The organism is Streptomyces diastatochromogenes (genome assembly GCF_002242805.1).
GTDB lineage: Bacteria > Actinomycetota > Actinomycetes > Streptomycetales > Streptomycetaceae > Streptomyces > Streptomyces diastatochromogenes.
The window spans coordinates 170,989-284,967 of sequence record NZ_MCGQ01000008.1 but is presented as its reverse complement, the minus strand read 5'-3'; the positions used below and the strand labels follow the sequence as shown (position 1 = coordinate 284,967).

100 protein-coding genes and 1 riboswitch (1 of these 101 only partly in view) are annotated in these 113,979 nt (G+C 72.0%); of the genes, 45 read left to right on the top strand and 55 right to left on the bottom strand.

Annotated elements, in window-relative coordinates; genetic code table 11:
- A partial coding sequence (aspS, locus tag BEK98_RS09625; RefSeq protein WP_094215990.1) for an aspartate--tRNA ligase occupies positions 1-1,468 on the top strand: 1,468 nt, incomplete at its 5' end.
- A gap of 130 nt (positions 1,469-1,598) precedes the next feature.
- Positions 1,599-2,504 carry an intradiol ring-cleavage dioxygenase gene (locus BEK98_RS09620; RefSeq protein WP_094215989.1) on the top strand — a complete coding sequence of 302 codons (906 nt, stop codon included), beginning with the start codon at positions 1,599-1,601 and terminating at the stop codon, positions 2,502-2,504.
- Between the two features lie 10 nt (positions 2,505-2,514).
- Here the strand turns inward: BEK98_RS09620 and BEK98_RS09615 are convergent, their stop codons facing one another.
- Complete coding sequence (locus tag BEK98_RS09615) at positions 2,515-3,183, bottom strand: nucleotidyl transferase AbiEii/AbiGii toxin family protein (protein WP_094215988.1); 669 nt, start codon at positions 3,181-3,183, stop codon at positions 2,515-2,517.
- 234 nt (positions 3,184-3,417) lie between these two features.
- Between BEK98_RS09615 and BEK98_RS09610 the strand changes: the two genes are divergently transcribed.
- The 3 genes from BEK98_RS09610 to BEK98_RS09600 all read left to right on the top strand — a co-directional run bounded on the left by BEK98_RS09610 (position 3,418) and on the right by BEK98_RS09600 (position 6,110).
- Positions 3,418-3,765 carry a DoxX family protein gene (locus BEK98_RS09610; RefSeq protein WP_094215987.1) on the top strand — a complete coding sequence of 116 codons (348 nt, stop codon included), beginning with the start codon at positions 3,418-3,420 and terminating at the stop codon, positions 3,763-3,765.
- 100 nt (positions 3,766-3,865) lie between these two features.
- Complete coding sequence (locus tag BEK98_RS09605; RefSeq protein WP_094215986.1) at positions 3,866-5,215, top strand: pectate lyase family protein; 1,350 nt, start codon at positions 3,866-3,868, stop codon at positions 5,213-5,215.
- A gap of 319 nt (positions 5,216-5,534) precedes the next feature.
- Complete coding sequence (locus tag BEK98_RS09600; RefSeq protein WP_167444116.1) at positions 5,535-6,110, top strand: DUF11 domain-containing protein; 576 nt, start codon at positions 5,535-5,537, stop codon at positions 6,108-6,110.
- Between the two features lie 108 nt (positions 6,111-6,218).
- On the opposite strand, the gene metG is transcribed toward BEK98_RS09600, so the two are convergent.
- From metG to BEK98_RS09575, 5 genes are all read right to left on the bottom strand, one after another.
- Positions 6,219-7,928 carry a methionine--tRNA ligase gene (gene metG, locus BEK98_RS09595; protein WP_094215984.1) on the bottom strand — a complete coding sequence of 570 codons (1,710 nt, stop codon included), beginning with the start codon at positions 7,926-7,928 and terminating at the stop codon, positions 6,219-6,221.
- Between the two features lie 137 nt (positions 7,929-8,065).
- A complete protein-coding gene (locus BEK98_RS09590; protein ID WP_094215983.1) occupies positions 8,066-9,748 on the bottom strand; it encodes a VWA domain-containing protein in 1,683 nt (560 codons plus the stop codon).
- A 123-nt stretch (positions 9,749-9,871) separates the two neighbouring features.
- Positions 9,872-11,809, bottom strand: coding sequence for an FUSC family protein (locus tag BEK98_RS09585; protein ID WP_094215982.1), 1,938 nt, complete (start codon positions 11,807-11,809; stop codon positions 9,872-9,874).
- A 38-nt stretch (positions 11,810-11,847) separates the two neighbouring features.
- Complete coding sequence (locus BEK98_RS09580; protein ID WP_094215981.1) at positions 11,848-12,807, bottom strand: endonuclease/exonuclease/phosphatase family protein; 960 nt, start codon at positions 12,805-12,807, stop codon at positions 11,848-11,850.
- A 10-nt stretch (positions 12,808-12,817) separates the two neighbouring features.
- Positions 12,818-13,618: an alpha/beta fold hydrolase gene (locus BEK98_RS09575; protein WP_094215980.1), complete on the bottom strand. Its 801-nt coding sequence runs from the start codon at positions 13,616-13,618 to the stop codon at positions 12,818-12,820.
- An 89-nt stretch (positions 13,619-13,707) separates the two neighbouring features.
- Here BEK98_RS09575 and BEK98_RS09570 point away from each other — a divergent pair, with 89 nt between their 5' ends.
- Positions 13,708-15,039, top strand: a complete 1,332-nt coding sequence (locus tag BEK98_RS09570; protein WP_094216011.1) for an aminotransferase-like domain-containing protein — start codon at positions 13,708-13,710, stop codon at positions 15,037-15,039.
- Between the two features lie 246 nt (positions 15,040-15,285).
- On the opposite strand, the gene BEK98_RS09560 is transcribed toward BEK98_RS09570, so the two are convergent.
- Both BEK98_RS09560 and BEK98_RS09555 read right to left on the bottom strand, forming a co-directional pair.
- Positions 15,286-16,227: a hypothetical protein gene (locus BEK98_RS09560; RefSeq protein WP_094215978.1), complete on the bottom strand. Its 942-nt coding sequence runs from the start codon at positions 16,225-16,227 to the stop codon at positions 15,286-15,288.
- Between the two features lie 231 nt (positions 16,228-16,458).
- Positions 16,459-16,905 carry a hypothetical protein gene (locus BEK98_RS09555; RefSeq protein WP_094215977.1) on the bottom strand — a complete coding sequence of 149 codons (447 nt, stop codon included), beginning with the start codon at positions 16,903-16,905 and terminating at the stop codon, positions 16,459-16,461.
- 92 nt (positions 16,906-16,997) lie between these two features.
- Between BEK98_RS09555 and BEK98_RS09550 the strand changes: the two genes are divergently transcribed.
- Positions 16,998-18,215: a PP2C family protein-serine/threonine phosphatase gene (locus BEK98_RS09550; protein ID WP_208643059.1), complete on the top strand. Its 1,218-nt coding sequence runs from the start codon at positions 16,998-17,000 to the stop codon at positions 18,213-18,215.
- 64 nt (positions 18,216-18,279) lie between these two features.
- Positions 18,280-19,338, top strand: coding sequence for a hypothetical protein (locus BEK98_RS09545; protein WP_094215975.1), 1,059 nt, complete (start codon positions 18,280-18,282; stop codon positions 19,336-19,338).
- 21 nt (positions 19,339-19,359) lie between these two features.
- Here the strand turns inward: BEK98_RS09545 and BEK98_RS09540 are convergent, their stop codons facing one another.
- The 4 genes from BEK98_RS09540 to BEK98_RS09525 form a co-directional block, all read right to left on the bottom strand.
- Positions 19,360-21,327 (bottom strand): Ig-like domain repeat protein, encoded by a 1,968-nt coding sequence (locus tag BEK98_RS09540; RefSeq protein WP_425276599.1) that lies wholly within the window; start codon positions 21,325-21,327, stop codon positions 19,360-19,362.
- A 125-nt stretch (positions 21,328-21,452) separates the two neighbouring features.
- On the bottom strand, positions 21,453-22,694 hold the full coding sequence (locus BEK98_RS09535) for an amidohydrolase (RefSeq protein ID WP_094215973.1): 1,242 nt from the start codon (positions 22,692-22,694) through the stop codon (positions 21,453-21,455).
- Between the two features lie 68 nt (positions 22,695-22,762).
- Complete coding sequence (locus BEK98_RS09530) at positions 22,763-23,563, bottom strand: NPP1 family protein (RefSeq protein WP_094215972.1); 801 nt, start codon at positions 23,561-23,563, stop codon at positions 22,763-22,765.
- Positions 23,564-23,671: 108 nt separating this feature from the next.
- Entirely contained in the window at positions 23,672-25,240 is a 1,569-nt protein-coding gene (locus BEK98_RS09525; protein WP_094215971.1) for an LCP family protein, read from the bottom strand.
- Positions 25,241-25,520: 280 nt separating this feature from the next.
- Here BEK98_RS09525 and BEK98_RS09520 point away from each other — a divergent pair, with 280 nt between their 5' ends.
- From BEK98_RS09520 to BEK98_RS09505, 4 genes are all read left to right on the top strand, one after another.
- A complete protein-coding gene (locus BEK98_RS09520; protein WP_094215970.1) occupies positions 25,521-29,252 on the top strand; it encodes an nSTAND1 domain-containing NTPase in 3,732 nt (1,243 codons plus the stop codon).
- Positions 29,253-29,470: 218 nt separating this feature from the next.
- Positions 29,471-30,610 carry an NUDIX hydrolase gene (locus BEK98_RS51090; RefSeq protein ID WP_341868959.1) on the top strand — a complete coding sequence of 380 codons (1,140 nt, stop codon included), beginning with the start codon at positions 29,471-29,473 and terminating at the stop codon, positions 30,608-30,610.
- Positions 30,611-30,750: 140 nt separating this feature from the next.
- Complete coding sequence (locus BEK98_RS09510) at positions 30,751-31,254, top strand: hypothetical protein (RefSeq protein WP_143684097.1); 504 nt, start codon at positions 30,751-30,753, stop codon at positions 31,252-31,254.
- 282 nt (positions 31,255-31,536) lie between these two features.
- Positions 31,537-32,880, top strand: a complete 1,344-nt coding sequence (locus BEK98_RS09505) for a helix-turn-helix domain-containing protein (RefSeq protein ID WP_094216009.1) — start codon at positions 31,537-31,539, stop codon at positions 32,878-32,880.
- A gap of 27 nt (positions 32,881-32,907) precedes the next feature.
- Here BEK98_RS09505 and BEK98_RS09500 read toward each other — a convergent pair whose 3' ends face one another.
- Entirely contained in the window at positions 32,908-33,690 is a 783-nt protein-coding gene (locus BEK98_RS09500; RefSeq protein WP_094215968.1) for a hypothetical protein, read from the bottom strand.
- Between the two features lie 318 nt (positions 33,691-34,008).
- Between BEK98_RS09500 and thrS the strand changes: the two genes are divergently transcribed.
- Both thrS and BEK98_RS09490 read left to right on the top strand, forming a co-directional pair.
- Positions 34,009-35,280: a threonine--tRNA ligase gene (gene thrS, locus BEK98_RS09495; RefSeq protein ID WP_094215967.1), complete on the top strand. Its 1,272-nt coding sequence runs from the start codon at positions 34,009-34,011 to the stop codon at positions 35,278-35,280.
- A 31-nt stretch (positions 35,281-35,311) separates the two neighbouring features.
- Complete coding sequence (locus BEK98_RS09490; RefSeq protein ID WP_094215966.1) at positions 35,312-36,292, top strand: nucleoside hydrolase; 981 nt, start codon at positions 35,312-35,314, stop codon at positions 36,290-36,292.
- Here BEK98_RS09490 and nicT read toward each other — a convergent pair.
- Positions 36,289-37,386 (bottom strand): Nickel transporter NicT, encoded by a 1,098-nt coding sequence (nicT, locus tag BEK98_RS09485; protein ID WP_101374084.1) that lies wholly within the window; start codon positions 37,384-37,386, stop codon positions 36,289-36,291. The genes BEK98_RS09490 and nicT overlap by 4 nt on opposite strands.
- 28 nt (positions 37,387-37,414) lie before the next feature.
- A riboswitch (cobalamin riboswitch) is annotated at positions 37,415-37,598 on the bottom strand.
- Between the two features lie 115 nt (positions 37,599-37,713).
- On the opposite strand from nicT, the gene BEK98_RS09480 reads away from it, so the two are divergent.
- Entirely contained in the window at positions 37,714-39,360 is a 1,647-nt protein-coding gene (locus tag BEK98_RS09480) for a glycoside hydrolase family 13 protein (RefSeq protein ID WP_094215965.1), read from the top strand.
- On the opposite strand, the gene BEK98_RS09475 is transcribed toward BEK98_RS09480, so the two are convergent.
- Positions 39,357-40,106 (bottom strand): DUF4142 domain-containing protein, encoded by a 750-nt coding sequence (locus BEK98_RS09475; protein WP_094215964.1) that lies wholly within the window; start codon positions 40,104-40,106, stop codon positions 39,357-39,359. The two genes, BEK98_RS09480 and BEK98_RS09475, sit on opposite strands and share 4 nt — an antisense overlap.
- 289 nt (positions 40,107-40,395) lie before the next feature.
- On the opposite strand from BEK98_RS09475, the gene BEK98_RS09470 reads away from it, so the two are divergent.
- Positions 40,396-41,082, top strand: a complete 687-nt coding sequence (locus BEK98_RS09470; RefSeq protein ID WP_094215963.1) for a DUF6445 family protein — start codon at positions 40,396-40,398, stop codon at positions 41,080-41,082.
- A gap of 272 nt (positions 41,083-41,354) precedes the next feature.
- Here BEK98_RS09470 and BEK98_RS09460 read toward each other — a convergent pair whose 3' ends face one another.
- Positions 41,355-41,843: a DUF2871 domain-containing protein gene (locus BEK98_RS09460; protein ID WP_094215962.1), complete on the bottom strand. Its 489-nt coding sequence runs from the start codon at positions 41,841-41,843 to the stop codon at positions 41,355-41,357.
- Positions 41,844-42,285: 442 nt separating this feature from the next.
- Between BEK98_RS09460 and BEK98_RS09455 the strand changes: the two genes are divergently transcribed.
- The 4 genes from BEK98_RS09455 (at position 42,286) to BEK98_RS09440 (ending at position 47,505) form a co-directional block, all read left to right on the top strand.
- Entirely contained in the window at positions 42,286-44,862 is a 2,577-nt protein-coding gene (locus BEK98_RS09455) for a hypothetical protein (RefSeq protein WP_094215961.1), read from the top strand.
- Positions 44,863-45,019: 157 nt separating this feature from the next.
- Complete coding sequence (locus tag BEK98_RS09450) at positions 45,020-45,724, top strand: DUF4328 domain-containing protein (protein ID WP_094215960.1); 705 nt, start codon at positions 45,020-45,022, stop codon at positions 45,722-45,724.
- A 65-nt stretch (positions 45,725-45,789) separates the two neighbouring features.
- Positions 45,790-46,455, top strand: a complete 666-nt coding sequence (locus tag BEK98_RS09445; RefSeq protein ID WP_094215959.1) for an SDR family NAD(P)-dependent oxidoreductase — start codon at positions 45,790-45,792, stop codon at positions 46,453-46,455.
- A 102-nt stretch (positions 46,456-46,557) separates the two neighbouring features.
- Positions 46,558-47,505, top strand: coding sequence for an MIP/aquaporin family protein (locus BEK98_RS09440; RefSeq protein ID WP_094215958.1), 948 nt, complete (start codon positions 46,558-46,560; stop codon positions 47,503-47,505).
- Here BEK98_RS09440 and BEK98_RS09435 read toward each other — a convergent pair whose 3' ends face one another.
- From BEK98_RS09435 to BEK98_RS09420, 4 genes are all read right to left on the bottom strand, one after another.
- Positions 47,506-47,865, bottom strand: a complete 360-nt coding sequence (locus BEK98_RS09435; RefSeq protein ID WP_094215957.1) for a winged helix-turn-helix domain-containing protein — start codon at positions 47,863-47,865, stop codon at positions 47,506-47,508.
- Entirely contained in the window at positions 47,862-48,311 is a 450-nt protein-coding gene (locus BEK98_RS09430) for a hypothetical protein (protein ID WP_094215956.1), read from the bottom strand. Before BEK98_RS09430 ends, BEK98_RS09435 begins: the two co-directional genes overlap by 4 nt.
- Before the next feature lie 121 nt (positions 48,312-48,432).
- Entirely contained in the window at positions 48,433-49,545 is a 1,113-nt protein-coding gene (locus BEK98_RS09425) for a sensor histidine kinase (RefSeq protein ID WP_094215955.1), read from the bottom strand.
- Between the two features lies 1 nt (position 49,546).
- Positions 49,547-50,302: a response regulator transcription factor gene (locus BEK98_RS09420; RefSeq protein ID WP_094215954.1), complete on the bottom strand. Its 756-nt coding sequence runs from the start codon at positions 50,300-50,302 to the stop codon at positions 49,547-49,549.
- Between the two features lie 105 nt (positions 50,303-50,407).
- Here BEK98_RS09420 and BEK98_RS09415 point away from each other — a divergent pair, with 105 nt between their 5' ends.
- The 3 genes from BEK98_RS09415 to BEK98_RS09405 are packed head-to-tail and all read left to right on the top strand — an operon-like array spanning position 50,408 to position 52,595.
- Positions 50,408-51,106: a glycosyltransferase family 2 protein gene (locus tag BEK98_RS09415; RefSeq protein ID WP_094215953.1), complete on the top strand. Its 699-nt coding sequence runs from the start codon at positions 50,408-50,410 to the stop codon at positions 51,104-51,106.
- 53 nt (positions 51,107-51,159) lie between these two features.
- Positions 51,160-51,777 carry a TIGR04282 family arsenosugar biosynthesis glycosyltransferase gene (locus BEK98_RS09410; protein ID WP_094215952.1) on the top strand — a complete coding sequence of 206 codons (618 nt, stop codon included), beginning with the start codon at positions 51,160-51,162 and terminating at the stop codon, positions 51,775-51,777.
- The gene (locus BEK98_RS09405; RefSeq protein ID WP_094215951.1) at positions 51,774-52,595 is read left to right on the top strand and encodes a methyltransferase domain-containing protein; all 822 of its coding nucleotides are present in this window, start codon (positions 51,774-51,776) and stop codon (positions 52,593-52,595) included. The genes BEK98_RS09410 and BEK98_RS09405 overlap by 4 nt, the downstream gene beginning before the upstream one ends.
- On the opposite strand, the gene BEK98_RS09400 is transcribed toward BEK98_RS09405, so the two are convergent.
- Together BEK98_RS09400 and BEK98_RS09395 are read right to left on the bottom strand one after the other, a co-directional pair.
- Positions 52,484-52,939 (bottom strand): hypothetical protein, encoded by a 456-nt coding sequence (locus BEK98_RS09400; protein ID WP_094215950.1) that lies wholly within the window; start codon positions 52,937-52,939, stop codon positions 52,484-52,486. The genes BEK98_RS09405 and BEK98_RS09400 overlap by 112 nt on opposite strands.
- A complete protein-coding gene (locus BEK98_RS09395) occupies positions 52,939-54,210 on the bottom strand; it encodes a molybdopterin-dependent oxidoreductase (RefSeq protein ID WP_244201810.1) in 1,272 nt (423 codons plus the stop codon). Before BEK98_RS09395 ends, BEK98_RS09400 begins: the two co-directional genes overlap by 1 nt.
- Before the next feature lie 113 nt (positions 54,211-54,323).
- On the opposite strand from BEK98_RS09395, the gene BEK98_RS09390 reads away from it, so the two are divergent.
- Positions 54,324-55,649 carry a hypothetical protein gene (locus tag BEK98_RS09390; protein WP_094215948.1) on the top strand — a complete coding sequence of 442 codons (1,326 nt, stop codon included), beginning with the start codon at positions 54,324-54,326 and terminating at the stop codon, positions 55,647-55,649.
- 62 nt (positions 55,650-55,711) lie between these two features.
- Here BEK98_RS09390 and BEK98_RS09385 read toward each other — a convergent pair whose 3' ends face one another.
- From BEK98_RS09385 to BEK98_RS09365, 5 genes are all read right to left on the bottom strand, one after another.
- Positions 55,712-56,578: an AraC family transcriptional regulator gene (locus BEK98_RS09385; protein WP_094215947.1), complete on the bottom strand. Its 867-nt coding sequence runs from the start codon at positions 56,576-56,578 to the stop codon at positions 55,712-55,714.
- 117 nt (positions 56,579-56,695) lie between these two features.
- Positions 56,696-58,156, bottom strand: a complete 1,461-nt coding sequence (locus BEK98_RS09380) for an FG-GAP-like repeat-containing protein (protein WP_094215946.1) — start codon at positions 58,154-58,156, stop codon at positions 56,696-56,698.
- A 24-nt stretch (positions 58,157-58,180) separates the two neighbouring features.
- Complete coding sequence (locus BEK98_RS09375) at positions 58,181-59,602, bottom strand: FG-GAP-like repeat-containing protein (RefSeq protein ID WP_244201809.1); 1,422 nt, start codon at positions 59,600-59,602, stop codon at positions 58,181-58,183.
- A 107-nt stretch (positions 59,603-59,709) separates the two neighbouring features.
- Positions 59,710-60,699, bottom strand: coding sequence for an NAD-dependent epimerase/dehydratase family protein (locus BEK98_RS09370; protein ID WP_094215944.1), 990 nt, complete (start codon positions 60,697-60,699; stop codon positions 59,710-59,712).
- 74 nt (positions 60,700-60,773) lie between these two features.
- Positions 60,774-61,832, bottom strand: coding sequence for a PucR family transcriptional regulator (locus BEK98_RS09365; RefSeq protein WP_094215943.1), 1,059 nt, complete (start codon positions 61,830-61,832; stop codon positions 60,774-60,776).
- A 239-nt stretch (positions 61,833-62,071) separates the two neighbouring features.
- Here BEK98_RS09365 and BEK98_RS09360 point away from each other — a divergent pair, with 239 nt between their 5' ends.
- The 5 genes from BEK98_RS09360 to BEK98_RS09340 all read left to right on the top strand — a co-directional run bounded on the left by BEK98_RS09360 (position 62,072) and on the right by BEK98_RS09340 (position 73,779).
- A complete protein-coding gene (locus BEK98_RS09360) occupies positions 62,072-64,279 on the top strand; it encodes a flotillin family protein (protein ID WP_094215942.1) in 2,208 nt (735 codons plus the stop codon).
- A gap of 114 nt (positions 64,280-64,393) precedes the next feature.
- Positions 64,394-69,286 carry a DNA repair ATPase gene (locus BEK98_RS09355; protein WP_107428263.1) on the top strand — a complete coding sequence of 1,631 codons (4,893 nt, stop codon included), beginning with the start codon at positions 64,394-64,396 and terminating at the stop codon, positions 69,284-69,286.
- 162 nt (positions 69,287-69,448) lie between these two features.
- Complete coding sequence (locus tag BEK98_RS09350; RefSeq protein ID WP_167444115.1) at positions 69,449-71,656, top strand: MMPL family transporter; 2,208 nt, start codon at positions 69,449-69,451, stop codon at positions 71,654-71,656.
- Positions 71,657-71,902: 246 nt separating this feature from the next.
- Positions 71,903-73,111: a sensor histidine kinase gene (locus tag BEK98_RS09345; protein WP_094215941.1), complete on the top strand. Its 1,209-nt coding sequence runs from the start codon at positions 71,903-71,905 to the stop codon at positions 73,109-73,111.
- The gene (locus BEK98_RS09340; protein ID WP_094215940.1) at positions 73,108-73,779 is read left to right on the top strand and encodes a response regulator transcription factor; all 672 of its coding nucleotides are present in this window, start codon (positions 73,108-73,110) and stop codon (positions 73,777-73,779) included. The genes BEK98_RS09345 and BEK98_RS09340 overlap by 4 nt, the downstream gene beginning before the upstream one ends.
- Before the next feature lie 11 nt (positions 73,780-73,790).
- Here BEK98_RS09340 and BEK98_RS09335 read toward each other — a convergent pair whose 3' ends face one another.
- On the bottom strand, positions 73,791-74,351 hold the full coding sequence (locus BEK98_RS09335) for a GNAT family N-acetyltransferase (protein ID WP_094215939.1): 561 nt from the start codon (positions 74,349-74,351) through the stop codon (positions 73,791-73,793).
- Positions 74,348-75,718: an ATP-grasp domain-containing protein gene (locus BEK98_RS09330; protein WP_094215938.1), complete on the bottom strand. Its 1,371-nt coding sequence runs from the start codon at positions 75,716-75,718 to the stop codon at positions 74,348-74,350. The genes BEK98_RS09335 and BEK98_RS09330 overlap by 4 nt, the downstream gene beginning before the upstream one ends.
- Positions 75,719-75,981: 263 nt before the next feature.
- On the opposite strand from BEK98_RS09330, the gene BEK98_RS09325 reads away from it, so the two are divergent.
- The gene (locus tag BEK98_RS09325; protein WP_143684096.1) at positions 75,982-76,443 is read left to right on the top strand and encodes a hypothetical protein; all 462 of its coding nucleotides are present in this window, start codon (positions 75,982-75,984) and stop codon (positions 76,441-76,443) included.
- Positions 76,444-76,447: 4 nt separating this feature from the next.
- Here the strand turns inward: BEK98_RS09325 and BEK98_RS09320 are convergent, their stop codons facing one another.
- Both BEK98_RS09320 and BEK98_RS09315 read right to left on the bottom strand, forming a co-directional pair.
- On the bottom strand, positions 76,448-77,221 hold the full coding sequence (locus BEK98_RS09320; RefSeq protein WP_094215936.1) for a VOC family protein: 774 nt from the start codon (positions 77,219-77,221) through the stop codon (positions 76,448-76,450).
- 128 nt (positions 77,222-77,349) lie between these two features.
- Entirely contained in the window at positions 77,350-77,715 is a 366-nt protein-coding gene (locus BEK98_RS09315; RefSeq protein WP_094215935.1) for a winged helix-turn-helix transcriptional regulator, read from the bottom strand.
- Positions 77,716-77,832: 117 nt separating this feature from the next.
- Here BEK98_RS09315 and BEK98_RS09310 point away from each other — a divergent pair, with 117 nt between their 5' ends.
- A complete protein-coding gene (locus tag BEK98_RS09310) occupies positions 77,833-78,483 on the top strand; it encodes an FMN-dependent NADH-azoreductase (protein WP_094215934.1) in 651 nt (216 codons plus the stop codon).
- Between the two features lie 170 nt (positions 78,484-78,653).
- Here the strand turns inward: BEK98_RS09310 and BEK98_RS09305 are convergent, their stop codons facing one another.
- Entirely contained in the window at positions 78,654-79,490 is an 837-nt protein-coding gene (locus tag BEK98_RS09305; protein ID WP_094215933.1) for a DUF2182 domain-containing protein, read from the bottom strand.
- Positions 79,491-79,670: 180 nt separating this feature from the next.
- On the opposite strand from BEK98_RS09305, the gene BEK98_RS09300 reads away from it, so the two are divergent.
- Complete coding sequence (locus tag BEK98_RS09300) at positions 79,671-82,733, top strand: FG-GAP-like repeat-containing protein (RefSeq protein WP_094215932.1); 3,063 nt, start codon at positions 79,671-79,673, stop codon at positions 82,731-82,733.
- Between the two features lie 2 nt (positions 82,734-82,735).
- Here the strand turns inward: BEK98_RS09300 and BEK98_RS09295 are convergent, their stop codons facing one another.
- Positions 82,736-83,785, bottom strand: coding sequence for a pentapeptide repeat-containing protein (locus tag BEK98_RS09295; RefSeq protein ID WP_167444114.1), 1,050 nt, complete (start codon positions 83,783-83,785; stop codon positions 82,736-82,738).
- A gap of 239 nt (positions 83,786-84,024) precedes the next feature.
- Between BEK98_RS09295 and BEK98_RS09290 the strand changes: the two genes are divergently transcribed.
- A complete protein-coding gene (locus tag BEK98_RS09290; protein WP_244201808.1) occupies positions 84,025-84,564 on the top strand; it encodes a hypothetical protein in 540 nt (179 codons plus the stop codon).
- A gap of 20 nt (positions 84,565-84,584) precedes the next feature.
- Here the strand turns inward: BEK98_RS09290 and BEK98_RS09285 are convergent, their stop codons facing one another.
- From BEK98_RS09285 to BEK98_RS09275, 3 genes are read right to left on the bottom strand one after another with little or no spacing between them, the layout of a single operon-like run.
- On the bottom strand, positions 84,585-85,499 hold the full coding sequence (locus BEK98_RS09285) for a peptidoglycan-binding protein (RefSeq protein WP_094215929.1): 915 nt from the start codon (positions 85,497-85,499) through the stop codon (positions 84,585-84,587).
- Positions 85,500-85,537: 38 nt separating this feature from the next.
- On the bottom strand, positions 85,538-87,226 hold the full coding sequence (locus BEK98_RS09280) for a transglycosylase domain-containing protein (protein ID WP_094215928.1): 1,689 nt from the start codon (positions 87,224-87,226) through the stop codon (positions 85,538-85,540).
- The gene (locus tag BEK98_RS09275) at positions 87,223-88,275 is read right to left on the bottom strand and encodes a sigma factor-like helix-turn-helix DNA-binding protein (RefSeq protein WP_244201807.1); all 1,053 of its coding nucleotides are present in this window, start codon (positions 88,273-88,275) and stop codon (positions 87,223-87,225) included. Before BEK98_RS09275 ends, BEK98_RS09280 begins: the two co-directional genes overlap by 4 nt.
- A gap of 181 nt (positions 88,276-88,456) precedes the next feature.
- Between BEK98_RS09275 and BEK98_RS09270 the strand changes: the two genes are divergently transcribed.
- The 3 genes from BEK98_RS09270 to BEK98_RS09260 all read left to right on the top strand — a co-directional run bounded on the left by BEK98_RS09270 (position 88,457) and on the right by BEK98_RS09260 (position 91,750).
- Positions 88,457-88,975: a SigE family RNA polymerase sigma factor gene (locus tag BEK98_RS09270; protein ID WP_094215926.1), complete on the top strand. Its 519-nt coding sequence runs from the start codon at positions 88,457-88,459 to the stop codon at positions 88,973-88,975.
- Positions 88,965-89,663: a hypothetical protein gene (locus BEK98_RS09265; RefSeq protein ID WP_094215925.1), complete on the top strand. Its 699-nt coding sequence runs from the start codon at positions 88,965-88,967 to the stop codon at positions 89,661-89,663. Before BEK98_RS09270 ends, BEK98_RS09265 begins: the two co-directional genes overlap by 11 nt.
- Before the next feature lie 128 nt (positions 89,664-89,791).
- Positions 89,792-91,750 carry a sensor histidine kinase gene (locus tag BEK98_RS09260; protein WP_094215924.1) on the top strand — a complete coding sequence of 653 codons (1,959 nt, stop codon included), beginning with the start codon at positions 89,792-89,794 and terminating at the stop codon, positions 91,748-91,750.
- 281 nt (positions 91,751-92,031) lie between these two features.
- Here the strand turns inward: BEK98_RS09260 and BEK98_RS09255 are convergent, their stop codons facing one another.
- Complete coding sequence (locus BEK98_RS09255) at positions 92,032-93,048, bottom strand: zinc-dependent alcohol dehydrogenase family protein (RefSeq protein ID WP_094215923.1); 1,017 nt, start codon at positions 93,046-93,048, stop codon at positions 92,032-92,034.
- Positions 93,049-93,222: 174 nt separating this feature from the next.
- On the opposite strand from BEK98_RS09255, the gene BEK98_RS09250 reads away from it, so the two are divergent.
- Positions 93,223-94,104, top strand: a complete 882-nt coding sequence (locus BEK98_RS09250; RefSeq protein ID WP_094215922.1) for a helix-turn-helix domain-containing protein — start codon at positions 93,223-93,225, stop codon at positions 94,102-94,104.
- Between the two features lie 8 nt (positions 94,105-94,112).
- On the opposite strand, the gene BEK98_RS09245 is transcribed toward BEK98_RS09250, so the two are convergent.
- Positions 94,113-94,547: a nuclear transport factor 2 family protein gene (locus BEK98_RS09245; RefSeq protein ID WP_094215921.1), complete on the bottom strand. Its 435-nt coding sequence runs from the start codon at positions 94,545-94,547 to the stop codon at positions 94,113-94,115.
- Positions 94,548-94,597: 50 nt separating this feature from the next.
- Positions 94,598-95,518: a zinc-binding dehydrogenase gene (locus BEK98_RS09240; protein ID WP_094216006.1), complete on the bottom strand. Its 921-nt coding sequence runs from the start codon at positions 95,516-95,518 to the stop codon at positions 94,598-94,600.
- A gap of 119 nt (positions 95,519-95,637) precedes the next feature.
- On the opposite strand from BEK98_RS09240, the gene BEK98_RS09235 reads away from it, so the two are divergent.
- Positions 95,638-96,588 carry a LysR family transcriptional regulator gene (locus BEK98_RS09235; RefSeq protein ID WP_094216005.1) on the top strand — a complete coding sequence of 317 codons (951 nt, stop codon included), beginning with the start codon at positions 95,638-95,640 and terminating at the stop codon, positions 96,586-96,588.
- Positions 96,589-96,632: 44 nt separating this feature from the next.
- Here BEK98_RS09235 and BEK98_RS09230 read toward each other — a convergent pair whose 3' ends face one another.
- The 9 genes from BEK98_RS09230 to BEK98_RS09190 form a co-directional block, all read right to left on the bottom strand.
- A complete protein-coding gene (locus tag BEK98_RS09230) occupies positions 96,633-96,920 on the bottom strand; it encodes an SCO5918 family protein (protein WP_094215920.1) in 288 nt (95 codons plus the stop codon).
- Between the two features lie 68 nt (positions 96,921-96,988).
- A complete protein-coding gene (locus BEK98_RS09225; RefSeq protein WP_094215919.1) occupies positions 96,989-97,387 on the bottom strand; it encodes a CBS domain-containing protein in 399 nt (132 codons plus the stop codon).
- A 79-nt stretch (positions 97,388-97,466) separates the two neighbouring features.
- Complete coding sequence (locus BEK98_RS09220) at positions 97,467-98,933, bottom strand: DEAD/DEAH box helicase (RefSeq protein WP_094215918.1); 1,467 nt, start codon at positions 98,931-98,933, stop codon at positions 97,467-97,469.
- A 162-nt stretch (positions 98,934-99,095) separates the two neighbouring features.
- Positions 99,096-99,299, bottom strand: coding sequence for a cold-shock protein (locus BEK98_RS09215; RefSeq protein WP_007383480.1), 204 nt, complete (start codon positions 99,297-99,299; stop codon positions 99,096-99,098).
- A 230-nt stretch (positions 99,300-99,529) separates the two neighbouring features.
- Complete coding sequence (locus BEK98_RS09210) at positions 99,530-99,871, bottom strand: MerR family transcriptional regulator (protein WP_094215917.1); 342 nt, start codon at positions 99,869-99,871, stop codon at positions 99,530-99,532.
- 149 nt (positions 99,872-100,020) lie between these two features.
- Positions 100,021-100,419 carry a DUF5994 family protein gene (locus BEK98_RS09205; protein ID WP_094215916.1) on the bottom strand — a complete coding sequence of 133 codons (399 nt, stop codon included), beginning with the start codon at positions 100,417-100,419 and terminating at the stop codon, positions 100,021-100,023.
- Positions 100,416-100,871 carry an STAS domain-containing protein gene (locus BEK98_RS09200; protein ID WP_208643057.1) on the bottom strand — a complete coding sequence of 152 codons (456 nt, stop codon included), beginning with the start codon at positions 100,869-100,871 and terminating at the stop codon, positions 100,416-100,418. Before BEK98_RS09200 ends, BEK98_RS09205 begins: the two co-directional genes overlap by 4 nt.
- 71 nt (positions 100,872-100,942) lie before the next feature.
- A complete protein-coding gene (locus BEK98_RS09195) occupies positions 100,943-101,437 on the bottom strand; it encodes a DUF5994 family protein (RefSeq protein ID WP_244201806.1) in 495 nt (164 codons plus the stop codon).
- Between the two features lie 219 nt (positions 101,438-101,656).
- Entirely contained in the window at positions 101,657-101,917 is a 261-nt protein-coding gene (locus BEK98_RS09190) for a hypothetical protein (RefSeq protein WP_094215915.1), read from the bottom strand.
- Between the two features lie 550 nt (positions 101,918-102,467).
- On the opposite strand from BEK98_RS09190, the gene BEK98_RS09185 reads away from it, so the two are divergent.
- Entirely contained in the window at positions 102,468-103,031 is a 564-nt protein-coding gene (locus tag BEK98_RS09185; RefSeq protein ID WP_244201805.1) for a hypothetical protein, read from the top strand.
- Between the two features lie 33 nt (positions 103,032-103,064).
- On the opposite strand, the gene BEK98_RS09180 is transcribed toward BEK98_RS09185, so the two are convergent.
- The 3 genes from BEK98_RS09180 to BEK98_RS09170 form a co-directional block, all read right to left on the bottom strand.
- A complete protein-coding gene (locus BEK98_RS09180; RefSeq protein WP_094215913.1) occupies positions 103,065-104,825 on the bottom strand; it encodes a SpoIIE family protein phosphatase in 1,761 nt (586 codons plus the stop codon).
- A gap of 139 nt (positions 104,826-104,964) precedes the next feature.
- The gene (locus BEK98_RS09175; RefSeq protein ID WP_094215912.1) at positions 104,965-105,459 is read right to left on the bottom strand and encodes a DUF5994 family protein; all 495 of its coding nucleotides are present in this window, start codon (positions 105,457-105,459) and stop codon (positions 104,965-104,967) included.
- 591 nt (positions 105,460-106,050) lie between these two features.
- Positions 106,051-106,659 (bottom strand): TetR/AcrR family transcriptional regulator, encoded by a 609-nt coding sequence (locus BEK98_RS09170; RefSeq protein WP_244201804.1) that lies wholly within the window; start codon positions 106,657-106,659, stop codon positions 106,051-106,053.
- A 90-nt stretch (positions 106,660-106,749) separates the two neighbouring features.
- Between BEK98_RS09170 and BEK98_RS09165 the strand changes: the two genes are divergently transcribed.
- The 3 genes from BEK98_RS09165 (at position 106,750) to BEK98_RS09150 (ending at position 108,268) form a co-directional block, all read left to right on the top strand.
- Positions 106,750-107,511, top strand: a complete 762-nt coding sequence (locus BEK98_RS09165) for an SDR family NAD(P)-dependent oxidoreductase (protein WP_094216002.1) — start codon at positions 106,750-106,752, stop codon at positions 107,509-107,511.
- A 1-nt stretch (position 107,512) separates the two neighbouring features.
- Positions 107,513-107,701 carry a type II toxin-antitoxin system VapB family antitoxin gene (locus BEK98_RS51085; RefSeq protein ID WP_094216001.1) on the top strand — a complete coding sequence of 63 codons (189 nt, stop codon included), beginning with the start codon at positions 107,513-107,515 and terminating at the stop codon, positions 107,699-107,701.
- Between the two features lie 246 nt (positions 107,702-107,947).
- On the top strand, positions 107,948-108,268 hold the full coding sequence (locus BEK98_RS09150; RefSeq protein ID WP_143684095.1) for a hypothetical protein: 321 nt from the start codon (positions 107,948-107,950) through the stop codon (positions 108,266-108,268).
- A gap of 150 nt (positions 108,269-108,418) precedes the next feature.
- On the opposite strand, the gene BEK98_RS09145 is transcribed toward BEK98_RS09150, so the two are convergent.
- Positions 108,419-109,051, bottom strand: a complete 633-nt coding sequence (locus tag BEK98_RS09145) for a TetR/AcrR family transcriptional regulator (protein WP_094215910.1) — start codon at positions 109,049-109,051, stop codon at positions 108,419-108,421.
- Positions 109,052-109,156: 105 nt separating this feature from the next.
- Here BEK98_RS09145 and BEK98_RS49890 point away from each other — a divergent pair, with 105 nt between their 5' ends.
- Positions 109,157-109,528, top strand: coding sequence for a nuclear transport factor 2 family protein (locus BEK98_RS49890; RefSeq protein WP_244201803.1), 372 nt, complete (start codon positions 109,157-109,159; stop codon positions 109,526-109,528).
- A gap of 121 nt (positions 109,529-109,649) precedes the next feature.
- On the opposite strand, the gene BEK98_RS09135 is transcribed toward BEK98_RS49890, so the two are convergent.
- The 3 genes from BEK98_RS09135 to BEK98_RS09125 all read right to left on the bottom strand — a co-directional run bounded on the left by BEK98_RS09135 (position 109,650) and on the right by BEK98_RS09125 (position 112,937).
- Positions 109,650-111,188, bottom strand: coding sequence for a hypothetical protein (locus BEK98_RS09135; RefSeq protein ID WP_094215909.1), 1,539 nt, complete (start codon positions 111,186-111,188; stop codon positions 109,650-109,652).
- 234 nt (positions 111,189-111,422) lie between these two features.
- Positions 111,423-112,220 (bottom strand): hypothetical protein, encoded by a 798-nt coding sequence (locus tag BEK98_RS09130; RefSeq protein ID WP_143684094.1) that lies wholly within the window; start codon positions 112,218-112,220, stop codon positions 111,423-111,425.
- Between the two features lie 84 nt (positions 112,221-112,304).
- Positions 112,305-112,937, bottom strand: coding sequence for an RNA polymerase sigma factor (locus tag BEK98_RS09125; RefSeq protein WP_094215907.1), 633 nt, complete (start codon positions 112,935-112,937; stop codon positions 112,305-112,307).
- Positions 112,938-113,345: 408 nt separating this feature from the next.
- On the opposite strand from BEK98_RS09125, the gene BEK98_RS09120 reads away from it, so the two are divergent.
- Together BEK98_RS09120 and BEK98_RS09115 are read left to right on the top strand one after the other, a co-directional pair.
- Positions 113,346-113,807, top strand: coding sequence for a DUF1877 family protein (locus BEK98_RS09120; protein ID WP_094215906.1), 462 nt, complete (start codon positions 113,346-113,348; stop codon positions 113,805-113,807).
- An 88-nt stretch (positions 113,808-113,895) separates the two neighbouring features.
- Positions 113,896-113,979, top strand: the start of a protein-coding gene (locus tag BEK98_RS09115) for a hypothetical protein (protein WP_094215905.1). Its footprint extends 651 nt past the window's final position; only the first 84 of its 735 coding nucleotides appear in the window; it begins with the start codon at positions 113,896-113,898; its stop codon lies off the right edge, out of view.

Sequence of the window (113,979 nt, the reverse complement as noted above, 5' to 3'; positions counted from 1 at the left end):
CGAGGTCGAGCTGCTCGGCGCGGCCGCCCCGCTGCCCTTCACGATCAACGCCGAGGACGGGGTCAACGAGGAGCGGCGCCTGGAGTACCGCTTCCTGGACCTGCGCCGTGAGCGCATGCACCGCAACATCATGCTGCGTACGGCCGTGATCTCCGCGATGCGGCACAAGATGGCGGCGATGGGCTTCAACGAGATGGCGACGCCGATCCTGTCCGCCACCTCCCCCGAGGGCGCCCGCGACTACGTGGTCCCCTCCCGTGTGCACCCGGGCAAGTTCTACGCGCTGCCGCAGGCCCCGCAGCAGTTCAAGCAGCTGCTGATGATCTCCGGCTTCGACCGCTACTTCCAGATCGCGCCCTGCTTCCGCGACGAGGACGCCCGCGCGGACCGCTCGCCGGGCGAGTTCTACCAGCTCGACATCGAGATGTCCTTCGTCGAGCAGGAGGACATCTTCCAGCCGGTCGAGAAGCTGATGACCGAACTCTTCGAGGAGTTCGGCAACGGCCGTCACGTCACCTCCCCCTTCCCGCGCATCCCGTTCCGCGAGGCGATGCTGAAGTACGGCTCCGACAAGCCGGACCTGCGCGCCAAGCTGGAGCTGGTGGACATCACCGATGTCTTCGAGGGCTCGGAGTTCAAGGCGTTCGCGGGCAAGCACGTGCGCGCGCTGCCGGTGCCGGACGTCTCCGCGCAGCCCCGCAAGTTCTTCGACCAGCTCGGTGACTACGCCGTCGAGCAGGGCGCCAAGGGCCTGGCCTGGGTGCGCGTGGCCGAGGACGGCTCGCTGTCCGGTCCGATCGCGAAGTTCCTGACCGAGGACAACGTCGCGGAGCTGACCAAGCGTCTCTCCCTGGCCCCCGGCCACGCGGTCTTCTTCGGCGCGGGCGAGTTCGACGAGGTCTCGAAGATCATGGGCGCGGTCCGCGTCGAGGCGGCCCGGCGCGCCGGCCACTTCGAGGAGGGCGTCTTCCGCTTCTGCTGGATCGTCGACTTCCCGATGTACGAGAAGGACGAGGAGACCGGCGGGATCGACTTCTCCCACAACCCCTTCTCGATGCCGCAGGGCGGCCTGGAGGCCCTGGAGACCCAGGACCCGCTGGACATCCTCGGCTGGCAGTACGACATCGTCTGCAACGGCGTCGAGCTGTCCTCCGGCGCGATCCGGAACCACGAGCCCGAGATCATGCTGAAGGCCTTCGAGATCGCGGGTTACGACCGCGACACCGTCGAGGACAAGTTCGCCGGCATGCTCCGCGCGTTCCGCTTCGGCGCCCCGCCGCACGGCGGCATCGCGCCCGGCGTCGACCGCATCGTCATGCTCCTCGCCGACGAGCCCAACATCCGCGAGACGATCGCCTTCCCGCTCAACGGCAACGCCCAGGACCTGATGATGGGCGCCCCGACCGAGCTGGACGAGACCCGCCTGCGGGAGCTGCACCTGAACATCCGGAAGCCGCAGCCGAAGTAGGGCACGGTCCGGCAGGATCGGCAGGAAGGGCTCGAAACCGGCGTCGGTTTCGAGCCCTTCCGCTTGCGCATCTCGATTCACAGGTCTTTCCGATGTTCCCGCGGGGTTCCCCGCTTCTACGGTCCTCGCCATGACGGATACTCAGGAATCGCAGGACATGGGCAAGTTGACGCGCCGTACGATGCTGGCGGCCGGCGGTGTGGCCATCACGGCGGTGGGGGTCGGCGGCGCCTTCGCCGTCAGCGCCTCCGCGCAGGAGGAGACCTCGCACGAGGGCGCCTCCGAGGACACGTGCTACACGCTGACCTCGGAGCTGGTCGAGGGGCCGTACTACATCGACGCCGACAAGATCCGGCAGGACGTCACCGAGGACGAGGAGGGCGTCCCCCTCGCGCTCACGCTCAAGGTGATCGACGCGGAGACCTGCAAGCCGCTGAGGGACGCGGCGGTCGACATCTGGCACTGCAACGCCGTGGGCGTCTACTCCGGGTACGAGGCGATGGGCAGCGGCGGGGGCGGGGGCGGTGGCCCGGCGCCGTCGGGCACGCCGACGGAGACTCCCACGGGCACCCCGACCGGCGCGCCCCCTTCCGGAGGGCCCGGTGGCGGTGGCGGCGGGCACCAGGAACCCACCGACGACAAGCGCTACCTGCGCGGCACCTGGCGCACGGACAAACACGGCCACGTCACCTTCCGGACGGTGTTCCCCGGCTGGTACCAGGGCCGCTGCGTGCACATCCACGTCAAGGTGCACGTCGACGGGACGTGGACCGACGCCGGCTACGAGGGCGGCCACACCTGCCACACCGGCCAGCTGTTCTTCGCCGAGAAGGCGGTGCTGCTGACGGGGGACGTGGAGCCGTACTCCACCAACACCACGACCCGCACCACCCTCGACGAGGACACGATCTACCCCGGCAACGGTCACGCGGGCGGCCTGCTGTACCTCGCGTACGACAGGAAGCACATCGCCAGGGGCGTACGCGCCCATCTCACCCTCGGCGTGGCCCCGGACGTCACGAACAACGGCAGCTGACACCCTGCTGTCAGTCGGGGGACGCACCGTCCTCCAACAACCGCTCGGCGATGTCGTCGGACCAGCGCTGGGCCCAGGCGCGCAGGTCGTCGACCTGCGGTTCGGACAATCCGTAACGGACGAAGTCCGCATCCGCGTACCAGTCCGTTCCGGTGAGGCGGGACTGGAGGGTGGGCAGGTCGAAGGGGTCGTGGGCGTGGCGGCGGCCCAGTTCCTCCAGGCCGGGGAGGGAGAAGCGGGTCGCCGCCGCCTGTGCGTCGATCAGGTCGACGGCCGCGCCCCGGTCGTACAGGGCCCGGATCTTCGTACCGACGGCGTCCTCCAGGGAGAGGGCGGGGCCGTACTCGGTGAGCTGCGGCGGCTGCCAGAACGCCTCCTTGTGCAGCGCGAGCGCACACGGCTCACCGCTCGGCGGGTCCGTGACGGTCAGCTGCGCGGTCAGCACGGTGCCGGCCCCGGCCCGCACCTGCCGCCCCCGCGCCTCCAGCGCCGCACCGACGGCACCGGCGATCCGGTCCATGACCTCGGCACTCTCGGTGGCGAAGTCGAGGTTGGCATGCGGGCGTCGGAGCAGGCCGTGCGCCTGAAGGGCGTATCCGCCGGCGAGCACGAGCCCGTACGGGCTGCCTACAGCGACGACATCCGAGAGAAGCCGCCGGTGGGGTTCGGGGAGGTTCACGGCATCCGTACTCTGCCAGAACCGGGGAGGGGTGTACGGATGCCTCGCCCCCGGTTCACTCAGGCCGATGCCGCCTCGGCCTGTGCCGCGGTGTATCCAGCGGTGTGTCTCAGCTCCTCGAGCCCGAAACGTTCATCTCGGGCTGAGAATTTTTCCGGGCCGCTGTCACACATGCGTGGCGACGGGTGTCAGTGGGGTGTCCGTCACTCAGTGATCGCTCGTTGGGAGCCTCTCATGCGTATCGCCCACGTCGTCGTCACCCTGCTCGCCGCGCTGATGGCCGGGTTCTCCGGGACCGTGTTGCTCATGCGGGCCCAGTGGATCGTGCAGGCGCTCACCGACTACCGGGTGCCGCGGGGGTGGTGGACCCCGCTGGGGGTGGCCAAGGCCGCGGGGGCCGTGGGGCTGGTGGTGGGGTTGTTCGTGCCGGTCGTCGGGGTGCTGGCGGGCGTGGGGCTGGTGGTCTACTTCGTGGGGGCCGCGGTGACCGTGGCCCGGGCGCGGTGGTACTCGCACATTCCGTTTCCGCTCGTCTACGCCGCGCCCGTGGTCGGTGCGCTCGTGCTCGGGTACCTGGCCTAGCCGGCAGGAAAAGGAATTGTGTGCGGCGCGGCAACTTAACCGGGAGCGGCGGCCACTGAGGGGTCGTAAGGCATCTTCAGCAGACCCTAAGGACTCCTCCGTGGCAGCCTCCTCCCACCGCCGGTCCCTCCGTAAGCGGCGCACCCTCGCCGTGTCCGCCGCCGTCGTGGTCGCGGGCGTCGGCGCCGGTGTGTTCGTGATGAACGCGAACGCCGACGCCGCCGACCTGTACCACCAGACGCTGCCCGCCAAGGACGGCTGGGCCGCCTCGGGCACGGGGACCACCGGCGGCGCGAAGGCCGACTCCGCGCACACCTTCACCGTCTCCACCCGGGCGCAGCTCGTGAAGGCGCTGGGGTCGGCCTCCGACACCACGCCCCGGATCGTCAAGATCAAGGGCACCATCGACGCCAACACCGATGACAGTGGGAAGAAGGTGAGCTGCGCGGACTATGCGGCGGGGACCGGTTACTCGCTCTCCGCCTACCTGAAGGCGTACGACCCCGCCACCTACGGCCGCTCCAAGCTGCCCTCCGGCACCCAGGAGAAGGCCCGCGCCGCCGCCCAGGCCAAGCAGGCCAAGAACATCGTCTTCAAGGTGCCCGCCAACACCAGCATCGTGGGCGTCCCGGGCACCAACGCCGGGATCACCGGCGGCAGCCTCCAGGTGAAGGACGTCGACAACGTCATCATCCGCAACCTCGCCTTCTCCGCCACCGAGGACTGCTTCCCGCAGTGGGACCCGACCGACGGGGACGACGGCAACTGGAACTCCGCCTACGACGCCGTGACGCTGCGGGCCGCCAGCCATGTGTGGGCGGACCACAACACGTTCACCGACGCGCCCCACCTCGACAGCGCCAACCCCAAGTACTACGGCCGCGAGTACCAGATCCACGACGGCGCCCTCGACATCACCAAGGGCTCCGACCTGGTCACCGTCGAGCGCAACCAGTTCGTCGACCACGACAAGACCATGCTGATCGGCAGCAGCGACACGGACAGCACCGGCAAGCTGCACGTCTCCATCCACCACAACGTGTGGAAGGGCATCGTGCAGCGGGCGCCGCTCGCCCGCATCGGCCAGATCCACGTGTACAACAACGTGTACGACACGACGACCCTCGACGGGTACGCCCCGCTGTACAGCATCAACTCCCGTGCCAAGGCCCAGGTCGTCGCCGAGGACAACTACTGGAAGGTGCCGAGCGGCGGCAAGGTCTCCAAGCTGCTGAGCGGTGACGGTACGGGGTCCGTCGCGGGCGGCGGCAACCTCGTCAACGGGACGGCGACCGACCTCGTCGCCGCGTACAACTCCGCCTCGTCGAAGAAGATCAAGACGACGGTGAACTGGACGCCGACGCTCACCGCGGGCCTGGAGACGTCCGCGAAGAACCTGCCGACCGAGCTGGCGACGACGACCGGCGCAAGGGTGCTCACCGCAAGCTGAACCACCGAGGGCCTGGGGAGCGGTGACTCGACACGGCACCGTTCCCCGGGCCCTTTGCCGTATGCGCAGGGCGCGTTGGCCATGGACCGTTTCCTGGAGTCCGGCTGGGCCGGTCGGGTGCCCGAGAGGCATGTATGACCGATATGAGTATTACGCGGTATTAATTAAAGGTATATGTACTTGCGTCCCAGGCTGCCGGATTCGGACGCCTGCGGTTCTCACGCCTTGTCACCTCTCCTGCTGCGGCTCGGATCCCGTGTCCGCCCCTCCCGGGGAACGCGGTGGCAGGGGATGGCCGACAGTTCCTCAAGGAGACAATGTGACGCAAAAATCCCGACGACGGCTGCTGGTCGCTTCGCTTCCGGTTGTGATGGCGGCAGGGTTGTCGACCTCGCTCGTTGCGCCTGCCCACGCCGGTACCGGGCACTCGCTGAGCATCGCCGAGTCCCACCAGCAGGCGTTCGTCGCAGGCGGGACGGGGACCTACACGATCACCGTCGGCAACCCCGGGCCCGGCGCGACCGGCAAGGCCGCCGTCAAGGTCACCGGTACCCTGCCCGCGGGCATGACCGCACTCGCTGCCGGCGGAAGTGGCTGGAGCTGCAAGACGTCCCCCAGCCTGAGTTGCACCCGCTCGGACACCCTGGGATCCAAGCAGGCATACATGCCCATCACCGTGACCGTGGGTATCTCGCCGTCCTTGGCGGGGAAGACCGTCGCCAGTAGCTTCCACGTCACCAAGGGTGACCCTTCCGCCAAGGATCAAAGCTCCATCACCGTCAACGTCACCGTCACCAACACCCAGTCCCAGTCCCAGGCCCAGAGCCAGTCCCAGACGGTCAACGTGAAGTGCCCGGAGGACGATCACGACGATCGCGCCGCGGTCCGCCACTAGCTGACGCCGAAAGCGGCCGCGTCAGATCGTGCGCCGGCTGCTGATCGCGGCTTCGGCGACTCGGCGTGCGCACTTGGCGTTGCATCCCGGATTCATCGCCCTGTACGCCTACTCGCCGCCGAAGCGCTCCTTGTAGGTCTCCAGGTCCTCTTCCGTCAGCTTGGCGAAGAGGACCGGGGGGACCGTGAAGGGGGTGCCGGCGGGGACGGAGGTGAGGGACTTCGCCGTCTCCGGGGTGGCCCAGGCCGCGGTGTCGTCCTGCAGCGAGAAGGCCTGGCGCATGGTGGCCGCCGTCGCCGGGATGAAGGGCTCCGAGACCACCGAGTAGAGGTGGATCAGGTTCATCGCCGTGCGCAGGGTGAGGGCCGCGCCGTCCTTGTCGGTCTTGATCTCCAGCCAGGGGGCCTTCTCCTCCAGGTAGGAGTTGCCGGCCGACCACAGGGCGCGCAGCGCGGCGGCCGCCTTGCGGAACTGGAGGGCCTCCATGTGCTCCTCGTACTCCGCGAGCAGGCGCGCGATCTCCTCGCCCAGCTTCGCCTCCGCCTCGCCGGGCTCGCCGCCCGCCGGGACCTCCTCGCCGAAGCGCTTCTTCGAGAAGGACAGGACGCGGTTGACGAAGTTGCCGAGGGTGTCGGCCAGGTCCTTGTTCACCGTGGCCGTGAAGTGCTCCCAGGTGAAGGACGAGTCGTCGGACTCGGGCGCGTTGGCGATCAGGAAGTAGCGCCAGTAGTCGGCGGGGAGGATCTCCAGGGCCTGGTCGGTGAAGACGCCCCGCTTCTGCGAGGTGGAGAACTTGCCTCCGTAGTACGTCAGCCAGTTGAAGGCCTTGACGAAGTCGACCTTCTTCCACGGCTCGCGCACGCCCAGCTCGGTGGCCGGGAACATCACCGTGTGGAACGGGACGTTGTCCTTGGCCATGAACTGCGTGTAGCGGACGTCGGTGTCGACGTCGTACCACCAGGACTTCCAGTCGCGGTTCTCCGGGTCCTGGTCGGACCACTCCTTGGTCGCGCCGAGGTACTCGATCGGGGCGTCGAACCAGACGTAGAAGACCTTGCCCTCGGCCGCCAGCTCGGGCCAGGTGTCCGCCGGGACCGGGACGCCCCAGTCCAGGTCACGGGTGATCGCGCGGTCGTGCAGGCCCTCGGTCAGCCACTTGTGGGCGATGGAGGAGGCCAGCTGCGGCCAGTCCCTGTCGTGGCGGGCCACCCACTCGCGGACCTCGTTCTCCAGCTTGGACTGGAGGAGGAAGAGGTGCTTGGTCTCGCGGACCTCCAGGTCCGTGGAGCCCGAGATCGCCGAGCGGGGGTTGATCAGGTCCGTCGGGTCGAGGACGCGGGTGCAGTTCTCGCACTGGTCGCCGCGGGCCTTGTCGTAGCCGCAGTGCGGGCAGGTGCCCTCGACGTAGCGGTCCGGGAGGAAGCGGCCGTCGGTGGGCGAGTACACCTGGCGGATGGCGCGCTCTTCGATGAAGCCGTTCTCGTTGAGCTTGCGGGCGAAGTGCTGGGTGATGTCCCGGTTCTCCGCGGAGGAGCTGCGGCCGAAGTAGTCGAAGGCCAGCGCGAAGCCGTCGTAGACCGCCTTCTGCGCGTCGTGCGCCTGGGCGCAGAACTCGTCCACCGGGAGGCCCTGCTCCTTGGCGGCCAGCTCGGCGGGGGTGCCGTGCTCGTCGGTCGCGCAGATGTACAGGACCTCGTGGCCGCGCTGGCGGAGGTAACGGGAGTACACGTCCGCCGGGAGCATGGACCCCACCATGTTGCCCAGGTGCTTGATCCCGTTGATGTACGGAAGGGCGCTGGTGATGAGGTGTCGAGCCATCGCGGGCTGCTCCCAGGTCGGGGTGTTTTACGAACCTTGAAATCGTAGCCGACGTGTGTATGCCGCCCGCTTCCCGTTTTACGGGGTGAGAAGCGGGCGGCATGGGGGTGCGGGGGGTTGCGGAGAGTTACGAGTGGTTACGGGCGCCAGTTGGCCAGTACGCCCTCGTACAGCTCCGTGTCCGTCAGCTCGCGCGGGGTCGGGCCCGCGTGGAAGAAGGACGTGTTGTCGGTCTTCAGTTTGCGGAGGTAGTCGAAGGCCTTGTTGTCGTGCTCGCCGAAGGCGACGAAGGAGAAGAACACGGAGGGGTGGTTCTTCGCGGCCTCGGTGAGGGACTGGGTGGCGGGGGTCTTCGCGTCGGGGGCGCCGTCCGTCTGGAAGATCACCAGGGCGGGGGTGGTGTCCGCGGTCTTCTCGTGGTGGGTGAGTACGGCTTCCACGGCGGCGTGGTAGCTGGTACGGCCCATGCGGCCGAGGCCGGCGTGGACGTCGTCGATCTTGGTCTCGTGGTCCGGGGTGAGGGTGAGGTCGGTGGTGCCGTCGACCTCCGTGGAGAAGAAGACGACGTGGACCGTGGCCTCGGGGTCGAGGTGGGCGGCGAGGGCGAGGGTCTGGTCGGCGAGGGCCTGGGCGGAGCCGTCCTTGTAGTACGGGCGCATGCTCGCGGAGCGGTCGAGCACGAGGTAGAGCTTCGCTCGGGTGCCGGTGAGGTTGGTGTTCTTGAGGGTGGTGGTGGCTGCCTTGTAGGCGGTGGTGAGGGAGGGGGTGCGGGACTTTACTCGGGTGAGCGCGGTGGCCGGGGTGAGCTTGGCCGGTTCCGGCTCGGCGGTTGCCTGCGGTTGCGGTTCCGCCTCGGCGGTTGCCTGCGGCTGCGGCTGCGGCTGCGGTTCCGCCTCGGCTTCGCCTTCGGCGGTCTCGTTCCCACCCGCACCACCCGTGCGGGTCTCGTTGTCGGCTGCGGGTGGCCCCTGTGGGGCGTCCTCGCCGTCGGCGGCCTGCGGCTCGTCCTGCGCCTCGGCGGCTGCCGGCTCCGGCTCGATGATGGCCTCAGGCTCCGGAGCGGCCTCGGCCGCCGGCTCGATCTCGGCGACGGGCTCCGCCACCGGTTCGACCTCGGCAACGGTCTCGGCCGCCGGTTCCGTCACCGGCTCTGCCTCGGCGGCGACCTCCACCACCGGCTCGGGCTCGATCACCGGCTCGGGCTCGGGCTCCGGCTCCGGAGCGACCTCGGCGACGGGCTCCGCCGCCGGCTCTGCCTCGGTAAGGGGCTCCGCCACCGGTTCGGCGACAGGCTCTGCCTCGGCGACCGGCTCCACCACAGGCTCGGCCTCGGCAACGGTCTCGGCGACCGGCTCCACCACAGGCTCGGGCTCAGGCTCCGGAGCGATCTCGGCGACGGGCTCCGCCACCGGCTCTGCCTCGGCGACGCGCTCCGCCACCGGCTCTGCCTCGGTAACGGGCTCCGCCACCGGTTCCGCGACAGGCTCTGCCTCGGCGACCGGCTCTGCCACCGGCTCCACCACAGGCTCGACCTCGGCGACCGGCTCCGTCACCGGCTCGGCCGCGGTCTCGGTCGTCGGTGTTGGGACCGTTACGTTGTTGAAGGCTGCCGAGACCAGTTCGTGTTCGTCCGGCTCGGCGGAGCGGGGCTCGGGGATTTCGGGGGTGGGGGTGGGGGTCGGCTCGGTGGCCGGGGAGGGGATCGGTGCCGGCTCCTGGTGCTGCTCCTGCGAAGGAACGTGTTCCGCACCCTCTGCCTCGGCGGCACGCGCTTTGCGTGACCGGCCGAACGCGTTCCGCAGGAGAGTGAGAATGCCCATGTGCGCAACCCTTCGCGTGAGTTGATGCCCGTTTAATCCCTGGCCAGGACGGACACGTAAGGTTAGCGGCCCTGGATTGCAATCTTGGGGAGGGGCGAGTCTCAGCCGAGTCTCGACCGCATGTCAGTGTGGCGACGCGATCGCCCGCGCGGCCGCCACCTCCTGGCGGAGGGGTTCCAGGACGCTCCCCGGCGGGCCGGTGAGGTCCGTGCGGACCGACACGAGTGTTTCCGCCTCCCGTACGCCCTCCGACAACTCCCGCAGTTGCAGGGTCACTTGGGAGATCTCTGCTGGTGATGGTGGTGGCGCCCCGTGTCTCACCCGGACCCGTGCCGCGGTCGTCGCGTCCACGATGCGTTCGACCGCGACCACCAGGGGCCACCAGGCCGCCGCGCGGCGGCCGGTCGGCGGGGGTTCCGTCAGGGCCCGCTGGAACTCCGTGCGGATGGCCGAGAGGTCGCGGTAGAGGCGGCGGCGCATGCGGGCGCGGGCGGCGGGGTCGGTGTCCTGGCCGAAGGCCGCCTCGACGTAGGCCGCGGTGTCGGCGACCGCGTCCGCCAGGCGGTCGCCGACCCGGGTGTGCCAGCTCTCCGGCCAGAGCAGGTAGCCCGCGATCAGGGCGATCGCGCAGCCCATGAGGGAGTCCAGGAGGCGGGGGAACAGGAGGGCCGTGCCCTTGTGGTTCAGGATGTCGGAGAGGAGGAGGATGACTGGGGTGATTGCTGCGGTTTGGTAGCCGTAGCCCCTGGGGGTCAGCGCCGGGATGAGAGGGGCGAGGAGCAGCATCGCCGGGACGTCCCACCAGCCTGGCGGGACCTCTGCCAGTACCGCCGCCGCGATCACCAGGCCCGCCACCGTGCCCAGCGCCCGGAGCAGTGCCCGCGAGAACACCGAACCGAAGTCGGGCTTGAGGACGAAGGTGATGGTCAGGGCCACCCAGTAGGAGCGGGGGACGGGGACGAGGGAGACCAGGGCCTGGGCGATGCCGATGCAGACCGCCAGGCGCAGGCCGTAGCTCCAGGAGTTCGCGGAGAGGACCACGTTGCGGGCGGCGCGGGCCGTGCGGATGCTCAGGGCGGCCGGGCGGCCCAGGCGGTCGTCGATTCCCCGGGGGTCCACGTCGGGGGACGTGACGACGCCGGCCGTGTGGCGCAGGGCGTGGGCGACGGCCCGTGTGGTCTCCGTGGTGGTGGGGAGGGGTGGCAGGGGTATCGGGCCCGTGTAGCCGGTTTCGATGGCCTCGGCCAGGTGGCGGACCGCCTCGGGGACCTCCGGCGGGAGCGGGCGGCCGGTGAGGTGGACGGCGGGGGCCGCCTCGACCACCGGGGTGATCGCGTTCAACTGGGCGAGGAGGCGGGTGAGTTCGCGGCTGCGGCCGTGGTGGCGGGCGCGGTGGGCGAGGACGAGGTCGTAGGCCTGGTTGAGGGACTGGGTGACGTCGAAGCGGGTGGTGACGTAGCGGTCCGGGTCGCCGCAGGCGGCCAGCAGGTCGGCCACCGTGCGGTAGGCGGCCGCGACCGACGCGCGCTCCGGCACCCCGGCCCGCAGCGGCCAGGCGAGCAGCGCCAGGACGAGGACGAGGAGGCCGCCGCCGGCCGTCAGGGCCGCGGGCAGCCACCAGGGGCCGGGGAGCGGAAGTCCCGCGCCGACCACGGCGTTCAGGAGCAGCAGGAGTCCGGATACGGAGGACACCGCGCCGATCGTCGAGATCATTCCGGACAGCAGGGCGACGGCGGTGACGGCGGCCACCGCGTACCACCCCTGGCCGTACACCAGGGAGCCCACGGTGATGCCCACCGCGCCGAACAGCTGCGGGACCGCGATGTTGAGGATGCGCATGCGGTAGGCGTCGGCGGTGTCGCTGATGACGCCGGACAGAGCGCCCATGGAGGCGAGCGCGCCGTACGTCGGCTGCCCGGCCGCGAGCCCGATCGCCAGGGGGAGTGCCATCGCGAGTGCGGCCCGGACCATCGCGGGCCAGTTGAGGGGGGCGCGGTGGGGTTGGAGGTTCCGGACCAGCCAGTCGGGAGGGGTGAGGCCGATGGGGAACTCGCGGGACATGCGCCCATTATGACCGCTTCGATCCGGCCCGCCCGGGGTCATCCGCGCTGGTGGAGCGTGATGTCGACGACGAGTGCGCGGTGGTCGGTGCCGGTCAGGCGCAGGAAGCGGGCGTCGGTCGCGGAGAAGTCCGGGGAGGAGAGCAGGACGTGGTCGATCTGGGCGCCGATGACGGAGGACGTGCGGGCGGGCCAGCTGGCGGTGCGGTCGTGGCCGGCGAGGCGGGCGGCGTCGCTCAGGCCGGCGTCCAGGATGCGGCGGAAGGCCGCGTGGTCCTGGGACGCGTTGAAGTCGCCGGCGAGGAGGGTGGGGGTGTGGGGGTCGGCGGCGGCGAAGGCGCGGAGGCGGCCGAGTTCCCGGCGCCAGAGGCCCACCTGGCCGGGGAGCGGGGGCATGGGGTGGGCGAGCTGGACGCGGACGGCGTGGCCGCGTACGTCGGCCACGGCGCCGGGCATGCCCATCGTGCCGGGGACGCCGGCCGTGCCCTTCAGCGGGAAGCGGCTGAGGATGAGGGAGCCGTGGGAGCCGCCCGCGACCACCGCCTGCCGGTGCGGGTAGGCGTGGGCGAAGTCCCTTTCCAGCGTGGCCTGGCAGGTGTACTCGCACTCCTCCACGAAGACGAGGTCGGGGCGGTTGCGGCGGATCTGCGGGACCAGGGCGGGGGTGCCGCGCCCGAACTCGACGTTCGAGGTCAGCACGCGGAGGGCGGCGACGGGCGGGCCGCCGGGTTCCGTGGTCTTCCCGTACGGCTCCAGGTACCAGGCCAGCAGCCCCAGTACGACGACTCCCCACACCAGCCCCGGCCACCAGCGGGCCAGCAGCGCGCACAGCAGGGCGAGGGCGGTCGGCACGAGCAGCCAGGGCAGGAAGGCGAGCAGCTGCGGCACGGGCGTGATGCCGTCGGTGCCGGCCACCCGGCAGCCGACGACCACGCTCACCCCGGCGAGGAGCAGTCCCGTCGACCAGGAACCGAGTCCGCGCCCAGGGCCTTGTCTCACGCCTCCGAGACTACGAGCGTGAGTCGACCTCGGTCAGGAATTTGCCCAACACCTCGTTGAACTCCTCCGCCCGCTCCAGGTTCGGCATGTGGGCCGCGCCCGCCACGACGTGCAGGACGGAGTCGGGCAGTGCCGCGTGCATCGCCTCCGCGTCCGCCACCGGGGTGTAGGTGTCGTCGGCGCCGACGACGACCAGCGCGGGCACGGTGACCCTGGTCAACAGGGGCCGGTAGTCGGGGCGTTCGGCGCGGCCGCGCAGGGAGGCCGCGGCGCCCTCGGGGGCGGTGGCCGTCATCATGCGGTGGACGTGGGCCTTGACCTCGGGGTCGGCGTACGGGGCGGCCATCTTCTCCAGGACCTCGTCGGCGTAGCCGCGCATGCCCTCGGCGAGCAGCCGGTCGGCCATGGCGCGTCGGCCCCGCCTGCCCTCGGGTGTCTCGGGGTCGGGGAAGGTGTCGGCGAGGACCAGGCCCCGGACGCGGTCGCCGAAGCGGTCGTAGCACTCCATGGCGATCTGGCCGCCCATCGACAGCCCGGCCAGCACGAAGGAGTCCACTCCCAGGAAGTCCAGCAGTTCCTCGATGTCCTGGGCGTGGCGGGCGAGCGGGACGGTGCCGGGGGTCACGGGGGAGGAGCCGTAGCCGCGCAGGTCGGGGGCGATCACCCGGCGGTCGGTGGAGAACGCGGTCAGCTGCGGGGCCCACATGGTGCGGTCGAAGGGGTGGCCGTGGACGAGGACGAGGGGGACGCGGGAGGAGACATCGGTGTCTCTCTTGTCCCCCTTGTCCTCGTATGCGAGGAAGGGGCTCATGTGATCGACCCTAGGCAGCTCCAACTCCTCGGTGCAATAAAATCTTTGCCCTCGGTGCAATGTGATGTGGCGGTGTGGTGGGGGGACTTGTGGACGACTACCGGCGTATCGCCGACCGGATCGCCGGTGACATCACCGGCGGGCGGCTCCGGCCGGGGCAGCGGCTGCCGCCGCAGCGGGCGTTCGCGCGGCGGCACGGGATCGCCGCGTCGACGGCGGGGCGGGTGTACGGCGAACTCGTCCGCCGTGGGCTGGTGGTGGGTGAGGTCGGGCGTGGGACCTTCGTCCGGGCCGGCGAGGCCGACGCGCAGCCGGGGCGTGCGCTGACCGAGGTGGCGGGGGCCGTGCCCGTGAACCTGGAGTTGAACTACCCCTCCGCGCCCGGGCAGTCGGAGCTGTTGGCTCCCGCCCTTGCGGCCCTGCTGCGGCCGGACGCGCTGGGGGAGGCGCTGCGGCCCGCGCCGGCCGCGGGCACGGCGGCGGCGCGGGAAGCGGTTGCGGGGTTGCTGGGCGGGGGTGGGCTGCGGGCCGACCCCGAGCGGGTTCTGTTCACCGGGAACGCGCGTCAGGCCATCGCGGCCACACTTGCGTCCCTGGTGCGGCCGGGTGGGCGGGTCGGGGTCGAGCCGTTGACGTATCCGCTGGTCAAGGAGATCGCGGGGCGGCTCGGGATCGTCCTCGTGCCGCTCACGGTGGACGAGGAGGGGGTGGTCGCCGAGTCCGTCGTGGCGGCTCACCGTGCCGCTCCCCTGTCCGCGCTCTATCTCCAGCCGACGCTGCACAATCCGACCTCGCTGACGCTGGGCGCCGAGCGGCGGGTGCGGCTGGTCGAGGTCATCCACAGCCTGGGGATACCGGTCGTGGAGGACCGGATCTGGTCCTTTCTGCACCGCTGTGACGAACCTCCGCTCGCCGCGCTCGCGCCGGGGCTCGTTCACCTTGTCGACGGGCTGTCCAAGCGGGTGGCGCCGGGGCTCACGGTGGGGTTCGTCCTCGTACCGGGGGAGCGGGTCGAGGCGGTGGCTCGGGCCATTCGGTCCGGGGGGTGGAGTGCGGGGTCCTTCGCGTTGGAGGCGGCTGTGCGGTGGATCTCGGACGGGACTGTGGGGCGGCTGGTCGAGGCGAAGCGGGGGGATGCGGGGCGGCGGCAGCGGGTGGTTGCGGAGGAGTTGGACGGGTTTGCCGTGCGGTCTGATCCGGCGGCGTACTTTGCCTGGTGGGAGCTGCCTGCGCCGTGGCGGGCGGACACGTTCGCGGCGGCTGCGTGGGCGCGGGGGATTGCTGTCACTCCGGGTACGGCGTTCTCTGTCGGGGCGAGTCGTACGGCGGATGCGGTCAGGGTTGGGCTGGCGTCGGTGCCGGAGGGTGAGCTGGGGCGGGCGTTGCGGGTGCTTGCCCGGGTTGCGCGGTGTGGGGGGTGACTGGTCCCGCCTCGGCTTCGCCTTCGGCGGAGATTTCGTTCCCACCCGCACCACCCGTACCACTTTCGTCGTCGGGTGCGGGTGGCCCCCGTGGGGCGTCCTCGCCGTCGGCGGCTTGCGGGTCGGGTGCCTCGGCCGTCGGCGGCTCCGGCTCGATCACGGGCTCGGCTCGATCAAGGGCTCAGGCTCGGGCTCGATGACGGGCTCAGGCTCGGGCTCGATGACGGGCTCGGGGCGATCACGGGCTCAGGCGCGGGCTCGGGTAGGCGTCGGTGGCTGGGATGGTGTGGAGGGTGTGGTGTCCGGGCGGCGGCGTTGGGGGCGCGGTAGGTGCAGGCGGCGGGTCAGCCAGGCTGTCAGGGCCACCGTGAGGCCCAGGGCCAGGAGGAGCCAGGAGGCTGTGCGGAGGGTGGCGGTCAGGGCGTCGTAGATCGCGGCCGCGGCCGGGTGGGGGACGTCGGCGGGCAGGTCGGCGAGGGTGAGGGTGCGGCCGAGGGTGAGGGCGAGGATGAGGAGGGCGCCGCCCAGGGCCGTGCCCAGGGCGGTCGCCGCGACGGCGCGGCGGCGGTGGACGGCCAGGGCGATCCCGGTGACGGCGAAGACGACGGCCGCGACCGGGAGCCAGAAGCCGGCGACTTCGAGCACGTGGAATCCCTTCCTGAGCCGGCCCACCTCGCCCGCCTGGAGCACGGGGACCGCGATGTGCTCCACCGGGATGCGGGCGGCGAGCGGAATGTGGTCGTGGGTGAGCTGCTGCTTGACCTGGGCGGTGACGGGGGCGAGGTCCACGGTGACCGGGCGCTCGCCCGCCTCCTCGGCCGGGTCCTCCGCGCGCAGGGCGCGCAGGATCGCGTCGTGCGTGACCCGGTTGCCGGTGTTCCAGGCCAGCCGGAAGGCACGGGTCTGGGTGAAGGAGCGCACCGCGTCGTGCACGAACGGAGCGACCGAGCCGCGTACCCCGCGGACGTCCATCCGCTGGTCCACCTCGCGCAGGATGCCGTCCCCGACCGTCTTGGCCACGGCTTCCCGCACGTCCGGGTCGGCGGCGAGCGGGGCCATCGTGGTGACGTACCGGCCCGTGTCGGCGAGCCCGTACGACGCCCAGGCGGCCAGCGCGCCGAACGGCACGAGGAGGCAGGACAGGGCGATCAGTACGGCCGACAGGGCGCTCCTGAGGCGTGGGGGCACGCTTCCAGGCAAGGCCCGCGGGGCCCGGGGGGCGACCGGTATGCCTGCATTCGGGGGAAAAGTCAAGCCGAACGGCCGCGCCCTCTGGCGGAGCAGGTGATTCCGCTCTCCGGTGGAGGGTTCGTCCGAACGGGTGTTTCCTGGTGCTGGTGAGGAGGGAGATACAGGGGAGTGCGTGGGCCCCGGCCGGTCTCCGGCCGGGGCCCACGCGCGTTCCGCAAGGTCGGCTGCTCAGCGGATGCGATGTCCTTCCGCGTCCTCGTGCGTGTAGTAGCGGTAGAACAGCACACCGCCCACGACCACGGCGAACGCCACGCCCAGGGCCGTGGACGCCAGGACGGAGTGGCCGCGGCCGCTCAGGCTGTACAGGAAGCCGACCGCGATGCCCGTGAAGGCGGCCCACAGCGCCGCGTGCAGCTCGCGCGGCAGGCGGGGGGTGAGGGCGGCCAGAGCCATCCAGACGGCCGCGAACACGATCGCGGTCACGAAGCCGAACAGCAGGTTCCAGCCGGTGATGGGCCCGCCGTAGCGAGTGTTGGCCGCGGCCCAGTACCCGTAGATGAGCCCGAGCACGATCGGAACGGCGTACTTGGCGACCGCGTGGGTGCGCTCGCTGAAAACGTCGGGAGTACGGCCGGCTCGGGTCATGCCGCCGGTCACCGGTGCCGCTTGCGCCATGAGAGCGCTCCTCTCTCTCCTCGCCCCCGCCTACCAGAGCACACCTGCCGGTACGCCCTGGCAAGTCGGCCGGAAGAGTGACGAGTGCCCGGATGCGGCCCGTATGTTCCCGTGTTTCGCTGAATCCCTGTGACGGACCTGGAGGGCTGCCCGCCGTGACGGACCTGGAGTACCGGCGCCGGCGGCAGTTGCTGCGGATCCGCGGCCACAGCATCGCCTGGGTGCCGCCGCTGCTGCTGCTCGTCGGCATCGTGCTGGTGGACATCAACACCACCGAGTGGTTCCGGATCGTCTCCTGGATCGTCCTGGTCCCCGGCATCGCCGCCGCGATCTGCGGGGTGTGGGGGACGGCCGCCTTCGCCGTGCTGTCGCTGGTGACGTACGTCGTCGTGGACAGCCTCTGGCCGGGCCAGGCCCAGGCCGGACTCGGGGACTTCATCCTGGTCGCCGTCGGTGGTTTCCTCGCCGTGCTGGCCTCCGCGGTGCGGGTGCGCCAGGAACGGCAGATGCTGCACATCCGGGACATCGCCGAGACCACTCGCCGTACCGTGCTGCGCCCGCTGCCGCCGGTCTGGGCGGGCCTGGAGCAGGCGGGCGTGTACCTGGCCGCGGACGTCGACGCCCGGGTCGGCGGCGACTTCTACGACATCCAGCCGGGCCCGCACGGCACCCGCGTCCTGGTCGGGGACGTGCAGGGCAAGGGCCTGGGCGCGGTGGAGACGGCGGCCGCGCTGCTCGGCACCTTCCGGGAGGCCGGCTACCACGAGGCGGACCTGACGACCGTCGCCGAACGTCTTGAGGTGCGCATGGTGCGGCACCGCCGGCACACCACCGCGCTCGGCCGGGACGACGGCGACCGCTTCGCCACCGCCGTCCTGCTCGGCTTCCCGGAGGACACCCCGGGCACGATCGAGCTGATCAACTTCGGGCACGAGCCCCCGCTCGCCGTCGGACCCGACGGGGTGCGCACCCTGCCCTCCGGCGACGGCCTGCCGCTCGGGCTCGGCGACCTCGTGGCCGAGCGCCCGCCGCTGCACCGGGTGCCGCTGGGGTGCGCGGAGACCCTGCTCATGGTGACCGACGGGGTGACCGAGGCGCGGGACGGCGCCGGGGAGTTCTACCCGCTGGCCCGGGAGGTGGCCCGGGCGGTAGAGGCCGACCCGGGACGGGCCGAGCCGCGGCGGCTGGTGCGCGGGGTCCGGGACGGCGTGCTGCGGCACAGCGGCGGTCACCTGGACGACGACACCACGGTCTTCGCCGTCCGGCGGGCGGTGCGCGAAGACCCCGTACAGGGACGTTTGCAGTCCTGAGGCGCTCCTTTGCAGCCGCAGCGGTTACGGTGCTGGCTGTAGGGCGATCGACAGGGGAGGGACGATGCCCGGAACCGTGCTGCTGCTCGCGGCCTCGCCGCTGGGCCGGGGGCGTCTGGTGGACGCGGCCGGGGTGCTGCCCGTGCTGGCCGCGGTCGCCCCCGCCGTGCTGTCCGGCACCGACACCGCGAACGTGGTCGAACTCGCCGACCCGCTGGAGCCACAGGCGGTCCTCACCCGGCTGCGCGCCGCCGCGGCCGCACCCGGACCGCTCACCGTGTACATCACCGGGCAACTCCACCTGGACCGCCGCCAGCACCAGCCCCACCTGGCCCTGGCCCGCACGACCCCGGCCACCGTCCGCTACACGGCCCTGCCGTGGCACTGGATCAGGGAGGAGCTGCGGCTGCGTTCCGCGGGGAGCACGGCGCTCTTCATCGACCTGCACGCGGATGCGGAGACCTGGCAGCACCTCGCCCAGCGGCCGCTCGACTCGGGCCGCACCAGCGCGGTGTACGGCCGTATCGCACCCCCCTCCGGTCGGCGGGGTCTGGCCGAGCCGTCGTACATGAAGGCGGTGGCGACGCTTTTGCGCAGCGGACACCGGCCGCCGTTGGAGCAGTTGCACCAACAGGCGCTGGCCCGGATCGCCGACGAGGCACCGACGAACATCCTGCTCACCGCCGCACCTCGACCGAGTGGTGACCCCCACACAGCCATCAGCGCCGCGGTCCAGGCCGGGCGGCACGCCGATGCCGACGCGCTCGCCGCCCAGCATGAGCAGGCCGCCGTACGTGCCTACGGCCCCGCCTCCGACGAGGCGTTGCACTGGGCCGAGGTCCGCGCCGATCTCGCGATGTTCGCGGGGGACACGGTGGGCAGCTGCCGGGCCTGGCTGCGGGTGGCGGGGGTGCGGCTGGCCGCGGGGCAGGCGGTGGACGCGCCTGCCGTGGAGGCGGCCGTGGACCGGGCCCATCATCAGTGGGGGCGTATCAACGACGCGGCGCGGGCCCGTGAACTCGGGCCCGCGCTCGCGGAGTTGAGGTTCCGGGTGCCGGGCCGCCGGCAGGGCGCGCTGGAGAACGTCCAGCGGCACCTGCGGCAGCTCCAGGCGGTCCGGTAGCGGCCTTGGCCGGCAGCGGCCTCAGCTGGTGAAGGTGAAGTACTTCCAGGCGCCGTGCGTCGTGGAGTTCACGGTGTCACCGGAGGAGCCGTTGATGTACGACGAGCGGACCCGGAAGCGCCAGCCGACGTCCTCGCCGTGGTCGCCAGTGATCTGCACCCGGGACACACCGTCCGTGCCCAGCTTGAAGTACGCGGGGTCGCCGGGGTACCACCGGCCCTGGTAGTACACCTCGAACTCGAACTTCTGCTGACGGCCCGGGAAGTACGACATCTTCGTCGTGATCAGCGGGTTCTTCGTCTTGTGGAAGAAGTAGTACGTGTGGCCCCACGCACTCTTCGCCTTGTAGTGGTTGCTGACCGAGGTGGACACGCTCACCTTGGCGCCGACCGTGCTGGAGGCCGACCGGGGCTGGTAGCGGGAGTCGCCCGCGAACTTCGCGGTGACCTTGGTGTCCCGCTTCAGATCCAGCCAGACCGACAGGTTGCCGTCGGAGTTGACCTTCCCGGACTTCACCAGCTTGTTCGGCTTGTCGGAGCCGAACGGGTCGGCCCAGATCTCCACCGTACGGTTCTTGTAGGTCGTCCCCAGGTGGGCCGTGAACTTCACGTCCTTGCCGTAGGAGTAGACCTTGCCGTTGTTGTTGATCGTCAGCGTCGGCTTGGCGCGGGAGACGTCCACGGTGTCGGTGCCGGAGCCCGCCGCGTGCTCGGCGTCGCCCGCGAAGGCCACCTTGTACTTCACCTTGCCGCCGGCCGGCGGGGTGTCGGTGAAGGAGAAGGTGCCGTCCGCCTTGGTGGCCACCGAGGGCAGCGACTTGCCGTTCGGGGACTCCAGGTCGGTGCGGGTGACGGTCAGCTTGGTGCCGGCCGGGAGGGCCACCTTGGAGGTGACCTTGCCCTTGACGGTGAGCTGCTTGGCGCGGGCCGCGCCGGCCGGGGCGTCCACGGTGACCGTGGTGGCCGCGAGGGTGGGCCCCTGCAGGACGCGCAGGGTGTAGACGCCGTCGCTGTTGTACGACACCGCGAACAGGCGGGAGGCGTCCGGCGACCAGGCGAGGGCGGAGTCGGCGAGTTCGTCGGAACCGCTGGTGTGGCCCGTGTTCGGGAAGTCGTACTCGCGCACCGACGTGGTGGCGCCCGGCTTGTAGACGAAGATGTCCGGGTTGTACCAGCCATCGACGCCCGCCGCGACCGTCCCGTCCGGGGCGATGGCCACGGCGTTCGGGTAGGTGTCGCTGGCGTAGCTGCCGTCCGCCGTGAGGTCGGCGGTCTTGAACACCGGGTGCTGGTACGGGTATCCGCTGGCCACGACGACGTCCTGGCCGTTCGGCGTGACGGCGATGTCCTTCGTGCTGTTGCCGGCGCTGGTGGAGGCGAGCCGGTTCGGCGTGCCGGACGTGACGTCGTACGAGACGACCTTGCCGGAGCTGTCGCCGGTCTGCGCCCCGACCAGGACGTTCGAGCCGGGTGCCGCGTCCAGGATCGGCGCGCTGGACCAGTCGTTGTCCAGGCCCAGGGTGACCTCGTGCTGCTCGCTCGCGAGGTCGACGGAACCGATGTTGCCCGCGGCGGAGCCGCCGTAGCCGAACCACAGCTTGCCGCCCGCGAGGGCGACGCTGCGCGGCTGGTCGGCACCGACGTCGTACCGGGTGGTCTCGGTGTCGGTGGCGGTGTCGATGACCGCGATGGCGTCGAGCCCCGGTACGGCCGCGTAGAGCGTGCCGGAGTCGGCGGACAGTTCGAGGCCGCTGACGCCGGTCAGGTTGGTGGTGAGCTGCTTGACGACGTTGCCGGCGTAGTCGGTGACGACGATCTTGCCGTTGCTCGGGTCGCTGACGAAGACCTGCTGGTGGACCCCGTCGACCACGATGTCGGCGGTCTGCTTGACCGGCAGGGTCTTGCTGGTGTCGGCGGACGCCGGAGTGGCGGCGAGCGCCGCCGAGCTGAAGAGGACCGCCAGGGTGGTGGCAGTCGTGAGGGTGCGCATACGCACGCTGATTCGAACCCCCCGGAACGAATGAGTGAGGTGAGCGCCACGCGGCACGGCTGTTGTGTGAGCCCCCTGTGTGCCGTGCGTGGCGGATGAGCGAAGACTAGGCCGCGAAGACTAAGTCATGCCACTGACAAAAAGGCGAGCGCCCCCGACACCAGGGTCCGCACACCCGGGGCAACTGTGGACAGGTCGGGCGCGAAGCGGGGGCTGTGGTTGCTCGGCACGGCCGAGAACTTCTCCGGGAAGCTCGCGCCCGGCGCCTGTTCCCACACCTCGGCCGGAGTGGTCGTCACGAACCAGTACGAGTACGGGATCGAGCCCAGCGCCAGCTGCGGGAAGTCCTCGCTGCCCATCGCCGGGCCCGGGTCGAACACCGCGGCCGCGCCGAAGACCTCGCGGTGCACGGCGGCCACCGCGGTGTCCGTGCCGACGTCGTTGACCGTCTCCGGGAAGGTGTTGCCGAGGGTGATCTCGGGCTCGCGCGGACAGCCGGCGGCCAGGCACTCGCCCTGCGCGATCCGGCGGATCGCGGCCAGCATCCGCTCGCGCACCTCCGCCGACTGGGTGCGCAGGTTCAGCTCGATGCGCGCCTCGGACGGGATGATGTTGTGCCGGGTGCCCGCCTCGATACGGCCCACGGTCAGCACCGCGGCCTCGCGGGCGGCCAGCTCCCGGGAGACGACCGTCTGCAGCCGGGTGACCAGGTAGGCGGCGGTCACCACCGGGTCCACGGTCGACTCGGGCCGCGAACCGTGGCCGCCCCGGCCGTGCACCACGATGTCCACGTCCGTCGACGCCGACATGATCAGGCCGGGCGCGTGCGGGTACAGGCCGGCCGGTCCCGGGGCCGCGTGCTGCCCGAGCAGCACGTCCGGGCGCCCGAAGCGCTCGTACAGCCCGTCCGCGACCATCCGGGCCGCGCCCTGCCCGGTCTCCTCGGCGGGCTGGCCGACCACCAGCAGGGTGCCGTTCCAGGTCTCCCGCCCGGCCGCCAGCGCCTCGGCCGCGCCCACCAGCCAGGTGACGTGCAGGTCGTGCCCGCAGGCGTGCATCACCCCGTCCGCCTCGGAGGCGTACGGCAGCCCGGTCTCCTCCTGCACCGGCAGCGCGTCCAGGTCGGCGCGCAGCAGCACCGTCGGCCCGTCGCCGTTGCGCAGCACCCCCGCGACCCCGGTCCCGCCGATCCCCTCGGCCGTCTCGAACCCGGCCTCCTTGAGCCGCCCGGCGAGCTTCCCGGCGGTGCGGTGCTCCTCCAGCGACAGCTCGGGATGACGGTGCAGGTCGCGGTAGAAGTCCTCCAGGTCCGGGACCGGGAGCCCGTCGGTGAGATCCAGAGCGGTGCGCGCTGCGGGAGAGGTCACGGGGGCAAGGGTAGGCCCCCGGCGGGGCAGGGGGGAGTGCCTCGCCGGGGGCCGCCGGTGTGGCGGGCTCAGCCGGCGCCGTACGGGTTGAACGGGATGCCGGACGGCTTGGCCTTGTTCAGGGTGTCGTTGAACTTGGAGTCCTGGAGGGGGAAGTTGGCGTTGCCCCAGTCGGAGTTGTTCATGATGGTCTGGAGGTTCTTGCTGGGGTCCTTGCTGTTCGGGTAGTGGTCCCAGCTGACCAGGTTCGGGTGGTCCCAGCCGCCGTCGCCCCAGGCCTCCGGACGCTCGCCCCACTTGGCGAAGCGGAAGGCGTGGGTGAGCCCGCCGTCCTTGTGGTAGACGATCTCGACGTGGGCGCCGGTGGAGTCCATCGGCACCTCGTTGACCGGGTGGGTGCTGAAGCCGCCGTGCCGGGAGGCGGACAGGTAGGAGGGCTTGGCCGCGCCCTGCTTGACCCACACCACCGCGCACTCCCAGTCGTGCCGGTGGCCGCCGATGCCGCTGCCGCTGGGGTCGGCCTGGTCCTTCTCGAAGTACAGGGTGTAGATGATCCCGCACCAGCCGTTGTTGCACTTGGCCCGCGAGTAGGTGTTGGCGTTGCCCAGGTGGTCGGTGCGGCAGCCGCCGCCGAGCGAACCGGTCGGCTTCAGGCCGCCGTTCAGGTTGCCCCACATGTCGATGGCGGCCGCGGGGAAGCAGCCGTCGGAGTCGTAGTCGAAGTAGGGCTGGAACGCCTTCTGGAACGAGGTCGCGCTCTCGGGCAGGTTCGTCAGGTTGGGACCCGCGGAGGCGCTCCCCGTGAGGGCGAGGGTCAGCGCGGCGGCACTGACCGCGACGAGCGCGCTCCTTCTGACTGCCTGGGACATGCCGGTACTCCAGTCACTCGGTGGGTGTGCGGCACCGAGACTGGCGGCCGGGGGAGTTGAACGGCAGCCCCTTCCATCAGGGCAATCAATGCAATCAATCCCGGGCGGTCACTCCCACGTGAAGCCCTTCTGCACCTCCATGCACGCGTCCTCCTTGTCCCCGGGCAGCACGGCCGCCGAATCGGGTGCCTTGGTCGGGCTCTTCGTCTTCGGGTAGGTGTCGCCGGTGCGCCAGTCCGCGCCGACGATCAGGGTGACGCCCGAGACGTCGGTCGACCTGCGCACCTGGCTCAGGGGAACGCCGAGCGCCTTGGCCACGGCCTGGGCGTCGCCCTCCAGGTCGGCGCTGGGGTAGAGGAGGAGGGTCTTGGCCTCGGTGGCGGCGGTGATGTCCGACTTGGCCTGGGTGAACCCCTTGGCCTGCAGGACCTGGGCGACCGCGCTCGCCCGCTGGGGTGTCGGGGCCTGGGCGGTCGTCCCGGTGCCGTTGCGGACCTGGACCCCGAGGGCGTCGGCGGGGGCCGCGGGGTCCTTCGACGTCTGCTCCGTCTTGTGCTTGGCGCCGCGGCCGTCCAGCGGGGTGTCGTCGCGGACCATGGAGATGAGCTGGTCGGCGTCCTCGGTGGCGGGCACAAGACGGTTGTGGTCCTGCGACCACTCCACGGTGGGCAGCGTCGTCATCGTGATGCGCTTGGTCGGGACCTTCTGCAGTTCCTGGGAGAGGTCGTACAGCTTCTTGACCGTGCCGAGGCCGTCGTCGACCGTGAGTGCCTTCGTCGCGGCCTCCGCGAGCCGGCGCATCTCGGTGGGGTTGCCCAGCGTCGCGTTCGCGCGCAGCTGACGGACCATCGAGTTGATGTACATGTGCTGGGCGTGGGTGCGGGCGACGTCGGTGCCGTCCTCGAAGCCGTAGCGGGTGCGCAGCCACTGCAGGGCCTGCTCGCCCTTGACCGGGTGGGTGCCCTCCTTCAGCTTCAGGCCCGAGCCGTGGCCGTCGGAGGTGTGCGAGTAGACGTTCTGCCGGACGCAGACCGGGACGCCGCCGATGGCGTCCGCCATGTCGACCACGCCGGAGAAGTCGACCATCATGAAGTGGTCGATGTGGATCTTGGTGAGGCTCTGCCAGGTGGCGACGGTGCACCCCGGGCCGCCGCGGCCGAGCGACTCGTTCGCCATGGCCAGCGAGAGCGCCTCGTACTTCTTCTCGTCGGTGCTGCACTTGGGGATCGGGATCATCGTGTCGCGCGGCAGGCTGATCACGGACATGTTGCTGCGGTCGGCCGAGACGTGCAGCAGCATCTGCACGTCCGCGAGCGGCGGGCGGCCCACGTCGGCCTTGGACCCGCCGAGCTTCAGGTCCTTCGCGGTGTTCCGGCTGTCCGAGCCGATCATCAGGATGTTCAGCGGCGTCTGGCCGGCGGCGTTCGGGGTGGCCTCGGGGACGTCCGAGTCGCCCAGGTTCCGCTTGGCCTTCTTGATGTTGGCGTTGAGGTGCTCGTAGTAGAGGTAACCCGCGCCCGCGGTGCCGAGTATGACGACGGCCAGGGTGGCCGCCGTCCAGCGCAGTATCCGGCGCTTGGGGCGCGGTGCGTCCGGTTCGGTGCCGCCACGTCTGCGGCCGCCGCCACCGCCGTGCCGCCCCCGGTTCTTCGGCCGCGCCTCCGCGTCCAGCGTCATTCCCCACCCTCCCGCCCGGACGAAGCGCATCTGCCCTCGTCACGGCTGCACCGGATCGCACACATTAACGGCGTGGCCGTCTATGCAGGGGTGAGTGGTGAGATATGCCACTCGCGTACAACCTTCTCCGGGGTTGACGAACTGCCCTGATTTCTTTGGCAGTTCTGCTCGGCCTTCGGTTCCGCGAAGCCGCCGCCCGGCCGTTTGTCCGGACGTTACGTTGACTTCACCGCAAGCCCGTAGGACAGCCACAGCAAGCGAGCCCGAGGCAGGTGAGGTCATGGGGCGTCCCGAGCGACCCGTCGATCCCGGCGCCGGTCCCGTCCAGCGCTTCGCACACGAACTGCGGGAGCTGCGCCGGGCCGCGGGGAGCCCGTCGTACCGGGGCATGGCCGAGAGCGCGGGCTTCTCCGCGACCACGCTGTCCCAGGCGGCCGCCGGGGAGCGGCTGCCCTCGCTCGCGGTCCTGCGCGGGTACGTGCAGGCGTGCGGGGGCGATCCCGGGGAGTGGGAGCCGCGCTGGAAGGAGGCCGAGGCGGCCGCCGTGTCGGACGACACCGCACCCCCGTACCGGGGCCTGGCCCGGTTCGAGCCGGCCGACCAGGCGCTGTTCTTCGGCCGCGACCGGCTGGCGGAGGAGGTGCGGCGCCTGGTGTGCGATCACCGGTTCGCGGTGGTGTTCGGCGCGTCCGGCAGCGGCAAGTCCTCACTGCTGCGGGCCGGGTTGATACCCCGCCTCCGGCACGAGATCGCTGCCCGGGGGCGGCCTGCGGTGCTGCGGGTGCTCACGCCCGGCGACCGTCCCGCGGCCACGTACGGGCACCTGCTGACCCCGGCCGCCGGGGAGCCGGAGAGCTGGGTGGTGGTCGACCAGTTCGAGGAAGTCTTCACCCTGTGCCGGGACCGGGCCGAGCGGGCGCGGTTCATCGACCTGCTGCTCGCCGCCCGGGACCCGGACAGCCGGCTCAAGGTGCTGATCGCCGTACGCGCGGACTTCTACGCCCGGTGCGCCGAGCACCGCGACCTCGCGGACGTCCTGCACCGCGCCGGACTCCTGGTCGGCCCGATGACCGCGGACGAGCTGCGGGAGGCGGTGGTCGGACCGGCGCAGGCCGTCGGGCACCTGGTGGAGCGGGAGTTGACCGCGCGGATCGTCGAGGAGGTCCTCGACCAGCCCGGCGGGCTGCCGATGCTCTCGCACGCCCTGCTGGAGACCTGGCGGCGGCGCAAGGGCCGCCTGCTGACGCTGGCCGCCTACGAGGCGACGGGCGGGGTGCGCGGCGCGATCGCGGCCAGCGCCGAGGAGGTGTACGGGCAGCTGAACCCGGCCCGGCGGGGTACCGCACGACGCCTGCTGCTGCGGTTGGTCGAGCCGGGCCGGGGCACCCCCGACACCCGGCGCCCGCTCACCCGGGCCGAGCTGGACCAGTGCACCGACCCCGACGTCACGGTGGTGGTGGAACGGCTGGCCCGCGCCCGCCTGCTCACCGTCGACGAGGACGGCGTCCAGCTCGCCCACGAGGCGCTGATCTCCTGCTGGCCCCGGCTGTTCGGCTGGATCGACGAGGACCGCGAGCGGCTGCGCACCCACCGGGCCCTGAACGAGGCCACCCGCACCTGGCTGGAGCACGACCGCGACCCCGGCACCCTGTACCGGGGCACCCGGCTGGCCCGCGCGGAGGAGTTCTTCCCCGACCACGCGCGGGACCCCGCCGTGGCCAGGGCGGAACGGGAGTTCCTCACCGCCGCGCTCGACGCCCGCGAGGCCGAGCGCCGGGCCGCCGCCCGCTCCACGCGCCGGGCACGGGCCGCGATCGGCGCGCTGTCGGCCGTCGTCGTGGTGGCGCTGGTCGCCGGTCTGGCCGCCTGGACGCAGAGCCGGGACAACCGGCGCCGGAACACCGAGGACGCGGCCCGCCGCATCGCCTCCGTCGCGGACGCCCTGCGCACGACCGACCCACGCGCCGCCCAACTGCTGGGCGTCGCCGCCTGGCGCGTGGCCCGGCTGCCGGAGACCCGGCGGGCGCTGCTTGGCTCCCTCGCCCAGCCGGAACTGGACAGCTTCAGCGACCCGTCGCCGGGCGACGGCCCTTCGCGCTTCCTGACCGGCTCAGGCCGCACCCTGCTCAGTGTCGAGGGGCGTACCTGGCGGACCTGGGACGTGGCCGCACACCGGCGCCTCGCCTCCGGGCGGCTGCCGGAGGACGGCCGGGTGGAGGCGGCGAGCCCCGACGGGCGGCTGCTGGCGGTCCACGGGGCTGACGGGGTACGGCTGTGGGACACGGCCGCCGGGCGGTGGAGCGGTGACTTGCTGCCGACGTCTTCCCTGGTGGACTTCACCGGAACCAGCTATGCCGTGACCGACATCGACGACACCGAGGTGCGGGTGCGTTCGGCCTCGGACGGAAAGCTGCTGTTCGCCACGCGGGCGGAGAGTACGGAGGTGGTGGCGCCGAGCGCGGACGGCCGGCTGGTCGCGTCCTGCCCCCTCGCCGGCGGCGCACCGCGGGTGCGGGACCTGGGCAGCGGCGGGCGCACGGTCCACGGGCGCTGGGAACGCAACGGGGACGTCTGCGGCCAGGACCGGTCGCTGCTCACGCTCGGCGGCGGGCAGCGGCTGGCCGCGGTCACCGCGACCGGGACGCGCGTCTGGGACGTCCGGTCGGGACAGCAGCTGGCCGACCTCCAGGACCCGGGGGTGCAGTACCTCGCCTTCACCAGGGACGGGAAGTTCCTGGCCACCGCCGACGGCCAGGAGGTCAGGGTGTGGCGGCTGGGCGTCGAGGCCCCGGTGTTCCGGCACTCCCTGAACAACCAGCACCTGTACGGCGGTCTGGCCTGGGATCCGGACCGCCCGGTCCTGCGGTACCTGGAGGGCGGCACCGTGCACGCGCTGGACGTCTCGGCCGCCGTCACGCCGGACTGGCAGGACCAGGCGGTGGACAAGGCGCTGCTCAGCCCCGACGGCCGCACCCTCGCCACCGCGCGGCGCACCGGCGACCACTACCGCGTCGACCTGCGCGACACCCGCGACGGCCGGCTGCTGCGCACCCTGCCCGCCCCGCAACTGCCCGTCTCCGCCGACCCCTCCGCACCGGTGTCCCCGCCGAACACCCTCGCGCTGCTGGCGTTCACCCCCGACGGCAAGGCGCTCGCCTACGGCGTCTCGGCACCCGGCAGCGAGACGTCCCGGCAGCCCCTCACGATCTGGGACGTCACCCGAAGCCGTGTGCGTACTACCTTCGACCTGGCCACCAGGACGTCGCCCCGAGCGGTGATCGCGATCGCCCTCGCCCCCGACGCCCTTTACGCCGCCCGCACATCGGCCGACGGCAAGCTGGTCGACGAGGTCTGGGACACGGTGGGCCACCGCAGGACGGGGGCCCTCCCGTCCCTGGCCAGCAGCCACCTGGCCATCGGCCCCGACGGCCGCTTCCTGGTCGGCGACAACCGCGTCGCAGACCTGCCCACCGGCAAGGTCACGGCCCACGACCTGGTCCGGAACGACGAGATCGGAGCCCTCGCCTTCGCCCCCGACGGCTCGCTGATGGCCGCCGGGGACCAGACGGGCCGGGTGGCGCTGTGGGACGGAGGACTCGGGCAGCGGACGGGAATCCTGCGCAGCGTCTTCCCCGCACTCCCGGACGGCAGCGGCGACGTGCTCCTCGGCGACACCTCGGAGGCCGTCAGCGCCCTCGCCGTCAGCCCCGACGGCAGGACACTCGCGGTGGGCGGCGAGGCGGGGAGCCTGCAGCTGTGGGACATCGCCACGCAGCAGCCACTGGGCGGTCTCCTGACGACGCCCGGCGAGGAGATCGACACCGTGGCCTTCGGCGCCGACAGCGGCACGCTGTACGCGGGGAGCGCGCACGTGCCGCTCCAGCGGTACACGATCGCTCCGTCGCGGGCGGTCGCGGCGGTGTGCGCGCGGGCGGGAGGCGGCGGTCTGACGCGGGAGCAGTGGCGGACGTACGTGCGCAATGTGCCGTACCGGCGGGTGTGCGGTGGTTGACCGCTCGGTGCCGGGCGATTGATTGCCCCGAGGGGAGGGCCGGCCGGTCAACTGCGTGACGAGCGGCGTCGGTTGCCGAGCCAGCAACCGGCCCTAGTTCTTTTCATTCTGACACGTTGTCGGGAAACCCACTCTCACCTCGGACGACACCCGGGTTCTTGTCAGGCAGGCACTATCGGGAGTTCGGATCAGCGGTGTTCGACTGGCACAGTCCCGTTATGCGTATCTCCACCAAGGGCTCCGTCGCTCTCATCGGGAGCTTCCGGCAGCACTACCCCGAAGTCCTGGCGGCCGCCCGGACCTTCGCGGACGCCGGACTGACCGTGAAGAGCCCGCCGATCTGCCGGATCGTCAACCACGGGCATGAGTTCGTGCGCTTCGAGTCCGACCCTCCGGAGTCCTCGGACCACGACCTCCAGGCGGCGACCCTGGAGAAGATCTTCACCTCGGACCTGGTGTACGTCGTGAATCCCGGCGGATACATCGGCCGCACCACCGCGTACGAACTGGGATGCGTCCACGAACGCGGCATGGCCGTCTACTACGCGGAGCCGCCGAAGGACCTGCCCATCGCGGTCCCGGAGGGAACCGTTGTCGATGCGCGCCGCTTGGTGGAGATTATCGCCGGGAGCGATCCGGGACCCGCTCCGGTCAGGCGGCCACGGGTCGCGGCGCAGCCGACGGCCGACATCGTGATCTTCACGATCCGCTCGGAACAACTGCGGGTCCTTCTCGTGCGGCGCGGCAAGAAGCCGTATCGCGGGATGCTCGCCCTGCCCGGCGGGTTCGTCCGGCCGGGAGAGTCCCTGGAGGACACGGCGAAGCGGGAACTCCGGGAGGAGACCGGGCTGAACGGCTCCGGGATCCGGCTGGAACAACTGCACACGTACTCGCGCCCGGAGCGTGACCCCCGGGGCCGGATCATCTCGACCGCCTTTCTGGCGGTCATGCCGGATCCGCCGGAGGTGACCGGCGCGAGCGACGCCCGCGAGGCCGACTGGGTCGAGGTCGAGGAATCGCTGTGGGGCCCCAACAGCAGCCTCGCCTTCGACCACGGCGAGATCCTCCGGCACGGGCTCGAACACACCCGGACCCGGCTGGAACACACCACCGTCGCGACCGCCTTCTGCGACGACCTCTTCACCATCACTGACCTGCGTAAGGTCTACGAGGCCGTGTGGGGCTACGAGCTCAACCCGGGGAACTTCCACCGCAAGGTCGTGGACGAGACCCAGGGTTTCGTGCTCAAGACCGACAAGGTGCGCAGGTCAGGGCCCGGGAAGCCGCCTGCCCTGTTCCGCCGGGGCACGGCGGACCTGCTGTACCCGCCGATGATGCGCGGCCGCCGCACCCTCTAGAACACCGCGGCCCCGGACTGTGCGAGAGCCCGAGGCCGCGGCCGGAACACACCATGCACCGGTGTGGAGAACACCGACGCTCACCAGACCCTGTGGAAGAGGCGATCTGGTGAGCACCCATCCTCAGGAAGGACAACACCATGCTGCCCCTTTCTTCTTCCAGCTCTTCTCCCGGCGCCAGCGATTTCTTCTCCTCCTGGACCTGGGGGGCGGTGATCGCCCTCGTCGCCCTGGTCGTCAGCACCTGGCTCGTCGTCAACCACCGTCGCCGCGACCAGACCGTCCAGTGGCACCAGCCCGACTACGACACGGCGAGCGATGCGCTCCTCGTGCTGAACCGGCTGTCGCTCACGACGGCCGTCGAGGGCGTCACGGCCGAGCTGCGTGAGCTGGTCGACGTGGTCAGCAGGCTCAGGATCGCCGAACAGCGCTCCCCGGACCTGCCGTTCGGCGTGGTCGTCGCGGAGCTGGAGGGCTACCGGGCGAACGCGCTGCCGCAGAACCACGCCGACAGGCTCGCCGTGGACGAGAGCCTGCTGGACGACCACCTTGCTCTCGCCCGGGTGCAGGGCATCAGGCTCGAAGCCGCGCGCACCGCGATCGTCCACGTACAGCGGAAAATCGAGAAGCGGACCCGCAATTAGAAGGGCCCTAGCCGCGCTGTACCGGTGCCGCCTGCTGTGTCTGGTCCGCCGCCCGCGCCGGGCCCGCGTTCGCCGCCGTGATCAGGGCCGCTACGGCGAGGACGGCCGCGGCCACCCCCCTCAAGTACCGTGCGGTGGGGCGTTCGTAAGGGGTAGAAGTACGACCGAGCACGGCGACCTCGCAACAACAGCGACGTGTTAAGCATGCTTAATCCGCCGTTTAACCTAGAGGCTGTCGGAGCCGAACGGCAAGGGGTCCCAGGGGAGTTGGGGGTGCCGCAGATGCGGGAACGGGACGATCCGGAGGTCGTCGGCCGGCGCGTACAGCAATTGCGCACCGAACGCGGCCTGACACAACGCCAGTTGGCGGAACCGGCGTACACACCCGCCTACATCTCCACCCTGGAGGCGGGCCGGGTCCGCGCCTCCGACGAGGCGCTGCGGCACATCGCGGACCGCCTCGGCGTCGCCTTCGAGGAGCTGGCCGTAGGCCGGCCCGCCCACCTCGCCACCGCCCTCCGGCTGCGGCTCACGGAGGCCCAGCGCACCCTCGCCGACGGCAAGGCGGAGGAGGCGGCCGGCGAGTACACGGCGCTGCTCGCGGAGGCGGAGACGCACGGCCTGACCACCGAGCAGGCCACCGCCCTGCTGGGACTGGGCGAATGCGCCCTGGAAACGGGCGAGCTGACCCAGGCCCGCGACCACTTCGAGCAGGCCGAGCACCGCCTCGCGGAGGAGACCCTCCCCAGCCGTGTCCCGGCCGTCCGCGGCCGCGCGATCGCCCACTACCTCGCCGGCGAACTCCGCTACGCCGTCTACCTCCTGGAATCCACCCTCGACGAACTCAACCGCGGCGGCCTGCACGACCCCGACGCCCTGCTGCTCCTCTACGCCAGCGCCATCGGCCCCTACATGGACATGGGCGCCCACGCCCGCGCCGCCCAGGCCGCCGAGTTCGCGCTGGCCCTGGCCCCGCAGGCCGCCGACCCGGCACTCATCGCCCGGATGCACCGCCAGGTCGCCCGCACCCTGCTCGCCGAGGGCCGGATCGCCGAGGCCGACGCCTCCCTCGCCAAGGCGGCCGAGCTGTACCGCCAGCTCCAGCTGCGTACCGAACTCGCCAACTGCCACTGGATGCGCGGCTACGTCTGCGCCCAGAACGGCGACCTGGACCGGGCCGAGGCCGAGCTGCGCCAGGCGCTCACCATGCTCGCCCAGACCCGGGCCGCCCTCTACCGCAGCCAGGCCGCCGTCGAACTCGCCGACGTCCTCCACCGCCGCGGCAAGTCCACCGAAGCCGCCGACCTCCTCAACGGCGTCCTCGGCGACCTCTCCTCCGAACGCGGCGCCGTCCACGCCGCCGCCGCACACCGCCTCCTCGGCATCATCGCCGAGGACGCCCGCGACACCGAGGCCGCCGAGGAGCACTACGTCCGCGCCCTCAGCCTCCTGGAACGCGCCGGCGCGGCCGGCGACCTGGCCGACCTGTGCCGCCTCCTCGGCGACCTCCTGCGCCGCACCGGCCGCGTAGAAGCGGCCCTGGACGCCTACCGCACCGGCCTCGGCCACCGCACGGCCCCCGGCACCACGACCCTGGGCCCGGCCCCGGCACAGCCGCCGCTGTGAGCAGCGGCCGATGAGCCACAGGCCTCCTCACACCTCGGCCCGCCCCTGCTTCCGTACGTCCGCCAGGCGTAGCGCGCCCATCTGGACGGCCAGTTGGGTCGCGTCGTTCGGGACGTCGCCCAGGCCGGCGTTGGTGAGGGCGAAGGCGTCCTCGCCGATGCGGACGGCGGCCAGGTCAATCGTGAGGTAGACATCCTGCTCGTCGGACGTCGTGGTGGCGACGGTGACGTGCAGACCCTGGCGCACGTCCCCGACCTCCGGCAGCGGGGCGTCCTCGACCTGGACGTCCTCGACCAGGCCGTTCTCCGCGGTGGCCGTGAACCGGGCGCACTGGACCGGCATCGTCTGCAGCCACTTCAGCGCGGCGTCGACGTCCGACGGGCGGCGGGCGCCGATCTGGTAGCGGAGCTGGGCGTCGGTGTCGGCGTCGTCGAGACCCACGGCGACCCGGGCGGGGGCGCCGAGGAGTTCGTCGGTGTAGAGGGCGTCGAGCAGGTGCTGGCACTCCCCGGCCGTGGTGGACGCCTTCAGCAGGGCGTCGCGCCAGGTGGCCGCCCCGCGCGTCGCGGACCAGGGGGCGCCGAGGTCGGTCTCCGTGATGAGCGCGGCCCGGGCCTGGTCGTCGGTGAGCGTGGATCCGTCGGCCCGGGGCGAGGGCTTCGCCGCGGGGGAGGGCTTGTCCACGGTGGGGAGGGGCTGGTGCGCGGACGGCGGGCGTTCCAGGCCGAGGGCCGCGCAGCCGGTGAGGGCGAGAAGGCCGGTGGCGAGCGCGGCGAGAGGGAGGACGTGCGGGCGTATGGCGGCGGTCATCTGGGGTGCCTCCCTGGCGGGGCAGGTGGGGGTGGAGGTGCCTCCTCTCACGGCACCATCGCCACGACCCGCCCACCAGCGCTCCGGGCCGTCCGGGTGAGGGGCCCGGGGAAAATCCGTGGCCTTCGGCCGGGGCCGCCACTACGGTCGTCCCATGCAGCGCGCCCAGCAGTGTTCCCAGCAGTGCTCCCACAGCACGACGACGCCGGAGACCGTCCCGGCGCGCTGACACCTGACCCAGTCCGAAGCCCCGGGGCCAACGCCCCGGGGTTTCGGCATGTACCGGGGTGTTCGCCTCCCACACCGAGGAGCCCCCCGATGACCGACCAGATCACCGACCGGATCACCGACCCGGTGAACGACCGCCTCCCCGACCACCGCCGCCTCGGCCGTGCACTCGACCTGTTCGACACCGACCCGCTGATGGGCGCGGGCCTGCCCTACTGGCTCCCGGACGGGGCCGTCGTACGGCACACCCTGGAGGAGTACATCCGGGAGGCGGAACGCGCCGCCGGCTACCGGCACGTGTACTCGCCCGTGCTCGGCAAGCGCGAGCTGTACGAGATCTCCGGGCACTGGGACCACTACAGCGACGACATGTACCCGCCGATGAGGCTGGGCGCGGAGGAGTCCGAGGAGGTCGTGCTGCGGCCCAGCCTCTGCCCCCACCACGCGCTCATCTACCGCTCCCGCTCCCACAGCTACCGCGAACTACCGCTGCGCATCGCCGAGTTGGGCACCATGTACCGCGCCGAACTGTCCGGCGTCCTCGGCGGCCTGACCCGCGTCCGCGCCATCCAGCTCAACGACGCCCACATCTTCTGCACCCTGGAGCAGGCCGTCGACGAGGCCCGGTCGGCGCTGGAGCTGATCGCCCGCGCCTACGCCGACCTCGGCATCGAGGCCGTACGCCACCGCCTCTCGCTGCCCGGCGAGGGCGGTAAGTACGTCGCCGACCCGGAGCTGTGGCGCCGGGCCACCGCGCTGCTGAGGGAGGTGCTGGCCGAGTCCGGCGTGGCGTACGAGGAGGCGGAGGGAGAGGCCGCCTTCTACGGCCCCAAGATCGACGTGCAGATCGCGGACCCGGCCGGCCGCGAGTCCACCCTGTCCACCGTGCAGATCGACTTCCACCAGCCCGCCCGCTTCGACCTGCACTACATCGGCGCCGACGGCGCGAAGCACCGGCCGGTGATGGTGCACCGCAGCGTCATCGGCAGCGTGGAGCGGGCCGTGGCCCATCTCGTCGAGGCGCACCGCGGGGCCTTCCCGGCCTGGCTGGCCCCGGTGCAGCTGGCCGTGCTGCCGGTCGCCGAGGAGCAGGTGGAGCGGGCGGCCGCGGTGGTCCGGGAGGCGGCCGCGCTGGGCCTGCGCGCCGAGCTGGCCGCCCCCGAGCAGGGCACCCTCGGCGCCCGCGTCCGGGCGGCCCGCCTGGTCCCGTACCAGGCGGTGATCGGCGACCGGGAGGCCGAGGCGGGCCTCGCGGCCGTACGGCTGAGGGACGGCCGCCGCCCCGGCGCCCTCCCCGTGCCCGATCTGCTGCGGCGCATCGCCGACCGGGTGGCGGAAAGGGGCACCGCGCTGTGGAACTGATCTAGGGTCTGTACGACGGAAGGAGCCCGCCGTGACCGGTCATCCCATCCCCGTGATCATCGACTGCGACACCGGCGTCGACGACGCCCTGGCCCTGCTGTTCGCCGTACGCCACCCGGGCCTGGACCTCAGGGCGGTGACCTGTGTGGCCGGGAACACGGATGTCGACGGGGTGGTCCACAACACCCTGACCGTGCTGGAGCAGGCGGGCGCCCCCGACATCCCGGTGGCGCGGGGCGCCGAGCGCCCGCTGATCGAGCCGGCCCGCTCGGCCCGGCATGTGCACGGCGTGGACGGGATGGGCGACCTCGGCCTGCCCGCCCCCCGACGCGGCCGCGCCGCCGTGGACGCCGTGACCCTGCTGTACCGCGAGATCCTGGCCTCCCCGACCCCGGTCACCCTGATCCCGACCGCACCGCTCACCAACATCGCCCTCCTGCTGCGCACGCACCCGGAGGTGACCCGGAACATCGAGCGGATCGTGTTCATGGGCGGCGCGGTCGCCACCGGGAACGCCACACCGGTCGCCGAGTTCAACGTCTGGCACGACCCGGAGGCGGCGGCGATCCTGCTCGGCGCCGGGGTGCCGATCACGATGTACGGGCTCGACGTGTTCACCCGGGTCGTGGTGCCGGGCGCGGACGTACGGCGGCTGCGGGCGAGCAAGGAACCGGGCACCCGGCTGGCCGGCGAGTTGCTGGCCCACCGCCCGTCCGCGCCCGACCCCGACGGCGACGACCCGGCCGGCGGCCTCGGTGACGCGGGCGCGGTGTGCGCGGTCGCGGACCCGGCCGGCATCGGCACCCGCCTGCTGCCGGTCGAGGTCTCCCTGGCCCCGGGCCCGACCCGGGGCCAGACGATCGTCGACCGCCGCGCCCGCCACGGCGAGTCCGAGATCCACCATGGCGCGCGTGAACAGGCCCTGGTGGACGTGGCGTTGGAGGTGGACGTGGACCGGTACGTGAAGCTGTACCTGGAGACGGTCGAACGTCGACACGCCACCAGGCCCTAGTCCGAGGCGGCGGCGCCGGCCGGGTTCGACCAGCGCTCCTCCACCCTGGCGATCCGCCAGTACGACAGCGCCGCCGCCCACACCACCACGAACAGGCCGACGATGATGTAGCCGACGCTGTCCAGGTCGATCCCGGCGATCCAGCCGGTGACGGCGTCGGTCAGGTCGAACTTGTCGTGCAGGACGCCGACCAGCTCGATCGTGCCGATGAAGAAGGCGACGGCGATGGACAGGCCGGTGATGGTGAGGTTGTAGAAGACCTTGCGGACGGGGTTGGAGAACGCCCACTGGTAGGCGAAGTTCATGAACGTGCCGTCGAGGGTGTCGAACAGGCTCATTCCGGCGGCGAAGAGGAGGGGCAGACAGAGGATCGCGTACCAGGGCAGGCCCGCCGCCGCTCCCGAGCCCGCCATGACCATCAGCGTGACCTCGGTGGCCGTGTCGAAGCCGAGCCCGAAGAGGAAGCCCAGCGGGTACATCTGGCCGGGGCGGCTGATCGACTTGGTGAGGCGGCCGAGGAGCCGGTTCATGAAGCCCCGGGAATCCAGGTGCTGTTCGAGTTCCCTCTCGTCGTACGTCCCCGCCCGCATCGCCCGGAAGACCTTCAGGATGCCGGCCAGGGCGACCAGGTTGAGGGCGGCGATGAGGTAGAGGAACGTGCCCGAGATCGTCGTACCGAGGAAGCCGAGCACCTGGTGGGTGCGTGAGTGCTCGTTCATGACCCGGCCCGCGAGCTGGGTGCCGCCGGCGATCAGGGCGGCCAGCAGCACCACCACGCTGGAGTGGCCGAGCGCGAACCAGAAGCCCACCGACACCGGCCGCTTGCCGTCGGCCATCAGTTTGCGGGTGGTGTTGTCGATGGCGGCGATGTGGTCGGCGTCGAAGGCGTGCCGCATGCCGAGGGTGTAGGCGGTGACGCCGAGGCCGATGCCGAAGACGTCCCGGCCGACCTGGTAGTGCTCGGGGGCGACGAGCAGGAAGAGCACACCGAAGGCGACGACGTGCAGCGCGGCGATGACCGCCAGCAGCCCCGCCGTCCTGATCGTGTCCTCGCGTCGCCAGCGGAAAGCAGCAGCATCGGGCATCCCGGCCATCCGGTTCACGCTCCAGCACCTCGTGGATCAACTCGTGAGTGCCGTGGCCGGTCTCCTGGCTTACGGGTGTTGCGCTCGTCGTTCCTGCCTTCCCGGTCGTAGGACCAGTGGCCCGGCGGCTGCCGGACGGAACGGGAACTCCCCGATCACAGTGGCGAGGGCCGCGTCGACCTTCCATCGACTTCCCGAGCACCACGGCCCGCCCACCGTAGGCGGCGATCCATTCGGCTGCAAAGCCGCATACCCGCCCAGGTATTGAAGATCACACAGCCGGGCACAGGGACGACCCGAGGTTCCGTTTCCGGGCAAGGTGGACAGAGTTCGGGTATGGCAGACCTCTCCTCCAGGAATCCCGACTGGTGGCGCCAGGCCGTCATCTACCAGGTCTATCCGCGCAGCTTCGCCGACGCCGACGGCGACGGCCTCGGCGACCTCAGGGGCGTCACCGAGCGCCTGGACCATCTCGCCACGCTGGGCGTCGACGCCCTGTGGCTCAGCCCCTTCTACCCCTCCGAACTCGCCGACGGCGGCTACGACGTCGCCGACCACCGGGACGTGGACCCGCGTCTCGGCACCCTGGACGACTTCGACGCGATGGCCGCCGAGGCCCACCGGCTCGGCCTGAAGGTCGTCGTCGACATCGTCCCGAACCACACCTCGCACCAGCACCCCTGGTTCCAGGAGGCGCTGCGGGCAGGGCCCGGATCCGCGGCCCGCGAGCGCTACGTCTTCCGCCGCGGCCGTGGTGCGGGTGGTGAACTCCCGCCCACCGACTGGCAGTCGGTCTTCGGTGGCAGCGCCTGGCGGCGGGTCCCCGACGGCGACTGGTACCTGCACCTGTTCGCCCCCGAACAGCCCGACCTGAACTGGGCGAACGACGAGGTCCGCGCCGACTTCCGCACCACCCTGCGGTTCTGGTCCGACCGGGGCGTCGACGGCTTCCGCGTCGACGTCGCCCACGGTCTGGCCAAGGACCTGTCCGAACCGCTGCGGGACGTGGGCGACCTGGGCGCCACGGGCGAGGAGGCCCTGCTGCGGGTGGAGCCCGGCACGCACCCCTACTGGGACCGCGACGAGGTCCACGAGATCTACCGCGACTGGCGCAAGATCTTCGACGCCTACAGCCCGCCCCGCACCGCGGTCGCCGAGGCCTGGGTCCCGGACGCCCGCCGCGCCCTGTACGCCCGCCCGGACGAACTCGGCCAGGCCTTCAACTTCGAGTATCTGCAGGCAGGTTGGAGCGCGGAGGAACTCCGTCGGGTCATCACCGGCTCCCTGGCGACGGCCCGTGCCGCCGGTGCCAGTGCCACCTGGGTGCTCTCCAACCACGACGTCGTCCGCCACACCTCACGCCTCGTGCTCCTGCCCGGCACCGACGAGAACGCCTGGCTGCTGTCCGGCGGCACGGCTCCGGCGCTCGACCAGGAGGCGGGCCTGCGCCGGGCCCGGGCCGCGACCCTGCTGATGCTGGCGCTGCCCGGATCGGCGTACGTCTACCAGGGCGAGGAACTCGGCCTGCCCGAGGTCGCCGACCTGCCCGCCGAGGTGCTGCGGGACCCGATCTGGGAGCAGACGGGACATGCCCGCAAGGGCCGCGACGGGTGCCGGGTGCCGCTGCCGTGGACGACGACCGGACCGTCGTACGGCTTCGGGTCCGGGGCCGCCTGGCTGCCGCAGCCACCGTCCTTCGCGTCGTACGCCGTCGAGGCCCAGGCGGGTGCCGAGGGCTCGACCCTGGAGCTGTACCGCACCGCGCTCCGGCTGCGCCGCAAGCTGTTGGAGGGCGAGACGCTGACCTGGACGCCCGACGCCCCGGCCGGGGTGCTGGACTTCGCCCGCACCGAGACCTGGCGCTGTGTCACCAACCTCACCGCTGAGCCCGTACGACTGCCTCCGGGCGAGGTGCTGCTGGCCGCCACCCCGCTCCCGGAGACGGGCGTCCTTCCGCCGGACACCACGGTCTGGCTGGGCTAGCCCACGGTCGGGCTCGGGCTGGGTGCGGCGTTCCCGCCGCCGCCGTTGCCGGCGGTGAGGCCGTCGATGTCCACCGGTGTGGACGTCGCGTTCGGCGGCGGGGTGAGCACCACCTCGGGCTGGCCCGCCGGCGGGGGCGGCGGGGTCAGGTCGGAGTCGGGCAGCTTCGGCGGGGTGGTCTGCTGGAAGAGGGTCTGGTCGAAGTCGACCAGACCGGTCTTCTCCATCACCGTGATGTGGTCGAGCACGGTGTCGTTGGCCTGGTCGGCCAGGGCCCGCACCAGCGAGTTCTTGGTCGTGGACCGGATCTTCGCCACCGTGTTGAAGATCGAGCCGTGCGTCATCCGCAGGATGTTGGCGAAGTCGGTGTCGAACTTCTTGCCGCTCTCCGACTTCAGCGTGTTGACGAAGCCCTCCTGCTGGGGGCTCGCGATGTTGGGCAGCGTGATGTTCAGCATCGGCGCGATCTTGCGGCACGTGGTGTCCAGCGCGGAGTGCCCGTCGACCAGGTGCTTGCTGGCCTCGATGACCCCCTTGGTGGTGCCCTTCTGCAGCCCGATCTGCCCCACCGGGTACTCCCACAGACCGGCGGCCCGCACCTTCACCACGAAGTCCCGGTCGGACTCGGTGAGGGGACCCCACTGGGTGTTGGCGATGACACGGTCCGGGGCGGTCGAGACCTTGCTCAGGCCGAGCATGCCCGGGTAGGCGAGTGCGCCGAGGGTCAGGGCCATTGCACCGCCCACGAAGAGAGTTCCCGTCGCGTTCCGCGAAAAGCGCACCGTGCCTCCTGCCCGGCCATGGATCCCGCCTGCAGGCGGTTCGGACGCACAGCAGTACGGATGCGGAGGCGATTTGTGTCGGTGGTTTCGGGTAAAGAATCGCCACAGCGCGGAATCGCCCCCTTCGTCCGGCCGTCACCCCGGCCGCAGTTGGTCAAACGTTGACCTTCCTCAGGAACAGTTGACCCTTCCTCGGGAACAGTTGACCTTTCCTCGGGAGAAGGCAGGGGAAACGCAGGCCTAGATTCGCCGCATGCCCCCACAGCCACCCCCCAGGGTGCCCGCCGCGCTTCCCGTCCTGCCCTACCGCAAGCCCACCAAGGGCCGCGACTACTGGGTCCTGGACGACGTCCTGCCGGACGTCGACGCCGTACGGGAGCGGTGTCTGGCCAAGGACGACTGGGTCAAGGGCTACCCGTACACCTCGGAGACCTGGCCCGGACTGCGCGCGATGCCCGGCCTGGAACCCGGTGAACTCGCGGTCATCGAGCGGCTGGTGAAGAAGGCCACCGGGGCCAAGGAGCTGTGGGTGCAGCAGGCGCCCGGCGGCGGCACCCTCAACCACAACTGCGTGCAGGTGGTCGGCGAGGGCGAGAGCGAGCCCCGCCCGCACACTGACTCGCGTGCGCTGTGCCGGTACGCGGCCGTCCTGTACCTCAACCCGCACGTGCCCAAGGACTGCGGCACCAGCTTCTTCCGCCAGTCCCTGCCCGGCGGCCGGCTCGGCGGCAACGTCGTCCAGGCCCCGCACAACAACCTCGTCGAGGCCCTGGGGACGCGGTTCGTGGCGCCGAACGCCTTCGAGGAGGACGTCCGCGTCCCCCACAAGTACAACCGCCTGCTCCTCTACAACGCCAACCTCGTGCACAGCGCGACCGGTTACTTCGGCAAGGAGCTGCCGGAGAAGCGGATGACGGCCGTCTTCTTCTGGATGGCCTGAGCCGTTCCGCCCCGGCCCGCCGGCTCACCCGTACGGAGCAGCCCCTGTGGTCTCCCGGCCGGGTGGGTCGGATCGTCGTACGTACAACCGACTCGGGACTACGACGGCGGAGGTACGGCCATGACGCAGCACACCCGACCGGCGCGGGCGGGGAACACCGGCTGGGCCGAGGGAGGGGTCGTCTTCGGGGGAGTGCTCCTCCTGGTGAACGGTGTCCTCGCCATCCTCCAGGGCATCTCCGCGATCGCGGCCGAAGGACGCCGAGGGCGGCATCAGGAATCCGCGCCCGCAGGTGAACCCGGAGAAGCTGACGGGGCTGCGGCTTCCGACCGGGTGGCCTCGGCGTCCTTCGGTCGAGAGGCGCCCGGCAGGCACTTGCCCGCCGTGATGAAGAACAGCACCAGGCCCACCGTCAGCAGGACATGGCCCAGTCCGGCGATCCCGGCGATCGCGTCCGAGCTGGAGTGGCCGAGGACCGTCAGGGTGCCGTGCAGGGTCATCGTGCCGACGGTCACCACCAGGCCGGCGTTGTAGGTCCAGAAGAACCAGGTGAACAGCCGCTGGGAGGACAGGGCGAACTGCTTCTCCAGCGCCAGGACGACGAGGAAGAACAGCATGCCGAGCGCCAGTACATGGGTGTGCACGACGGCGAGCTGGGTGTCGCCCTCGAAGTCCTTCGCCTTGGTCAGCTCCCGGTAGTACAGGCCGCTGACCAGCCCGACGATCATGTAGATGTGGGCGGTGTTGAGGATCTTCCTCATCTGCGTCTTCCCCCGTGAATCCGCGTCGGTGTCGGCCCCCACCTTGCGCCCGGCCCGTCCGGGCATCAACGATGAGCCCGATAACGACTCGATCAAGAAACAGGAGCGGCAGATCAGGGGCCTCGTGTTGTCCCATCCCCCTGGCCCGCAGGTCTCGACCTGACAGGAAGCCCTCACCGCCGTGGCCACCGGGCAGGCCGTCGCCTCGGTGTCGGGCGACATCGCGGACTTCTATCCGTGGCCCAACCTGGCCTTCATCCCCATCCTCTCGGAGGCGTGAGCGAGCGCGGACTTTTCGCCAGGTTGCTTTCGTCATCCCACCGTTTGTCCGGTGGCACTTTTTTGCCAGGTCATGACGGGAAGGCACCCCTCCGGATAAGCCCTGTCATGCGCGGGAGCTATTGTCCGGCTGGCTGGTTTTCACCCTCTTCCCAGGAGCAGCATGCGCCTCAAGCAGGTCTCCCTCACGACCGCGATATCGGTCGTTGCCGGGCTGACCATGGCCACCGTCGGCCTCACCGGCTCCGCCGCCTGGGCCGACAGCACGGCGGCGCTGCCGCTGTCGCACTACTCCCACCTGCTGGTCGACACCGCTCACCGGCACATCTTCTTCAGCCAGGGCGCGGGCTCGACCGGCATCGTGGTGACCGACCTGTCCGGCACCCCCGTCACCACCCTCGCGGACGAGCAGGGCGCCACCGGCCTGGCGCTCTCCCCCGACGGCGGCACGCTCTACGCGGCCCTGGCGGACGGCGACGCGGTGGCCGCCATCGACACGTCGACCCTCATCGAGACCGCCCGCTGGTCGACGGGGACGGGCAGCGCCCCGGTCTCCGTGGCGGTGGCGGGCGGCAAGGTCTGGTACGGATACACGGACACGGCCGACGCGACCGCCGCGAAGGGCGCGATCGGCTCGGTGGACCCGTCCGCCACCGACGCTGCGGCTACCCCTCAGCCCTCCATGTCGCACTGGTCGGTCGCCCCCCTCCTCACGACGGGCGGCGGGGTCCTGGCGGCCGAGGAACCGCAGCAGAACCTCAGCCACGTGGCCACGTTCGACGTCTCCTCCGGAACGCCGTCGGTCAAGGCGGACACCTTGGTCCACGGCGGCACGGCGAGCGGGCTCCAGGTCACCGGTGACGGCGCGAAGGTGCTGCTCGCGGCCCCCCAGCAGCCCGCCCTCCAGGCCTACCGCGCCTCGGACCTGGACTTCGCGAGCCCCTCCGTCTACTACGCCGGCGGCGTGAACTCGAACCCGAACTCGCTGGCGGTCGACGCCGACGGGACGATCGCGGTCGGCAGCACGGCGGGCTCGAACGCGGGCGTCTACCTGTACGCAGGCTCCAATCTGGCCGAGAACCACGTGACGTTCGACGCCGGGACGGTGGCCCCGGACGGCCTGGCCTGGGGAACCGACGGCGTGACCCTGTACGCGGTCACCCAGGACTCCTCGGGCGCGTACACCCTCAACACGCTGGACACAGCGAAGCTGACGGACACCCAACTCTCCCTGAGCCTGTCCCAGTACGCCGTCCCCACCCAGCAGTTCACCCTCACCGGATCGCTGAGCACGAACGGCTTCGTCCCCGCCGGTGCGACCCTGAAGGTCACGCGCGACGGCACCGAACTGCCCGACGCTCCGGTGGTCGGCAAGGACGGCTCGTTCTCCCTCGGCGACACCAGGCCGGACGAGGGCGCGTACACGTACGAGGTGACGTACGCCGGTGACGCGACGCACCGCCCCGCGAAGGCCTCGCTGACGGTGCAGGTGGCACGCCTGTCGACCTCCATCCCCTTCCCGGAGTTCGCCTCGGCGGCCCCGCACTCGGTGGCCTTCACCGGCTCGCTCTCGACCCAGCTGAACCTCGGCAGCCTCCCTCAGGGCACCACGGTCCAGGTGTCGAGGACGAACGAGGACACGCAGCAGACCACCCAGCTCCCGTCGGCGACGGTGGACCCGGCCACGACCGAGTTCACGGTCACCGATGCCCCGGACCGCGCGGGCAGATTCACCTACCACCTGTCCTTCGCGGGCGACGCCACCCACCAGCCGACGACCTCCGACGCCGAGGTGCAGGTCTCCCCGTACACCCCGGCCCTGACCCTCAAGGCCCCCGGCACGGCCACGCGCGCCACCGCGTTCTCCTTCGTCGGCAAGCTGGGCGACGCCCCCTACGCCACCGGCGAGACGGTCACCGTGACCCGCACGGACGCGGCTCACACGACGACGCCGGTGAAGTGGACGGCGCCCGTGGGGACCGACGGCACGATCACGGTCAAGGACACGCCGTCCATCGGCGGAGCCAACACCTACACGGTGAGCTACCCGGGAGACGCCTCCCACCAGCCGGCGACGGCCTTCGCGATCGTCCAGGTCTCCCGCGCCACGACGACCCTCTCCCTCACCACCAACGCGTCCACGTACTCCTACGGCGCGACGGCCACCGCCACCGCCCACCTGGGCACGACGTACAACGGCCGCACGGTCTCCCTCTACGCCCAGCCGGCCGGCGGCAAGAAGACACTGCTGAAGACCGGCACGGTGGACAGCAAGGGCAACCTGTCGGCGACGTACAAGCCCGCCCGCAACACGACCTTCACGGCCTCCTTCGCGGGCGACTACCGCTACGCACCGACGACGGCGACCCGCACGGCCGACACTCGCGTGAAGATCACGCAGTCGCTGGGCGGCTACTACACCACCACGAAGTACGGCACCACGACCTACCGCGTCTACCACCACACGGCCAAGCCCCAGGTGGCAGCCACGGTGACCCCGAACAAGTCCGGCCAGTGCCAACGCTTCCAGGCCCAGCAGTACTACAGCAGCGCCTGGCACACGATGACGACATCGGACTGCTTCTCCCTCGACGCGAACAGCACCGTGGCGACGAACCTGATCCTCACCAACGCGGTGAACAAGCGGTTCCGGGTGCGGACGGAGTATGTGCGCAGTGCCTCGGACAAGAGCAACGTCACCACGTGGGGCGGGTGGCTGTATCTGACGGTCAGGACCTGAGCGACATCAAGCGCGCGGGTTCATCCGCACGGGATGTGGAGTGCCCGTCGCTTGTCGGGTTGCTGTATGTGCTCATGGACGAGGGCGTTCGCTGACTCGCTCCTCCTGGCTGGCGTGTCCCTGGCAAGTGGCTGTCCGTGTCCGTCAGGATGATGCGGTGAACGAACAGATAGTCGAGCCCGCCGCTCCCTCGCGGGCCCTTGCTCTGCGGCCCATCAAGCTGTCCGGGCGGCTGACCGCGGGGGCGTTGCTGCTCGCGGGGCTCGCCTGGGCCGTGCGGGCCGTGTGGGAGGTGCGGCTGGCCGTGGCCGGGGAGCCTGCCTCGGGGCCGCCGGAGCAGGGGGACGGGGTGCACCGGCCGCTCAACGCGCTGGAGAACTCGTACCACTTCGTCACCAGCGTGGGGGGCGGCGCCGCGTTCCTGTGTGCGCTGCTCTTCATCTCGTGGCTGTGGCGGGTGCGGGACAACGCGCGTGTGCTCACGGGGCGGGCGCCGAAGTACGCCGGGATCTGGGTCTACCTCGGGTGGCTCGTGCCCGTCGTCAACCTGTGGTTCCCGCGGGGCATCGTCGCCGACGCCTACCGGACCACCGCTCCGGGGCGGAAGCTGCCCGTCTCCGTCAACGTGTGGTGGGGGCTCTGGCTGATCGGCATGCTCGGCGGCGTCGGGATCGTCTATCAGGACTCCACCGATGAGATCATCGGCCGCGCGTACACGGAGGTGTGGCCGCTGCTCGCCTCCGACGCCGCCGTCATCGGGGCCGCCGTGGCCGGCGCGTTCGCCGTGCGGGCCGTCACCGCCGTACAGGTGGAGCGGATCCGGCAGGGGTGGCGAGAGGCCGACGGTACTGGCCTGGGCTGAGACCGGGGTGCCGGGCCGGCCGGCCGTGGGTGGTGGTGTGCCGTTGCAGGGGCAAGGATTTGTCCATGAGCACTATGGCCATCGTGGGCGCCGGGCCCGGGCTGGGTGCCGCTGTCGCTCGTCGGTTCGGGCGGGAGGGGTACGACGTCGCCCTCGTCGCGCGGGACAGGGAGCGGCTGCAGGTCCTCGTGGGCGAACTCGCCGACGACGGTGTCGCCGCGCGAGGGTTCGCCGCGGACGTGCGTCGGCCGGAGCAGCTGGTGGCGGCTCTGAAGGACGCCGCCGGCGTGCTCGGGACCATCGAGGTGCTGCAGTACAGCCCCGTCCCGCACCGGGATTTCATGAGGCCCGTGCTGGAGACCCGGCACCGGGATCTGCTCGGTCCGATCGAGTTCTCGGTGTACGGGCCGGTGGCCGCCGTGCAGCAGGTGCTGCCGGGTATGCGGGCGCTCGGGCGGGGGACCATCCTGTTCGTGAACGGCGGGACGGCCGCCGTGCCGCACCCTGAGCGGGCCGGGACGTCCATCGCCTTCGCGGCCGAGAGCGCGTACGGGCATCTGCTGCACGACCGGCTCGCGCCGGAGGGGATCCATGTCGCCCAGCTGGTGATTCCCGGGGCCATCACGCCCGGGCATGTGCGCAAGGATCCCGCCGTGCTCGCGGACACCCTGTGGGGGATGCACCGGGACCGGCACGGGTTCCGGCACTACGCCGACAACCTCGACGCTTAAATCTGCAGCGGCAGTCCCGGAGATCGCGCCGCCCTGCGTGAAGAGCATTTGTGGGCCAAGATGGTCATGTCGGGCCGTACTGCTCTCTTCGAGGGGGCCTCAATGGCTGTCGAAATCCCCCCGCTCATCAAGCCCTCCCGGCTCAGGCGCCGGGGTGGCCTGCTGGGCGAGTGTATGGCGGAGTTCCTCGGGACCTTCGTCCTCATCTCCTTCGGCTGCGGCGTGGTCGCGACGGCGGTGGCCGCACTGCCCGGCTCGGGCCGTGCGGCGACCCCCACGACGATCTTCCTCGCGGCCGGCGACTGGCTGCTGATCACGTTCGGCTGGGCGTTCGCCGTTTGCTTCGGTGTCTACGTCGCCGGTGGTGTCAGCGGTGCCCACCTGAATCCGGCGGTGACGCTGGCGATGGCCATCCGCCGCGGGTTCGCCTGGACCAAGGTCCTGCCGTTCATGTTGTCGCAGGTGGTCGGCGCGTTCGCGGGCGCGGCGCTGGTCTACCTCGTGTACCACAACGCGATCAGCGCCTACGACCAAGCCGCGACGGGGCCGAAGGTGAACGGGCGCACCAACGCCACGTTCTCCATCTTCGCGACCTTCCCTGCCGCGTACTTCCACGGCGGCGTCTGGGGGCCGTTGATCGACCAGATCGTCGGTACGGCCTTCCTGCTCATGCTGATCGCCGCCCTCATCGACCTGCGCAACCAGGCTGTGAAAGCCAACCTCGGCCCGCTGCTGGTGGGCTTCGTGGTCGCCGCGATCGGCATGTCCTACGGCGCCAACGCGGGGTACGCCATCAACCCGGCCCGTGACTTCGGACCGCGGCTGCTCACCTATGCGGCAGGGTGGCAGAGTTACGCCTTCCCGGGCAGCGTGTCCGGTGTGTACAGCGGCTACTGGTGGATCCCGATCGTCGGGCCGCTGGTCGGCGGGACCATCGGGATCCTGATCTACGACCTGTTCATCGGCGATGTCCTGCTCGTGCGCGCCGAACTGGGCGAGCTGCCCGAGCCGGGCCGGGCCCGGGGGGTGAAGGAGGTCGACGAGGAGTAACTAGTCCTCTTCGGGCTCCGACCGGTCCCCTTCGGGCTCCGCTCCTGCCCTGCGGGCCGCCGACGCGATCTCCTCCAGCGCCGTCAGGTGGCCCGCCAGCGCGCGCCGGCCGGTGAGCGTGAGCGCGGCCCAGGTGCGCGGGCGCTTGCCCAGGTAGCCCTTGCGGATGCTGACGTAGCCCGTCTTCTCCAGGGCGGAGAGCGTCTTGCTCAGCGTCGAGTCGGACACCTGGCAGTAGTCCCGCAGGACGGCGAACTCCGCCTCCCCGCACGCGGAGAGGTAGGCGGCGAGGGCCAGCCGGGTGGGGTGGTGGAGTTCGCGGTCCAGGGCGGGAGGCGGACCGCCGGGCTCGCCGGTCATGCGGTGCCCGTCCGGGTCGCGCGCAGCAGGTACTCGACACCGCTCGCGAGGCCGAAGCCGATGAGCCAGCCCGGGGCGCCGTACGGCACGGCGGCCACCAGGCCCACGGCGACCGGGGCGAGGGGGAGCAGCCAGGCCCGCTTGTCGGCCTCGCGGCGCCGGTCGAACCAGGGGGTCGTACCGCCGTGATGGGCCCCCAGCCAGACGAGGACGAGGAAGGCGGCCAGGCTCAGCACACCGACGGTCAGGAGCCGGCCGGACCACTGCGAGCTGATGCCCGACAGGCCCAGCGTGGTGAAGCCGACGGCGCAGGTCAGGCCCTGGCCGAGGGTGTGGCCGCGGGAGCGGGTGCTGCCTGCCGCCCGCGCCGCGGCCTGAGCCGCGTGCGCGGCGCCGAGCGCCTGCTCGGCCTGGCGTCCGTCGATGGGGTCCCCCGTGGTGGCCATGCGTGTACCTCCGGTGTCGGAAGGGCGGTTGGTCGGACCGCCCGATGATCACCTTCAGGATGGACAGTACTTTCCATGAATGCAAGTACTTTCCAGACCGCGTCAGCCGGTGTGTGGTGCTCTACGCCTCCGCCGCCGGCAGGGTCACCTCGAAGCGGCAGCCGCCCGGGATGTTGCGGACGGTCGTGCGGCCCTGATGGGCCTCCACGATCCCTCGTACGATCGCCAGGCCGAGCCCCGCGCCCGCCGGCGGTGTGCGCGCGTCCGTGCCGCGCCAGCCGGTGTCGAAGACGCGGGGCAGGTCCTCCTCGGGGATGCCGCCGCAGCTGTCCGTCACCGACAGGACCACGCCGTCGGGGGCCCGTTCGGCGGCGATGGCGACAGTGCCGTCGGCGGGGGTGCGGCGGATGGCGTTGACCAGCAGGTTGGCGAGGACCCGGCTCATCTCCTTGCCGTCGACCTCCACCGGCACCGGCTCCACCCGGTCGCCCACGAGCCGTACGCCGTGCTCGCGGGCGAGCGGGCCTACCCCCGCGAGGGCGTCGCCGACCAGGTCGTAGAGGGAGATCCGGGCCGGGCTCAGGGGCAGCGTGCCGGCGTGGATGCGGGAGAGTTCGAAGAGGTCGCCGACCATGTCGTTGAGGCGTTCCACCTCGGTGCGGATCTGCTTGAGGTAGCGGTCGGGGTCGGCGGCCACCCCGTCCTCCAGGGCCTCCGACATGGCGCGCAGCCCGGCGAGCGGGGTGCGCAGATCGTGCGAGATCCAGGCGACGAGTTCCCGCCGGGAGGTCTCCAGGGCCCGCTCGCGTTCCCGGGAGGCGGCGAGCCTGGCGCTGGTGGCGGCCAACTCGCGGCTGAGCGCGTCCAGTTCGGCGGTGGCGGGGCTCGCGGGCGCGGCGAAGGATCCGCCGTCGCCGAAGTTCCGTGCGGCGTCGGCCAGTTCACGGCTGCGGGCGACGACCCAGCGGCCCAGCAGCAGCGCGGTCACCAGGGAGACCACGGCCGCCATGGCGACGACCGTGGTGACGACCCGCAGGTCGTGCGAGGACAGGAACATCGCCTGGGCCACGGCCATGGTCCCGGCGAGCATGGCGACCACGCCGACGGCGGCCACCACGGCGAGCGAGGTGGTGAGGGAGCGCCGGCGGATCAGGCGCAGTACGGCCGCTCCGGCGAGGCCGGTGGCGGCGGCGCCGAGGAAGGCGTAGAGGGCGATGAGGAGGGTGTCGCGCATGTCAGTCGCCCTCCCTTCCGGTTCCGGTGGGGTCGAAGCGGTAGCCCACGCCCCACACCGTCTGGATGAGGCGGGGGCGGGCGGGGTCGTCCTCGACCTTGCCGCGCAGGCGGCGGACATGGACGGTGACGGTCGACAGGTCGCCGAAGTCCCAGCCCCACACCTCCCGCATCAGCTCCTCCCGGCCGAACGCCCGCCCCGGGTGCCGCAGGAAGAAGGCGAGCAGGTCGAACTCGCGGAGGGTGAGGGCCAGTTCGGCGCCGTTCTTGGTGGCGCGGCGGGCCGACGGGTCGACGGTCAGACCCGCCGCGCCCAGCGGGCCGCGCGGCCCGGCGGGCCGGGCGCGGCGCAGCACCGACTCCACCCGCAGCACCAGCTCGCGCGGGCTGAACGGCTTGGTCACGTAGTCGTCGGCGCCGACCTCCAGGCCGAGGATCCGGTCGTCCTCGTCGCCGCGCGCGGTGAGCATGACGACCGGCACCGGGCCGTGCTCGCGCAGCCGCCGGCACACCTCCAGGCCGTCCATCCCGGGCAGCATCAGATCCAGCACCACCAGGTCCGGCCGGTGCGCGGCGGCCCGCGCCAGGGCGGCCGGGCCGTCGGCGGCCCGGTCCACGGCGTATCCGGCCCGGTCCAGGTATCCCGCGACGACCTCCGCGACGGTCGGGTCGTCGTCCACGACGAGGATCCGGCCCAGGGGGGCGGGCCGTGGTTCGGCGTCCGGTGATGTGTCCGGTGAGGGGTACGGCTGCTGCATGTCATCCACCCTGGCACCGCGCCGCCCGCGAGGCGCGGTCATGGCTCCGACGTCCGCGTTTCGTAAGGAGGCGATGACCGCTTTGCCCCGGTTCGGCTTCGTAGGGTGAACGCCGTGACGAGCACCTCTCCTCCCCCTGCCGACGTGGACGTCGTGCTGCCCTGCCTGAACGAGGCCGAGGCGCTGCCCTGGGTCCTCGCCCGCATCCCGGCCGGCTGGCGCGCCCTCGTCGTCGACAACGGCTCCACCGACGGCTCCGCCGACCTCGCCCGCGACCTCGGCGCGACCGTCGTCCGCGAGGACCGGCGCGGCTTCGGCGCCGCCTGCCACGCCGGGCTGCTGGCCGCCACCGCCGACGTGGTGTGCTTCTGCGACTGCGACGCCTCCCTCGACCCCGGGCGCCTGGTCCCGTTCGTCCGCGAGGTCCGGGCCGGCGAGGCCGACCTGGTGCTCGGGCGGCGCCGCGCGCAAAGCCGGGGCGCGTGGCCGGTTCACGCTCGCGCGGGCAATTTCGCTCTGGCCCGCCTCCTGCGTCGCCGCACCGGGCTGCGTCTGCATGACCTCGGTCCGCTGCGTGCCGCGCGGCGCGAGTCGCTCCTTGGGCTGGACCTCACGGACCGCCGCAGCGGCTATCCCCTGCAGATGGTGGTCCGTGCGGCCGACGCGGGGTGGCGCATCACCGAGCACGACGTCCCGTATCTGCCCCGCAGCGGTACGTCGAAGGTCACGGGTACATGGCGCGGTACGTGGCAGGCGGTGCGGGACATGAGCCGGGTCCTGAACGAGCCCTCTGTCCCCGCGTAGCTGCGGCCCACCCGCCCCGCACCAACCCCGGTCACCAGCCAAGGAAGGCCCACATGACCACCCTTCTCGTCATCGCCAAGGAGCCGCTCCCCGGGCGGGTCAAGACCAGACTCACCCCGCCCTTCACGCCCGAGCAGGCCGCCGCTCTCGCCGAGGCCTCCCTCGCCGACACCCTGCGCGCGGTGGCCGAGACCCCGGCCACGCGAAGGATCCTCGTGCTGGACGGCCGGCCAGGCCCCTGGCTGCCGCCCGGCTTCGACGTCGTACCGCAGTGCGCCGGCGGACTCGACGCCCGCCTCGCCGACGCCTTCGCCCGCTGCACCGGCCCGGCCCTGCTGATCGGCATGGACACCCCGCAGGTCACCCCGGAACTGCTCACCGTGGACTTCGCCGGCTGTGACGCGTACTTCGGCCCGGCCGAGGACGGCGGCTTCTGGGCGCTGGGCCTGGCCCGCCCCGAACCCGCGCTGCTGCGGGGCGTGCCCATGTCCACACCGCAGACCGGTGCCGTGCAGCGGGAGCGCCTGGTCGCCGCCGGGCTGCGGGTACGGGACCTGCCCCGGCTGCGGGACGTCGACACCGCCGCCGACGCCCGCGCCGTCGCCGCCCTCGCCCCGCACGGCACCTTCGCCGCCCGGCTGGCGGACTGCACGACGACCGGTGCACGATGATCCCCGCAGCCGCCAAGGGCGAACGCGCCCCACTGGGGCCACCCGCACCCGACGACGAAAGCCGCACGGGTGGTGCGGGTGGGAACGAAATCCCCGCCGAAGGCGCAGCCGAGGCGGTATGGGCGGCCTCCGACCCCTACGCCACCGCCCTCCGCACCGGCCGGGGCCCCCTGTACCTGCGCCGCACCGACGGCTGGCTGCTGCCGCTGGAGGTGGAGCGCTGGTGCGCCGGCGCGGACGACGTGGACCGGGCGGTGCTGGACCGCTGCGAGGGCGCCGTCCTGGACGTCGGCTGCGGCCCGGGCCGGCTGGTGGCGGAACTCGCGGCCCAGGGCCGTACCGTCCTCGGCGTCGACGTCAGCGAAGCGGCCGTCACCCGCACCATCACCGTCGGCGGCCAGGCCCTGCGCCGCTCGGTGTTCGACCCGCTGCCCGGCGAGGGCCGCTGGGGCACGGTCCTGCTCATGGACGGCAACATCGGCATCGGCGGAGACCCGGCCATCCTGCTGCACAGGATGGCCCAACTCCTCGCCCCCGGCGGCCTGTTGATCGCCGAGACCGCTCCACTGGACGTCGAGGAGCACGCCGACGTGCAGGTCGTCGCCCACGGACGAGAAGCCGCCGGCGCCCCCTTCCCCTGGGTGCGGATCGGCACCCCCGCCCTGCTCCGGCTCGCGGAGCGGGCCGCCGGGTGGCGCGCGGAGGCTCAGTGGACGGCCGGCGACCGCCGCTTCGTCGCCCTGCGCACCCGCACCACCAGCAGCAGCGCCGAGCCGCCGAAGAGCACGGCGGTGATCAGCAGCCAGCGGGCGAGGTAGACGTCCGCGGACTGACCGGTGGCCAGGCGGTAGCGCTGGTCCACCAGGTCGAGGATCAGCGGGAACCACACGAGCAGCAGCAGCCCCGACAGCACGGTGGGCACCCGCACGTACATCACCCACGCACGCCGCCCGCCCGCTTCGAGACCGTGTACGACCGCCCGGTCGGCCACCGAGTAGAGCGGCAGCAGCACGAGGTCGTGCAGCAGGGCCGCCCCCACGATCCACAGGGCCACCCCGAACCAGTCATCGGCGAGCAGCCGTACACCGGCGTACGCGGCGAGCGCGAACGAGCAGCAGAGCAGCAGGATTTGCAGGGGACTGCCCACAGGTAGACGGCGCATCACAGATCTCCGAAGGTCAGCCGGGCCACCCACTTGGTGTTGAGCACCCCGGGTGCGGCGGGCACGATGACGCGCGCCGGGTGGCCGTGGTCGGGGGACAGTTCCTCGCCGTTGACGTACAGGGCGAGCAGGGAGCGCGGGTCGGCCACCTGGTTGGCGCGCAGGGCCGCGCGGCGGAAGGCGCCGTGCCGTTGCAGCGACTCCACGAACACGTCCGGCGGGTCGCCGTCGTACCCGACGAGCGCCGCGAGGTCGCGCAGCCGCACCCCGCGCCACCACTGGTCGGCGGTGGACCAGCCCTCCACACAGGCGATCGGCAACGACGAGCTGTGCAGGGGCAGTTGGAGCAGCTCGGCGCGGCTGAGGCGTACGGTTCCGGTGCGCCCGGTGACGACGAGCCGCCACGCCTCCGCGCTGGTCTCCGTCGCGTCGATCCCGGCGTACGCGGCCGTCTTGTTGATCTGGAAGCCGTTCGGGCCGCCGGCCGGGTCGGCCCCGCCGTGCGGCGCGAGCAGGGCCGTACGACGGAAGGGTCCGCCCAGGCTCTGCCCCACCGTGGTCAGGAACAGCAGCAGCGAGCCGCCGCCGACGAGCCACAGCGCCCCGCGCCGGGAGACGGTGGGCGGGTCGGGATCCGGCGCGACCAGGTCGTCGTCGTCCCGAGGCCGGACTTCCTCTTGCGACCGGACCTCTTCCCGCAGCCGCCGCTCCCGCACGGCCCGCATCGCGGTCGGCATCTTCAGCACCGCGTGCGCCACGAACGCGCTGAAGAACACCCACGCGCCGTAGAAGTGCAGCGGATAGAAGGAGCCGGGGAAGACGTAGTCCAGTTGGACGTTGAGGACGCCGGTCGTGAACTCGAACAGGCCGCCGCCGACGAGCAGCAGCAGCGAGATCCGCTCCAGCGCGTGCGCGACGGAACGGGCCGGCGGCAGCGTGAACAGCTTCGGCACCACCGACCACAGCTTGGCCAGCAGGACCGGGATCAGGGTGATGCCGAGGGTGACGTGCAGGCCCTGGGTGAACCGGTACAGCCACACGGGGCCGGTCGGCCAGGAGAACAGGTAGAACCCGAGGATCCCCTTGTCGGGGGTCGTGTCGTTCACCCGGGACAGGTTCGGGTTGTAGGCCGCGTACGACACCAGACCGGTCACGAACAGCACGGTGATGCCGACGAGCAGCACGAGGCCGAGCACCGAGGTGAACCAGGTGCCGCGCAGGGGGCTGCGCCAGAAGCCGGGGGAGGTGGGAAGCCGGGGATGGTCGCGCATGCTTCGACCGTAGGCCCGCACCAGCCCGGGAAAGGGTGCGCGACCCATGACGAAACGCTGACGTCCGGCCCGTACGACGACCTGTACAGGGCCGTGCGGCCTAACGTGCCGACGTGACCCGCTCCCTCCGCCGTGATCTGTACGCCGCCCTCGCCGCCGCCCTGCTCGTGACGGTGGCCGTCCTGGTCGGCCGGCACATCCAGGACACCTACCGCACCCTCTTCGTGCACTGGCCGCCCGTACTGGCCGAATGGGACCCGCACGTGGGCCCCGGCACCCCGGCCGCCGTCCTCCTCGCGGCCGCCACCGTGGCCTACGGCCCGTCCCTGGCCGCCCGCCTGCCCTGGCGCGCCCTGCTGGCGGCCTCCTGGGCGACAGCGACGGCCTGGATCCTCTCCCTCGCCCTCGTCGACGGCTGGCACCAGGGCATCGCGGTCCGCCTCACCACCCGCGAGGAGTACCTCCGGGTCATCGGCCGCTTCCACGACATCCCGGCCACCCTGCGCGACTTCACCCACCACATCGTCGCCGGCACCCCCCACCCCTGGCCCGCCCATGTCGCCGGCCACCCCCCGGCCTCCACGCTCACCTTCGTCCTCCTCGACCGGATCGGGCTGCGGGGCGGTGGCTGGGCCGGGATGTGGTGCGTCCTCACCGGCGCGACGGCCTGCGTGGCGGTACTGATCGCCGTACGCGCCCTGGCCGACGAGACCCTGGCCCGCCGAGCGGCCCCCTTCCTGGTCCTCGCCCCGGCGGCCGTCTGGCTGGGCACCTCCGCCGACGCCTACTTCGCCGCGGTGGCCGCCTGGTCCGTGGCCCTGCTCGCCCTCGCGGTCACGCGCCGCTCCCTCACCTGGGCGGCCGCCTCAGGCCTGCTCCTCGGCCTGACCTGCTACCTGTCGTACGGCCTCACGCTCTTCGCCCTCATCGCGGCGGCGGTCCTGCTCCTGGGCCGTGACGCCGTACGCAAGCGCCCCGCCCTCCTCCTGTCCCTCCTCACCGGACTGGCCGTAGTCCCACTGACCTTCACGCTCGCGGGCTTCAACTGGTGGACGGCGTACCACCTGTTGGTGACCCGCTACTACCAGGGCGTCGGCGGCACCCGCCCCTACGGCTACTGGGTATGGGCCAACCTGGCCTGCACGGTCCTCATCACCGGCCCGGCAACGGCGGCGGGCCTGCGCCGCACGGCCACCACCCTCACCCACCGCACCGCCCCCGCCCCCGTCCGCCTGGCACTCCTCGTCTCCGCCACCTTCCTCGCCCTCCTCCTCGCCGACCTGTCGGGCATGAGCAAGGCCGAGACCGAACGCATCTGGCTCCCCTTCGCGATGTGGCTGCTCCCCGCGTGCGCGTACCTGCCCCACCCCCGGGCCTGGCTCACCGCCCAGGCGATCCTGGCCCTGCTGCTCAACCATCTGTTGCTGACGGGGTGGTGAGCGGCTCTGTACACAGGCTGTGGATGGGCCGGCCTGGGCGGCCGGCCCATCCGCGCTGTCGGTCAGATCGCAGTCCGCTCCACGGGGATCCACAGCTCCGCATCCGCCTGTGTGGCGTCCTGCGACAGCCGGGTCCGCAGGATCTCGGGTCCCGGCCGGCTCCGGTACGGATTGGACGGGAACCACTGCGTGAACACGTCCCGCCACAGGTACTGGAGCGCCTGCGGAAACGGCCCGGAGTTCTCGAAGACGGCCCATGTCCCGGCGGGCACGGTGAGCGCGTCCATGTCCTCGGGCACGGCGGCAGACGTCACCACCCCGTGGTAGTAGTCGAGTTCGGTTCCCTCCGCCCGACTCGGGTCGAGGTCCGCACTCACCCCTACGATCCCCTGCGGCTCCTGATCGGACAGGCTCCGCATGCGCTGCAGCGTCTCCTGGCCGATGCCCCGGATGACGTCGGCGATGGCAGGGTTCATCCCCTCGTGCACGAGGGGGACGCGCGCCTTCCTGCCGACCACACGGAACTCGTCCTTCTCCACGATCCGGTATCGCATACTGCTGCTCCCTTCGACGGTGAGGCGGAAGGACAGCCGTGGCTGGGACTGCAGACTCGCACCGGATCGCCTGGCCTCGCCGGGACCGACGCCGTGCATGACGCGGAACGCACGCGCGAACGCCTCCCCGGACGTGTAGCCGTACCGCACCGCGATCTCCAACAGCGTGCGATCCCCGGCCAGCACCTCGGCACCGGCGACCGTGAGCCGCCTGCGCCGGATGTACTCCGACAGCGGAACCCCCGCCAGCGCGGAGAACAGCCGCCGCAAGTGATACTCCGAAGTCACCACGATCCGAGCCAGGTCGGCCCCCTCGATCCGCTGATCAAGGTGGCACTCGATGTGCTCCATGGCCTGGTTCAGCCGCTCCAGCACCCCGGCCTCCTTCCCTTTCGATCACTCACGTTAGGAAGGAACCACCCTGCCGGACCCGACATCCTGTGCCCGATCCGGTCGGGTGCGACCAGCGTGTGATCTCCGCGTTCTGGTGAACTAGCCCGCCAGGTCCGCCCCGAAGCCGGTGTACTTGCCGGCCGGCAGTCCTGCCTTCGTCGGGCCGAAGGTCGTCGACGCCGTCGTCGAGTAGAGCGTGGACGCGGCGCCCGGCAGGAACCAGACGGCGCCCTCGGGGTCGTTCTCCTGGGCGGCGACGGCCGTGAGGTCGGCGTGGCCGTCGTGGTTCACGTCGGAGGCGAGGAGGGTGGCGCCGAAGTTGTCGCCCGCCTCCAGGGTGCCCGGCACGCCGGGGCTGTCCTGGGTGAGGAACACCGGGTGGGCCGTGGAGAGGCCGGAGGCCGAGCCGCGGAGCAGGGTGATCGCGCCGGCGGAGGAGCGGTAGTCGGAGTCGTCCCCGAAGGTCTCGCCGGGCGCGCCGACCGCGAGGTCGCCGTAGCCGTCCTTGTCGAAGTCGCCGATCGCCAGCGCCTGGCCGAAGCGGTCGCCTTCCTCGGAGGAGTCCGGGACGCCCGAGGTGTTCTGTGTGTACGAGACGCGGCGGGTGGCGCTCGGGCCGGACGAGGTGCCGTAGATGACGTGGATCTTGCCGCCGGTGGAGGCCGAGGGCTCGTCGGCCGGGTCCTCGGGGGTGCCGAGGGCGATGTCGCCGAAGCCGTCCTTGTTCAGGTCGCCGATCGCGGCCGTCTCGGCGGTGCGCAGGCTCGCCGCCTTGCTGATGCCGTCGGCTGTGCCCTTGTAGTAGACGGCCGTGGCGAGGTGGTCGCCGTTGGGCTTCTGACCGGTGACGACCAGGTCGGCCTTGGTGTCGCCGCTGACTCGGCCGGCGGTGAGGGCCGGCTTGTCGATGCCGGGGGAGTAGGAGGAGACCCTGCCCGTCGAGCCGGACTTGGTGAACGGGCCCCGGATCAGCCGGACCCGCCAGCTGCTGGGGTTCTCGGTGTCGCTCTGCGCGGAGATCGCCAGGTCGGGCTTGCCGTCACCGGTGAAGTCCGCCGCCGCGACGCTCAGCCCGAAGTAACTGCCGTACAGCGTCTGCGGGTTCTTCACCGTCGTACCGCCGGACAGGCCGGTCTTCGAGCCCCAGACGATGACGACCGTGCCTGCTTCCTGGGTGCTGCCGGCATTCTCGTGCTGTGCCCCGACTACGAGGTCGCTGTAGCCGTCGCGGTTGAGGTCGGCGGTGGCGATCTGGTCGCCGAACTGGTCGGCCTTCTCCGCGTCGTCGGGAATGCCGGCGGTGTTCTGGCTGATCAGCTGGTGCTTGGCCGGGTTCAGTCCGCTCGCCGTGCCGTAGACCACGGCGACCTGGCCGGCCTGGGCCTTGCCGCCGACGGTGGCGAACGGTGCGGCGATGGCCACGTCCCGGTAGCCGTCGCCGTTGAAGTCGCCCTGGAGCCCGGAGGGGGCGGCCGAGGCGGGGGTGGACAGGGCCACCGGGGTCAGGCCCGCGACGAGCAGGGCGGCGAGCGCGGTGCTGCCGCGCAGGGGGTGCTTCACGTCTGTGTCTCCGAGGAAGAGGGGTCAGTCGGGCAGTGCCGCTGCGAAGGACGAGCGGGAGCCCAGGCCCAGGGACTGAGGGGTGAACAGGGTCGAGCCGGTGCCGGTGGGGCCGGAAGCCGTGCCCGGCAGGAGGTGGAGGCGGCCGATCTCCCACGCGGCGGCGACCAGTTCGGCCCGGCCGTCGCGGTCGAAGTCGCGCAGCAGGACGGAGGCGCCGAACCAGGCGTCGTTCTCGTCGCCGGGATCGCCCGCGACACCGGGCGTGCCGGTGTCGTACTGGCGGGCGTTCGTGCCGGTGAGTCCGTTCTTGCCGCCGCGCAGGACGGTGACCGCGCCCGCGCGGAAGAGGTGGTCGCCGATCACCTCGCCGGGGACCCCCACGGCGAGGTCGGGGTAGCCGTCCCCGTTGGTGTCGGCGGCCGACACGTCGGAACCGAAGGAGTCGCCGGACTCGGACGTGCCCGGCACGCCGGCCGTGTCCTGGGTGAACGAGGTGCCCGTGGTGCTGGGGCCCTGGGAGGTGCCCTTGTAGACCCGGACGGTGCCGCCCCTGCCCGCGGTGGGGAGGCCCACGGCGAGATCGCCGTAGCCGTCCTTGTCGAAGTCCGCGATCGTGGTGCTCGAGTTCCAGGCGAGGCCGCCCGTGCCCATTAGTCCGATCTTCCGCGTCGGCTTGGTGGGGCCGCCCGAGCCGCCGCGGTAGAACCAGGCCCGGTTGGTCCAGGTGTCCGAGTCGTAGCCGAGGACGGCGAAGTCGGCGGTGCCGTCCTTGGTGACCTTGCCGGAGACCACGAGATCCGGGCTGATGTCCTCGCCGTCGACCGGGTCGAGGTTGGTGGCCGTGCCGCGCGAGCCGGACTTCGTGAACGGGCCGCGCAGGACGTAGATGTAGTCGTCGGTGATCGCGACGACGTCCTGCTTGCCGTCGGCGGTGAAGTCGCCGACCGCGACGTCCTTGGCGAAGCCGCAGTCCTTGCAGCTCGGGCTCCTGAACGAAGTCCCCTCGGACAGGCCCGACTTGGAGCCCCACAGGATGGTGAAGGTGCCGTGGTAGGCGCCGTCGTCCTCGCCGGGGGCGGTGACGACGAGGTCGCCGTAGCCGTCCTTGTTCATGTCCGCCGCGGTGACCTTCGCGCCGAAGAAGTCGTTCGTCTCCGCGGTGCCCGCGATGTACGGGGTGTTCTGCGTGATCACCGAGCGCCTGGCGGGGTCGGGGCCGTGGGCCGTGCCCCAGACGACCACGACCGCGCCCGCCTCCTTCTTGCCGGCCACGGTGGCGGAGCGGTCGCCCAGGGCGAGGTCGCGGTAGCCGTCGCCGTTGAAGTCGTCCGCGTACTTCGCCGTGGCCGCGGATGCCGGCGCGGCCAGCGCCAGCGGGGTCAGGCCGGAGGCGAGCAGCGCCGCGGTCAGCAGCGAGGTGCGCTTGCGCAAAGTGTCTCCCACGATCGGGGCGGATCCCGGGCGCCGGGGTGGCGCGCGATCAGGAGACCGACAGCAACAGGCAAGGGTTGTACGTGAGTTCGGTGAATTTTTGTGATTCCTGTGACGGGTCACCGGGCCCCGGCGAACTCCCGCATCCCCTCCTCGAAGGACACCTCCGGCTTCCAGCCCAGTTCCGCCCGCAGGCGCGACGAGTCCGCCGTGATGTGCCGTACGTCGCCCAGCCGGTACTCGCCGGTGACCAGAGGTTCGGGGCCGTCGTGGGCGGTGGACAGGGCGCGGGCCAGGTCGCCGACCGTGTGGGGGGTGCCGCTGCCGGTGTTGTACGCCGTGAGCGTTCCGGGGCGCGGCTCGGCCTCCAGCGCGGTGACGTTGGCGGCGGCCACGTCGCGGACGTGCACGAAGTCGCGGCGCTGGCGGCCGTCCTCGAACACGCGTGGGGGCTCGCCGCGTTGCAGGGCCGAGCGGAAGAAGGAGGCGACCCCGGCGTACGGGGTGTCGCGGGGCATGCGGGGGCCGTAGACGTTGTGGTAGCGCAGGGAGATCGCCGTGCCGCCGGTGCAGCGGGCCCAGGCGGCGGAGAGGTGTTCCTGGGCGAGTTTGGTGGCCGCGTACACGTTGCGGGGATCGGTGGGGGCGTCCTCGCCCACCAGACCGGGGGACAGCTCCGCCCCGCAGGACGGGCAGTGGGGGTCGAAGCGGCCTGCCTTCAGGTCGGCCTCGGCTCGGGGGCCGGGGCGTACGACACCATGGGTGGGGCAGTCGTAGCGGCCCTCGCCGTAGACCACCATCGAACCGGCCAGCACCAGCCGGCCTACGCCCGCCTCGGCCATCGCGGCCAGCAGGACGGCGGTGCCCAGGTCGTTGCGGGAGACGTACTCGGGCGCGTCCGCGACGCCGTTGCCGAGGCCCACCATGGCCGCCTGGTGGCAGACCGCGTCCACGCCGGACAGGGCCGCAGCGACGGATGACGGGTTGCGGACGTCGGCGGACGGATCGTCCCGGACGTCGTACACGACCGGCTCGTGGCCGCGCGCCCGCAGCGCGTCGACGACATGGGACCCGATGAAACCGGCACCGCCGGTGACCAGTACACGCATACGGCCACGCTAGGTCCGCGGGCCCGTCGCAGCGGGGTGCGACGGGCGGTACGTCATCGGACGGTAAGGAGTGATCAGAGCGGCTTCGCCGGCCAGTCCAGCAGGCGGGCGCCGATCACCGCCGTCTGGAGCGGGTAGCGGTGGGCCGGGTCGGCCGGGTCGGCGCCGGTCAGTTTGTGGATGCGCTCCAGGCGGTAGGTCAGGGCGCGCACGCTGAGCGAGAGGCGGCGGGCGGCCTCGGCGGCCACGCAGCCGGAGTCGAAGTACGTGGTCAGCGTGTCCAGCAGGGGCTGCGGGCCGCCACGGGCCGCGGTGAGCGGGCCGAGGGTGTGGGAGACCAGGTCGGCCATCGCCTGCCGGTCGCGGGCGAGCACCGGGTAGACGAGCAGGTCGGCGGCGCGCAGCAGCGGCTCGTTCAGGTCGAGGCGCGCGGCCATCTCCAGTGTGGCGAGGGCCTCCTCGTACGACTGCACGACGCCGCCGGGTCCGTGCTGGGCGCGGCCGACCGCGACCCGGCAGCCCTCGGCCGCCGCGTACGCCTGCTTGGCGAAGTGGGTGAGGACGTCGTCCTCGTCGCCGGGCGCGACGCACAGCAGCCGGCCGTTCTTGGTGGTGAGCAGGATGCTGCGGGCGTCGAAGCGGGCCAGGACCGCCCGTTCCACCTGCCGGGTCACCGGGTCGCCCTCGGTGTGCGGGGTCGGGCCCTCGGCGACGGCGACCGCGTGCGCCCGGGAGAGCCGCAGGCCGAAACGTTCGGCGCGTTCGGAGAGGCGGCCCAGGTCACTGCGGCCGTAGAGCAGGTCGTCGATGAACTCCCGGCGTGTGGCCTCCTCGCGGCGCACGGCGGTCCGCTGGGCGCGTTCGTAGCCCTCGGCGAAGGCGTCGACGGCCTGTTGTACGGCGGCCAGGGTGCAGTCGGCCGAGCCGGGAGTGCCGGGCCAGGCGGCGCGGGCGGCGGACAGGTGGGCGACGACCAGGGCGCGCAGTCCGTGGCCGGCGTCGGCGGCCTCCTCGCCCAGGGAGCGGCGCACGGCCAGCTCCTCCCGGGTCAGCCGGCGACCGGTGGCCGCGACCTCGGCCAGGGTGTGGGCATAGCCGTCCAGATAGTGCTCCGGTATCGCCTGCTCGGTCACGCCGTCCCCGTTCCCCCGTGATCTTGACGTGCCGGTGACGGTTCCTTAGCGCCTCACCGGCATCGAATCATTATGGAACGCTGCCGGAAACCGGCAATGCGCGGGCGCGCGCCCCTCCTGCACCATCGCCTCACGGGGGAGCACTACGGATGGATCCGGTGCCGGACACCTGAAGGCGTCCGGCACCGGAGCCGGGGGGCGCTTCCGTCCTCATCGTCTGACGCACAAGGACGTATGCCATGGAAGCGCTCGGCGTGCTCATCGCCGTCTGTCTCGTCGTCGTACTGCTCGCGCTGTTCGCCTTCTCCCGGCTGTACCGCAAGGTGGACCAGGGGCGGGCGCTGATCGTGTCCAGGACGCGCAAGGTGGACGTGACGTTCACCGGGCAGGTCGTGCTGCCGGTGCTGCACAAGGCCGAGATCATGGACATCTCGGTGAAGACGATCGAGATCAGCCGCTCCGGCCGGGACGGGCTGATCTGCCGGGACAACATCCGCGCCGACATCCGCATCTCGTTCTTCGTCAAGGTCAACAAGACCGAGGCGGACGTCATCAAGGTCGCCCAGAACGTCGGCACCGAGCGCGCCAGCCACCAGGACACGCTGCAGGAGCTGTTCCACGCGAAGTTCTCCGAGGCGCTGAAGACCGTCGGCAAGCAGATGGACTTCACCGACCTGTACACCAAGCGCGAGGAACTCCGGTACCACATCATCGAGTTGATCGGCGTCGACCTCAACGGGTACCACCTGGAGGACGCGGCGATCGACTACCTGGAGCAGACCCCGATCACCCAGCTCGACCCGGCCAACGTCCTCGACGCCCAGGGCATCCGCAAGATCACCGAGCTGACGGCGGTCGAGCACGTGCGCACCAACGAGGCGCAGCGCACCGAGCAGAAGGAGATCACCCGGCAGAACGTCGACGCCCGCGAGGCCATCCTGGAGCTGGAGCGGCGGCAGGCGGACGCCGAGATCAAGCAGAAGCGGGAGATCGAGACGTCCCGGGCCCGCGAGGAGGCCGAGACCGCGCGGGTCGTCGAGGAGGAGCGGCTGCGCGCGCAGGGCGCCTTCCTGCGCACCGAGGAACAGCTGGGCGTGCAGCGGGAGAACCAGGCCCGCGAGGTCGCGGTCGCCGCGAAGAACCGTGAGCGGGTCATCGCCGTCGAGAACGAGCGCATCGAGAAGGACCGGATGCTGGAGGTCATCGCCCGGGAACGGGAGACCCAGCTGACGAAGATCGCCGCCGAGAAGGAGGTCGAGGCGGAGAAGCGGGAGATCGCCGAGGTCATCCGGGAGCGGGTCGCGGTGGACCGTACGGTCGCCGAGCAGGAGGAGTCCATCAAGAAGCTGCGCGTCGTGGAGGAGGCCGAGCGCGAACGGCAGTCCCTCGTCATCGCCGCCGAGGCGGAGGCGCAGGAGAAGCTGGTCAAGGACATCAAGGCCGCCGAGGCCGCCGAGCAGGCCGCGACGCACCGGGCCGCCGAGGAACTCACCCTCGCCGAGGCCCGGTTGAAGACCGCCGACCTGAACGCGCGGGCCAAGCTGCGGCTCGCCGAGGGCATCCAGGCCGAGGCCGCCGCGGAGGGGCTCGCCGCCGTGCAGGTCCGCGACAAGGAGGCCGAGGTCATCGAGAAGTCCGGCCGGGCGGAGGCGCAGGCCGCGGAGGCGAAGCTGCGGGCGGAGGCCGAGGGTGCCCGGGCGAAGGCGCTGGCGGAGGCGGAAGGCGCCCAGGCTGCGGCGCAGGCGACCGGGGCCCGGCTGAAGGCGGAGGCCGAGGGCACGCAGGCCAAGGCGCTCGCGGAGGCCGAGGGCGCGCGGGCCGCGGCGGAGGCCACCGAGGCGCGGCTGAAGGCCGAGGCGGAGGGTGCCCGGGCCAAGGCCCTCGCGGAGGCCACCGGCATCGGGGAGAAGCTCAAGGCCGAGGCGGCGGGCCTGACCGAGAAGGCCGCCGCGATGGCCGCCCTGGACGAGGCGTCCCGCGGGCACGAGGAGTACCGGCTGCGGCTGCAGGCGGAGAAGGAGATCCGGCTGGCCGGCCTGGAGACCCAGCGGCAGGTCGCCGAGGCCCAGGCCACGGTCCTCGCGACCGGCCTGGAGAACGCCGACATCGACATCGTCGGCGGGGAGTCCGTCTTCTTCGACCGGATCGTATCGGCCGTCTCGCTCGGCAAGGGTGTCGACGGGTTCGTGGACAACTCCCTCACGGCACAGGCGCTGGCGAAGCCCTGGCTGGACGGCTCGGGCAGCTTCACGGAGGACCTGGGCCGTGTCCTCGGTTCGTTCGGCTCGGCGGACGTGCAGAACCTGACGGTGTCGGCGCTGCTGATGAAGCTGATGAAGTCCGGCGGGCCCCAGTCGGTTCAGCTCCGCCAGCTCCTCGACAAGGCGGGCGAACTCGGCCTGGCGGACACGCCGTTGACGGCGCTGAACGGTGCCGCCCGGAACTGAGGGCCGGAACCGACGACCGGTCCTGACGACCGGTGGCCGGGCCGCCGTACGGGGGTCGGCGGCCCGGCAGCCCCCTGCTCACCCACTCGAAGCCCTTGAAGGGAAGCGCCGTCCATGGCAACCGCCCCGGAGACGGGCTCGTACGACACCGTCGACGCCGGCACCTACGAGGTGCTGCGCGACCGCCTCGCCGCCCAGGCGGCCGACCTCGCCCGGCGGGCCGAGACTCTCAACGCCCGCCGCGCCGAGGAGTTCGGCTCCGCGGGGCTCGGCCTCACGGCCACGACGCGGCTGCGCACCGGGCACGCGTGCGTGCCCTGCGACGTCGTCGCCGTCGGGGACGTGCTGCTGTTCGGCAGCACTGGCCGGACGGCCGACGGGACGGCATCGGTCGCGGACGTCCTCGCCCTGTACGACCGGGACCTGAACCGCCTGCCCGAGGACGCCGTACCCGGACTGCTCGACGACCCCGCGTTCGTGCGGGAGTTCACGGCCCTGCACCGCTACTACCGGCAGGCCCGGCTGCTGCGGCTGCGCCGCCTGGACGACCGGCTGCTGGCCGTGTTCCGCACCGGCGAGAAGGCCGACGACGTCCGGGCCCTGCGCTGGAGCCTGACCGCCGACGGCGGGGCCCGGTTCCTGGACGCGCGCGGCGAGCGCGACGACGTGGTCCCGCCCGCCCACGACTTCGCCTGGACCGGGACCACCCGTGAGGACCACGTCCTCGGCCGGGACCCGTACATCGCGGTGCCGGGCGGGCTGGGCGTGGCGACCGTCGGCGGCCGGCTCACCGTGCGCGGCCCGGAGGGCGAGGAGCTGTACGCCGAGCCGGTCGAGGAGCCGCTGCAGGCCCTCGCCGACGCCGGGGTCGCGCACGCGAGGGTGGGGGCGCTGGTCCTGCTGCGGGTGCGGCCGTACAAGGAGGACGCCGACCGGTACCTGGTGTTCGACACGCTGACCCGGTCGGTGGTCCGGCTGGACGGCATCGGGCAGGCGTGCCGCCGGCTGCCCGAGGACCGGGGGATCGTCTTCCCGGGCGGCTACCACCTGACCTCGGGCGGGCACAAGACGTACGAACTCGACGCGGCGGGTCTGGAGTTCGAGCGGGACGTGCGCTCGCCGAACGGCGAGGACGTGCTGTACGCGTTCCGCTCCCGTACCGAGAGCCGCACGCTCCTGCTGTCGTACAACACCCTCCGCAAGGAGGTCGCCACCCCGCTGCCCTGCCGGGGCTGGGCCCTGTTCGAGGACGGCGCCCTGGCCGTGCTGCGCGCCGACGGCGACGAGCCCGCGCACACGCACCCCGTGCAGTGGTGGACCTCACCGTACGTCTCGGACACCCATGCGGCCGCCCTGCGCACCGGCACCGGAGCGCTGGCCCGGGTCGGCAACGCGGACCTCGTGCGCGGGCTCGCCGACTGCCTGTCCGTCGCCCGGCTCGTCACCGAGGGCATCGGGACGGGGGAGGGCTACCGGGCGCTGGCCGTCGCCTGTGTGCGCGCCGCCGACGCCCACCACTGGCTGGGCGAGCCCGAACTCGGCGATCTGCGCACGCCGTTGGCGGCTGTGCGGGAGACCGCCGAGCAGGTGCTGGCCGAGTTCGAGACCGTACGGTCCCTGACCCGGCAGGCCGATGAGGCGTTGGAGGAGGCAGCGGTCCGGATCGCGGCCGTGGTGCGCCGGCTGCGCGGCGAGGCCCCGCGGGACGCCGCCTCCTGGGTGCGGGGGCTCACCGAACTCCGGCACGCGCACGGTCACCTGCTGACGCTGAAGGAGCTGCGGTACGCGGACACCGCCCGGGTGGACGAGCTGGCCGCCGAGGCGGTGGCCGACCTCGCGGCGTTCGGGCGGCGCGCGGTGTCCTTCCTGGCCCGCGAGGACGCCTTCGCGACCCAGCGGGCGGACGTCGAACGGCTGGTGGCGGAGGCGGGTTCGGCCGAGACCGTCGCCGCGGCCGCCCCCGTCGCCGCCCGGCTGGACGAGCTGGCCGACGGGCTGCGCACGGTCACCGAGGTCGTCACCGGCCTGGACATCGCCGACGCCACCGTCCGCACCGCCATCCTGGAGCGGATCGCCGAGGTGCTGGGCGGTGTCAACCGCGCCCGGGCCACCCTCGACGCCCGCCGCCGTACCCTCCTCGACCACGAGGGCCGCGCCGAGTTCGCCGCCGAGACGGCTCTGCTGGCCCAGGCGGTCACCGCGGCACTCGCCGTCGCCGACAGCCCCGAGGCATGCGACGACCAACTCGCCCTGCTGCTCGGCCGGTTGGAGGACCTGGACGCCCGGTTCGCCGAGTTCGACGACTTCCTCGGCGAACTCGCCGACAGGCGCACCGAGATCTACGAGGCCTTCGCCGCCCGCAAGCAGTCCCTCGCCGACGCCCGCGCCCACCGCGCCGAGCAACTGGCCGCCTCCGCCGCCCGGGTGCTGGAGACCGTCGACCGCCGCGCGGCCACGCTCAGCGACACCGACGCGGTCACCACCTACTTCGCCTCCGACCCGATGGTCGCCAAGGTCCGCCGCACCGCCGACGAGCTGCGGTCCCTCGGCGACGGCGTGCGCGCCGAGGAACTCGACGGCCGGCTCAAGGCCGCCCGCCAGGAGGCCGCCCGCGCCCTGCGCGACCGCACCGACCTGTACGCCGACGACGGCCGCACCCTGCTCCTCGGCGGCCACCGCTTCGCCGTCAACACCCAGCCCCTCGACCTCACCCTGGTCCCGTACGGCGACGGCCTCGCGTTCGCGGTCACCGGCACCGACTTCCGCCGCCCGGTGACGGACCCCGGCTTCGCGGACACCCGCCCGTTCTGGGGCCGCCACCTGCCGTCCGAGTCACCCGAGGTCTACCGCGCCGAACACCTCGCCGCCCGGCTGCTGGCCGAGCACGGCCCGGCCGCCCTCGCCGCGGCCGACCTGCCGGCCCTGGTGCGTCAGGCGGCGCAGGCGTCGTACGACGAGGGCTACGAGCGCGGGGTCCACGACCACGACACCACCGCGATCCTCACCGCCCTGCTCCCCCTGTACGACGACGCCGGCACCCTGCGCCACGAGCCCGCCGCCCGGGCCACGGCCCAGCTCTTCTGGGCCCACGGCACGACGTCCGCCGCGCGGGAGACCTGGTCCCGGCGGGCGGTGTCGCTGGCCCGGGCCCGGGACGCGTTCGGTCCGTCGGGCGCTCTCGTCGAGCTGGTGGGGGAGCTGGCGGAGGCGATCGGGCGGTGGAGCGCCGGCCGGGCGGAAGCGGGTGGGGGACCGTCCGTGCCGGGGGCTGACGGGCCGCTCGCCGGTGCCGCCGCCGCGTACCTCTTCGACGAGCTGACGTCCGGCTCCGACGGCTTCGTGCTGGGCGCGACCGCGCGCTCGCTGCTGGAGAAGTTCCGCCACTCGGTGGGCGGTTCGGAGTACGCCCGGGACCTGGAGGCGCTGACCGACCTGGCGGCGCGCCGGCAGGTCGCCGAGGCGTGGCTGTCGTCGTACGCCACCGCCTCCGGCGCCGAGGCAGGCCCCGGTGAGCTGGCCGAGGCGGTCGCCGCCGAACTCTGCCCCGGCCTGCCCCGCTACGACGGCGACGCCCCGCTGACCGCGACCGCGGAGGGCCTGCTGGGCACCCACCCGCGGGTGACGGGCGGCCGGCTGCCGCTGCGCCTGGACGAGTTCCTGGCGCGGACGGCGCTGTTCGCGGAGCGGGAGGTCCCTGCCTACCGCGCGTACCAGCGCCGCCGTACGACCCTGGTGGCCGCCGAACGCGAGCGCCTCCGCCTCGCCGACCACCGCCCCCGGGTGATGTCCGCCTTCGTCCGCAACCGCCTCGTCGACGAGGTGTACCTGCCGCTGGTCGGCGACAGCCTGGCCCGGCAGCTCGGCACCACCGGCGAGTCGAAGCGCACCGACACCGGCGGGCTGCTCCTGCTGGTCTCCCCGCCCGGCTACGGCAAGACGACCCTCATGGAGTACGTCGCCGACCGGCTCGGCCTGATGCTGGTCAAGGTCAGCGGCCCGGCGCTCGGCCACGACGTCACCTCGCTCGACCCGGCCGACGCCCCGAACGCCACCGCCCGCCGCGAGATCGAGAAGATCAACTTCGCGCTCGCGGCCGGCAACAACACGCTCCTGTACCTGGACGACATCCAGCACACCTCGCCCGAGCTGCTGCAGCGGTTCATCCCGCTGTGCGACGCGACCCGCCGCGTCGACGGGGTGTGGGACGGCGAGCCGCGCACCTACGACCTGCGCGGCAAACGCTTCGCGGTCTGCATGGCGGGCAACCCCTACACCGAGTCCGGGGACCGCTTCCGTATCCCCGACATGCTCGCCAACCGGGCGGACGTCTGGAACCTCGGCGACGTCCTCACCGGCAAGGAGGACGTCTTCGCCCTCAGCTTCGTCGAGAACGCCCTCACCGCCCACCCGGTCCTCGCCCCGCTGGCCGGCCGCGACCGCACGGACCTGGACCTGCTGGTCCGCCTGGCCGCGGCCGACCCCACGGCCCGCGCGGACCGCCTCACCCACCCCGTCCCACCCGCCGAACTCGACCGCGTCCTCGCCCTCCTGCGCCACCTCCTCCACGCCCGCGACACGGTCCTCACGGTCAACGCGGCCTACATCGCCTCCGCGGCCCAGTCCGAAGCGGCCCGCACCGAGCCGCCGTTCCGCCTCCAGGGCTCCTACCGCGACCTGAACCGCATCGCCCAGCGCCTGAGCCCGGTCATGAACGCCACCGAACTCGCCGCCGTGATCACCGACCACTACACGGCCGAGGCCCAGACCCTCACCACCGGCGCCGAGTCCAACCTCCTCAAGCTCGCCGGACTGCGCGGCACCCTCACCCCCGAACAGTCCGCCCGCTGGACCGAGGTGAAGACCGCCCACATCCGCGCCCGCACCCTCGGCGGCCCCGGAGACGACCCCCTGACCCGCGCGGTGGCCGCCCTCGGCCTGCTGGCCGACCGGGTGGCGGCGGTGGAGTCCGCCATCACCCGGGCGAGGGGCGGACGGGACGGGTCCTGACGCGGTACTGGACGCCACCCGCCGGCCGGCCGAGTACTGCGGATTCAGTACCTCCTGCTGCGGCAGCAGTAGCCGCTACTGCCAGCCGTGGCATGACGCCCCGGGGACCCTTGTCAGGACAGCCTGGGCAGGTACGCGAGATCCGAGGTGAGGTTCCCTGCCGTGGCTGCATTTCTCTCCCGACTGGGCCGTCTGGCCTTTCGACGACGTTGGTACGTCGCCCTGCTGTGGGTCGCCGTCCTGGGCTGTGTGGGGCTGGGTGCCGCCAAGGCGCCGGGCACCGACGACGGCGGGTTCTCGATGCCCGGCATCGAGGCCCAGAAGGCGTACGACCTGATACAGGAGCGCTTCCCGGGCGCCGCCGCCGACGGCGCCACCGCCCGCGTGGTCTTCGTCGCCCCGCACGGGGAGAAGGTCTCCGCGGGCGCCAACAAGAAGGCCGTCGAGCGGGCGGTCACCGACCTGGGCGAGGGCTCGCAGGTCGCCGTCGTCGCCGATCCGTTCAAGGCGAAGGCGGTCAGCGCCGACGGCACCACCGCCTACGCCACCGTCACCTACAAGGTGAAGTCCACCGACCTCACCGACGCCAGCCGCACCGACCTGGAGCACGCCACCGGGCAGGCCCGGGCGGCCGGGCTGACCGTGGAGACCGGCGGCAGCGCCCTGGACAGCGGCGGCGGACCCGGCGGCGCGGCTGAGATCATCGGCATCTCGATGGCCGCCGTCGTCCTCCTGATCACCATGGCCTCGCTCGCCGCCGCCGGACTCCCGCTGCTCACCGCGATCCTCGGGGTCGGCGTCAGCATGGCCTCGATCCTCACCCTGGCCAAGCCGTTCGGCCTGTCCACCACCACCGGCACCCTGGCGATGATGCTGGGCCTGGCCGTGGGCATCGACTATGCCCTGTTCGTCGTCTCCCGCTACCGCGAGGAACGCGCCAAGGGCCACGCCCCGCAGGACGCGGCCGGGCTCGCGGCCGGCACGGCGGGCTCGGCGGTGGTCTTCGCGGGTCTCACCGTCGTCATCGCGCTGGCCGGCCTGTCGGTGGTCGGCATCCCGATGCTGACCAAGATGGGCCTGGCCGCCGCGGGCGCGGTCGTCGTCGCCGTCCTCGTCGCGCTGACCGCCGTACCGGCCCTGCTCGGCTTCTGGCCGAACGCCGTGCTGCCGCGCGCCGCGCGCAAGAGCGGCCGTCTGGAGACGAAGGCGCAGGGGCTGGGCACCCGGTGGGCCGGGTTCGTGCTGCGGCGGCCGGTGCCCGTCCTGCTGCTCGGCGTCATCGGACTCGGCGCGCTCGCCGTCCCGGTGACCGGGCTGCAGCTCGGCATGCCGGGCGACGAGGCCAAGCCCACCTCCACCACCGAGCGCCGCGCCTACGACGCCCTCGCCGACGGCTTCGGCCCCGGCTTCAACGGGCCGCTGACCGTCGTCGTGGACGCCAAGGGCGCCGACGACGCCAAGTCCGCGGTCAGCACGATCAGCGGGAAGATCGCCGGCACCCAGGGCATCGTCTCCGTCTCCCCGGCCCGCTTCGACCAGGCCGGCGACACCGCCGTGTTCACCGCGACCCCGTCCACCAGCCCCACCGACGAGCGGACCAAGACCCTCGTCAAGGACATTCGCGGCGAACGCCCCGCCCTGTCCGGCACGACCGGGGCGACCTTCGAGGTCACCGGCTCCACGGCCATGAACATCGACATCGCCGGGAAGGTCCAGGGGGCGCTGATCCCGTACCTGGTGACCGTCGTGGGCCTGGCCGTCGTCCTGCTCCTGGTCGTCTTCCGCTCGCTCCTCGTCCCGCTCAAGGCCGCCCTCGGCTTCCTGCTCTCCGTCCTCGCGGCGCTCGGCACGGTCGTCCTCGTCTTCCAGGAGGGCCATGGCGCGGAGCTGCTCGGCGTGCAGCAGACCGGGCCGATCATGAGCCTGATGCCGATCTTCCTGGTGGGCATCGTCTTCGGTCTCGCCATGGACTACGAGGTCTTCCTCGTCTCCCGGATGAGGGAGGCGTACGTCCACGGGGAGCGGCCGGCACAGGCCGTGGTGAGCGGCTTCCGGCACAGCGCCCGGGTCGTCGTGGCCGCCGCGCTGATCATGATCGCGGTCTTCGCCGGGTTCATCGGCGAGAACGACTCCATGATCAAGATGATCGGCTTCGGCCTGGCCTCGGCGGTCCTCTTCGACGCCTTCGTCGTCCGCATGGCCCTGGTCCCCGCCGTCCTCGCCCTCCTCGGCGACCGCGCGTGGTGGCTGCCGGGGTGGTTGGACCGGGTATTGCCCCGCGTCGACGTGGAGGGCGAGGCCCTGTCCCGGGACCGCGCGGAGGAGAGCCCCACGGAAGCTCCGGAGCAGCGGGCCGACGCCAGGGTCTGAGCCCCCTCCACCCCGCACCGGACCCGGACGCCCCTCAGGGGACTCGCCCGGGTCCGGCACGGCGTCCGGGCGAGGCTCCCATCCGCACCCGCCGACGGCGATGGCTGTACGGGTGGTGCGGGTGGGAAGGCGACGGACGCCGAAGGCGAAGCCGAGGCGGCCGTTCCCGCCGAAGCGCCGCAGGCAGTCCGTGCCCACCCACCGTCGGTCACTATGAGAAGAAGCATCACCCCCGGAGAGCCCCGAATGACCCTCAGCCTGGAGCGCTATGCCACCCGCCATCCACGCGTCGTGGACGTCGTGACGGTCGTGGCCCTCGGAGGCTGTGTCGGCCTCGGCGCCGTGGTCAACCCGCCCGGTTTCGCCCGGCCCACCGCCGAGTGGCCGGTCAGGATCCTCGCCGCCCTGTCCTGCGTCGCCGTCCTGGCCAGCCGCACCCGCCCCCGCACCGCGGTCGTCGTCACCGCGGCCTGCGCCACCGCACTCGCCGCGATGGGCTTCCTGCCCACCCCGCTGGTGTTCGCCCCCCTCATGGCCGCGCTGTACTGGCTGGCCGACCGCACCGACACCCGGACCACCCGCGTCTACGGCGCCACGACCATGGCCGTGCTGGTGGTCACCTCCCTGGCCGCCCTGCCGCTCGGCCAGCTGTTCCTGCTCCGCACGGTCGGCGTCGTGCTGTGGCTGGCGCTCCCGCTCGCGGCCGGCAGCAAGGCGCGGCTGCGGCGGGCGTACCTGGAGTCGGTGCAGGCCCGCGCGGCCCATGCCGAGCGCACCCGGGAGGAGGAGGCCCGGCTGCGGGTCGCCGAGGAGCGCATGCGGATCGCCCGGGACCTGCACGACGTGGTCGCCCACCACATGGCCGTCGCCAACGCCCAGGCCGGCACCGCCGCCCACCTCATGCCCACCCACCCCGAGCAGGCTCGGAAGATCCTCGCCGACCTGACGGGCACCACCTCCTCCGCGCTGCTCGAACTCCGCGCCACGGTGGGCGTGCTGCGCCAGGCAGACGACCCGGACGCGCTGGAGCCGGCCCCCGGCCTGGACCGGCTGCCCGAGCTGATCGCCGCCTGCCGCTCGGCCGGTGTCGACGTCACCGTCGACACGGAGGGCGAGCCCCAGCCGCTGCTGCCGGGCGTGGACCTGACGGCGTACCGGATCATCCAGGAGGCGCTGACCAACGTGACCAAGCACGCGACCGGCCACGCGGCCCGGGTACGGCTCGCCTACTCCGGCTCCCGCCTGCTGATCACCGTCACCAACGACGGAACGGCACCGGCCGCCGCGCCCACCCAGGGCGGCTTCGGCCTGCTCGGCATGCGCGAACGCGCCCACTCCGTCGGCGGCGACCTGAGCGCGGGCCCCCGCCCCGGCGGCGGCTTCGAGGTCACCACCGCGCTGCCGCTGCACCCGAACCCGCCCGCCGAATCCGACGTACCCGAGGCGGCCTCGTGAGCATCCGTGTCCTGCTCGCCGACGACCAGGCCCTGCTGCGGGGCACGTTCCGGCTGCTGCTCGACTCCTGCGCCGACATGGAGGTGGTCGGCGAGGCCGCCGACGGCCAGGAGGCGATGGACCTCGCCCGCGCCCACCACCCCGACGTCGTCCTCATGGACATCCGCATGCCCGGCACGGACGGTCTGGCCGCCACCGCCGCGATCTGCGCCGACCCGGAGCTGACCGGCACCCGGGTGCTCGTCCTGACCACCTTCGAGACCGAGGAGTACGTCGCCCAGGCGCTGCGGTTCGGTGCCAGCGGCTTCCTCGGCAAGTACGTCACCACGGACACCCTGCTCGCCGGCATCCGTACCGTCGCCGCCGGTGAGGCGCTGCTCTCGCCCGGCGCCACCCGCGCCCTCATCACCCGCTTCCTCGCCGCCCCCGCGCCGGGCGCCCTGCTGACCTCCCCGGAACGCCTCGCCGACCTCACCCCCCGCGAACGCGAGGTCACCGCGCTGGCCGCCCGGGGCAGGTCCAACGCGGAGATCGCGGCCGAACTCGTCCTCAGCGTCCTGACCGTGCGCACCCACATCCAGCGCGCCATGACCAAGCTCGCCGCCCGCGACCGCGCCCAACTCGTCGTCATCGCCTACCAGACGGGGCTGGTACGGCTGCCGGGCTGAGCCGAAGGCGCTCAGGCGGGCAGCGGGATCCTGCCCAGCTCGGTCACCCGCGGGTTCCGCCCGGCCTGTGCCGTGGTCTCGAACAGCGCGCCCGCCGGAATGCCGGGGACGGTCCGGACGTGCCGCCAGCCCTGGCCGAGGTAGTACGCGTGGAGGCCGGTGTTGCCGGTCCAGGCGGCCAGGCGGACCACCCGGGCGCCGTCGGCGGCGGCGCGGGCGAGGGCCCACTGCTGGAGGGCCGCCCCGATGCCGCGGCCGGCGTGCGGGCGGGCGACGACCACCTTGCGGAGGTAGCGGGCCGGGACGGCCAGTTCGGCCGGGGTCCACAGGCGCGGATGGCCGTGCGCGAGCAGGGTGAGGGTGGCCACCGGCTCGCCCTCGGGGGCGAGCATGGCCATCACGGTCGCGCCCTGCTCGATGAGGGACAGGGTGAGCCGGGGCCGGAAGGGTTTCGACCACTGGTCGGAGCCGTGCCGCACCGCCAGCCAGCCGGCGGCCTCCTGCCGCCAGCCGCGCAGGGTCGTCAGGTCCTCCGGGACGGCCGGTCGGACGTAGAGCGGCGGCGGGGTCAACTGCGCTCCTCCCCGAACGAGTAGAGGCGGCGCAGGGCCTGGACGAGACGGCGGCCGTCGGCGTTGAGGGAACGCCCGTCGGGTGCGGACAGCGGCCGCCGGGCGACCAGCCGGCCGAGGATGCCGCGGGGGTGCAGTACCGTCCCCTCCCGGGCCAGGTTGACCAGGACGCACTCGTCGGGCCCGCACTCCAGCAGCCCGTAGCCGGGGCGGCGGAAGACCAACTGGTCGTCCTGGAGGACGTAGACGCCGGGGGCGGGTGCGCTCGGCACGTAACAGGCCTCGGCAGCGGTGTGACGTACGGTCAGCTGGACGCCGTCCGCCGGGTCCTGACCGGGCTTGCCGAGGGTCTGGTGGCCGTGCCGCTCGGCGACGTGGCGGACCAGCGTCGGCACCTGCCCGTCCCGGAGTTCGATCTCGCCCAGCAGCCAGGTCGAGCCCAGTACCCGGCAGTTGACCTCCAGCGCGACGACGGAGTCCGCGCGCACGGCGAAGTCGGCGCCGAAGATCCCCCGGTAGCCGAGGCCGGTGAGCCCCCGGCCGATGCGTTCCATCGCGTCGTTCGTCCGGGCGAGCACGGCCGGCGGCAGCAGCGCGGGTGCGCCGAAGTCCGAACCGGAGTACGCGCCGAACCCGGAGCCCGCCTCCTCGATCCCGGCCAGTTGCAAGGCCGCGCGCAGCGTCGCGGCCGTTCCGTCGTGGGCGACGAAGCCGTAGCAGGCCAGGGTGGTGTCACCGACGTACTCGCTGACCAGCCACCGCTCCCGCGAGGGCAGGCCGGCCGCCGTGCTCTCGTCGGTGACCAGGTACGTCCCGTTCCCGCCCGCGCTCAGCGGCTTCTGTACGACGAACCGGTCGCCGAAGCGGCGCCGCAGCGCCGGGTAGTCGATCCCGTCGACCCCGCCCACGACCAGGTCGTCGGGTGTCGGCACCCCCTGCTGCCGGAACCAGTCCCGCATCGCGGCCTTGTCCTTGAGCGCCTCCCAGGCGTGCTGCACGTCCGGCACGAGCAGCCGGGCGCCGGTCGCCTCGATGGCCTGCCGCCAGTGCGGTCGGTACGTGCCGTAGGCGGCGAGGGCGAACTCGCGGCCCCGCCAGCGGTTCCCCACCAGGTGGGGCAGGTGGTCCATCAGGGCGTCCAGATCGCGGCCGCTCAGGGTGTCGGTGCGGCACCTGGTCCGCTCCTCCAGCGTGTACATGTCCGCGGTGAACCGGTCGGTCCAGCCCGTGTCCGCGCCTTCGGGAGTCAGCAGTCCGGCCAGGCAGCCTGTGCGGAGCAGCGGCAGCAGGTAGAGCGGGCGCGGGGCGGTGCCGAGGAAGCGGGCGGGCCGCAGCAGGCGCTCGACGTCATCGAGGGACGCAATCACGCGGTGGATTATGCAGTCCGGTGATACGCCCCAAACACACAGAAACCGTGGGCCGTCAGGGGTGCTGACGGGGCGTTAGAATGCCCGGCCGCCCGCTGCCTGAACGCGTACGGCCACCGGCTCACCGCCCGTCCGGCCGGCGACGAGTGACCGCCGACGGGTGAGAACGGCAGGCGGGGCGCAATCCCCCGAGCGCTGCGAGCCGTATAAGAGGGCAGAGGGATCAATCCTGGCGAAACACTGCTCATTGCACAGCTGGAGTCATGATGACCTCCAATGCCACCGAAGTGACTTTGACCGGGCTGGGAGCGTGTTGTGCCGTCGGAAACACGGTGCTGCACACTCTGCTTGTTCCTGATCACCTTGAGGAGATGTTCTATATCGGCGTCCTTTTCGCCGTGGGCAGCGCCGTCATGCTGGTCGTGGCGGTGGCGCTCGTCACGGCGAGTCGCCCCATGGCCGCATGGCTGACCGGGGCGGTCGTCAGCCTCGGCATGATCGTCGCTTTTCTGCTGTCGCGCACCGTCGGCCTGCCGGACGGCTACTACGAACCCGGTTGGGAGGCGCCCTACGGCCCGCTCTCCCTGCTCGTGGAGGGAATCTTCGTGCTCGCCTTCCTCACCTGGCTGGGAGTCAGGGCGGATGTGAGCGCGGTGCCCGGGCCGCCGCACCAGGCAGCCCGCGAACGGACCGCACCGGGCAGCACCGTGCAGAAAGGCTGGTGAGACGTCAGTTCTGGCGAGGGTTCGGCTTGAGTACGGCGAACACGGCCTGGCCCGGGTCCGTCAGCCAGGCGATGCGCCCGACGTCCGGCACGTTCGCGGCCGGCATCAGCACCGTCCCGCCGTTCCCCCGCACGGCCGTGACGACGGCATCCGCGTCGGCCACGGCGAAGTACGGCACCCAGCGCGCCGTCTCCTGCTCCCCCTGGAGCGGAGCCACGCCGCCGAAGGATCCCTCCTGCTGGTCGCCCTCTCGGATGCTCAGAACCCGGTACGTCATGCCGGGCGCCCGCATCTCCTGGGAGCGCCAGCCGAACAGCCCCTGGTAGAAGCGGATGGCCGCTTCCGGATCGGGGACGTGCAGCTCCACCCACACCAGCGTGTTGTCCTCGGACGTCCGCTCCAGGCCCATCCGTGACTCCAGGACGGCGAACCGCGCGCCCTGCGGGTCGGTGAACTGGGCCAGCCGGCCCTCGCCCATGCGCATGGGCCCGACGCGCACACTGCCGTCCCCGGCGGTCACGGCAGCGGCGGTGGCCTCGGTGTCGTCGCTGCGGAAGTACGTCGTCCAGGCCGACGCGGCGCCCTCCTCGGTCAGTGGTCCGAGGGCGGCGACGGTCCGGCCGTCCCGCTGGAAGAACCCGTACCCGCCCGCCTCGGGCCCGAGCGAGAGGTGCTGCCAGCCGAAGACGGCGCCGTAGAAGGCGGCGGCCGCGTCCGTGTCGGGGCTGCCGAGGTCGAGCCAGACGGGCGACCCGGCGCGGAAGTCGGTGCCGAGCATGCGTGTCCTCCAGCGGGTCCGGTACGTGAGCCGTCGTCACTATGCCGCCCGCAGGGACGGCGCCCGGCGCAGCGGTCCGGATGTCCCGGGCGTTTCACCCGGGCTGGGGAACCCGCTCGGCCCGGCCGTTACCCGATCTCCCCGCAGGGCGGCGCGTCCGGCAGGTGCTCCTTCGCCCACGCGCCGAGTTCCCTGAGCGCGGGCTCCAGTGCGGCTCCCGACTCGGTCACGCGGTAGGAGACCCGCAGCGGGGGTCCCTCGTCGACCTCGCGGACCACGAGTCCCGCTGCACCGAGTTCGGCGAGCCGGTCGGAGAGCATGCGCTCGCTGATGCCGGGGATGGCCCGGCGCAGGTCGGCGAAGTGGGTCCGCTGCCCCTGCAGCACGGACAGGATCGGGCCGTTCCAGCGCTTTCCCAGCACCTGGAAGACGCGGGTGATGCTGTCGTCCACCCGCCCGCACTCCGCCACGTCATGCGTCTGCTCCGCCGCCATGGAGCCAGGGTACTACCCGGCCGTATGGGGGTGAAAAAAAGTAAGCTCCTGTGTTAGATATAGCTGAGTACGAAACTTCAGCCCGCTTGCCGCGGGCTCGTTCCTCTGGAGACCCCCATGGCGACCCTGCTCCACATCGACTCCTCCGTCTTCCCGGGCGAAGCATCCGCCTCCCGCGCCGTGACCGACACCTTCCGCAGGACCTGGGAGGAGCAGCACCCGGGCGGCACGGTGATCTACCGGGACCTGGCCGCGCACCCCGTCCCGCACCTCGACGCCCACGCCCACACGGCCGGCTTCGTCGATCCCTCCGCCCACACCCCCGAGCAGGCGGCCGCCTTCGCCGACCGCCTGAAGCTGATCGAGGAGCTGGAGCAGGCCGACGCGGTGCTCATCGGTGCGCCGATGTACAACTACTCGATCCCGTCGACCCTCAAGGCGTGGCTGGACAACGTGATCCTGATCGGCCGCACCGGGGGCGAGACCCCCTCCGCCAAGGGCACGCCCGTCACCGTCGTGGCCAGCCGCGGCGGCTCCTACGCGCCGGGCACCCCGCGCGAGCCGTACGAGTACGTCCAGAACTACCTGACGGCGGTCCTCGCCGACGCCCTCGGGCTCGACCTCGACTTCATCGTCCCGGAGCTGACCATGGCCCCGCAGAACCCGGCGATGTCCGAACTGGTGCCCCTCTTCGAGGCCTCCCGCGACCGCGCCCTCCAGGACGCGACCACCAAGGCGAAGACCCTCGCCGAACGCTTCGCCGCGTAACCGGGGGAGCAGCCACCTGCGTGGCCGGTTGCTCTTGCGCGGTGCTGTGCGGTTGCCCGTACGACGGTCTGCCCCGGGACGCCCGGGGTGGTACCGAGTGCCTGGGCAAAGGTCGGGCTGCGAGGTGACCGGAGGGGCTGCCCGCGGTCGGGCCTGAACGCGTACGCGGGTCACATGCCGTCCATCGACGGCGTCGCACCCCGCAGCCCCGGCAGCAGCCAGTCCTGGAAGGGTGCGAGCACGGTCAGGACCAGGAAGGCGACGCCCAGGACCCGGGCGAGCAGCGGGCCCCGGGACCACAGCTTCTCGACGAAGATCACCACGGCCAGGGCCGCCATCGCCGCCACGTCCATCACGCCGAGCGGAAGGAGGACGGCCATCAGCCCCGCGCAGCAGCCGACGCAGTAGGCGCCGTGGTGGACGCCCACCCGCAGATCGCGGGCCGGCGGCCGGAAGGCGGCGTAGTGCGTCAGATGGCTCATCGGGTCGCGGCAGTGCCGCAGGCAGACGTACTTGAAGGGGCCCAGCTGGTACAGGCCCGCGAGCAGGAAGGCCACCGAGCCGATCCAGCGTCCGGCGGTGGGACGGTCGTGCACCAGGTCCCCGGTGAGGGCCAGAGCCGCGTAGGCGAGCAGTCCGAAGGCGGTCCAAACCAGCAGATATCCGCCCACGAACGCGACGGTGCGGGCGGCCCGGGTCCAGCCGGACGACTGCCGGCCGATCCCGCGCACCCAGGTGAGGGCCACCGGCGCCATGGACGGCAGCATCATGGCCGCCATCATCGTCACCCAGAGCAGCAGGAACAGCGGCAGCGCCAGCCTCATGGTGCCGGGCCCGACCCCCATGTCCCGGGCCTGCCCGACGGTCAGCACCCAGGCGGGCACGGTGATCAGGACGACCAGGAACCAGGCGACCGCGAGATCCCGCGCCGGCAGCAACCGCCCGCCCGCTCCGGTCGGCGCGGGCGACCGGGCGGACACGACGGCGGACGTCCGGCTGTGACGCATCGGCGTGCTCCCCTGTGTACGACTCCAGGAGAGCACGCCCCCTTCTGCGCAGCGACCTCGCCGCTTCCCGTAGGTCATCACTTGTCATGGCCGAGGTAAACGACTGCTAATATCCGGCCACTCGCACGGTAGTTCGTGCCGCATCGCCTTTCCGTCTTCCGTCTCCTGTGGAGGAACCGCGTGGGCAGACGTGCCCTCATCCGTGGCGGTATCGCCGCCGCCACCACTCTCACGCTGGCCATGGGCCTCGGACCGCTCGCCCTCGACGCGCACGCGGACGCGCCCACGGAGGTGGTCATCCCGGCCGAGACGTCCCTGCTGCCCCGGACCTCCCTGCTGAGCGCGGGACCGTCCGGATTCCTGCGCTACGAACCCGGACGCGGCCATCTGTGGACCACCTACACGGGCGAGGACACGGTGGTGGACGCCTCGGCCACCGAGGTGTGGGGCATGCCGGAGTTCGGCGCCGGTTTGGACGTCGTCGCCCGCTACGACGACAACGCGCGGACCGTGTCGCTGCGGGACATGGCGGCCGGCGGGACGACCGCGACGCTCCCGTTGCCGTCGGGCCACACCTACCGGGGGACGCTCGGCCGGACCGTCGTGACGACCGCCTGGTCGGACGGCAACTCGGGCTGGCACCTGCTCGACCTGCAGGACGACGGCACGGTGCGCGACCGCGCGGTGGCCGGTGTCCCCGACGGCATCGACCCGATGGGCGGCGGTGACTCGCCCGTGGGCGACGCCCACGGCATGGTCGTCCAGTACCGGGCCGGCGAGACGGTCCGCAGCGCCTGGCTCGACGCCGACGAGGGCAAGCTGGTCGTGCTGCCGTACAACCCGACCATCAATGTCACCGGGCGCACGGTCCTCACCGCCACCCACCTGGTGTCCTGGGACGGCTCCACCGTCTCCGTCTACTCCCGCGACGACCTGACCACCGCCGTCCGTACCGTGCCCCTGGCGGACGACGGACCGACGCACCTGATGGGCATGGTCGGCGACACGCTCCTGGTCTGCCGCTACGACTCCTCGCTGGGCGCCATGGACGGCAGCCTGCCCGTCTGGCGGGTCGACGGGGTCGCCCCCGACGGCTCGACGACCGGGACCGTGCTGGCCCGGACGCGGAGTCTGGGACTCGCCGTCCCCACCCCCGACGGCGGGCTGTTGGTGCCCGGCAGCGGCCCCGACACCGCCGGCTGGGGAGTGAACCTGGTCCGTGCGGGCTCCGACGGCACCCCCGTGGTCAAGCGGGTCGCCGCCGCCGAGCTGAAGCCGGAGACCGACCCGGTGCAGGCCCTCACCCTGGACGGCGGCCGGCTGACCGTGACGGAAGACGACCGGGATCAGGGCCGTAGGGTCATGTACAGCCGGCCGATCGGCACGACCGGAGACACCCTCACGGTCGGCTCACGCACCTCCCACGGCTTCACCAAGGACAACCCCACCCTCGTGGGCACCGGGGACGGGCGCACGGTGGTGTGGAACCTGTGGGCCTCGGACGGTGACCGCGTGCCCCGGGTCGTACAGCCCACGGGCTCACTGCCCGGCACACCCGTCGATGCCCGGCACAACTACGTCCGTGTCTGGGACGCCAAGGGCCGGCACGTCGCGATGGCCACCGAGTACACCGACGAAGCCGGGTCCGAGACGAGGGTGATCGACCTCGACACGGGCGGCACGGTGCTCACCTCGCCGCAGCACGGCATCGCGCTGTGGGGCACCACCCTGTGGGTGCGGGACGGCAACGACAGCGCCGTGCCGGTCGACGTCCGCACCGGGAAGCGGGGCGAGCCGGTGTGGTTCGGGCCGAAGTGCCTGCTGGAGGACCTGAAGGCCGCCGGGCGCTGGCTGCTGTGGTCGTGCGTGGGGTCGGGCGAGAGCCAGGGCGTCTACGACACCGTCGCGAAGACCAAGCTGACCCTCACCGAGGGCGCCTGGGAGACCGCGCGACTCGGTGACGGATTCGTCGTCACCTACGCGGACGGCGCGCTGAAGGTGACCGACGTCCGCAGCGGCACGCCCGTGTCGCACACGGTGGGGACCCTCCCGTCGTGGCATTCCTGGGACGTCGACCCGTACACCGGTCTGATCGCGTACGTCGACGACGAGGGCGACATCCACGTGGTGTCCAGCGGCGTCCCCCTCTCACCGCTCACCCAGCTCGACGCGGCCGTCGCCGGCACGGCCGACGTGAAGGGCGGCGCCGCGCCCTGGAGCCCCAAGTGGTGGCTCTCGAAGCCGGCCGCCTCCTGGCAGCTCGCGATCAGGCACAAGGCCACGGGCGCGACTGTCCGCACCCTGTCCGGCGGTACGGCGCAGGGCGTGCTCTCGGCGTCGTGGAACGGCAAGGACACGGCCGGCAAGCTGGTGCCCAACGGCGCCTACACCTGGACGCTGACCGCCACCCCGGCCGACGGACAGGGCGCGGCCCTGACGAAGTCCGGCACGGTGAAGGTCACCGGCGCGACCCCGGTCCGGCGGGACTTCGCCACGTCGGACGGCTTCGGCGAGCTGCTGACCCTGAACGGCTCGGGCGGGCTGACGTACCAGTACGGGACCGGCACCGGCACCCTCACCGGGAAGCGGACGGGTTCCGGGTGGCCGACGACGGTGAAGGCCGTGCCCTTCGGCGACCTGAACGGTGACCGGTGCAACGACGTGCTCGTACGCCTCAGCAGCGGCACCCTGCGCGCCTACCGGCCCGCCTGCGGCTCGGCGGTGACCCCGTCGACCGCGTACACCTCGCTGGGCACGGGCTGGAACCAGTACGACGTGCTGACCTCACCGGGAGACGTCAGCGGCGACGGCCGAGCGGACCTGATCGCGCGTCAGGCCTCCTCCGGAGACGTCTACCTCTACAAGGCGACGAGCACGGGGAAGCTCTCGGCGCGGGTGAGGATCGCGTCCGGGTGGACGGGCTACAAGAAGATCCTCGGCGCCGGCGACCTCAACGGCGACGGCTACGGCGATCTGCTGGCGCAGGACAAGTCGAACGAGCTGTGGCGCTACGACGGCACCGCGACGGGCAAGTTCAAGAGCCGGGTGAAGGTCTTCGCCGACTGGGGCTCGTCGTACAACGCCGTCGTCGGCGTGGGCGACCTCACCGGTGACGGCAAGGCCGACCTCGTGGCCCGTGACACCTCCGGCAACGTGTGGCGCAGCAACGGCAACGGCAAGGGCTCCTTCGGCAGCCGCACGAAGATCGCCGGCGGCTGGCAGAGCTACAAGGGCCTGTTCTGACGTCAGGTGACCTCGGGACTCGGGGTGACCCTGGAACTCGGGGTGACCTCGGGTCTCAAGGTCACCTCGGGACTTGAGGTCGCCTCGGGACTTGAGGTCGCCTCGGGACTTGAGGTCGCATCGGGCAGGTCCCCTTCCGGGCGGCGCGCACCGGTCAGGTTCGCGCCGTTCCATGTGGTCTCCGTCAGGTTCGCGCGGTCCAGCCTTGTACCCGTCAGATCCGCCCTGCTCAGGTTCACGCCCGTCAGGTCCGCTCCCCGGAGGTCGGCCCGTGTCGCGTCCGCGTCGGTCAGATCGGCGTCGGCCAGATGTGCGCCGCTCAACACCGCCAACTCCAGGTTCACACCCGTGAGATCGGCCTTCTCGAAATCGCCACCGGAGAGAACGGCCCCGCCGAGGTCGGCGTGGGTCAGGCTCGCTCCCTTGAGTTCGACCTTTCTGAGGCGGACTCCTCTGAGGTCGATGACGGCGTCTCCGTCATGGGACGGGTCGCGGTTGCCGAGCGCGTAGAGCGCCGCCTGGATGTCGGGGGCCTTGTCCACCGCCGCCGACTTCTTGGTGGCGTGGTCCCGGATGTACTTGGACAGCATGTCGATCACCGCGGGCTGGGTCCGGGGAGAATCGGTCATGATGCTCTGCATCGAGTAGATGGCCCCCCTGCGGACATCGACGGAGTCGTCGATCAGTTTCTCCACGGCGGCGTCGTACCGATCGGCGATCTGCCCCTGCTCGGAAATGGTCAGCTCGTCGGACACCTGGGCGACCGAAATCCAGGTGAAGACCAGGGCGGCGACCGCGGCCAGTCCCGGAAGCGTCGTGGCGAGGAGATTCGCCCAGTGGGCCGAGCCGCCCGGCTGCTCGGCGGGACCGGAGGTCGTCCAGCGGCCACCACCGCCTCGTTCCGGCGCCCTACGGCGGTGTCCTGGACGACGCGCTCCCAGAGGTGGCCGTATCGAGCGGGGCCCGTCTCGGTGCCCCGCACGCTCCCGGCGGTCCGCGATCCGGCGAAGCTGTCGGCTGCGTGCTCCCGCACGAGGGATGCCTCTGCTCATGACCGCCATTTGATCGGATGTCAGCGGGCGGGCAAAAGCGCTTTCACACGGCCCGCTCCGGCTCCGACGGCCCCCTCCTGATCTCACTGATAGCTTGCTGCTTCTGCCAGTTCACTCTGTGGGGGACATCGATGAGCCAGCCGCCTTTCCAACCGCCACCGCCGCCTCACCAGCCACCACAGAGCCCGTACACCCCGTATAACCCGTACAACCAGCCCGCGCCGCCGCAGCAGCCCTTCATGAACCCGGCCCCGCCGTTCCAGGCACCGCCCTTCCAGCAGCCGCCTTTCCAGCAGCCGCCCTTCGGGCAGCGGCCGAACGCGGGCGGTAATCCGGTCGGCGCGGTGTTCCTCGGGTTCGTCGTCTCGGTCGTCGTCTCGGGGGTCTACAGCGGTATCAACCTGGCCACGTACAAAGAGCAGTCGCTCACCGTGGCCAACGCCCTCTACCTGGGCCACGCCCTGCTCAACGGGGCGATCGTCGGCTGCCTGGTCGGTCTGGTGGGCCGCCGCAGCAACGGCGCCCGGATCGGGGCGGCCGTCATCGCCGCGCTCGGCGCCTTCTTCGGCTACACCAACTCCCTGCCGCTCATCATCGCCGACGCCCAGACGCCCTCCGTCGTCGGGGACCTGCTGAGCGACGACCCCTTCTTCCCGGCCAAGGCATGGTGGAGCAGCGAGGCCCACGGGGGAGTCGACTGGTACTCCCCGCTGGGCCTCGTGCTCGCCGCGGCCGCGGCCTGGGGTCTCGCCTACGTCGTCGGCAACAGGCGCCGGTAGAGGTGACCCGGGCCGTGGTGTCAGGAGAACAGCAGACGCCAGGTCAGCGGACCGGGGTGGCCGTCGGCGTCGCCGCGCAGCTCCTTCCGTGACTTCTGGAAGTCCCGCACGTTCAGCTGGTCCGCCTCGCTCCAGGCCTTGCTCGGGCCGACCCTGTAGTGGTCGCCGAAGCCGCGCTTCACCAGCTGCTTGCCGAGCTGGAGGACGTACTTGTTGGAGGCCCCGGCCACGAAGTACTTGCGGCCCGGGAACGCGGGGATCTTCGGCTTGGACGGCGTGGGCTTCTCCGGGGTGTCGTCGCCCACGTCCAGGTCGTCCTTCGCGTACTTGACGATCCGGGCGAAGTCGATCGCGCCGGGGTCGCCATGGACGTTCTCGGGCACGTGCATGTGCCCGCAGACGCCCTTGAACGCCGTCCACTGCGCGCCCGTCATCCGCTGGCCGCCGCTCCCGTACGACGACGGGTACGCGGGCCACGCCGACGGGCCGGACAGCGGCACGCCGTGTTCCTCGTGCATCCAGGCCAGGAAGCGGGCGACGCCCTGCAGCGCCCAGTCGGGCGCGTCCGGCCAGTAGATGTGCGCCTGGCCCGAGGCCTGCCACTTCGCGTGGGTCTTCGGGTCGCAGGTGCCGACCAGCTCGATCTGGCACACGTTCAGGGTGTTGGTCTCGACGCCGCCCTTCAGATTGACCAGCGCTCTGGAGGAGGTCTCGATGTCGAAGTGCTGGTACCACTTCAGCTTCTTGGCGGCGAGGTCCGGGACCGCCGTCAGGTTCGGAGCGACGGCGCCGCCGTCGTATCCGGGCAGGGTCGGACCCTCCGTGGTGTGCAGGACGACCACGTTGACCTCCATCGGGTCACCGCCGAAGTCGTCCTGGTACCAGTTCGCCCGGCTCGCTCCGGGGTAGCGCTGGGGTCCCGTCTTGGTGCTCATCACAGACTCCTGAGTCGAGTGTGGTGCTACGTGGAGAATCAGTGCCTTTGTCCGAAGGCGGCAGCCTTCCAGACTCCCGCCGCCACCGTCTGCGCGAACTCGGTGGGCGGCGGCTCGTTCGGCAGCTGCGCGGGTACCGTCGTGGCCTTCTTGCCTTTCCCGCCGGCTGTCCGATCCGCGAACAGGGCGACGGTCAGGGCGAGTTGGCGATCGTAACCGGTGGTCCACACGGTTCGCCGGGTAATTCCGCCTCCGGCCCCGTCGGTGACGAACACCTTCGCCTCCGCTTCCGTCTGCGCCTGTGCCTGCGTCTTCGCCGAATCGGCGGGGACGGCGACGGGCAACGGCCCGGCCCCCGATCGCGCGCCCGCCATGAGCGCCTCCTTCTCGCCCAGCACCCGGCGCACCTCGGGACCCGCCCGGTAGACGGTGCGGCCCTCCCGCGTGATGCGCGCGACGGTGTACGGGGAGGCGTACCTGCCGTCCGCCGCGACCGTCGCGTACGCCGACGCCAGGTTCAGCGGGGTCGGCGCCGCCGTCTTCAGGAGCCCGCGCAGGGGCTCGCCCGCCCGTCGCCCCACCTCGCGGAACGGATCGAGGGCCGTCCCCGCCTCCACCGCCCCGCTCACCGCGTCGTTGAACGGCTGCCGCGCGTAGTCCGAGCCGCCGTACAGCAGTCGTACCGCTCCGTCGCCGGGCACCATCCCCACGACGGCGGTGTGCACCCGCACGCCGCCCTTGCCCCTGGGACGGTCCTGGACCAGTTGCGCGGCGCTGTCCTGCAGCCCCAGGTCGAAGGTGGTCGTCACGCTGTAGCCGCCGCTCGCGAGCTGGTCCTCGGTGATGCCGAGCCGGTCGGCGGCCTCCTTCGCGGCGACGTCGATCAGATACTGCCGCTGCCCGTCGGTCTCGCCCGGCGGATAGAACCGGAACGCCGGGAAACGAGCCTCGACCCGCTGCTTCACGGTGATGCTCCCGCTCGCCGCCATCGCGTCGAGCACCCACTCCCAGCGCTTCTCCAGCTTCGCGGTCACCTTGGGATCGGAGCCCGCCTTCTCGTAGTACGAGGGGATGTTGACGATGGACGCCAGCGCGGCGCCCTGCGCGACCGTCAGGCTCTTCGCGTCCACGCCGAAGTAGTTGCGGGCGGCGGACTGGATCCCGGCGGCGCCCCGACCGAAGTACACGGTGTTGAGATAGCCCTCCAGGATCTCGTCCTTGCCGCGGGTGCGGTCCAGCTTGATCGCGATGAGCGCCTCGCGCGCCTTGCGGGACAGCGAGTGCTCCGGGCTCAGCAGCGCGTTCTTCACGTACTGCTGGGTGATGGTGGAGCCGCCCTGCGGGTCGCCGCCCGTCAGTGTCGCCAGCGTGGCCCGCGTGATGGCCCGCGGCGAGATCCCGGTGTCGGTACGGAAGGAGCGGTTCTCCGCGGCGATCACCGCGTCCTGCACATGCCGGGGGACCGCGGACAACGGGACGTCCTGCCGGTCGACCGGTCCGCGCCGGCCCAGATAGGCGCCGTTCGCGTCGAGGAACACGGTGCTCTGGGTGACGGTCTCGGGGTGCGGCTCCGGAATGGCCGTCAGGTGGTACGCCACGACGGCCGCCGCACAGAGCGCCGCGATCAGGGTGAGGAAGGCGTAGAGCAGCCGGCGAAGCAGCCGGCCCCGGGTGCGGCGGAACCGGATCCGCAGCGGCGGGCGCTCGCGGCGCCTGGGCCGCTTCATATCCGCCACCACTCGCGGGCCGACCGCGCGGCGACCTTGCCTGCGGCGTCGTACAGCGTGACGACCCGCTCGTTTCCCTCGGCGGAGAGGACCGACTTCACGTCCTTCTGGGACACCGGAGCGCTCGCGTACCAGATGCCCCAGCCCGGACTGCCCGCCAGGACCAGGACTTTCGCCGTGGTCTCCCCGTCGCCGGTCCGCACCTCGACGCGCCCCGGCTCACCGCTCAGGCCGTGGAACAGGCCCGACAGGAAGAACCCGCCCTTCACGGAGTCCACCCGCAGGGAGACGCCCGGTTCGCCGCGCGGGCGGTCGCCGTCGTCGCCCGCGAGGGCCACGGGTACCGACCAGTGACCGCCGTCGGCCGTCAGCCACACCCGCACTCCCGGCCCTGCGGTCACCCGCTCGCCCGGCGCCACGACCCGGACGGGACTGGTCTCCGCAGGAGCGCCGGCACCGGACACCTCCTCCCCCGAACCACCGCCCCGCAGCTGTCTGTCGGCCAGGACGGCGACCGGCGTGAGCAGCGCCGCGCAGACGGCCGCGGTCACGGCGATACGCCGCCGCCGCCGTACGCGTCCCCGCGCCTGGACGTCGGCCAGCGGCACCTCGGACGGGACCAGGTCCTCGACGGCGCGGGCGTACTCCTCGCGCAGCCGTCCGGCATCGGCACCGGCTGCCTTCAGCCCCTGCCGGGCATGGGCCCGCACTGCGCCCGCCGAACACCCCAGCAGTTGCGCGATCTCCGCCTCCGCGAGCCCCTCCCAGACCCGCAGCACCAGAACCGCCCGCCGCCGTGCGGCCCGGCGTCCGCGCAGCCGGCGCAGATGGCCCCGCACCAGACAGCGCCGTACATGGAAGTCCACGTCGTTGCGCGGAACGAGCCGCCACCGGGCGCACATCCGCACCAGCGTTCTCCGCGCCAGCTCCTCCGCCGCACCGGGGTCGTCGGTGAGCAGCCGCGCGGTCACGACCAGCCGGGACCAGTGCGTCCGGGCGTAGGCGGTGAAGTCGTGGCCGGCGGGGAGCACGTCGTGGGTGGGTGGCACGTGGGAGGTCCTTCGGTTCGGGAACTGGGGCGGTCGTACGGGTAGGTTGAGGAGCCGGGGAGCCGACGACTGTGAGAAAAGGGGAGCCTGAGACACCTGTGCGCCGTCTTCCCGGACGGGACCTGTACGCACGGCAGAGGTGGCCGGGTTGCAAGGAGAGGGCACGGATTCCGGTGGGGGCATGACCGAGGACGAGTTCGACGCGTTCTACGCGGCCGCGTTCCCCCGGCTGACCGGCCAGCTCTACGCCTTCACCGGAGACCACGGCGAGGCCCAGGACGTCGTCCAGGAGGCGTTCGTACGGGCCTGGGACCGGCGAGCGCAGTTCCTGGCGGACAGCGCTCCCGAGGCGTGGATCCGCACGGTGGCCATGCGGCTGGCGGTGAGCCGCTGGCGGCGGGCGAAGCGCTGGCTGGAACTGGTGCGGCGCACTCCGCCGCCGGACTCCACCCCGGGGCCGGGCCCCGAGTACACCGCGCTCGTGGCCGCCCTGCGCGAACTGCCCGAGGTTCAGCGGATGGCGATCGTCCTGCACCATTTGTGCGACCTGAGCGTGGAGCAGGTAGCCTCCGAGACCGGCGCGCCCGTGGGGACGGTCAAGGCGAGGCTGTCCCGGGGGCGGGCGGAGCTGGCGAAGCGTCTCGCGGGGGACGAGGCCGACGGGCCGATCCTCGGGAAGGAGAGCGGCCGTGTCCGATGAACTCTCCGCCGCGCTACGCGAGTTGGCCGCCACCGGGGCGACCCCGCCGGTCGTCGGCGGCGCCGAGATACGCGCCCGGGCGATCCGCCGCAGGCGCCGCCGCCGTACCGTCGCAGCCCTCGGCGCGGGGACCACGGCCCTCGCGCTGCTGGGCTTCGCCCTGACCCTGCGCCTCGGCGAAGACCCGGACCACCGGGCCGGGGCCCGCCCCCCGGCCGTGACCCGTCCCCCGTCCGCCCTGCCGCCCACGGCCACCCCGGTGCCCGTCTCCGGCACCCTCGACCTGCGCGGGCACACCCTCACGTTCGGCGGCCGGGTGCTGCCGATCCTCTCGGCCTTCGACGTCCCGGCCGGCTACACGACCCCGATGACGGTGGTCGCGAAGCAGACCCGGAGAGCGGTGACCGTCGAGGTGCGCTCCAAAGGCCCGGTCGTGGTGGAGGTCCCGTACGCGGTCGAGCTGCGCGACGGGGAGGGCCGGCCGCTCTACGTCGGTTCCTTCGCCCCCGAGGTCAAGGTCCTGAGCGACTATGACGTGAACGGCCGCGTGATCGGCCTCGGCACGGAGGACGCCCAGCGGTTCTACGCCCGGATCCGTCTCGGCGACAGCATCTCGCTGACGACCGGCACGAGGCCGACGGCCGCACCCTCGGTCACCGCCACGGCATCCCCGTCCCCGACCGGCTGATCGTCGAGACCGATCACGGCTCCGTGCCCCTCTCACAGCTGCCGCGTACGTCGGGTGAGCACCTGTGAATCGACGTCTTACGAAGGGGAAACGAGGCGCCTGCCGGGCCGCCTCTAGCCTCGCGGGGCATGAGGGGGAACCGAATCCGCCGACCTGACCTGTCCGTCCGCATTCCCGGCTGGGGCTCCATCCGTGGCCGTATGGCCATCGTCCTTGCCGTACCCACCTGTCTGCTCCTCGCCCTGACCGGGCTGGGCGTCGCCGACCGCGCCCACGACTGGTCCGCCGCGCGGGCCACGGAGTCCCAGGTCGGCATCCTGCTGCAGGAACAGGACCTCGTCCGTGAGCTGCAGCGTGAACGCGGCCTCACCAACGGCCTGTTGAGCGGCGCCGAGCAGTACCGGGACGACGTCCGCGGGCAGCGGGCGCGCACCGACACCGCGCGTACGTCCCTGAGGGCGGCGCTCTCGAAGGAGAGCGGCGATCTGCCCGGGGGCGCGGCCGCCGCCTTACGCCAGGCCCAGCTCCCGCTCGTCGACCTCATCGCCACCCGTACCGCCGTCGACGCCGGCCGGGCCGACCGCACCGCCACCCTCCGCTTCTACACCAGAGCCGTCACCGCCCTGATCGACGCCGAAGGGGCCGGCGCGCCCGACGGCGACCGCCGTATCGCGCGAGGCGTGCAGGCGCTGCAGGCCCTGGCGCGGGCCACGGAGGCCGTGGCCCTCGAACGCGGCTCCCTGAACGGCGTGTTCGCCGCCCAGCGGTTCCGCTCCGGTGAGTACCTCGACTTCACCGATGTCCGCGCCACGCGGGTCGCGGCCCTCGGCCAGTTCCGCCAACTCGCCGACAGCGCCGAGAAGTCATCCCTGGACCAGGCCTTCGGGACGGCTGCCGCCCGCCGCGTCACCGGATACGAGGCCAAGGCCGAGGCGGGCGCCGACGGTTCGTCCCTCCACGTCGACGCCACCCGCTGGTGGGCCGACATGACGACGCTCGTCGACGCGCTGCACGGCGTACAGAAACAGGTCGGCGACGACGTACGGGCACGGGCGGACCAGGTCGGCGGCGCGGCCACCCGGGAACTCGTCGGCTTCCTGGCCCTGGGCGGGCTGATCCTCGCCGTGGCCTCCGCGCTCGCGCTGTTCTCGGCCCGCTCCATCACCCGCCCCCTGGGCGCCCTGGCCGACGAGGCCGACGCGGTCGCGGGCACCAGGCTGCCGGACGTGGTCAAGTACATCCAGGGGGCCGACCCCGACACCCCGTTGCCGACCGAGCCCGAGGCGGCCGAAGTCCCCGCCACCGCACGGGAGATCACCCGGCTGGTCGCCGCACTGCGCAACGTCGAGCGCACCGCCGTGGGCCTCGCCGCCGAGCAGGCCGTCCTGCGCCGCAACAGCACCGAGTCCCTGGCCAGTCTCGGCCGCCGCAACCAGGCGCTCCTCAGCCGCCAGCTGGGGCTGATCACCACCCTGGAGAGCCAGGAGCTGGATCCGAACGCCCTCGCCGAACTCTTCGAACTCGACCATCTGGCGACCCGCATGCGCCGCAACGCCGAGTCGCTTCTCGTCCTCGCCGGCGAGGAGCCCCCGGCCCGCCGCTGGCCCGGCACGGTCACCGTCACGGAGGTGGTGCAGTCGGCCGTCTCCGAGGTCGAGCAGTACCAGCGGGTCGCCGTCACCGACATCGAGCCGTGCCGCGTCCGTGGCCACTGTGTCGCCGAACTGTCCCACCTGCTCGCCGAGTTGGTGGAGAACGCGCTCATGTTCAGCCCGCCCCAGCAGCCCGTCGCGGTGTACGGCTGGCGGGACGGCGGCGAGTACTGCCTCGCCGTGGTCGACCGGGGCATCGGGATGACCGCGCAGCGGATGGCCCAGGCCAACGCCCTGCTGTCCGGCCAGGGCGGCTCCCTGCTCGCCGCGCCCACCCGCTTCCTCGGCCACCACGTCGTCGGCGCCCTCGCGACCCGCCTCGGCGCCCATGTGGAGCTGCGCGCCACGGAGGGCTCGGGCGTCACGGCGTACGTCGCCCTGCCCACGCGGCTGGTCCAGCAGCCGGATGCGTCGACCACGGCAGCGGCCACGTGAGAGTGAGGGGAGCGCTGGGCGGATGCCGTGGCCGGTCCGTCTCCGCCAGGGTCGTTGTCAGTGCCCGCCGCTATGGTCTCAAGCGCGCGGCGGGCTTCCGGGGGTTCCAGCTCTGAACAGAATGGTTTACATCCCCGGCCTGTCTGGGGGCGGCCCGGAGACTCGTCCGGGACCCAACCGACGGTCGGGCTTCGCCGATGGCCAGGAGGAAACCTGCCAGCGCCCGCCGCGCACCCCTCTCTGGCAGGGGCGCGCGGCGGCGGCCTGCCGCGGGTTGACGGTCAGGGCTTCAGCAGAGTCTTGATGGCCCGGCGCTCGTCCATCGCCTTGTAGCCCTCGGCGACCTGGTCGAGGGGCAGGGTGAGGTCGAAGACCTTGCCCGGGTTGATCCGGCCGGACAGGACCCGGTCGATCAGGTCGGGCAGGTAGCGGCGGACGGGGGCGGGGCCGCCGCGCAGGCCGACCTGGGAGAAGAACAGCTCCTGGCCGTCGACGGCCACCTCGTGCGGGACGCCGACGAAGCCGACGTTGCCGCCGGGCCGGGCGGAGTGCAGGGCCTGCCGCATGGACTCGGCCGTGCCGACGCACTCCAGCACCGAGTCCGCGCCGATGCCGCCCGTCAGCTCCTTCACCCGGGCGACGCCGTCCTCACCGCGCTCGCTGACGATGTCGGTCGCGCCGAACTCAAGAGCCAGCTGCTGCCGGGACTCGTGGCGGCTCATGGCGATGATCCGCTCGGCACCGAGTTCCCTGGCGGCGATGACCCCGCACAGGCCGACGGCGCCGTCACCGACCACGACGGCGGTGGATCCGGGCTTGACCTCGGCGGCGAGGGCCGCGTACCAGCCGGTGCCCATCACGTCGGAGACGGCGAGCAGGCCGGGGACCACCTCGCCGGCCGGGTGCTCGTCGGTGGCGACCAGGGTGCCGTGGGCGTTGGGGATGCGGACGTAGTCGGCCTGGCAGGTGCTCATGAACTCGCGGTGCAGACAGCTGGACTGCCAGCCGTTACGGCAGTTCGCGCAGGTGTTGTCGGAGGTGGCGAAGGAGCCGACCACGAACTGGCCCGGCTTGACGTTGGTGACCTCGCTGCCGACCTCCTCGACGATGCCGACGTACTCGTGCCCCATGGGGTGCGGGTCGCCGATGGGTTCCAGGCCGCGGTACGGCCACAGGTCCGAGCCGCACACACAGGTGGCGACCGTGCGGATGATCGCGTCGGTGGGCCGGCTGATCTCCGGGTCGTCCAGGTTCTCGAAGCGCACGTCGCCGGGGGCGTGGATCACTGCTCCGCGCATGGTGGTGTTTCCTTCGGTGCGAGGGGGTTCAGGTGCCGCAGCCAGGGGGCGTGAACAGCGGCCCGATAGCGAGCCTCACACGCGGGTACAGACGCGAAAAGCGGAGAAATCCATCCGGGGAGAGGAACATCCTGGGGGGAAACTCTCCCCCCTTCCGCTCGGGCGAACGGTGTCATGCTGGGCAGCATGACCGGCACTGTCCCCCTCAACGAACTGGGAGAGTTCCTCAAGAAGCGCCGCGCCGAGCTGAGCCCGCGCACGGTCGGGCTGCCCGACACCGGCAGGCCCCGCCGGGTGGCCGGGCTGCGCCGCGAGGAGGTCGCCCAGCTCGCCAGCATCAGCACCGACTACTACACCCGCCTCGAACAGGGCCGCATGCAGGCATCCGCACCCGTCCTGGACACCCTCGCCCGGGTTCTCCACCTGGACGACGACGAACGCGGCTACCTCTTCCAGCTCGCCGGCAAGACCACCACCCGCACCCGCCGCCGAGGCCGGCAGAAGGTCCAGCCGCAGCTGCAGCGGGTCCTGGACGACCTCACCGCCACCCCGGCCATCGTGCAGGGCCGACGCGGGGACATCCTCGCCTGGAACGCGCTGGCCGCGGCCCTGGTCACCGACTTCTCCCGCATCCCGGAAAGGCACCGCAACTATCCGCGGATCCAGTTCACCGATCCGGCCATGCGCACCTTGTACGCCGACTGGGAGGCCTCGGCCCAGATCGCCGTGGCCCAGCTGCGGATGGAAGCGGCGAAGTACCCGGAGGACCCGCGCCTGATCGAGCTGGTCGGTGAGCTGTCGATGCGGGACAAGCAGTTCGCCCAGTGGTGGGGCGACCACCGCGTCGCCGCCCGCACCGTGGGCACCAAGACCCTCAACCACCCGGTCGTCGGCGAACTCGTCCTGGACTGGGACACGTTGACCGCCAACACCGACCCCGACCAGCACCTGACCGTCTGGACCGCCGCACCCGGCTCCCCCACCCACGAACGGCTCCGCATCCTCGCCTCCTGGGCCGCCGACCAGAAACTGTCCCCGTCGCAGCCGCTCAGCTGACGGAGTGGCTACTCGGTTCCGGCGGCACGGTGGGCGTCCTCGTCCGGGAAGAGGGTCGCGGCCACGTGCTGGGTGTCGGCGTATTCGATGACGGAGGCGATCTTGCCGCCGCGGACCGTGTAGATGCCGATGCAGCGGTTGTCGTAGGTGGCACCGCGCACGGTCGTGGCCCTGGAGGTCCATTCGGCCACCACGCGGTCGCCCTCGGCGATCGTGCTGACCAGTTCGATGTCCACGGTGCCGGGGACGAAGACCGTTCCCATGCTGCCGAGGAACTCGTTGACGATCTCGTCGCGGCCGCGCCACACCTTGGAGACGGGCAGGTCGCCCGGGTAGTGCCAGGTCGCGTCCTCGGTGAAGCTGTCGTGGATGACGTCGGCGTCGCCGTCGCGGACGGCCTCGACGTAGCGGATGACGACGGTCCTGGGGTCGCTGGTGGTCATGTGCGTACTCCTTCGGTTGTTCTCGCGTCCGGTCATCGTTCGGGTGTGGATCAGGACAGGGTGAGGACGGCCTTGCCACGGATGCGGCGGTCGCGCAGGTCGGTGAGGGTCGCCGCGGTGTCGGCCCAGTCGGTGACACGGCCGATCTCGGGGTGCAGGCGGCCTTCGGCGGTCAGCCGGACGAGCGCCGCCAGGTCGTCGTCGAGGCGGCTGTCCGCGTCGAGGTAGTGGAAATGGCGGACGGTGGCCGATTCGGGTCCGGTGAAGAAGTCGAAGAAGTCCAGGGTTGCCGGTGTGCGGCTGGCCTGCCCGAACCAGATCAGCGTGCCGCGCCGGGCGAGCCGCGCGAGCGCGAGGGAGAGCGCCGGTCCACCGGTCGACTCCAGCACGATGTCGTAAGGGCCCTGGGCGTCGGTGACGTGGTGGACGACCTCGGTGGCGCCGAGTTCGGCGAGCCGGGCGCCACGATCGGCGTTCCTGGTCACCGCGGTGACCTGGGCCCCGGCGGCGGCCGCGAGTTCGGTGACGAAGTGGCCCACGCCCCCGGAGGCGCCGGTCAGCAGGATCCGCCGTCCCAGCACCGGTCCGGCGGCGCGCAGCAGCCGCAGCGCGGTGAGCCCGGCGAGCGGCAGCGCCGCGCCCTGGACCGCGGAGACACTGTCCGGCAGCTCGGTGAGTGCGTCGGTCGGCACGGCCACGTACTCCGCCCAGCCGCCCTGCATGGGGTGGCCGACCACCCGGGTGACCCCGGACGGCCCGCTGCCGTCGGCGGCCGGCTGCACCACCAGCCCCGCGATGTCCTTGCCCGGGCGGTCGCCGGAGCCGGGCTTCTCCAACTTGAACGTCTCGCCCCGGTTGACCGAGAACGCTTCGACCTTCACCAGCGCCTCGTCGGGGCGAGGCGTCGGCTCCGCGACGTCGGCGAGCACGACCGGCTCGGAGGGATCTCCGGTCGGTAGGAAGGCCTTCATGGTGATCGTCCCCTCGGCGGCGGTGTCTTCGGGGACCATCTGACCGGGCGGAGCGGAGGCTCGGCCAACAACGCATCCGCCTGGCCCACAACGCCGGGTTGTCGCATATGGTCAACGGCATGGACCTCGATCTCGCGCTGGTCCGCGCCTTTGTCGCGACCGCCCGGACGCTGCACTTCGGGCGGGCCGCCGAAGAGCTGAACACCAGTCAGCAGGCGCTGTCCAAGCGCATGGCGCGGCTGGAGAAGCTGCTGTCGGTGCGGCTGTTCGAGCGCCAGGGCGGCACCCGGCTGAGCGAGGCGGGGGAGCGGTTCCTGCCGGCCGCGCGCGAGGCGCTTGCGGCGGGCGAGCGCGCGATCGCGGCGGTGACGGGCGCCGGACCGGTCGTACGGATCGACACCTGGGGGCATCTGTACGCGCCGATGCGCACCGTTGCCGAGGCGGTTCAGCCGCTCGGTCCGGTGCGGTGGGAGCCGAGCCCGGGACGTGACTGGCCGTCGGTCGCGGGGGCGTTGCTGCGCGGCGACACGGACCTGGGATTCGGCCGGGTGCACCCACTGCCCGACGGCCTGGACGCGGGCCTCACCCAGCGGCTGGTGCGGCTGGAACCCGTCGACGCGGTCGTCGGCCCGTCCCACCCACTGTCGGCTGCCGATGCCCTGCGCCCGGCCGACCTGCGCGACAGCGTGCTGTGGTGCCCGGCCGAACTGCCCCGGCTGGACTTCCTACGCCGCTTCGCCGACGAATTCCGGATACTGCGCCGGCACGACGGCCCCAATCTGGGCCTGGACCATCTCGTGCGGCACATCCGCACCGAGCCCGATGCCTTCACCCTCTTCCCCGCCGACGCACCGCTGCCGGACCACGCGGGCCTGCGCTGCATACCGCTCGTCGAGCCGACACCGCTGTACGCGTGGTCGCTGGCCTGGCGCGAGTCCTCCCGCCACCCTCAGCTCGACACCTTGCTACGAGGCTTCACCGAAGCCGGCCGTACCCGGCGCTGGCTGGACTACACACCACAGCGTGACTGGCTCCCCGACACCGACCATCCGAAACTCGCGGTTCGGTAGGCATGTTCGGCGGCGCCGTGCCTCTGCCGTCGCTCCTGAAACCGTCACCAGCCAAGTGCGCCCTCGTCGGCTCGTACATCCCGGGCCGGCGCGACCGGGCTCGCGTCGTGACAGGCGAAGCCGAGTCGGGTCAGTGCCCGGCGCATCTCGCCCGTGGTGATGTCGCGGCGGTTCTGCCTGGTGATCACTTCCCCTACCTGCATCACGGGGTAGACGCGGCGGCCGATGGTCACGGACACGCCGGTGACGGGTTCGGGCGTCATGCCGCTCATCGACTGCTCGACCTCACTCTTGGTCAGGTCGAAGGGGAACCGGGCGATGACACAGCGCATGGATGCCTCCGCGGAGTCGAGGGAGAAACACTGGAGCGACCGACCGCGCGACGGCGGTCGGACGGCGGTCAGGGCGTGAGGGCGAGGATGCCCAGGGCGTAGCCGTGCTCGTCGATCACGGGGGACACGTCCAGGCCACGGACCCGCATGTCGGCTACGGCCTCGCCGAGTGCGGCCACGGACGAGGTGAACGGTCCGCGGTCGAGCGGGATGTCCCGCAGCCGTGCCCGGTCGCGGTACCACGAGCCGCCGCGGTGTGCGGCGAGCTGTGCCCGGGTGACCAGTCCCGCGCACCGCCCGTCCTCGTCCTGGAGGAGCAGATGCGGTACGCGGGCACCGATGAGCAGGGAGAGAGCCACGTCTACGGCCATGTGGTCGTCCACCTGCGGCCCGGGAGCGTGCATGGCGTCACTTGCGGTCAGACCGGTGTCGTCGGCCTGCCGCGTTCGGGGCGGAATCGGTGTCAAGGGCTTCTCCTCTTCGTCGGGGCGGGCAGGACGGGCGACGGCTCGTCCGGGCCGCTGGGAGTGCGTCCCCGTGCTGTGGCTATGGGCTGTTCCTCGGGGCGGACCGACGGACTCGCGCGGCGGACGGGCCGCTCCCGCCACGGCCGGCAGCCCGGCCCCGGCGTCCGCGGCCGGCGGATCCCTTGCCCTCGCGCCGTTCGGCGGCCGGTGCGGTGACGGCGACGGGCACGCCGGAGGGGGTCCGGGCGCCGGTGATGCGATGCAGCTCGTCCTCGCCCGGCCGGATCCGGGCGGTACGCGCAGTGACGCCGGCGTCGGCCATCAGACGGTCCACCGCGCGACGCTGGTGCGGCAGGACGAGGGTGACGACGGTGCCGGACTCGCCGGCGCGGGCGGTACGGCCGCCGCGGTGCAGGTAGTCCTTGTGGTCGCTCGGAGGGTCGACGTTCACGACGAGGTCGAGGCTGTCGACGTGGATTCCGCGGGCGGCGACGTTGGTGGCCACCAGGGCCGTGACGTGGCCGTCCTTGAACTGGGCGAGTGTCCGGTTGCGCTGCGGCTGGGACTTGCCGCCGTGCAGGGCCGAGGCGCGCACACCCACGGACAGCAGGTGCTCGGTCAGCTGGTCCACCGCGTGCTTGGTGTCCAGGAACATGATCACTCGCCCGTCGCGGGCGGCGATCTCGGTCGCGGCGGTGTCCTTGTCGGCGTCGTGCACGTGCAGCAGATGGTGCTCCATGGTGGTGACGCTGCCCGCTGACGGGTCGACCGAGTGCACCACGGGGTCGTGGAGGTAACGGCGCACCAGGAGGTCGATGTTGCGGTCCAGGGTGGCCGAGAACAGCAATCGCTGGCCGCGGGAAGGGACTTGGTCGAGCAGTGCGGTCACCTGCGGCATGAAGCCCATGTCGGCCATCTGGTCGGCCTCGTCCAGGACGGTGACGGCGACCTGGTCCAGCCTGCAGGCTCCCCGCTCGATGAGGTCCGTGAGTCGGCCGGGCGTGGCGACGACGACTTCGGCTCCGCCGCGCAGGGCGCTCGCCTGACGGCCGATCGACATGCCGCCCACCACGGTGGCCAGCCGCAGCCGCAGGGCGCGGGCGTAGGGGGTGAGCGCGTCGGTGACCTGCTGGGCCAGTTCCCGGGTGGGGACGAGGACGAGGGCGAGCGGCTGTCGGGGCTGGGCCCGCTGCCCGTCCACACGGGCCAGCAGAGGCAGACCGAAGGCGAGCGTCTTGCCCGAGCCCGTGCGCCCCCGGCCCAGGACGTCCCGGCCGGCCAGCGCGTTCGGCAGCGTGGCCGCCTGGATCGGGAAGGGCACGGCCACGCCCTGGGCACCGAGCGCGGCCAGCAGACGCGCGGGCATGTCCAGTTCGGCGAACGTCTCGACCGCCGGCAGCGGTTCGGTGAGGGTGACCGGCAGGGTGAACTCCTGTCGGCGGGTGGTGGAGCGTGCTCCTTGGCCGTTCTTTCGCCCGGTGCCCGGACGAGGACCTTGTCGGCCGAAGCGGCCGGAACTGCCACCGGTGCGACGGGTGCGGTTCATGACAGAACCTTCCTCGATGCGGCGTATCGAGGAATTCTGTTCAGCGGCGGGGCCGCGCGAGGATTCGCAAGAATGAGCCGAAGGGAAATGCAAAAAGCCAGATAAAACAATGAGCTGGGGCCCGCACCCCCAAGAGGGCGGGCCCCAGCTGCATGGTTCGCGTCAGGCGGGAACGATGTTCTCGGCCTGCGGGCCCTTCTGGCCCTGCGTGACGTCGAAGGTGACCTTCTGGCCTTCCTGAAGCTCGCGGAAGCCGCTGGTGGCGATGTTCGAGTAGTGGGCGAACACGTCAGCGCCGCCGCCGTCCTGCTCGATGAAGCCGAAGCCCTTTTCCGCGTTGAACCACTTCACGGTGCCAGATGCCATATTGAATCTCCCTTGGGGGCAGTGCCGGACTCCGCACTTTACGGAGCCGAGTCGCCGCGATGATCACCCCTCCGGAAAGATCCGGAAAGCTCTGCAAAGAAAAAATCTCTGGCAACCAAAACTGCAACTGCTATCACGTTAACACAGGCCAAGAGGAAGCGGCCATGCGTTTTCGTGTTCGGCCCGGTAATTCTCATCCGGCCGGAGTCCGTATTTCTGCACCGGCGGGACTAGGTATCCGCACCGTGCTCCTCCAGCTTCCGGCGCATTTCCCGGTTCAGGCGGAGGGCGTCCTCGAGCTGGTTCTCGAGCGAGATGATGCGGCACGCGGCCTCGACGGGGGTGCCCTGGTCGACCAGCTCACGGGCGCGGGCGGCGATGCGCAACTGGTGGCGGGAGTACCGACGGTGACCGCCTTCCGAACGCAGGGGAGTGATCAGCCCGGCTTCGCCGACGGCCCGGAGAAAGGCGGGGGTGGTGCCGAGAACGTCGGCGGCCCGCCCCATGGTGTAGGCGGGATAGTCGTCGTCGTCGAGGTTGCCGGCGACAGGGGCGTCGTTCTCAGCGGGCATAGCACCTTCGTTTTGGGGGGCGCGGCGAGGGACCCGGGCGTACATGGCACCCGGGCTCCGAAGGAGCCAGCACCATCTGCCTCGTGCGACACCCTAACTCCGGCAGGCACGGACATGTGGCCTCGCCGTGAGAGGTTTCCCCCGCGCACTCAGCTTGCGAAGTGGCCCTGCTCCAGCCCGACCGCGGACATGAGCGATTCGGCGGCCCGCTCGGTCGCCTCGGGTGGCACGACCAGCAGATCTCGGCGCCCATGGTTGGGGGCTGTCAGAACGATGGTGCTCGGCAGGTGCGCCGTGGTGGTCCTGCGCAGCCGGACGACCTGGTTACGGACGAGCATGCGGCCCGGCGCCCCGGTCCACACCGTGTCGTTCACCACGACACTGGCGATCTGGCCCCAGGCACGGGGCAGACCGGAGAGCAGGGGCGGGACTTCCGTCAGGAGGTCGAAGGTGCGCGGCCACCAGGCCCCGTCGATACGGCGTGGCACGGTGCTCTCGGGCGCGAGGTACAGGCGGAGGAGGGGCGGGAGCCGTAGTCGGTCGCTCATGAGGTGTCCCGTCGAGCGGTTCGGCGCGGTACGTCGTCGTCGGGCGGACGGTGTGCTTCGGTGGCCAGGAGTGCGCTCGCGGCGAGACGGAGGGCGGGGTGGGCCGTTCGTCCCTCCCAGGCGTCCTCTGCGCTCGCGTAGGCGGGGAAGCGGTCGAGGAGGCCGGCGTGGCGGAAGACCAGGTCGGCCGTGTGGTGGTCGTAGACGATGCGCATCCAGCCGCCCCGGGCGCGGCAGTCGGACCACGCCTCGCGCAGCGGCGTCAGGATGCCGCGGTCGGTGAAGGTCACCTCGCTCAGGTCCACTATGAGGAGGAGCCGTCCGGGCCGGGCCGCGCGTGCTTCGGCCAGAGCGCGGACCAGTGGTGCCAGGGTCTGCGTGTCCAGTTCGCCGTGTGCGCGGATGATGCGGCACTCCTCGAAGAGCGTGGGCGCTTCGTCCTGGGTGGTCAACGACTCGCGCGAGGAGGGTGGTTGAGGTCGGTCGGCCGTCCCTGCCGTGGGCTCCCAAGGGGCCGCGTGCCTCATTCCGCCTCCTCGGTCGCGCCCACCGGGCGACCCGTTTCGGCGAGCGCCAGCATCCGCGCGGCGGTCAGCGGGTTTTCGGGATCGGCGGCGGCGGCCAACAGCCGGGCGGCCGTTCCGGCGGGCTCCTCGGGCGGGACGACCAGGAGCACCCAGCGTCCCACGGTGCCGCAGTCCAGGGTGATGACGTGCGCCTCGCTTCCGGGTTCGGCCGGCTCCACGGCGATCACCCCGCTGGGCGCCATGACCGTGTGTGGGGCATCGGGCCATTCGGCGGGGTCCACGGTGACCCGTACCGCGGCGCCCGGGTCCGGCTCCAACGAGCCGACGAGCGAGGGCAGTTCGATTTCCAGCGCGTCGCAACGCGGCCACCAGGCCCCGTCCAGCGGGCCATGGCTGACGTCCGGGGTGAGAGTCAGGCGGGGCAGGGGCATCCGGTACGTCTGCGCGTCGGCCGCGGACGCGCCTTCGGCCGGCGTTCTGCTCGGTTCCATCGTGCGGTCCCGTCCCGGGAGCCGCGGGACGACTGCCCGTTTCGTCACTCGCCGGGAACGGCACCGCCGGTAGCGCTGCGCGAAAAGCCCTCGGTACGGTCAGACTACTCCCGGCCGAGGAGACGTGGGCGGGTCAGTCGTCCGACTGTGGCTTCTCCGCCTTCTCTGTTTCGCGTCTGTTTTCGCGACGGCGGAGCCTCGTGGCTTCACGGACCCGGGTCACACCTCATCGGCGTGTGTCCTGTCCTGATCCGTCGATTCGCTGGTCGCGAGCCAGGACCGGGCGGGTTCCGCGGCGCGCGCGGTGTCGAGGGTGAGATGGAGCCGGGTCCCTCCCTCGCGGCCGGCGGGGTAGCTGCGCTGCTCGGTCGAGGCGAAGCAGCGGCGGAGCACTGCGGCGACGCGACGGGCGACCTCCGGTGTCGCGGCGACGATGCGGACCTCGGCGTGGCTCTCGGAGGGCAAGGGCTCGTGCTCCATACGGACCTCCTGGCAGGCGACGGGTACGAACCACGAAATCCGGTCGCTACCCGACTCGCCGGGCGACGGTGCGGGGGCTGCGGTGCGTTTCCACGGTGGCCCTCTTCTGAAGGGTATGCCGGGTAAGGGTGGCCGTGCGTGCCATGGGCGACTGGCCGTCCGGCCGTCCGGCCGCCTGCCGGTCGCCCGAGCCCGGTGGCCGCGCGAGCCGGCCTGGGCCGGAAAGCAGCGACCGCTCCCGGAAGGTCAGTGCCGTTGTCGGCGCGGACCGTCGCAGTCGGCGTCGACCGCCGGGCCGCCGAGGCGGGCCCGGCCGGGAGTACCGTGGAGACACCGAGGGCACGCCGCGCACCGCTTCCGACGCCGGTGCCGTTCTCGGGGATCGACGACGCCGGGTCGGCCTGCGTCCGCGCCCGGGGCAGGGTTGGTCATGACCGCGCACGTGTTCCTCCCGACGACCTTGGCCCTCCCCGACCCCCGGCCCGCCCGGGGCAGGCCGCGCATTCGTCTGCCGGGCCCGCCGAGAGCGGGGCGCAGATCCTCACCCCAGGTGGCAGAACGCGTCCGCCCGCTGACGCGTGGTCAGGTCGAAGACCGCCTGCAGGAGCTGGGCGACCTGTACGCGGAGCTGTCCGGTGGCGGCCCGTGGGCGTGGAACGAGGCGCGTGCCGCATTTCTGCGCCATCTGGCGGCCGACGCGCGACGCCCGGGGTTCTCGCTGCTGATCGCGGAGACCACCGCCCTGACCGGATGCGCCTACGGCTTTCCCGCGGACGGCGCCGGTCTGTGGTGGGGAGAGGGCTTCGACGGACACCTGCCGGGGAAGCTGCTGCGCCGCGCCGCCTCCGGGCGGCTCTTCGTCGTCTCCGGAATCGTCGTCCCGCCTCGCGTGCGCCGGGAGTACCAGGACCATGTCTGGAACCTCGCCCGGCGCCTGCAGCGGCGGCTCCTCGCCGACCACGGCGCCACGCTCGGCGTCACGCTGGTGGACGCCTGGGACGACGGGACCGTCGAGACACTGCGGTCCTGGGGCTGGCAGTGCGCCGGAGACGACACCCGTTCGGCCTTGCCGCCCGGCCCGTTCCGCGTTCTGGTGCTGGCTGCGGGGACCTGAGCACCCCTGTCGTCGATCGTGCCCCGGACCCGGTCAGGGCACGGGCAGGCGCAGGGCGAGGAGGGCGATGTCGTCGGTGCTGCCGGGCATCAGGGAAGACAGCCGGTCGCACAGCGTGTCCAGCGGTTCGTGGGCGAGGGCGAGGACATGGCGGCGCAGTCGGCCGAGCCCGGTGTCCAGGTCGCTGCCGGGAACCTCGATCATGCCGTCGGTGTAGAGCAGAAGCGTGGACCCCGGTGGCAGCGCGTGGGCGGCGCTCGGCCGATGACCGCCGGCGCCCAGGTCGGCTCCGAGGAGCAGTCCCTGCCCGGCCTCGAGGTACTGCGCGTTTCCGTCGGGGGTCAGCAGCAGGGGCGGCGGGTGCCCGGCACTGGTCCAGCGCAGCGTCCAGGGGCCGGTGTCCGGGCCTTCCACCAGGGCGAGGACGAGGGTGGCCATCGGCACGGTCGTGATGGCGTGCATGGCGTCGTCGAGACGGTCCACGACGGCACCGGTCGGCCCGGCGTGGTCCCAGGCGAGGGAGCGAAGGATGCCGTGCAACTGCGCCATGCCGGCCGCGGCGGTCAGATCGTGGCCCTCGACGTCGCCGATGACCAGGGCGAGCGTGCCGTCCTTCAGCATGAACGCGTCGTACCAGTCGCCACCGACCTGCGAGCCGGCCGGAGCGGGCTGGTACCGGGCGGCCAGCTGGATCCGGCCGGGCCGGGGCAGCGGGGGGAGGAGGTTGCGCTGCATGGCCTCGGCGACGGCGCGCTGGCGGCCGAACCGGCGGGCGTTGTCGATGACGAGGCCGACCCGGCGGCCGATGTCGCTCACCACGTCCACATCGCCGGTGCCGAAGGGGTGTGCCGGGTCGGTGCGCACCAGTGTCAGGGCGCCGGTGACCTGCCGTCTGGTGCCCAGCGGCACCGTGATGACGGATGCCGCGCCGGTTGCTCCGAGGAAGGCGCTGTGGACGGCGGCCAGGGGGGAGTCGGGCGGTGCGTCCATGTCCGCCCGGTCCTGCAGGACGGGACCGCCTCCGTTCAGCACCTGGACCAGGGGCGAGTGGGCCGCCTCCCCGGCCGACGGAAGATGACCACGCCAGTCTTCCTGTAGGGCGTCACGGCCCTCGGGGCCGGTCACCGCCACCCGGTGCACCTGATGGGAGCCGACCCGCAGGTCCACCGCCGCCCAGTCGGCCAGGCGGGGAACCAGAAGCCGGCTCAGCCGGGCGAGGGCCTCGTCCACCTCCAGGGTCTGGCCGAGCACGTCGGTGATCTCCGCGACGAGTGTCAACCGCTCGGTGAGACTCTCCAGAGCGCTTGTACGGGCGGCTCGTTCCACCCGTTCCGCCCGCTCTGCCTGTTCCGCGCGTTCCGCGCGGGCATGGCGGTCCGCCGCGGTCTCGACGATCAGCACGACCATGCCCTGGGAGACGCCGTCGTCCGTCAGAGGCGTGGTCGACCAGGAGATCGGGATCAGCCGTCCGTCACCCCGCAGGCACCTGTCGTCGTCCCCGCGCGTCGAACGCCCCTCGGCCAGTGCCCGCAGCAGCGGGCAGTGCTCTCGGGGGATCCGGGCGCCTCCCGGGTCCCGATGGCACAGGTCATGCAGGTCCTGCCCGTACATCACCGCTGCCGCGCGCCCCAGCAGCCGCTCGGCGGCCGGGTTGACCGCGACGATCCGCCCCGCCGGGTCCAGCACGGCCACGGCCGTACCCAGCTGCTCGACCACGTGCCGCCACAGACCCGGCTCCGCCGCCGACAGCCGCCGCTCCTCCCGCTCTCCGTCGGGCCTTACGCCCTCCACCATGCCGCCTTTCCTCTCACGGGACACTCCGCCGCCGGGCCCCGGCCGCGGTGTCACGGAAACTCTGGTCCCCCGATGGTCCTGTGCGACAACCCGGCCACACGGTTGCCACGACGATCCGCTGGGCGATCGGGGCCTGCCGCTACACAGTCGGCCCGGTCGGGTGGACCTGATCACTGGCGGTGTCGACCAGGATCTGCCCGGCCTGCCGGAGGTTGCCGGTACGGACCGCATCGGCCATCGCGGCCCGTGCCGCGGGCATCGGCGTGTCCGGCGGGATCACGAGCAGCGAGAAGTGGTCTCGGCCGCCACGGGTCACGAGGGCGGTGTCGTCCCCCACGACGAAGGAGTCGATGTGCACGATGTGACCGCCGACGGTCATCCGGGTCGGCAGCTCGTCCCAGGCGTCGCGGTCCAGGCCGAGGCGGGTGACGGGTCCGAGTCGCTCGGTCAGCGCGGCGATGAGGCCGGGCAGTTCGGCGGTGGGGTTCCTGGAGCGGGGCCACCACGCACCGTCGAGGATGCCCGCGCGGTCGTGGGTCGTCGTGAGGCGCAGGAGCGCCGTTCCGGGGCGCAGGGACTCGTACAGGCCGTCCGCCAGGAGTCCTGCCGGGGGAGGAGGGTCGGAGACGGCCATGGAGCTCACCTGCCTGTCGGTTCCGGCAGTCCGCCAGACCGCGGGTGGCGGTGACGGAGCGGCTGCCGCCGAGGGCACGGCGACTCCTCGCCACCCTCGCTACCACGCTACTCCCCGCTCACCGGTCTCCCGATCGATCGTGGGGCCTGCAGGCCTGATCAGGGGCATGAACCCCGTTCAGGTCCCGCCGAGATGCGGTACGGGGTGGGCGTCCGGCGTCGTCCGGGAATGGCGGGCTGAATGCTCGCTCGGGTGCAGGGGCGCGAGCAGAACGCCGAAACGGCCCACTGCGGAGTGGCGTTGGCATCTTGGTCGCACCCGTAGCGAGTCCCCGCTGTGGCACGAGGGGGCCGACGACGAGAGCCGGCTGCGTACCGGTGAGGGATCCCACAAACGGGTCGATCAGTGGCGCGCGAACGCCGAGGGGGCTATCTTCGAGAGGCAGAACGACCGGTCTTCCTACCTCTTGAGGGACGGTCTCGCGTCCCGGCGCACGTCGAACAGAGATCAAAAGGTTCCATGAAACCAATCCGCGCCCCGGCCTGGCCGGGGCCCCGCAGCAGGCCGCCGTCTCGCGCGGCCCCGATGGGGTCAGCCGCCCGATCGGATCAGCTGGACCGCGTTCAGCAGGGTCTTGTGGGCGGCCGTCGAGTCGTCCAGGTAGCCGGCGGCCATCGCGCCGTCGTACAGCATCAGCAGTGCACCGGCGGCCGACTCCGGGTCGGTGTGGCCGAGACGGGTGAGCAGCTCCCGGAAGAGGCTGCGGATCCACTCCCGGTGGGAGGCGACCAGGCCGCGGACCGGATGGTCGGCGTCCGGGTACTCGGCGGCCGCGTTCATGAACGGCGAGCCGCGGAATCCGCGCTCGCGGGCGTGCTCGGCGATGGCCTCGAAGATCAGGTCGATCGCTTCCGCGGGCGGGTGCGCGGCGGCCAGCGGTTCGGCCACCTCCTTGTAGTAGGCGTCCTTGGTCAGCAGGTAGGCCACGACCAGGTCGTCCTTGGAGGCGAAGTGACGGTAGAAGGTCGCCTTCGTCACCCCGGCCTCGGCGATCAGCCGCTCCACGCCGATCGCGCGGACGCCCTCGTAGTAGAACAGCCGCGACGCGGCCCGGACCAGGCGTTCGCGGGGCGGTAGTTCGCCCTCGCTCTTGATCTTCTGACGTGCGGCGTCGGTGGTCTTCTGCCCAGTGCTGCTCACTTCCCCATTGTGCCCTCGGCCCTGCCTCGAGCGGCCTCTACCCCCGTACGGCCCGCGGCAGCGTGGCCGTTCATCGAAAGGCTTCAACCCATGAATCGTCGTCTTGAAGGAACCGTCGCCCTGGTCACCGGAGCATCCAGCGGTATCGGCCACGCCACCGCGCTGGAGCTTGCCCGCGAGGGCGCCTCCGTGGCCCTGGTCGGCCGACGCGAGGACCGGCTCACCGACCTCGCCGCCGAGATCTCCGGCGCCGGCGGCAAGGCCCTGGTCGTGCCCGCCGACATCACCACCGCCCAAGCCGCCGCCGAGGCGGTCGAGCGGACCGTCGAAGGGCTGGGCCGCCTGGACACTCTGGTCAACAACGCCGGCCTCATGCTCCTCGGGCCCGCCCCCAGCGCGGACCTGAACGACTGGCGGCGCATGATCGACATCAACCTCATGGGCCTGATGTACACCGCCCACGCGGCCGTCCCCCACCTGGTCAAGGCAGCCGCCGAGGAGCCGCGCCAGGTCGCCGACATCGTCAACATCGGCTCGCTCGCCGGCCGCAACGCCTATGCCATGTCCGCCGTGTACAGCGCCACCAAGTTCGGCGTCGGCGCCTTCAGCGAGGCACTGCGTCAGGAACTGGCACGACAGCACGTCCGCGTGTCCGTCATCGAGCCGGGCAGCGTCGACACCGAACTGCGCACGCACAACCCGGACGTCATCCAGCAGCACATCGTCGCCGCCCTGGGCGACATCGAGCGGCTGCAGAGCCAGGACATCGCCGACACCGTCGGCTACATCGTCACCCGCCCCCGGCACGTGGCCGTCGCCGAACTTCTCGTACGCCCCACCGAGCAGGCCTGACCTGCAGTTTGCGTCGCGACTGCAGTCCAAGGTCAGGACCAAGAAGGAGGCGGTCAACCTCGCTCTGCGCTTCTACGTCGAGCAGCAGGAGCGCGCGGCGCGCATCAGCCGCCACTTCGAACGTGCGCGTGAGTGGGGTGCCGTCGAGGACGCAGAGCGCTTGCACCAAGCGGAGAAGCGCAGCCGGTGATCTCCACAGCGCCCGGAACGGACGCGAGTACGACGAGATCACGGAGATGTTCACTGATCTCTACCCGGACGTGTCGGTGCCGAAGAACGCGGGGCGCTGGATCAGCGGTGCTCAACACCGTATGGCCCGGGCCGGGGAACACCGCAGCGCCTCGGCGGCGGACCTCGTCATCGCCGTCACCGCGGCCCACCACGGTCTTGCTGTCCTCCACGACGATGCCGACTACCGTGCCATCGCCCGGCACGCGTGCGCAACGAGTGGACGTTCCGCTCGGACTACGCCGGGAGGGGGGAACTCCCCCTGATCGACACCCGCGTGAAGGTCTCCGGCCTCGACGCGTCCAACCGCGCCGGCGCCGGCGCGGTCCGGGTCGACGCGACGGCGACCGCACGCACCACGGAGGCGACACAGGCGAACACCAGGGTCACCTCTCTCGCGTACTCCACGGACGACGGGGCCTCCTGGACCGACCTGCCCGTCACGGACGGCGCGGCGACGCTCGACGTGCCCGTCACCGCGTCCTTCCTCTCGCTACGTGCCGTGCACGCTGTGGGCACGGCGCCGTAGCACAGAGCCGGCGGCGGCCGGGTAGACCCCTCCCGGTCACGGGTGACCTCGGCTCGCATGCCTATCGAGCGGCGTCGTCGCGCATGCACACCTCGACGGCGTGCCCCGTTCTCCTGGATCTCACGTCCGGGCCGGCGGTGTCAGCCCGGTTCAGCCGACATTCGGGGAGCCGCGGAACGCCCCTGCCAACACCGGGACCAGCCACCGCTCGATCTGCTCAGGGGGCTCGGCGGCCAGCTCGGTACCTATGGGCGCCAACACGAGCCAGTTCAGCAGGCCGGCCGCGCACCGGATGCGGAAGTCCAACTCCCGCTCTTCGACTCCGGGAATCCTCGCCGAGAGCTGTCGGACGACGTCCCGCCGGGACTGCTGGAACTTCGCTGTCAGCCGGCCCCAGCCCTCAGGGGGGTCGATCCCGACGCGAGCCACCGTCCGCATCACCGCCAGATCCTGTCCGCCGGCCGCCAGCGCACGCATCATCGGCCCGGCGAACGCCGCGGCCAGATCCTCGACGCCGGATGCGGTGTCGAGCGAAGCGACCTCGTCGATCTGCGCGTCCAGGTACCGCTCCAGAGCGTTCTCGATCGCCGAATCGCACAGCGCCTTCAGCGACCCGAAGTGGTAGCTCACCGCGGAGACGTTGGCTCCCGCGCGATCCGTGATCTCGCGGAGGGTCACACCCTCCTGGCCCCGTCGCGCGAGCAGCTCCTGCGCTGCGGCCAGCAGGCCGTCCCGCGTCCGCTGGCCGGCCTCGCGGCGTTGATCTGTCCGTTCTGTCGCCATAGACAGAACTCAAACAGCTGCTTGATTTTGCTGTCAAGCGGCCGATCGCTCGGCAGGTGGCCCATCAGTGACCGCATAACTCCAGGCCGGCGCCCGCCCCTCCTGGTGCACGGCACCAAGGACGGCGTCTTCAACGACGTGGTCGCCGGCAAGACCTACCAGGGCAAGGCGCTTGGTGACGTTCTGCCCTACATGGCCAACCTCTTCCCCGACGTGCACCGTGACCTCAAGCGCATCACCGTGAGCGGCGACGTGGTCAGCATCGAGCTGTCGATCCAGGGCACGTTCGAGGGGCCGCTTCAGACGCCGGCGGGCACCGTCAAGCCGACCGGCGCGAAGGTCGACGTGCCGACCGCCGACTTCTGGTACCTGCACAACGGCAAGGTCGAGAAGTTCAACTGCTACGTCGGCTACACGAAGATGTACTCCGACATGGGCGTGAACCTCGACTGGGCCTCGGCGGTCGACAAGCACTGAGCCGCATGCCGGGCTCTTCCTCCCGGCCGCCCCGCTGAACCAAGGCGGACGCCGGTGGGCGGCCCGTCCGGGAAACCCCCAGGGCGGGCCGCCGATGTGACAGCGGCAGGGCCGGCGGCCCTCAGCTCACCGCGTACGCGTTGTACACCGTCGTCGTCGAGCTGTCGCCGTGGGTGTCGGTGACCGTCGAGCGCAGGCCGACGCGGCCGGGGCCGGAGGTCGGGTTGTGGACGGCGATGGTCCACTTGCCGCCGGACAGCTTCGCGGTGGTGGCGTTCCAGTGGGCGCCGTTGTCGGTGGTGTACCAGGCACGCACGGACTTCACGCTGTCCGACAGCCGGCCGATCGTGCTGTCACCCGTGCCGAGCCGCTGCATGCCCAGGTCGACGGTCGTGGTCGACCCGGCGGCCGCCTGGTTCCTGGAGTTCAGCGCCTCGGGCCAGAACCGGGTGATGTAGTCCCGGATCTGCTGGTTCTTGCCGGCGTCGGCGTAGAAGTGCAGGGACAGGCTGGAGGAGGTCGACAACGAGCCGGACGGCAGGCCGGTTCGGTGGGCGGTCTCGGTGAGCATATACCAGCCCGACCCGGGGATCCGCGGATGCGGATCGAGCTCCGTCGAGGGGGTGAAGTCGTGCTTGTAGAGCGTCTTCCCCGCGTGGGTCAGCTTCAGGGTGCCGGAGGCCAGGACACCGCCTCCCGTGAACTTGGGGTCGGCGAACGGGTTGTCGCCCCCGAAGTACAGCTGGTGGTACCAGGTGTACGGCAGTTTCCCGCCGGGCCCCCAGACCGCGTGGCCGAGGGACAGCGAGGTGGTCTTGCCGGCCGCGTACTTGTGGAACCCGTCGTAGATGAGGTCGTGACTGTCCTGCATCACTTCCCACTGGCCCGCCGGGACGTGTACGCCGAAGGAGTTGGGCAGGTCACGCTGGAAGTCGAGGATGTTCATGGACGACGAGCAGTCGTCGCCGCCCGTCGACCCGCCGTTGAACGAGAACCGCGCCTGTCCGCTGTCGGGGCCGGAACGGGCGGACACCTTGAGGGTGGTCAGCCCGGACTTCTTCAGCGTCGCGGACACCCCGGACGGCACACCGCGGGTGTGCGTGGCGGACGCCAGCCAGAAGTCCCCGCCGGTCGTCGACCGCGGCTGATAGGTGGTGCCGTACGACAGCTCGTATGCGCTGCTGCTGTTCGGGATGGCGTACAGGTCGCCCGAGTCGGCGGAAATGCTCATGGTGGCGGGGCTGTTGTCGCTGGCGCAGACCGCCGCGCTGACCGTGTGGTCGTATCCGCTGCCCGGGGCGGGACTGAGCGACACCTTGACGGCACGCCCCTTGCGCCCGTCGAAGGTGGTCGTCGTCGCCCCGGAGACCTGCACGCTGTGACCGCCGACGACGGCGTCCTCGCTGTTGCCGCCGACGAAGGACGTGGCGAGCTCGTAACTCCCGTTGGGCAGAGAGGCCTTCTTGTTCCCCTCGATGTAGCGGAAGTCGTACGTCTTGGTGTTGTAGACCGCCACCTGCGCGTAGACCGCCTTGCCGCTGCGGTCCAACGTCCTGACGGTGAGCGACCCCGTGGCCGCGGCCGAAGCAGTGGAAGCGCCGGCCAGGAGAAGCGGAACGAGCACGGTGACGGCGCTCGCGACCGCTGCGGTTCTTCGCATCAAACCCCCCAAAGGTTTACGGCAAAAGCGAGTCACCGTAGCGCACAGGAGGTGTGTCGCCGTCCCCGGCCCCCTCAGGCGACCAGCGGCCGCCCCAGAGGGCACGCCACCCTCAAATTGGCCTGGACCGAACGGGCGCCGCGTTCAGCCGGCTCTTCGGGTGTCCACGGGGAACGTGCTCGCATGTGCGCAGCACTCTCCGCCCGCGCGGGCCCTGATGGGCCACGGCGAGGGCTACTTGTGCTTCCCGCCCCCCTGGCCGCCACCTGCCCGGGTCTTCCCGGCCGTGTTGCCCGTGCCGCCGGTGTTGCTGCCGGATGCGCCTGTCTTGCCCGCCGCGCCGTTGCCGGCGTCCGCGGCACCTTCGCCGGACCTGCCCGTACCGGCCGATCTGCCCGGCGTGGCCGTCGCCCGCGTCAGCTGCTCGGAGCAGTAGGCGGCAACCTCGGCCTTGCCGCCGGCAGCCGCGACGAGCTGCTTCCAGACTTTCGCGTCGAGCGCCTTGCCGTGGCCCTGGACCCGCTCGTAGGCGCGGCAGTGGGCTTCGGTGTCCTTCGCGTGGGCCGGTCCGTCCGTCGGCCGGGAGCCCAGGGAGGACGCCGAGGAGGGTGCACCACCCGGCCGGTCCGGAGCGAGCGCCGAAGGGTGCGTGGTGCCCCGGTCGGCGCCGCCAGCATGCGTGGAGGTGCTGACGGAACCGATGGCCGCGACGGCCACACCACCCAGGGTGAGGCTGGCGAACACCACGCCGAACGTCATCTTCACAGGACGCCGGGCACGCCGCTCCTCGGGTCGTCGCCAGTCGTCCCGGCGCCGGGTACGTGCTGCTCGGTGTGTGCCCTCGCCGTGGGAGGCCCGGAAGGCGGCCACAGCCCGCTGCTCGGCCTGGGGGTCGAGATCGCCGGTACGGAGCGCGGCGGCCAGGACCGTTTCCAGGGTGGCGGCGTCACGCTCGTTCCGAGGGTCGGACAGGGCGCCGTCAGACCCACGTCGACGGCCTGGAACTCCGCCGCCGCTCAGCCTTTCACCCATGTCCGTTTCCGTTCCTGTCCCACAGAATCTCTTCGTTTCGGCCTGCCGGGCCGGGCTGCCCGTCCGCCGGCCCGCCGCCGTCGTTCATGTTGACTGCCCCAGCGTGCGGTAAGCCCCATCCGTCACACCCTCCTCGGCCTCGCCGCCGATGCCCAACTGGCGGGCGAGGCGTTTCAGGCCCCGGTGGGCGGCTGTGCGCACCGCTCCCGGGCGCTTGCCGAGGACGCGTGCGGCGGCGGGACCGTCCAGGCCGACCACGACCCGCAGGAGCACGGCCTCGGCCTGGTCCCGGGGCAGACCGCGGACCAGTTCCAGTGCCCGCTCGGTGGAGAGGGACTCCAGCGCCTGTTCATGGGTGCTGTGCGCACCGGGCAGGTCCAGTACGTCCTGTTCGGTCCCTCCCGCCCGGGGACGCACGCGCTGGCGGCGCAGATGGTCCAGGGCCCGGTGCCGGGCGATGGTCGCGGTCCACCCACGAAAGCCCGCGCCGTCGCCCTTGAAGCGCCCGAAGTCGCGGGCTATCTCCAGCCAGGCGTCGGACGCCACATCCTCCGCGTCGTCGCCGACGATGCCGCGCAGGTAGCCGAGCAGGCCCGGCTGAACGATCCGGTAGGCGATCGCGAAGGCGGCCTCGTCGCCGTCCTGGGCCCGTGCGACCGCCGCGCCCAGTTCCCCGTCGCGCGCCTGCGCACGACCGGGTTGCCGTACCTGGCCCAAGATCGTCCTCGTTCACGCCGGTTCGTAGCGAGTGCCTGCCGTCCGCCGCGCTCCGGTCGCATCGACGGCCCCATGACGTTCAGCGCCCGCCGTCACGCAAGTGTCACAACGCATCGGGCGTCCTTCACGTTCTCGCCGGTGTCCCCGTGCCCCGGCCGCCGGCTGCGGTGCGGGTCTGCGCGTACGACGGAGCGCCGTCGGGGCTGTCCGGGCCCGGGTGACGTTTCGTGCGGCCTGTGCGCTGGGGGGATGCCGGGTTCGGCGGTACCGGGCCGGCCGAGGGCGACCGCCCGCCGGCGCCGCAGCCCACCCCGGGCACCCCCCCCATCGGACCGGCGGTGTCCGATCCGTACCCCGATTCCGTCCGCCCCGTGTGACGCCCAGGCGCTCCCGTGCGCTCCTTCCGGCATGAGTGCGTACCTCCGTCTGCGCGCGGTGCCGCCCCCGGCACTGCGCAACAGCGCGATATGGCTGGAACGGCTTTTCGAGGGCGACGCGGAGACCGTCCGGCGCTGCCGGGACCAGGAGCACCTCTACGCCGGCGCTCCCCTGCATCCCCTTGCCCGGAACCGGTCCCGGACCCAGGTGGTGCTGGGCGGCCGGCCCGTGTTCCGTACCGACCGGCACAAGCCGCCGCTCCTGGTGCTGACGGCGGCCCAGGCCCGCCAGGTGGCCGGGTTCCTGGCGACGGCCGACTTCGACGCGCTGTGGGACGCCGCCCGGGACGACCTGCTGCCGCGCTACGGCGGCGTGATCGCGGAGCCCGAGACGTGGCGCGCCTTCGCGGCGGCGCACCAGGAACTGAGGGCGTTCTACGTGCATACGGCCGAGTGCGGGGATGCGGTGGTGAAGTGGCTGTCCGAGGCGTGAGTTGTGTGTGAGGTGTAACAGTTCCGGCCCGCCGCGCTCTGTCCATGCGGACGGCTGTGTCGGCCGGCCGGGACAGGGGACACGACTCGTGCAGTGGACGAACGGAAACGGCGGAGCGTACGGCGAGGATCCGTACGGTGGTGCCGGGTACGCGTATGCCTACGGCCACGAC

Coding starts and splice junctions, on each gene's coding strand:
- BEK98_RS09620 (WP_094215989.1), top strand. CDS start 1,599: ATGACGGATACTCAGGAATCGCAGGACATGGGCAAGTTGACGCGCCGT.
- BEK98_RS09610 (WP_094215987.1), top strand. CDS start 3,418: ATGCGTATCGCCCACGTCGTCGTCACCCTGCTCGCCGCGCTGATGGCC.
- metG (WP_094215984.1), bottom strand. CDS start 7,928: ATGGCTCGACACCTCATCACCAGCGCCCTTCCGTACATCAACGGGATC.
- BEK98_RS09590 (WP_094215983.1), bottom strand. CDS start 9,748: ATGGGCATTCTCACTCTCCTGCGGAACGCGTTCGGCCGGTCACGCAAA.
- BEK98_RS09585 (WP_094215982.1), bottom strand. CDS start 11,809: ATGTCCCGCGAGTTCCCCATCGGCCTCACCCCTCCCGACTGGCTGGTC.
- BEK98_RS09575 (WP_094215980.1), bottom strand. CDS start 13,618: ATGAGCCCCTTCCTCGCATACGAGGACAAGGGGGACAAGAGAGACACC.
- BEK98_RS09555 (WP_094215977.1), bottom strand. CDS start 16,905: ATGGCGCAAGCGGCACCGGTGACCGGCGGCATGACCCGAGCCGGCCGT.
- BEK98_RS09550 (WP_208643059.1), top strand. CDS start 16,998: ATGCGGCCCGTATGTTCCCGTGTTTCGCTGAATCCCTGTGACGGACCT.
- BEK98_RS09545 (WP_094215975.1), top strand. CDS start 18,280: ATGCCCGGAACCGTGCTGCTGCTCGCGGCCTCGCCGCTGGGCCGGGGG.
- BEK98_RS09540 (WP_425276599.1), bottom strand. CDS start 21,327: ATGCGCACCCTCACGACTGCCACCACCCTGGCGGTCCTCTTCAGCTCG.
- BEK98_RS09530 (WP_094215972.1), bottom strand. CDS start 23,563: ATGTCCCAGGCAGTCAGAAGGAGCGCGCTCGTCGCGGTCAGTGCCGCC.
- BEK98_RS09525 (WP_094215971.1), bottom strand. CDS start 25,240: ATGACGCTGGACGCGGAGGCGCGGCCGAAGAACCGGGGGCGGCACGGC.
- BEK98_RS09520 (WP_094215970.1), top strand. CDS start 25,521: ATGGGGCGTCCCGAGCGACCCGTCGATCCCGGCGCCGGTCCCGTCCAG.
- BEK98_RS51090 (WP_341868959.1), top strand. CDS start 29,471: ATGCGTATCTCCACCAAGGGCTCCGTCGCTCTCATCGGGAGCTTCCGG.
- BEK98_RS09510 (WP_143684097.1), top strand. CDS start 30,751: ATGCTGCCCCTTTCTTCTTCCAGCTCTTCTCCCGGCGCCAGCGATTTC.
- BEK98_RS09505 (WP_094216009.1), top strand. CDS start 31,537: ATGCGGGAACGGGACGATCCGGAGGTCGTCGGCCGGCGCGTACAGCAA.
- BEK98_RS09500 (WP_094215968.1), bottom strand. CDS start 33,690: ATGACCGCCGCCATACGCCCGCACGTCCTCCCTCTCGCCGCGCTCGCC.
- thrS (WP_094215967.1), top strand. CDS start 34,009: ATGACCGACCAGATCACCGACCGGATCACCGACCCGGTGAACGACCGC.
- nicT (WP_101374084.1), bottom strand. CDS start 37,386: ATGGCCGGGATGCCCGATGCTGCTGCTTTCCGCTGGCGACGCGAGGAC.
- BEK98_RS09480 (WP_094215965.1), top strand. CDS start 37,714: ATGGCAGACCTCTCCTCCAGGAATCCCGACTGGTGGCGCCAGGCCGTC.
- BEK98_RS09470 (WP_094215963.1), top strand. CDS start 40,396: ATGCCCCCACAGCCACCCCCCAGGGTGCCCGCCGCGCTTCCCGTCCTG.
- BEK98_RS09460 (WP_094215962.1), bottom strand. CDS start 41,843: ATGAGGAAGATCCTCAACACCGCCCACATCTACATGATCGTCGGGCTG.
- BEK98_RS09455 (WP_094215961.1), top strand. CDS start 42,286: ATGCGCCTCAAGCAGGTCTCCCTCACGACCGCGATATCGGTCGTTGCC.
- BEK98_RS09445 (WP_094215959.1), top strand. CDS start 45,790: ATGAGCACTATGGCCATCGTGGGCGCCGGGCCCGGGCTGGGTGCCGCT.
- BEK98_RS09440 (WP_094215958.1), top strand. CDS start 46,558: ATGGCTGTCGAAATCCCCCCGCTCATCAAGCCCTCCCGGCTCAGGCGC.
- BEK98_RS09435 (WP_094215957.1), bottom strand. CDS start 47,865: ATGACCGGCGAGCCCGGCGGTCCGCCTCCCGCCCTGGACCGCGAACTC.
- BEK98_RS09430 (WP_094215956.1), bottom strand. CDS start 48,311: ATGGCCACCACGGGGGACCCCATCGACGGACGCCAGGCCGAGCAGGCG.
- BEK98_RS09425 (WP_094215955.1), bottom strand. CDS start 49,545: ATGCGCGACACCCTCCTCATCGCCCTCTACGCCTTCCTCGGCGCCGCC.
- BEK98_RS09420 (WP_094215954.1), bottom strand. CDS start 50,302: ATGCAGCAGCCGTACCCCTCACCGGACACATCACCGGACGCCGAACCA.
- BEK98_RS09410 (WP_094215952.1), top strand. CDS start 51,160: ATGACCACCCTTCTCGTCATCGCCAAGGAGCCGCTCCCCGGGCGGGTC.
- BEK98_RS09405 (WP_094215951.1), top strand. CDS start 51,774: ATGATCCCCGCAGCCGCCAAGGGCGAACGCGCCCCACTGGGGCCACCC.
- BEK98_RS09400 (WP_094215950.1), bottom strand. CDS start 52,939: ATGCGCCGTCTACCTGTGGGCAGTCCCCTGCAAATCCTGCTGCTCTGC.
- BEK98_RS09395 (WP_244201810.1), bottom strand. CDS start 54,210: ATGCGCGACCATCCCCGGCTTCCCACCTCCCCCGGCTTCTGGCGCAGC.
- BEK98_RS09370 (WP_094215944.1), bottom strand. CDS start 60,699: ATGCGTGTACTGGTCACCGGCGGTGCCGGTTTCATCGGGTCCCATGTC.
- BEK98_RS09360 (WP_094215942.1), top strand. CDS start 62,072: ATGGAAGCGCTCGGCGTGCTCATCGCCGTCTGTCTCGTCGTCGTACTG.
- BEK98_RS09355 (WP_107428263.1), top strand. CDS start 64,394: ATGGCAACCGCCCCGGAGACGGGCTCGTACGACACCGTCGACGCCGGC.
- BEK98_RS09345 (WP_094215941.1), top strand. CDS start 71,903: ATGACCCTCAGCCTGGAGCGCTATGCCACCCGCCATCCACGCGTCGTG.
- BEK98_RS09325 (WP_143684096.1), top strand. CDS start 75,982: ATGATGACCTCCAATGCCACCGAAGTGACTTTGACCGGGCTGGGAGCG.
- BEK98_RS09320 (WP_094215936.1), bottom strand. CDS start 77,221: ATGCTCGGCACCGACTTCCGCGCCGGGTCGCCCGTCTGGCTCGACCTC.
- BEK98_RS09315 (WP_094215935.1), bottom strand. CDS start 77,715: ATGGCGGCGGAGCAGACGCATGACGTGGCGGAGTGCGGGCGGGTGGAC.
- BEK98_RS09310 (WP_094215934.1), top strand. CDS start 77,833: ATGGCGACCCTGCTCCACATCGACTCCTCCGTCTTCCCGGGCGAAGCA.
- BEK98_RS09305 (WP_094215933.1), bottom strand. CDS start 79,490: ATGCGTCACAGCCGGACGTCCGCCGTCGTGTCCGCCCGGTCGCCCGCG.
- BEK98_RS09295 (WP_167444114.1), bottom strand. CDS start 83,785: ATGAGCAGAGGCATCCCTCGTGCGGGAGCACGCAGCCGACAGCTTCGC.
- BEK98_RS09290 (WP_244201808.1), top strand. CDS start 84,025: ATGAACCCGGCCCCGCCGTTCCAGGCACCGCCCTTCCAGCAGCCGCCT.
- BEK98_RS09285 (WP_094215929.1), bottom strand. CDS start 85,499: ATGAGCACCAAGACGGGACCCCAGCGCTACCCCGGAGCGAGCCGGGCG.
- BEK98_RS09280 (WP_094215928.1), bottom strand. CDS start 87,226: ATGAAGCGGCCCAGGCGCCGCGAGCGCCCGCCGCTGCGGATCCGGTTC.
- BEK98_RS09270 (WP_094215926.1), top strand. CDS start 88,457: ATGACCGAGGACGAGTTCGACGCGTTCTACGCGGCCGCGTTCCCCCGG.
- BEK98_RS09260 (WP_094215924.1), top strand. CDS start 89,792: ATGAGGGGGAACCGAATCCGCCGACCTGACCTGTCCGTCCGCATTCCC.
- BEK98_RS09255 (WP_094215923.1), bottom strand. CDS start 93,048: ATGCGCGGAGCAGTGATCCACGCCCCCGGCGACGTGCGCTTCGAGAAC.
- BEK98_RS09250 (WP_094215922.1), top strand. CDS start 93,223: ATGCTGGGCAGCATGACCGGCACTGTCCCCCTCAACGAACTGGGAGAG.
- BEK98_RS09245 (WP_094215921.1), bottom strand. CDS start 94,547: ATGACCACCAGCGACCCCAGGACCGTCGTCATCCGCTACGTCGAGGCC.
- BEK98_RS09240 (WP_094216006.1), bottom strand. CDS start 95,518: ATGAAGGCCTTCCTACCGACCGGAGATCCCTCCGAGCCGGTCGTGCTC.
- BEK98_RS09235 (WP_094216005.1), top strand. CDS start 95,638: ATGGACCTCGATCTCGCGCTGGTCCGCGCCTTTGTCGCGACCGCCCGG.
- BEK98_RS09230 (WP_094215920.1), bottom strand. CDS start 96,920: ATGCGCTGTGTCATCGCCCGGTTCCCCTTCGACCTGACCAAGAGTGAG.
- BEK98_RS09220 (WP_094215918.1), bottom strand. CDS start 98,933: ATGAACCGCACCCGTCGCACCGGTGGCAGTTCCGGCCGCTTCGGCCGA.
- BEK98_RS09215 (WP_007383480.1), bottom strand. CDS start 99,299: ATGGCATCTGGCACCGTGAAGTGGTTCAACGCGGAAAAGGGCTTCGGC.
- BEK98_RS09210 (WP_094215917.1), bottom strand. CDS start 99,871: ATGCCCGCTGAGAACGACGCCCCTGTCGCCGGCAACCTCGACGACGAC.
- BEK98_RS09205 (WP_094215916.1), bottom strand. CDS start 100,419: ATGAGCGACCGACTACGGCTCCCGCCCCTCCTCCGCCTGTACCTCGCG.
- BEK98_RS09195 (WP_244201806.1), bottom strand. CDS start 101,437: ATGGAACCGAGCAGAACGCCGGCCGAAGGCGCGTCCGCGGCCGACGCG.
- BEK98_RS09190 (WP_094215915.1), bottom strand. CDS start 101,917: ATGGAGCACGAGCCCTTGCCCTCCGAGAGCCACGCCGAGGTCCGCATC.
- BEK98_RS09180 (WP_094215913.1), bottom strand. CDS start 104,825: ATGGTGGAGGGCGTAAGGCCCGACGGAGAGCGGGAGGAGCGGCGGCTG.
- BEK98_RS09175 (WP_094215912.1), bottom strand. CDS start 105,459: ATGGCCGTCTCCGACCCTCCTCCCCCGGCAGGACTCCTGGCGGACGGC.
- BEK98_RS09165 (WP_094216002.1), top strand. CDS start 106,750: ATGAATCGTCGTCTTGAAGGAACCGTCGCCCTGGTCACCGGAGCATCC.
- BEK98_RS09145 (WP_094215910.1), bottom strand. CDS start 109,051: ATGGCGACAGAACGGACAGATCAACGCCGCGAGGCCGGCCAGCGGACG.
- BEK98_RS09135 (WP_094215909.1), bottom strand. CDS start 111,188: ATGCGAAGAACCGCAGCGGTCGCGAGCGCCGTCACCGTGCTCGTTCCG.
- BEK98_RS09130 (WP_143684094.1), bottom strand. CDS start 112,220: ATGGGTGAAAGGCTGAGCGGCGGCGGAGTTCCAGGCCGTCGACGTGGG.
- BEK98_RS09120 (WP_094215906.1), top strand. CDS start 113,346: ATGAGTGCGTACCTCCGTCTGCGCGCGGTGCCGCCCCCGGCACTGCGC.